Here is a 102,719-nt window from a genome sequence, read left to right as displayed (position 1 = left end):
TGACAGAAGCTTCTATCTCCTCTGATTTCCAAAGACTATAATTGTAGTATGAAATGGAGGAAGAATAGATGAGAAATAAAATGATTGTCGCAATGAGTTTAGTAGCAGCAGGAGTCATGACTTATCTCATGTTCTCAGGATTGGATGAAGATTTCTATCATTTTCCTTGGGAGCTATTTGCAGGATTTGGAATGATGTCCTGGCTTATCCGAGAAGGTTTGAAATTAGTCTCAGATGTGAAAAAGGAGTTTGAAAAATGAAAAAAGCGTTTCTCTATCTTTTTATTGGACTATCACTAGTGGTATGGTTGGTAGAAATGTTTACAGGTTGGTTTGATCAAGCCTTCCTTCACCAATTCATCCGTGGTGCTTTGGGGTTTGGATTTATGATTTTCGTCGTTTTCCTTATGAGAATGGAGTGGTTGAAAGGAGAGTCTCATGACTGTGATTAAAGTTGAGAAATTGAGTAAGAAAATAAAAGACAAGGAGATTTTGCGGAACATCTCCTTTGAAATCAACGATGGTGAATGTGTTGCCTTAATTGGTCCAAACGGAGCAGGAAAGACCACACTCTTGGACTGTCTGCTTGGAGATAAACTGGTCACAAGCGGTCAAGTATCCATCCAAGGCTTGTCAGTGACGAGTTCTCAGTTAGACTATATTAGAGGTTATCTGCCTCAAGAAAATGTCATCGTTCAGAAATTAAAGGTCAAAGAGTTGATTGCTTTCTTTCAAAGCACTTACCCAAATCCCTTGAGCAACCAGGAAATCGATCAACTATTGCAGTTTGACCAGCAACAGAAAGAGCAATTCGCAGAAAAATTGTCAGGCGGGCAAAAGCGTCTCTTCTCTTTTGTCTTGACCTTGATTGGGCGACCAAAGCTTGTCTTTTTAGATGAACCAACTGCTGCCATGGATACTTCAACCCGTCAACGCTTTTGGGAAATTGTTCAGGACCTAAAAGCTAAGGGAGTTACCATTCTCTATTCCTCCCATTATATCGAAGAGGTAGAGCATACAGCGGACCGGATTTTGGTTTTAAATAAGGGAGAGTTGATTCGTGATACGACGCCTCTAGCTATGCGTAGCGAGGAAATAGAAAAGTACTTCATTCTTCCTCTAGCATACAAGGAAGTCGTAGAGAAGTCAAATTTGGTTGAAAACTGGACCCTAAAGCAAGATTCTTTGCAAGTAGTCACTCGAGAAGCGGATGCTTTTTGGCAACTGTTAGTTCAAGCAGGATGTAGCATACAAGAAATCGAAGTTAATAACCGTAGTTTGCTAGATACAATCTTTGAAGAAACACAGAAGGGAGATGACTAAGATGAAACGATGGATCGCATTAAATAAAATAGAATTTCTATTGACCAAACGGCAACTAGTCTATTATTTATTATCAGTAGGGATGCCGACAGCCTTCTATTTATTCTTTTCAGGCATGTACCAGGAAACACCAGGTGGACCGGCTAATTTTATGCGCGACTACCTCATCTCCATGACAGCCTTTTCCATGATGTCAACAGCTATCTTTTCATTCCCAGTTGTTTTACATACCGACAAGATCAACAATTGGCAGAAAATAATACGTCATAGCCCTGTAAATATGGTAGAATATTATCTATCAAAGATAACAAGTATGATGGTTGATTATTTGGTCTCAATTCTGGTTGTTTTCTCAGTTGGGCATTTTGTAAGAGGTGTGGATATGTCTCTTGGAAACTGGATTGGGGCTGCGTTCTTGCTGATAGTAGGAAGTGTAGCTTTTGTAGCGCTTGGCTTGACCTTGACACTCTTGCCTTCTAGTCAGCTGATGTCTGTCGTGGGCAATCTTCTCTATCTAGGCTTGGCTGTTTTAGGTGGACTCTGGATGCCCATCTCTTTATTTCCAGACTGGATGCAAGCAATCGGGAAGCGCCTACCAACTTATCAGTTGATGGAGTTGCTCAAGACCTTCTTAAACGAGGGTAGCATCAATCTATCAGCCACAGTTTATCTACTTGTTTTTTCAGCAGTTTTGTTTGGTTTGACCATTTACCTTCAAGGTCATAAGGAGAATGCTTAATGCTTGAAAGACTGAAAAGCATACACTATATGTTTTGGGCCAGTTTAATTTTTATGCTTTTTCCCATCCTACCTGTAGTGATTGGGGAGCTTCCTGCTTGGCATTTATTGGTTGATATTCTATTTGTAGTGACGTATTTGGGTGTTTTAATAACTAAGAACCAGCGCATATCATGGCTTTTCTGGGGGATCATGCTGGTCTATGTAGCTGGGAATACCGCCTTTGTTGCTGTGAATTATATCTGGTTTTTCTTTTTTCTTTCCAATCTCTTAATTTATCATTTTGGCGTACGTAGTTTAAAGTCTTTACATGTATGGACATTTCTCCTTGCTCAAGTCCTTGTTGTGGGCCAACTGTTGATTTTTCAGAGAATCGAAGTTGAGTTTCTAGTCTATCTGATTGTAATTCTTACTTTTGTCGATTTGATGACTTTGGGCTCGGTTCGGATTCGAATTGTGGAGGATTTGAAAGAAGCACAGGCTAAGCAAAATGCCCAGATAAATCTATTGCTTGCTGAAAATGAACGCAGTCGTATCGGTCAAGATTTGCATGATAGTCTGGGACACACTTTTGCTATGCTGAGTGTCAAAACTGATCTAGCCTTGCAGTTATTTCAAATACAGGCTTATCCACAGGTGGAAAAGGAATTAAGAGAAATACAGCAAATTAGCAAAGAATCAATGCGTGAAGTGCGAACCATTGTGGAAAATCTTAAGTCTAGAACTTTGACATCTGAACTAGAGACTGTGAAAAAGATGTTAGAAATTGCTGGAATTGAGGTGGAAATAGCTAATCAACTAGATACAGCTAGCTTAACTCAGGAATTGGAGTCAACGGCTTCCATGATTTTGCTTGAATTAGTGACCAATATCATCAAACATGCTAAAGCGTCTAAAGTCTACTTGAAATTAGAACGGACAGAGAAGGAACTCATTCTAACAGTGAGAGATGATGGCTGTGGCTTTACTTCTATAAAGGGGGATGACCTCCATACAGTTCGAGATCGTGTTCTTCCATTTTCGGGAGAAGTAAGGGTAATTAGTCAGAAACAACCGACAGAAGTGCAAGTTCGACTACCTTATAAGGAGAGAAAGTAGATGAAAGTATTAGTCGCAGAAGATCAAAGTATGTTGCGAGATGCTATGTGCCAGTTGCTTGCCTTTCAAGCAGATGTAGAGTCTGTCTTACAAGCCAAGAATGGGCAAGAAGCAATCCAACTCTTAGAAAAAGAGTCCGTAGATATTGCCATTCTTGATGTAGAGATGCCTGTTAAGACTGGCCTCGAAGTCTTGGAATGGATTCGGGTAGAAAAGCTAGAAACAAAGGTGGTTGTAGTGACGACTTTCAAGCGCCCTGGTTACTTTGAACGTGCAGTCAAGGCTGGAGTAGATGCTTATGTATTAAAAGAAAGAAGCATTGCAGACCTCATGCAAACCTTGCATACTGTCCTCGAAGGAGGCAAGGAGTATTCGCCTGAATTGATGGAAGTGGTGATGACGCATCCCAATCCATTAACAGAACAAGAAATCGCAGTTTTAAAGGGAATTGCTCAGGGCTTCTCTAACCAAGAAATTGCAGACAAACTTTATCTATCCAACGGAACAGTCCGAAACTATGTCACCAATATTCTTTCCAAGCTAGATGCAGGTAATCGGACAGAGGCAGCTAATATCGCGAAAGAATCTGGTTGGTTGTGATACTATCATAACTCGAAAACCATTATGTGCTAAAATTGATGGGATTCAATGAAATAATTTGTAACTTGAGGAGGCTTAGTTTCCTCCTTTTTGTTTCGTCAAAGGTGGTAGCAAGGAGCTAAACCTAGGCTTTCCATGAAATTTTTTCAATCAATCTTCAAAAAACACTTGAAAGTGTTTACAATTAGTGATAGAATGGAATAAGTAGAAACATGAAAACGAAATTTTCACATCTTCACTTTTGTAAGTAGATATAGAGTTTCAATCGGTGCCTCTACTTGTAAAAGAATGTGTGGGATAGAAAGGGCAGGAAAAGGAATGAATGCAGATGATACAGTAACCATTTATGATGTCGCTCGTGAAGCAGGTGTTTCCATGGCGACGGTCAGCCGTGTGGTCAATGGCAATAAAAATGTAAAAGAGAATACCCGTAAAAAAGTGCTAGAGGTAATTGATCGTTTGGATTATCGTCCAAATGCAGTTGCGCGTGGTCTTGCAAGTAAAAAGACAACTACTGTCGGTGTCGTGATTCCAAATATTACCAATGGTTATTTTTCGAGTTTGGCTAAGGGGATTGATGATATTGCAGAAATGTACAAGTACAATATTGTCTTAGCTAATAGCGATGAAGATAACGAGAAAGAAGTTTCTGTTGTCAATACCCTCTTTTCAAAGCAGGTAGATGGCATTATCTTTATGGGTTATCACTTGACAGATAAAATTCGCTCAGAATTTTCGCGTTCACGTACTCCGATTGTTCTCGCAGGAACTGTCGATGTTGAGCACCAGTTGCCAAGTGTCAATATTGACTATAAGCAAGCAACGATTGATGCAGTGAGTTACCTTGCTAAAGAAAATGAGCGTATTGCTTTCGTTAGCGGTCCGCTAGTGGATGACATCAATGGTAAGGTTCGTTTAGTTGGCTACAAGGAAGCCTTGAAAAAAGCAGAAATCGCTTATAGTGAGGGTTTGGTATTTGAATCTAAGTATAGCTATGATGATGGTTACGCCTTGGCAGAGCGTTTGATTTCATCAAACGCAACTGCAGCAGTTGTGACAGGTGATGAGTTGGCAGCAGGAGTCTTGAACGGTTTGGCTGATAAGGGTGTGTCAGTACCAGAAGATTTTGAAATCATTACTAGTGATGATTCACAAATCTCACGCTTTACACGTCCAAACTTGACAACGATTGCCCAACCTCTTTATGACCTTGGTGCCATTAGTATGCGTATGTTGACCAAGATTATGCACAAGGAAGAGTTGGAAGAACGTGAAGTTCTCTTACCTCATGGTTTGACAGAACGTCGCTCAACACGAAAACGTAAATAGAAAAAATCAGGGAATCGAGAAGATTTCCTGATTTTGTGCTCTTAAACAAGAGATGTCGACTCAATGAATACCACAGAGCGGACTAGGCGGCTGGTTAAAGGCTGCGCAACATACTGTTTTGAGGTTGTAGATGAAACTGACGAAGTCAGCTCAAAGCACTGCTTTGAGGTTGCAGATGGAAGCTGACGAAGTCAGCTCAAGGCACTGCTTTGAGGTTGTAGATAGAACTGACGAAGTCAGCTCAAAACATGTTTTTGAGGTTGTAGATAAGACTGACGAAGTCAGTAACCATACATACGGCAAGGCGACGTTGACGTGGTTTGAAGAGATTTTCGAAGAGTATTAGCCTTCCATATAGTCTTTCAAAGCCTGTCCTGTTAGTCCGGCATTGAGGGCGATGAGGAGTTTCAAGCGGGCTTTTTGGGCGTTGAGTTCTTTAACAAAGAAAACGCCTGCTTTTTGCAACTGTACGCCCCCACCCTGGTAGGCATAAACAGGCTCGGCAATACCGTTAAAGCATCGTGATACCAGAGCGACTGGGATTCCTTTTTGCAGAAGGCTTTCTAATTTTTGAGCCGTTTCTTTGGGAATATTACCAGCTCCGAAGGCTTGGATAATCAAACCGTCCAATTGTTCCAAATCCAGCATATCAATCAGCTCATCTGTCATACCAGCATAAGCTGAGATGATAGGGACTAAGCCTTGTATGTGATTAAGGTCAAAGCGGACACGAGGTTCAGCTGTTTTAAAGTAGAGGATTTCGTGTTTCATGATCAGACCAAGTGGTCCGTGTGTTGGAGTCTGGAAGGTGCTGACGTTGGTTGTATGCGTTTTGGTAACATACTTGGCAGCGTGGATTTCATCGTTCATAACAACTAAAACTCCTTTGTCCGCAGCCTTGTCATCGCTAGCCACCCGCAAAGCACTCAGATAGTTATAAACACCATCACTACCGAGTTCATTGGAGCTACGCATGGCTCCTGTTAGAACGATGGGCATATGGGGGACTTCCATGGTATCAAGGAAATAGGCTGTTTCCTCTAAAGTATCGGTCCCGTGTGTGATTACCACTCCATCGTAGTAAGCAGCTTCCTCTTTAATTTTCTGGTAGAGAGCCAGCATATGCTTGGGTTTGATATGGGGACTTGGCAGGTTAAAAAAGTCCAAGGCGTGGACTTGGATTCCTTCAAGTGGGTTGGACACATGGTTCATGGGATTATCTGAACTTGTCACAACAGCGCCAGAAGCATCGGCCTGCATGGAAATAGTCCCACCCGTATGTAAAACAAGGATTTTCTTAGGCATGATTTACTCACTCTTTCTGAAATGTGGTATAATCATTGTATCACAAAAGGGGAGATTGGGATAGGATGGAAGTCAAAGCGGTTTTTTTTGATATCGACGGAACCTTGGTCAACGATCGCAAGAGTGTTTTGAAATCCACTAAGGACGCGATTAAGATTGTCAAAGAACAAGGGGTACTAGTTGGCGTAGCGACAGGGCGAGGACCTTTTTTTGTTAAGGAATTGATGGACGATTTGGATTTGGACTTTGCGGTAACCTATAATGGCCAGTATATCTTTAATAAAGAAAGAGTCTTGTTCACGAGCCCAATTTCCAAGTTACATTTGCGCCATCTTATTACGTATGCTAAAAAAGAGGGCAAGGAGATTGCCCTAGGGACCAAGGATGCCATGCTGGGTTCCAAAATCATGTCCTTTGGTCTGGGTTCTTTTTCCCAACGAATCAGTCGCTTCGTTCCCTCTGTTTTAACTCGGACAGTGAGTCAGTCTTTTAATCGCATGGTCAGCAAGGTGGTTCCCCAAAAGGAAGAAGACCTGCTTCACCTGATGAATCAGCCTATCTACCAAGTTTTGATGCTGATGACGCCAGAAGAATCTGAGAAGGCGGCAGCTGATTTTGAAGACTTGAAATTGACACGTAGCAATCCTTTTGCAGCGGATGTCATCAATCAGGGAAACTCTAAATTGGAAGGTATTCGTCGAGTCGGGAAAGAATATGGCTTTGACCTCAACCAAGTCATGGCCTTTGGTGACTCGGATAACGATCTTGAAATGCTGGCGGGTGTCGGTATGTCGGTCGCTATGGGAAATGGTAGTAGCAGTGTTAAGGAAGTTGCCAAGCACATCACCACTAGCAATCAGCAAGATGGGATCCACAAGGCCTTGGAACATTTTGGTGTTTTGTCTTCAGAAAAAGTCTTTGTCAGCCGTGACTATCATTTCAATAAGGTCAAGACCTTCCACCACATGATGGATGAACGGACCCAAGAAGAACCTCGAGCTTGGGATTTAGAGGGTGCAACCCATAGGGCTGGCTTTAAAATAGAAGAATTGGTGGAGTTTGTTCGAGCTGCAAGTCCTTCGGAAGAGGACTTTGGCCAAGCTCTATCGCAACTTCATCAAGCTCTTGATAAGGCGGCAGATAAGGTAGCTAAGAAGACGCCTGCTCAGCAAGATTTGATAGGGCAGGTGGATGCCTTGATTGACACGCTTTACTTCACCTACGGTAGTTTTGTCTTGATGGGGGTGGACCCAGAACGTATTTTTGATATTGTTCATCAGGCCAATATGGGGAAAATTTTTCCAGATGGCAAGGCTCATTTTGATCCAGTGACCCATAAAATCTTAAAACCAGATGATTGGGAAGAAAAATATGCTCCAGAACCTGCTATTAAAAAGGAACTACAGCGCCAGCTCAAGGCTTACGAACGCCATAAAGAGAGAAATAATACTCAATGAAAATCAAAGAGCAAACTAGGAAACTAGCCGCAGGCTGCTCAAAGCACTGCTTTGAGGTTGTGGATAGAACTGACGAAGTCAGCTCAAAACACTGTTTTGAGGTTGCAGATAGAACTGACGAAGTCAGCTCAAAGCACTGCTTTGAGGTTGTGGATAGAACTGACGAAGTCAGTAACATACCTACGGCAAGGCGACGTTGACGTGGTTTGAAGAGATTTTCGAAGAGTATAAATAGTAAACAAAAAGGAGCGCTGAGCTCCTTTTCTTTGTGATTATAAGGTTTTTTCTTGTTCTCTCACAACCAGCAAATCGACCTTAGCATGGCGGAGAATGTATTCAGATGAAGAGCCAACCAAGAGGCGTTCAAAGGCGTTGAGACCAGTTGCGCCAACGAGGATGAGATCCACTTCCTCAGTATCTGGAATAGTACGTGCTAGTAGGGTCTTTGGATTTCCCATTTCAATGACGATATGAACATCTGCCACACCAGCATCTTTAGCACGTTTTTCGTACTCTTTCATCAGACTTTCAGCGTCGACTTGGAGTTGTTCGTAAACTTCAGCATCAAAGGTGGATACGCTTTGAAGAGCGCGTGTGTCAATGACATGGGCGATGGTGAGTTTAGCGTCGTTTCGTAGAGCAGAATGAACTCCCTTGATAAAAGCCAAGTCCGCTTCCTTAGAACCATCGATTGCGACCATGATATTTTGGTAACGTTGTGCCATAATGAAACCTCCTGAAATTTTCTTACTATCATTGTAAACCTTTTCAATATAGAAGTAAAGCAAAAAAAGTATTTTTCAAAAGAATGTTAGCGCTTAAAATCTATATAAATATATGATAAAATAAAAGAAAGGATAGCAGGAAAGAAGTGAAGGGAGGGAGAATGATGAAAAACTCTTTTCAAACATCAAATTTCCTTTATTATGGAATTATCCTAGTTTCAGTCTTGGTAGAAGTGATCATGATCTGGCAATTAGAGAGTCTGGTACCGTTTCTTTATCCAGGTTTTATTGGATTTTTAGTCTTTCATGTACTCTACCATCTAATCTTATTCCTAGTTGCAAAACGAAGTGGGCGTTGGGGTTACTTGATGATATGGGGGCTCTTCCTCATGTTCAATCTTCTTTATGACTCCTTTTTAGGTTTGCTTTTTCTAGGTTTATCTTTTGGTATGTGATGTGACTTTCGCAAAATACCTGCTATCTCCCCTGTCTTGACCTCGCTTTTAGTGAGGTTTTTCTTCTATCCGCACCTAGTAACACATTTCAGTAAACTTGTCGCATTCTCTTTCTAGTGGTATAATGTTACTATCTCGATGAATTGAGGAAACAAGATGAAAGAATATAACAAGTCTAGTAAGTTAGAGCATGTTGCTTATGATATCCGTGGTCCTGTTTTGGAAGAAGCCATGCGGATGCGAGCAAACGGAGAAAAGATTTTACGTCTGAATACAGGAAATCCAGCAGAATTTGGTTTTACAGCGCCAGACGAAGTCATTCATGACTTGATTATGAATGCGCGTGATAGTGAAGGGTATTCTGACTCCAAAGGGATTTTCTCAGCCCGTAAGGCTATCATGCAGTATTGCCAATTGAAGAAATTCCCAAATGTAGATATTGATGATATTTACCTTGGAAATGGTGTCAGTGAGCTGATTGTCATGTCCATGCAGGGGCTTTTGGACAATGGAGATGAGGTCTTGGTGCCTATGCCAGACTATCCTCTCTGGACAGCGGCTGTCAGCCTAGCTGGGGGAAATGCCGTTCACTATATCTGTGATGAAGCTGCAGAATGGTACCCAGATATTGACGATATCAAGTCAAAAATCACTTCCAATACCAAGGCAATCGTCCTTATCAATCCAAACAACCCAACTGGAGCCCTTTATCCTAAGGAACTCTTGTTGGAGATTATTGAGATTGCCCGTCAAAACGATTTGATTATCTTTGCGGATGAAATTTACGACCGCATGGTAATGGATGGACATGTGCATACGCCTGTGGCGAGCTTGGCACCAGATGTCTTCTGTGTCAGCATGAATGGTCTGTCAAAATCTCACCGTATCGCTGGTTTCCGTGTGGGTTGGATGGTCTTGTCTGGTCCTAAGACTCATGTCAAGGGCTATATCGAAGGGCTCAATATGCTGTCCAATATGCGCCTTTGCTCTAACGTTTTGGCTCAGCAAGTCGTACAAACTTCCTTGGGTGGTCACCAGTCAGTCGATGAATTGCTCCTTCCTGGTGGACGAATTTACGAGCAAAGAAATTTCATTTATAATGCCATTCAAGAGATTCCAGGTCTCTCTGCCGTAAAACCAAAGTCTGGGCTCTATATCTTTCCTAAAATCGACCGCAATATGTACCGTATCGATGATGATGAGCAGTTTGTCCTTGATTTCTTGAAGCAGGAAAAGGTTCTCTTGGTTCATGGTCGAGGCTTTAACTGGAAGGAACCAGACCACTTCCGTATCGTTTATCTTCCTCGTGTCGATGAACTTGCCCAAATCCAAGAAAAAATGACTCGTTTCTTGAAACAGTATCGTAGATAGGGCTTACATTCGAAAAAGCAGTAAACATTTGCCTTGAGCTATTGACAAAAGTGAAAGAATCAGATAGAATAGTAAAGTATGTTTAGTAACTGATCACTTTATAGCCGGCTAAACGAATACAAAATCTATGAGGAGGTATTCATCGTGAAACGTACTTATCAACCAAGTAAACTTCGTCGTGCGCGCAAACACGGATTCCGTAACCGTATGTCAACTAAAAACGGTCGTCGCGTATTGGCAGCTCGTCGTCGTAAAGGACGCAAAGTTTTGGCTGCATAATCCAAACGAACCATAACAAAAATCAGTAGGAACTCGAGTCTACTGATTTTTATTTTTGTAAAAAAGTTCAAAAGACTTTATATTTTCCCTCAAATGGTGTATAATATTTCACATACTGTAAAAAATGGAGAATAATCATGAAGAAATCAAAAGTTATGCTGTTTGGAGCTATGGCTCTGACAGCAGGTCTAGCTCTAGCGGCATGTGGGTCTTCCCAATCAAGCAACGCTGAGAAAACCTACTCTTATGTATTTACTAGTAATCCTGATACCTTGGACTACATTACGTCAACGCGTGGCTCTACTTCAAGTATTACGACCAACTTGATTGATGGCTTGTTAGAAAATGATAAGTATGGTAATCTCATTCCATCTATGGCTGAGTCATGGACGGTGTCAAAAGATGGTTTGACCTACACTTATAAAATCCGTCAGGGGGCGAAATGGTACACTTCAGAGGGCGAAGAGTATGCGGATGTAACGGCTCATGACTTTGTGACAGGTCTCAAGTATGCAGCTGATAAAAAGGCTGAAAACTTGTACTTGGTCCAAGACTCTATCAAGGGCCTCGCAGACTACGTTGAGGGGGAAACATCTGACTTTGAGACTGTTGGAGTTAAGGCAGTGGATGACTATACTCTTCAATATACTTTGAATAAGCCGGAATCTTACTGGAATTCTAAGACTACTGGGGGCATTTTGAGTCCGGTAAATGAGGCTTTTTTGAAATCTAAAGGAGATGACTTTGGTAGTGTAACACCATCCAGTATCTTGTCAAATGGTCCTTACTTGTTTAAATCTTTCTCATCAAAATCTTTGATTGAATTTGATAAAAACCCTAATTATTGGGACAAGGATAATGTGAAAATTGAGAAAGTGAAGCTCTCTTTCTTTGACGGTTCTGACCAAGATAGTTTGGCGAGAGGATTTTTGGAAGGGAACTACTCGGACGGTCGTATCTTCCCGACAAGTTCAGTGTTTAATCAGTTGAAAAAAGGGAATGAGGACAAGATTACCTATACACCGCAAAACTCAGTTACTTTCTATTATCTTTTCAACGTGAATCGTCAAAGCTACAAGCAGACCATGAAACAGTCTGATAAGGAAAAGACAGATTCACTTGCAGCCATGCAAAATAAGGATTTCCGTCAGGCTGTCAACTTTGCCTTTGACCGTCATGCTTATGCAGCGCAGACAAATGGTGAAGATGGAGCAGACCGTATCTTGCGTAACACGCTTATCCCAAGTGACTTTGTCCAAATCGGTGGTAAAAACTTTGGAGATGTTGTCAATGAAAAGATTATTAACTATGGTACAGAGTGGTCGAATATCAATTTGAATGATGCGCAACCTGCCTTTTTGAATGCTGAAAAAGCCAAGGCAGCATTTGCTAAAGCTAAAGAAACCTTGCAAGCAGAAGGCGTGACCTTTCCAATTCATTTGGATATGCCAGTTGACCAGACGGCCAAGTTAGATGTGCAACAAGCAAGTTCCTTTAAGCAGACAGTGGAAGAAACCCTTGGGGCAGACAACGTTGTGATTGATGTGACTCAACTTTCTCCAGACGAGAAGGATCAAGCTACATTCTTTGCAGATACAGCTGAACAAAAGGACTATGACATTGATATTTCAGGTTGGAGCGGAGATTACTCAGATCCGAAAACTTATCTTGATCTCTTGGATCCAGAGTCAGGTTCTCAGCTTAACAATATTGGTTTGACTGCTGGAAAAGATAATGAAGTAAAAGAAAAAATTGGACTTTCTGCTTATAAGAAGTTACTAGATGAAGCAGATAGCGAAGTTGAAAATACTCAGGCTCGTTATGAAAAATTTGCTGAAGTACAAGCTTGGTTGACTGACAGCGCCCTCTTCCTACCAGTTCAAAGTGGTGGAGCCAACCCAATCTTCCGTAAGACTGTACCGTTTACAGGAGCTTTCTCTTTCGTTGGTCATAAGGGAGATGCTGATAACTACAAATATGTTGAACTGCAAAAAGAGCCGGTCACTGCGAAACAGTACCAGGAACTCTATGATAAATGGCTAAAAGAAAAAGCTGAGTCAAATAAAAAAGCTCAGGAAGATTTGGCTAGCCACATTCAATAATATTCCTAGTCATGCTTTTTAGTTAAGCCTAGTGACAGGATTCAGAAAAAGACCTTACCAGACGCTTTTGATTCTGGTAGGGTCTTTTCTTTATTTTTTGTTTCGTGATGAAGTAAGTGGAGGTGGATAGGGATTCAGATAGCTAGAATGACTTGTTTTATGTTTTTGAATGGGAATCGATTAAAATTTATAAATCTGTATAAGGAATTAGTGACAAAACGATAGCAAATAGGGTAAATTTCTATATATTTTAATTAAAGTAAAAATTAGGCTAAAAGTGGACGGGGGGGGGGATTTTATGCTATAATGTACGTATATTCTTATTGCCTAAAGTAGATATATTATAATAAAGTTGTATTATAGTGTATTGGCTTTTTGAATAAGAAGCAATAAAAATAAAAAATGGAGATCAAAGAATGAAGTATAAGAGAACGCAGAAACGCTCCAAGCAAATGTGGCAGCGTGTGGAAAAATTTTCGATTAGAAAGTTTAGCTTTGGAGCAGCGTCGTGTTTGATAGGGGCATCTTTAGTTGGGGCGGCTACGACCCCAGATGTCGTAGATGCGGCACTGGTGACATTTAGAGATCAACAGGGTGGAAATGTTACTACTTTGTACTCTAATAAAGGAGACACACCATTTTCTGCGCCAGATAGTTCAGTTCATGATAGAGTAAACGTAGATCAAGAAATAGATATAAAAGTTGATTGGTCAAAATATAGCAAAACAAATCCCTATGTAACTGTTACTTATAAATATAACGGTGGTTTCAATGGGACTCGAGTAGCGAAATATAGTGGTCGTCCAGATTTTTGGTTTACAACGCCAGTAGGGGTGACGGAACCTACGAAGATCATTTTGTATAATGGAAGCAATGAGACTGGTAGGGAAATGACGAGTTGGACAGGTGATAAACCTTGGGTCTCAGGATCTAACTCTGTAGGTTCACGTTATCAAAACAAGGATATGTCGGATAAGCTTGATGCTGGGAATCCAAAGAGTTCTAACCGTTACAACGATGCAACTGGTGAACGTGGTTGGACTTATCGTGGAGACCTTAATGGTATGTTTTGGTGGAGAGTTGGGGATTCTATAGATGGAAGTCCAAGTGCCCAAGGTATTTATGACTCTTTCAGAAATAATACGAGAAGTATGTATTCTGATTGGGAAAGAGCAGCTCACGAAAGCGTCACAGTTGAAGCGACATACAAAGTTATTGACCCAACTCTAAAAAATGGGAAATATACATTAGATTTTGGTGCGGGTGTTAAAGTTGGACGTGGATTATCATTTCTAAGTCATTTCAAGGTTTCTACAGTAGAGGTTCCACCACTTTACAAGGATAAGGAATTTTTTGAACCTAAGCTTCCAGATAGACTTGGTGTAGGAAATACTACGAGTTTAACACAAAAAGAAAAAGATAAATTAAAAGAGAAAATTTGGGAAGTGAACCAAGATAATACTAGTAGTTCTCTTCCAGAAGATCAAAATAAATTTGTAGATAATTTGAAGGATGGCAAAGAGGGTATCAAAATTGGAAATGATGGAACTGCAACAATTACATATAAAGATGATTCTACAGATGTAATTCCAGGAACTTCTCTTGTTTATGAAGATCCAAATGCTGCGGAGACTAAACCAGCAGAAAAGAGTGGCTATAGTTATCATAAGAACCCTTTACCAGTTGATAATTTTGACAAGATAGGGCAGTCAGAAGTAGAGAAAGGGATAGCAAGGTTTAAAGAAATAAATGATATAAAAACAGATGAACAGGGTGTCATTACGAGTGTTGGAGCTGGTGTTTCTTCAAACTTTATTGATAAGATTTTAAGTCCTTATTCTCGTCCAATTGGTGTATTTAAGGAAGATGAGTTACCTGAAACGAATTTTGTTCATCTTTCTATTCTTAATAAAGATAAGACTCCTACTAATATAGCTATTCCTAAAGAAGATTTATTCAAACAAAAGGCTGTGTTAAATGATACGGATATTACCTTGGCTGTAGAAAAAGGTAAAAAAGCCATTGAAGATTTAACTTATCTTTCTCCAAAAGAAAAAGAGTACTATAAAAATCAATTAACTGGAAAAACAGCTCAAGACGATATAAATAATGTTGTTAATGCTGCAATTGCTAAAAATTCAGAAAATGAAAAAGCGATTGAAGCTAAAAAACGTCAAGTAAAAGATAAAATTAACTCAGCTAAGTATTTAACAGAAGCTGAAAAAGAAGCGTTAAGAAAACAAGTAGACAATCAAGCTATTACAGATCCAGCAGATGGAGACGGAACTGGAAATAAAGCGGCTGATTATACAAAAGAATTACTTGATAAAATCGGTCAACAAGCAGATGCTAAAAACTTAGAAAATGCAAAAACATCTACAAAAGAAAAAATTGATCAAATTAAAGATTCTCTAAAAAATCCAACAGCTGATGAATACAAAACACAGATTGATGGAAAAACTACTGTAGCAGAGGTAGAGAAAGTTCTAAAAGAAGCTGAGACACAAAAATCTCAAAATGAAGCTCAAAAAGCTCAAGAAGAAGCGAATAAGTTAAAAGAAGAGTATAAACAGAAAATTGATCAAATTCCTGGATTGTCGGAAGAAGATAAAAGGAAGTATAAAGAAGATGTTGATGCTGCTGACTCAAAAGCTCAATTAGATAGAATTATAGAAGATGCTGAAATAAAAGGAATTCGAGACAAAGCAATAGCAACAATTGGAAACTTACTTCATTTAAATGAAGCTCAAAAAACGGAATTAACAGAGTTGTTAAAAGAAGCTGGAAATAAAGATGAAATTGATACTATTGTGACAAGAGCTCAAGAGTTAGATTCTAAGATGGATTCTCTACAACAATTAGTAGCAGAAGCTAAAAAAGTTAAGGAATCGGAAACATATAATACAGCAGCTCAAGATAAGAAAACCGCTTTTGATAAAGCGAAAGATGCAGCTTCAAAAGTAGCAGATAAAAATACAGCTGATCCAGAAAATGCAGCTGGTACATCAGAAGTAGCTACTTTAATTGACAATCTAGCAAAAGCAATTAAAGAATTAACAGGAAAAGAGGTTGCTGTACCTGTATCGAAAGATGCTTTAAAAGCAGAAATCGATTTGAACAAAGATGACGCTGTTAAAAAATCACCAGCTTATGCTAAAGAAACAGATGTCGCTAAGAAAAAAGCTTACGATGCCGCTTTAGAAAAAGCTCAAGAAGTGTATGATAAGCAAGATGCTACTCAACCAGAAGTGGATGATGCTCTTGATAAATTACAACAAGCACGGTTAGCTTTATCAGGTAAAGCAGAAGATTTTACATTAGGGGTGAAAAATGGAGCAGCGAAAATTTCTGTTGTACCTAAAGTAGGAGAAAACTTAACAGAACAAGCTGATAGAGATGCAGTAAAAGCGAAAGTAACAGCAAACGGTAAGGATTTAGATAATACTTACACTGTAGAATATGGGGAAATTGCAGAAAAAGGTGGCAAGACAGTTGTTCCAGTAACAGTAACTCATGATGGTATTACAAGAACAGTTGACGTACCAGTAGAAGGGAGCACTGCAGCGACAACAACACCAACCGCCGACACAGCGAAACTAAGTGAAACACCTGTCAAAGATTCGCAAGTAACAAAAGACGAAGATGTACAAAAAGTTAAAGACGCTGTCAAAGTACCAGCTGGCACACAAGTAACAGATAAGAAATTACTTGACGAAGGAAAAGTAGTAGAAGGTACAGACCAAAGTGCAAACGGTGGAGCAAATAACGCAGGCAAACCAGTAGTTAAAGTAGAGGTAACCTACGGAGACGGAAGCAAAGATGTAGTAGAAGTGCCAGTAGAAGGGAACACTGCAGCGACAACAACACCAACAGCAGACACAGCGAAACTAAGCGAAACACCTGTTAAAGATTCAAAAGTCACAAAAGTAGAAGATGAACAAGCAATCAAAGACGCTGTCAAAGTACCAGCTGGCACACAAGTAACAGATAAGAAATTACTTGACGAAGGAAAAGTAGTAGAAGGTACAGACCAAAGTGCAAACGGTGGAGCAAATAACGCAGGCAAACCAGTAGTTAAAGTAGAGGTAACCTACGGAGACGGAAGCAAAGATGTAGTAGAAGTGCCAGTAGAAGGGAACACTGCAGCGACAACAACACCAACAGCAGACACAGCGAAACTAAGCGAAACACCTGTTAAAGATTCAAAAGTCACAAAAGCAGAAGATGAACAAGCAATCAAAGACGCTGTCAAAGTACCAGCTGGCACACAAGTAACAGATAAAAAATTACTTGACGAAGGAAAAGTAGTAGAAGGTACAGACCAAAGTGCAAACGGTGGAGCAAATAACGCAGGCAAACCAGTAGTTAAAGTAGAGGTAACCTACGGAGACGGAAGCAAAGATGTAGTAGAAGTGCCAGTAGAAGGGAACACTGCAGCGACAACAACACCAACAGCAGACACAGCGAAACTAAGCGAAACACCTGTTAAAGATTCAAAAGTCACAAAAGCAGAAGATGAACAAGCAATCAAAGACGCTGTCAAAGTACCAGCTGGCACACAAGTAACAGATAAAAAATTACTTGACGAAGGAAAAGTAGTAGAAGGTACAGACCAAAGTGCAAACGGTGGAGCAAATAACGCAGGCAAACCAGTAGTTAAAGTAGAGGTAACCTACGGAGACGGAAGCAAAGATGTAGTAGAAGTGCCAGTAGAAGGGAACACTGCAGCGACAACAACACCAACAGCAGACACAGCGAAACTAAGCGAAACACCTGTTAAAGATTCAAAAGTCACAAAAGCAGAAGATGAACAAGCAATCAAAGACGCTGTCAAAGTACCAGCTGGCACACAAGTAACAGATAAAAAATTACTTGACGAAGGAAAAGTAGTAGAAGGTACAGACCAAAGTGCAAACGGTGGAGCAAATAACGCAGGCAAACCAGTAGTTAAAGTAGAGGTAACCTACGGAGACGGAAGCAAAGATGTAGTAGAAGTGCCAGTAGAAGGAACTGACGCTGCAAAAGCGACTCCAAAAGTGAAAGATGAAATCACAGCAGGAGAAGTACCAGTAAGTGTCGATCCGGCTACAGATAAAAAAGTAGCAGAAGCAGATAAAAAAGCAATTACAGACGCTGTAGTAGTACCAGAAGGACAACCACAACCAAAAGATAAACAAGTTAAAAATGACGGAGAAATTGTGGAAGGAACAGGAGCGAATACAGGTAAGAAAGTAGTTGTAGTAGAAGTTACATATCCAGATGGATCAAAAGATGAAATCGAAGTACCTGTAAGAAAAGCGACTGATACAGACAAAGCAAAAGCTGATCTAACAAAAGCTGCAGATGCTGAAAAAGCTGAAATCGATGAAGACAATGCATTATCTAAAAAAGAAAAAGAAGCATTGAAGAAACAAGTTGATGAACTGAAAGCAAAACACGAAGAAAACATCGACAATGCAACTTCACCAGAAGCTATAGCGTCAGCAACAGAAAAAGGTAGACAAGAAATTGCTGCTGTTCATACTCCACAAGATATTACAGAAACAGCTAAGAGAAAGTTAACTCCACCAAAAGAAAAGGTTAAAGTTACAGATGTCAATCATTTAACAGATGAAGAGAAAGAAGCTGTTAAAAAAGCGATTGTGGCGACTAACCCTCAACTAGAAGAATCTGAAGTCTATGTGAGTGATAAGGGAGATGTAGCTTCTCCTAAAGGTTACTTGGAAGCAGAAAAAGTTGTTGTTCAAGCATTAAACAAACCAGCGACACCAGTCGTAGTAGCTGATCCAAATCATTTAACAAATGATGAAAAGGAAAAAGTGAAAGAAGCTGTAGCCAACGCAAATCCTGGTCTAAACAAAGACGATATTACAGTCGATGACAAAGGTAATGTAACAACTAAGAATGGCGATAAATTACTTGCAAAAGATGTAGTAACTCCAGCCTTGAAGAAACCAACAACACCAGTTGTAGTTGGAAATCCTAATGCTTTAACAGATAAAGAAAAAGAAGACATTAAGGATGCTGTCGCAGCTGCAAATCCAGGCTTAAACAAAGGTGATGTTACAGTAAATCCTGATGGCAGTGTAACAACTCCAAAAGGAAATCTACCAAAAGAAGATGTTGTAACGACAGTTTTAAATAAACCAAATAAACTTGTTGAAGTAGAAAATCCAAATAGCTTAACAGTTAAAGAAAAAGAAGCCGTTAAGAAAGCTGTTGTAGAGGCAAATCCAGGTTTAACTGAAGATAAAGTCAAAGTTGACGATCAAGGAAATGTCACAACACCACAAGGTAACTTACCAGCAAAAGATGTTGTAACTTCTAGCTTGAAGAAACCAACAACACCAGTTGAAGTTGTTAATCCATCTAAACTGACAGACCCAGAAAAAGCTAAAGTTGTAGAAGAAATTATTAAAAATAACCCTGATTTAGCGGATAAAAAAGATAAAATTAACGTTGATGATCAAGGCAATGTTGAAACACCAAAAGGCAACTTACCAGCAGAAGATGTAGTGACACCAGCCTTGAAGAAACCGACAAAACTTGTCCCTGTTAAAGATGTCAATAACTTATCAGATGCAGAAAAAGACGCTGTTAAGGATGCTGTTGTAGCTGCAAATCCAGGCTTAAACAAGGACGATGTCAAGGTTGATGGTCAAGGCAATGTTGAAACGCCAAGAGGTAATTTACTAGCAGGAGAAGTTGTAACTCCAGCCTTGAAGAAACCTGTCACACCTGTAGAAGTTAAAGATCCTAAAAACTTAACAGAAGCAGAAAAAGACGCTGTTAAGGATGCTATCGTAGCTGCAAATCCAGGCTTAAACAAGGATGATGTTAAGGTTGATGGTCAAGGCAATGTTGAAACACCACAAGGTAATTTACCAGCAAAAGATGTAGTAACACCAGCTTTGAAGAAACCTGTCACACCTGTAGGAGTTAAAGATTCGAATAACTTAACAGACAAAGAAAAAGAAGATGTTAAGAAAGCTATTGTTGAAGCAAATCCAGGCTTAAACAAGGACGATGTCAAGGTTGATGATCAAGGAAATGTTGAGACTCCAAACGGAAATCTACCAAAAGAAGATGTAGTAGTACAAACTGCCAAAGGGCAATCTACAAGTATCTTCAAGCCAGAGTTAGACTTACAAACTGCTTTAGTATCCGGAAAAGCAACTGTTGAAAAAGGCAAAGACTTAACAGACGAAGAAATCCTAAAACAATTAGCACTAGCTGATGGACTAACAGCGAAAATCACTTCTAAACCAACTACAACAGAAACAGGAACTAAAGAAGCAGAAGTAGAAGTAACGCTAGCTGACGGAACTAAAGTAACTGTAAAAGTACCAGTAGAAGTAGTAGATTCATTAGACACGGCTGATAAAGACAACGATCTTGCTAAAGCAAAAGAAGACTCTAAAAAACAAGTAGAAGAAGCTGCTAAGAAAAAACTTGAAGAAATCAAGAACAATAAAGACTTAACAGAAGATCAAAAACAAAAAGCTGAAAAAGAAATCAATAAAGCCAAAGAAGATGCTAATAAAGCTATTGACGAAGCATCATCAGCAGGAACAGCTAAGCAAATTGCAGACCAAGCTAAAGAAAATATTGAAAAATATGATCCAAAAGCTGATGCAGAAGTTAAGAAACCAGATGTGACAAATCTTGATGAAGAAAAAGCGAAAGCAAAAGCTGAGATACTAGAAGAAGCTCAAAAACGCATTGACGAAATCAAGAACAATAAAGATTTATCAGACGAAGCGAAACAAAAAGCTATCGAAGAAATCAATAAGGCCAAAGATAAAGCGATTGAAGACATCAACAAAGGTCAATCTAAAGATGAAATCAATGCGGCGAAAGAAGCTGGTATTCATAAGATAAATGAAGTTCAACCAGAGGGCTCTATCGCATCTAAATTCGAACCGAAAGTTCCTGAAAACAAAGTGGAAGTGGAAAATCCAGCAAAACTTTCAGATGAAGAAAGAGAACAAGTTCGTCAAAACATCGAAGGGGCTAACACATTCCCAGATGGAACAACAGTAGAAGTTCAACCAGATGGAACAGCTCTTATCACATATAAAGATGGTTCAAGCGATACGATTTCTAAAGATAAATTAGTAGCGCCAGCTAACAAAGAGACAGGAACAATCGCGTCAAGAACCGAGCCAGTTATCCCAGGAAAAACACAAGTAGGAAATACTACGAAGTTAACACCAGAAGAACAGGCTGCGGTTAAAAAAGCGGTAGAAGATGCGAACAACTTCCCAGCAGGAACTACAGTAGAAGTAAGACCTGATGGAACAGTAGTCATCACCTATCCAGATAAATCTGTAGATACAATAACAGGGGATAAACTTGTTGAAAAAGGAAGTAAACAAGAAACTCCAAAAGTTCAGACAGATGCAGAGAAGAACCCAGCGCAAGTTCCAGGAAACTTTGTACCTGTTGAAAATACTCACAACTTGACACAGACGGAGCAAGATACTGTAGCAGCTAAGGTCAAAGAAGCAAATCCAGCGGCGACAGATGTTAAGGTATCTAAAGATGGAACAGCAACGCTAACATATGGAGATGGTTCAGTAAACACAATCCCAGGAACCAGTCTAGTAGTAGCCAAAGATACTGACAATGAAGCTTCAACACAAGCCGCGCAAAATCCAGCTGTGGTGCCAGCAACTACAGAAGTTGGAAATGCTCACAGCTTAACACCTGAGGAACAAGCTGCAGTAGCTACGAAAGTGAAACAAGCAAATCCGACTGCTACAGATGTTAAGGTATCTAAAGACGGAACAGCGACATTAACATATTCAGACGGTTCAGTAAACACAATCCCAGGAACCAGTCTAGTAGTTCAAAAAGAGGAAACTGCAACACAAGAGCAACCAACAATCGCAGAGAAGACAAAAGTAATCATCCCAGCTAACCCTACAAAAGTAGCAGAAGCTACAAGATTAACAGATGCAGAAAAAGAAGCTGTTAAAAAAGCTGTAGTAGATGCAAATGGATTCGGAAGCGATGTTAAAGTTGAAGTAGCTGGAGATGGCACAGCGACAATCGTCTTTAAAGATGGTTCAGCTATTACAATTCCAGGAAATCAATTGGTAGCACAAGATCCAAAAGCACAAGATAGCACTAAACCAACTGCTGAAAAATCAACTGTTAAAACGCCTGCTCAAAGAGTAGATGTAAAAGATATAACTCATTTAACAGATGAAGAAAAAGAAAAAGTTAAGATTGCTATTTTACAAGCAAATGGTTCAGCATTAGACGGAGCGACAATCACTGTAGCTGGAGATGGTACAGCAACAATCACATTCCCAGATGGTTCAGTAGTGACGATTCTAGGGAAAGATACAGTTCAACAATCTGCGAAAGGTGAATCTGTAACTCAAGAAGCTACACCAGAGTATAAGCCAGAAACTACACCAGGTGGAGATCATGGAGGCAATACTGGAAGCTCAGATGCTAATGCGAATGCAGGCGGTGGTAGCCAGGCAGGCGGACAAGCTCACACAGGTTCACAAAACTCAGCTCAATCACAAGCTTCTAAGCAATTGGCTACTGAAAAAGAATCAGCTAAAAATGCCATTGAGAAAGCTGCCAAGGACAAGCAGGATGAAATCAAAGGCGCACCGCTTTCTGATAAAGAAAAAGCAGAACTTTTAGCAAGAGTGGAAGCAGAAAAACAAGCAGCTCTCAAAGAGATTGAAAATGCGAAAACTGTGGAAGATGTGAAGGAAGCAGAAACGATTGGAGTGCAAGCCATTGCCATGGTTACAGTTCCTAAGAGACCAGTGGCTCCTAATGCTGCTCCTCAGGCAACTGCAGGAACAATGCAAGATGTTACCTACCAGTCACCTGCTGGCAAACAATTACCTAACACAGGTTCAGCATCAAGTGCAGCACTTGCTAGTCTTGGTCTAGTGGCGGCAACCAGTGGTTTTGCTTTGCTAGGAAGAAAGGCTAGACGTAGAAAATAGGACAGCTAGAAAATTCTATTCTCTACTTAAAGTGAGATTATAAGGGGGATTTTGAGAAGTCATCAATCTAGTGATGGGTGAGAGAAGAGAGAACCCAAGATAATCACATACTTTATACTCAATGAAAATCAAAGAGCAAACTAGGAAACTAGCCGTAGGCTGTACTTGAGTACGGCAAGGCGACGTTGACACGGTTTGAATTTGATTTTCGAAGAGTATTAGCTGAATAGGGATATTCTATCAATGTAACCAGTCTCTTCTGTCTCTAACTGTGGAATAGAAGATGGGCAATATCGGATAGAAAAGATAGCAGAATAGCTCTATTGAAGAGAGGAGGGGAAACCGAAAAATTGGGTGCCCCTCCTCTTTTTTGGTATAATAGTAGATAGAAAACGAGGTTAGAAGAGATGATTTTTGATACACATACACACTTGAATGTAGAAGAATTTGCAGGTCGTGAGGCAGAAGAAATTGCCTTGGCTGCTGAGATGGGTGTGACACAGATGAATATTGTTGGTTTTGATAAACCGACGATTGAGCGTGCTTTGGAGCTGGTAGATGAGTATGACCAGCTCTATGCGACTATCGGTTGGCATCCGACAGAAGCAGGGACTTACACAGAGGAGATTGAAACCTACTTGCTTGACAAGCTCAAGCATCCAAAGGTTGTGGCTTTAGGTGAAATTGGTTTGGACTACCATTGGATGACAGCGCCCAAAGAGGTGCAGGAGCAGGTTTTTCGCCGTCAGATTCAGTTATCTAAGGACTTGGATTTGCCTTTTGTTGTTCATACCCGTGATGCGCTGGAAGATACCTATGAGATTATCAAAAGTGAGGGCGTTGGCCCTCGAGGTGGGATCATGCATTCTTTCTCAGGAACTCTTGAATGGGCAGAGAAGTTTGTCGCGCTTGGCATGACTATTTCCTTCTCAGGAGTGGTGACTTTTAAGAAGGCAACCGATATCCAAGAAGCAGCTAAAAAGTTACCTGTGGACAAGATGTTGGTGGAGACGGATGCGCCTTACTTAGCTCCAGTTCCTAAACGGGGTCGCGAAAACAAAACAGCCTATACTCGCTATGTGGTGGACTTTATCGCTGACTTGCGTGGTATGACGACAGAAGAGCTAGCGGCAGCAACGACTGCAAATGCAGAACGAATTTTTGGATTGGACAGCAAGTAATGAAAGAAAAAATTTCTCAAGTCATCGTGGTTGAAGGTCGCGATGATACGGCCAATCTCAAACGTTACTTCGATGTAGAGACCTATGAGACACGAGGTTCTGCCATCAATGACCAGGATCTAGAGCGGATTCAGCGCCTGCACCAACGTCATGGAGTCATTGTCTTTACAGACCCAGATTTTAATGGGGAGCGGATTCGTCGCATGATTATGACGGCTATTCCAACAGTGCAGCATGCCTTCCTCAAACGAGATGAAGCTGTTCCCAAGTCCAAGACCAAGGGACGTTCTCTGGGAATCGAACATGCCAGCTATGAAGACCTGAAAATGGCTCTAGCTCAGGTGACAGAACAATTTGAACATGAGAGTCAGTTTGACATTAGTCGTAGCGACTTGATTCGCCTTGGTTTTCTAGCAGGGGCAGACAGCCGTAAGCGCAGAGAATATCTGGGAGAGGTTCTCCGAATCGGCTATTCTAACGGCAAGCAACTCCTCAAACGCTTAGAGTTGTTTGGGGTTACTTTGGCAGAAGTGGAAGAAGCTATGAAAAGTTATGAGAACAGCTAAACAGACCCCAAAATACAAGGGGAATGTGTTACAATAGTAGTAACAGATAATAGAAAAGAGAATAGATGAGAATTGCAGATTATAGCGTGACCAAGGCAGTGCTGGAGCGTCACGGTTTCACCTTTAAAAAGTCCTTTGGGCAAAATTTCTTGACCGATACCAATATCCTTCAAAAAATTGTGGATACGGCTGAAATTGATGACCAGGTTAATGTTATCGAAATTGGGCCAGGGATTGGTGCCTTGACGGAGTTTCTGGCTGAGCGTGCAGCAGAGGTCATGGCTTTTGAAATCGACCACCGTTTGGTACCGATTTTGGAAGATACCCTACGTGATTTTGACAATGTGACCGTAGTCAACGAGGACATTCTCAAGGTCAATTTGGCGCAGCATATCCAGAATTTTAAAAATCCTGACCTGCCAATCAAGGTAGTAGCCAACTTGCCTTATTACATCACGACACCTATTCTCATGCACTTGATCGAAAGTGGCATTCCTTTTAGTGAGTTTGTGGTTATGATGCAGAAAGAAGTGGCGGACCGCATTTCAGCCCAGCCGAATACCAAGGCTTATGGTAGCTTGTCTATCGCCGTGCAGTATTACATGACAGCCAAGGTTGCCTTTATCGTGCCTCGTACGGTATTTGTGCCAGCGCCAAATGTGGATTCGGCCATCTTGAAAATGGTGCGTCGTCCAGAACCAGCCGTAGCAGTGGAAGACGAGAACTTCTTCTTTAAGATTTCCAAGGCTAGTTTCACTCATCGCCGCAAGACCTTGTGGAATAACTTGACAGGTTACTTTGGCAAGACTGAAGAGGTCAAGGACAAGCTGACCAAGGCTTTGGACCAAGCAGGCTTGTCACCAAGTGTGCGTGGGGAAGCTCTCAGCTTGGAAGAGTTTGCCAGCCTAGCAGATGCGCTTAAAGGGCAAGGGCTCTAAGATGCAGGGACAAATCATTAAAGCCTTGGCTGGGTTCTATTATGTAGAGAGTGATGGCCAGGTCTATCAAACACGAGCGCGTGGAAATTTCCGTAAAAAAGGTCATACCCCTTACGTTGGGGATTTGGTCGACTTTTCTGCCGAGGAAAATTCAGAAGGCTATATCCTCAAGATTCATGAACGGAAAAACAGTCTGGTCCGTCCGCCTATTGTCAATATTGACCAAGCTGTGGTGATCATGTCTGTCAAGGAACCGGACTTCAACAGCAATTTACTGGATCGCTTCTTGGTTCTTTTGGAGCACAAGGGCATCCATCCCATCGTCTATATTTCCAAAATGGACCTACTGGAAGATAGAGGGGAACTGGATTTTTATAAACAGACTTATGGTGACATCGGCTATGATTTTGTGACCAGTAAAGAGGAACTCCTGCCTTTGTTAACAGGTAAGATTACAGTCTTTATGGGGCAGACAGGTGTTGGTAAGTCAACCCTTCTCAATAAAATCGCACCAGACCTCAATCTTGAAACAGGAGAGATCTCAGACAGTTTGGGTCGCGGTCGTCATACCACTCGAGCTGTTAGTTTTTACAACCTCAATGGGGGCAAAATCGCAGATACACCAGGATTTTCATCCTTGGACTACGAAGTATCAACGGCGGAAGACCTCAATCAGGCCTTTCCAGAGATTGCTACTGTCAGTCGAGACTGCAAATTCCGTACTTGTACCCATACCCATGAGCCGTCCTGTGCTGTCAAGCTAGCAGTTGAAGAAGGTGTTATTGCCAGCTTCCGTTTTGACAACTACCTGCAATTCCTCAGTGAGATTGAAAATCGCAGAGAAACCTACAAAAAAGTCAGCAAAAAAATTCCAAAATAAGGAGAAACCTATGTCTCAATACAAGATTGCTCCGTCAATTCTGGCAGCAGATTATGCCAACTTTGAACGTGAAATCAAACGTCTAGAAGCAACTGGTGCAGAATATGCCCATATCGATATCATGGATGGGCACTTTGTGCCACAAATCAGTTTTGGTGCAGGTGTGGTCGAAGCTCTTCGCCCTCATAGCAAGATGGTTTTCGATTGCCACTTGATGGTGTCCAATCCTGAGCATCATTTAGAGGATTTTGCGCGTGCAGGTGCGGATATCATCAGTATCCATGTGGAAGCAACGCCTCATATTCATGGTGCCCTCCAAAAGATTCGTTCACTCGGTGTCAAGCCTTCAGTCGTTATCAATCCTGGTACACCAGTTGAAGCGATTAAGCACGTGCTTCACCTAGTTGACCAAGTCTTAGTCATGACAGTTAACCCTGGCTTCGGTGGGCAAGCCTTTCTACCTGAAACCATGGATAAGGTTCGTGAGTTGGTTGCCCTTCGTGATGAAAAAGGCTTGAACTTTGAAATAGAAGTTGATGGCGGGATTGATGACCAAACTATTGCTCAAGCTAAAGAAGCTGGTGCGACTGTTTTTGTAGCAGGTTCCTATGTCTTTAAGGGAGATGTCAATGAGCGAGTACAAACTCTCAGAAAACAACTGGACTAGAGTTGCCGTTTTTGCAGGCGGAGACCGCGGTCATTATCGGACGGACTTTGATAGCTTTGTCGGTGTGGATCGAGGCTCGCTCTGGGTTTTGGAAGAAGCCTTGCCTCTTGCTCTAGCAGTTGGAGATTTTGATTCTGTCACTGCAGAAGAGCGACAGGTGATTCAAAAACATGCCCAGCATTTTGTCCAAGCGCGACCAGAAAAAGATGATACCGATTTGGAATTGGCTCTCTTAACCATCTTTGAGAAAAATCCTCAGGCTGAGGTCACTATTTTCGGTGCCTTGGGTGGACGTATTGATCATATGCTGGCCAATGTCTTTCTGCCTAGCAATCCTAAGTTGACACCCTATATGCGCCAGATAGCGATTGAAGATGGGCAAAACTTGATTGCCTATTGTCCAGAAGGGACCAGTCAGCTAGAACCCCGCTCGGACTATGACTATCTAGCCTTTATGCCGGTTCGGGATAGCCAGCTGACCATTCTTGGTGCCAAGTATGAGTTGACAGAGGAAAATTTTTTCTTTAAAAAAGTGTACGCTTCTAACGAATATATAGATAGGGAAGTGTCGGTGACTTGCCCAGATGGCTATGTGGTCGTGCTGCATAGTAAGGACAGGAGGTAGGATGGAAAGTTTACTTGTTCTATTATTGATTGCCAACCTAGCTGGACTCTTTCTGATTTGGCAAAGGCAGGATAAACAGGAAAAACATCTCAGCAAGAACTTGGAGGATCAGGCAGATCATTTGTCAGACCAGTTGGATTATCGCTTTGAACAAGCCAGACAAGCCAGCCAGTTAGATCAAAAAGACTTGGAAGTAGCTGTCAGTGACCGTTTGCAAGAAGTGAGAATCGAATTGCACCAAGGTCTAACGCAAGTCCGTCAAGAAATGACAGAGAATCTCCTCCAAACCAGAGACAAGACTGACCAACGTCTCCAAGCCTTGCAGGAATCAAATGAGCAACGTTTGGAACAAATGCGCCAAACAGTCGAGGAAAAACTAGAAAAGACCTTGCAGACGCGCTTGCAGGCTTCCTTTGAGACAGTTTCCAAACAACTGGAGTCGGTCAATCGTGGCCTTGGAGAAATGCAGACAGTTGCCCGCGATGTCGGAACCCTCAACAAGGTTCTCTCTGGAACCAAGACGCGAGGGATTCTTGGAGAATTGCAACTGGGGCAAATCATCGAAGACATCATGACACCTGCCCAGTACGAACGAGAATATGCAACGGTTGAAAACTCCAGTGAACGAGTGGAGTATGCCATCAAGCTGCCTGGACAGGGTGACCTGGAATATGTCTACTTACCGATTGACTCCAAGTTTCCACTGGCAGATTATTACCGCTTGGAAGAAGCCTATGAAGCTGGTGACAAGGACGAGATCGAACGCTGTCGTAAATCGCTTTTAGCAAGCGTCAAGCGCTTTGCCAAGGATATCAGGAACAAGTACATAGCACCACCTCGGACGACCAATTTTGGAGTCTTGTTTGTTCCAACAGAAGGTCTCTACTCAGAAATTGTCCGAAATCCGGTCTTCTTTGATGATTTGAGACGGGAGGAGCAGATTATTGTCGCAGGGCCAAGTACCCTGTCAGCTCTCCTCAATTCCCTATCAGTTGGATTCAAAACTCTCAATATCCAAAAGAGTGCCGACCATATCAGTAAGACTCTTGCCAGTGTCAAGACCGAGTTTGGCAAGTTTGGTGGTATTCTGGTCAAGGCACAAAAGCATCTCCAACATGCCTCTGGCAATATTGATGAATTATTAAACCGTCGTACCATAGCTATCGAGCGGACGCTCCGTCACATTGAGTTGTCAGAAGGTGAGCCTGCGCTTGATCTACTCCATTTCCAAGAAAATGAGGAAGAATATGAAGATTAGTCACATGAAAAAAGATGAGCTGTTTGAAGGTTTTTACTTAATCAAATCAGCTGACCTGAGGCAAACTCGAGCTGGGAAAAACTACCTAGCCTTTACCTTCCAAGATGATAGTGGCGAGATTGAGGGGAAGCTCTGGGATGCCCAACCTCATAACATTGAGGCCTTTACCGCAGGTAGGGTTGTCTACATGAAAGGGCGCCGAGAAGTTTATAACAACACTCCACAGGTCAATCAAATCACTCTCCGCCTGCCTCAAACTGGTGAACCCAATGACCCAGCTGATTTCAAGGTCAAGTCACCAGTTGATGTTAAGGAAATCCGAGAGTATATGATTCAGATGATTTTCAAAATAGAAAATCCTGTCTGGCAACGAATTGTCCGAAATCTATACACCAAGTATGATAAGGAATTCTATTCTTATCCAGCTGCCAAGACCAACCACCATGCCTTTGAAACGGGATTGGCCTATCATACGGCGACCATGGTGCGCTTGGCCGATGCCATTAGCGAGATCTATCCTCAGCTCAATAAGAGCCTGCTCTATGCGGGGATTATGCTGCACGACTTGGCTAAGGTCATCGAGTTGACGGGACCAGACCAGACAGAGTACACAGTGCGAGGTAATCTTCTTGGACATATCGCTCTGATTGATAGCGAAATTACCAAGACGGTTATGGAGCTAGGCATCGATGATACCAAGGAAGAAGTCGTTTTGCTTCGTCACGTCATCCTTAGTCACCACGGCTTACTTGAGTATGGAAGTCCAGTCCGTCCACGCATTATGGAAGCAGAGATTATCCATATGATTGACAATCTGGATGCCAGCATGATGATGATGTCAACAGCTCTGGCTTTGGTGGATAAAGGAGAGATGACCAATAAAATCTTCGCTATGGATAATCGTTCCTTCTATAAACCAGATTTAGATTAACAATTTAAGAAAAATGAGCATTTTTTAGGATAAGAATGTTCGTTTTTTATGTAAATATGGTATAATAAGTAAAAGACAAAAATGAATACTCTTCGAAAATCTCTTCAAACTAGGGTAGTATCGCCTTGTCGTATGTATATATGCAGGTATATTAAATGATTTGTCAATTCTATCGACAATCTCAAAACAGTGTTTTGAACCACCAGCGACCAGCTTTCTAGTTTGCTTTTTGATTTTTTGAATAAAAATGGAATAGGAAATAGAAATGAAATTAAGAAGAAGTGATCGGATGGTTGTCATTTCCAACTATTTGATTAATCATCCTTATAAACTAACTAGTCTCAATACTTTTGCTGAAAAGTATGAATCTGCTAAATCATCCATCTCAGAGGATATCGTGATTATCAAACGCGCCTTTGAGGAAATCGAAATTGGTCATATCCAGACAGTAACTGGTGCTGGTGGTGGTGTCATTTTCACACCATCAATCTCAAGTCATGATGCCAAGGAAATGGTCGAGGACTTGCGTGCCAAGTTGTCAGAAAGTGATCGTATCTTGCCAGGTGGCTATATCTACCTGTCTGATTTGCTCAGCACACCAGCTATCTTGAAAAATATTGGTCGCATTATTGCCAAGAGCTTTATGGATCAAAAAATTGACGCGGTTATGACAGTAGCGACTAAGGGTGTGCCGCTTGCAAATGCAGTTGCCAATGTCCTCAATGTTCCCTTTGTTATTGTGCGCCGTGACTTGAAAATTACCGAAGGTTCAACAGTCAGCGTCAACTATGTTTCAGGTTCAAGTGGTGACCGCATTGAGAAAATGTTCCTTTCAAAACGTAGTCTCAAGGCAGGCAGCCGTGTCTTGATTGTGGATGACTTCTTGAAAGGTGGCGGAACGGTCAACGGGATGATTAGTCTCTTGCGCGAGTTCGACTCAGAATTGGCAGGTGTAGCGGTTTTTGCGGATAATGCCCAAGAAGAACGTGAAAAGCAGTTTGATTACAAGTCACTCTTGAAGGTAACCAATATTGATGTTAAGAATCAAGCCATCGATGTTGAGGTTGGCAATATCTTTGACGAAGATAAATAAGAGATAGAACTAAAGGTTGGAACGATTGTCCCAGCCTTTCTTTGCAAATAGAATAGAAGGAAGCTTATGAAAACACCATTTATCAATAAAGAAGATTTAGAAAAGATTGTTGCCGAGTTCCCAACTCCCTTTCACTTATATGATGAGAAGGGGATTCGTGAGAAGGCAAGAGCCGTCAACCAAGCCTTTTCGTGGAACAAGGGCTTTAAGGAATATTTTGCAGTTAAGGCTACTCCAACCCCAGCTATCTTGAAAATTCTCCAAGAGGAAGGCTGTGGTGTGGACTGCTCTAGTTATGTAGAGCTTTTAATGAGCCATAAACTGGATTTCCCCGGTTCTGAGATTATGTTCTCTTCAAACAACACGCCAGACAAGGAATATGCCTATGCGCGTGAATTGGGTGCGACCATTAACTTGGATGCCTTTGAAGATATTGAACATCTGGAGCGTGCAGCAGGCATTCCAGAAATTATCTCTTGTCGTTACAATCCTGGAGGCGTTTTTGAACTGGGGACAGACATCATGGACAATCCTGGAGAAGCCAAGTTTGGCATGACCAAGGATCAGCTCTTTGAAGCTTTTGCCATCTTGAAGCAAAAAGGAGCCAAGACTTTTGGGATTCACTCCTTCCTAGCGTCCAATACCGTGATCCATCTCTATTATCCAGAGTTGGCTCGTCAACTTTTTGAATTGGCTGTTGAAATCAAGGAAAAGTTGGGCATTTCGCTAGACTTTATCAATCTTTCTGGCGGCATTGGTGTCAATTATCGTCCAGACCAGAAGCCGAATAATATCGTCTTGATTGGCGAGGGGGTTCGTAAGGTGTATGAAGAGGTTCTTACGCCAGCAGGTCTTGGTCAGGTTAAAATTTTTACTGAGTTGGGTCGTTTTATGCTAGCCCCTCACGGTGTTTTGGTTACAAGAGTGACTCATAAGAAGGAAACCTACCGTACCTATCTAGGTGTGGATGCATCAGCAGTCAATCTCATGCGTCCAGCTATGTACGGTGCCTACCACCATATTACTAACGTGACCCATCCAGATGGACCAGCTGAAGTGGTAGATGTGGTTGGTTCACTCTGTGAAAACAATGATAAATTTGCAGTCAATCGCGAACTGCCTCATACAGAAATCGGTGATTTGCTGGTCATTCATGATACAGGTGCTCACGGTTTTTCAATGGGTTACCAGTACAACGCCAAACTTCGTTCTGCGGAAATCCTCTATACCGAAGAAGGTAAAGCCCGTCAAATCCGCCGTGCAGAGCGCCCTGAGGACTACTTTGCAACCTTGTATGGTTTTGATTTTGAAGAATAATCTGAGAATAGATTGAAAATGAAATTGAAAAACAGCTTGCTTTCTAAAAAATAGGCAAAAACCTTGTTTTTCCTTCAAGTCGTGATATAATAAAACTATAAAACGTTTTCAAGGAAGGTAACGATATGTCTGAAGAAACAATTGATTATGGACAAGTGACAGGAATGGTGCATTCGACAGAAAGCTTTGGGTCAGTAGATGGGCCTGGTATTCGCTTTATTGTCTTTTTGCAGGGCTGTCACATGCGTTGCCAGTATTGCCACAACCCGGACACTTGGGCTATGGAGTCTAATAAGTCACGTGAACGGACGGTAGATGATGTCTTGACAGAAGCCTTGCGTTATCGCGGTTTCTGGGGAAATAAGGGTGGGATTACAGTCAGTGGAGGAGAAGCCCTCTTGCAGATTGATTTCCTGATTGCCCTTTTCACCAAGGCTAAGGAACAAGGAATCCACTGTACCTTGGATACCTGTGCTCTGCCTTTCCGTAATAAACCACGTTACCTTGAGAAGTTTGACAAACTCATGGCTGTCACTGACTTGGTTCTTTTGGATATCAAGGAAATCAACGAAGAACAGCACAAGATTGTTACTAGCCAAACCAATAAAAATATCTTGGCCTGTGCCCAGTATCTATCAGATATTGGAAAACCTGTCTGGATTCGCCACGTGCTAGTTCCGGGATTGACAGATAGAGATGATGACTTGATTGAACTTGGTAAGTTCGTCAAGACCCTCAAAAATGTTGATAAGTTTGAAATTCTACCTTATCATACCATGGGTGAGTTCAAATGGCGTGAATTGGGAATTCCTTATTCCCTCGAAGGAGTCAAACCACCAACAGCAGATCGCGTCAAGAACGCTAAAAAACTCATGGATACCGAAAGTTACCAAGACTATATGAAACGTGTGCATGGATAAAAAAGAAGCCTGATGGGAACATCGGGCTTTTGATACTCAATGAAAATCAAAGAGCAAACTAGGAAGCTAGCCGCAGGCTGTACTTGAGTACGGCAAGGCGAAGCTGACGTGGTTTGAAGAGATTTTCGAAGAGTATGACTTGCAAAAAGACTTAGCAAACCAGCTAAGCCTTTTTCTTCTTATCTCGAACGTTGTTTTCCAGCGTTGCGATTTTTGTGTTTTTTCTTGCTTGTGATAGCAGTTGGTTGTTCAGGAGTAACGTCTTTTCGTCCACTTGGTGTAGAGAAAGCACTTGCTTTTGGTGGGTTCTTGGCTAGTTCTTCACGGACTTTTTTGCGAAGTTTTGGCCGAACGATATAGTTGACGATAAACTGTTGGAGAATCATCATGAAACCACCGACAACCCAGTAAAGTGTGACACTAGCTGGTGAGAAGAGGGAGAAGACGACAATCATGAGTGGGCTCATGTAAATCATTTTCTTGATTTGTTCTCTTTGCATTTCATCTTCTACTCCGTGAAGTGAAAGGAGCGATTGAAGATAGTAAAGGACACCAGCGCAGGCAACCAAAATCATACTTGGAGAACCTAGAGGAATGCCTAGGTAGCTTGCTTGAGCAACCCCTTCAGTATGCTGGGCAGCAAAGTAGATAGCAGAGAAGAAAGGCATTTGAAGGAGGATAGGGAAACATCCTACACCACCAAACATGCTGATGCCGTGCTCTTTTTGAGCAGCAAAGAGAGCTTGTTGGGCTTCGAGTTTTTCTTCTTGAGTAGTCGCTTCTTTGAGACGCGTTTGGTGTGGCTCAAGGACGTGCTTGAGGGCGTTCATCTTTTCAGAGTGAAGTGTTGCCTTCCATGATTGGTAGATACCAAGTGGCAAGATAATCAAGCGTACGATAATGGTTACGATAATGATAGCGACACCGAAGCCTAGACCTTTATCAGTAGCGAAGTACTTGATGGCTTCAGCCATAGGCGCTCCGATCGTATTCCAAATAAATCCTGTTGGCTGACCTGTGGTTTTATCGACATTGACACAGCCAGTCAAGACAAGCAACATAGCCACTCCCATAGCCGAGAGTGCAAAACGTTTAATAGATTTCACTGTTTTTATTCCTTCTTTAAAAATTATACCTTTCTATTCTACTGTTTTTTTACAAAATATACAATAGTTCTAGAGACTTAATTTGCGATTTTAAAGTCAGGGTAAGGAGGAAAGTTGCTCAGTTTGACATCTAAGTAGCTTACTTTTGAAAAAGGTGTGGGTCCTTTGCGGATTTCTTGGATAAATTTTGCCATGATAGCAGATGAGTCTGCTTGGGCTAAGATTTCCACTGTGCCATCGTCGTTATTCCATACCCGACCTGTGATACCACCAATTTCAAGTGCCAAGCTGTAAACACCCCAACGAAAGCCGACTCCTTGTACCCTGCCTTGGGCAATCATTCTAACCTTTTGCATACCAAACCCCTTTGATTGTGTTATAATATTTCTATGACTATTATAACCTCAAAAGCCAATTCTGTGGTAAAAAATGCCAAGAAATTACACCAAAAAAAATACCGCAAGTCTTCCTATTTGATTGAAGGCTGGCACTTGTTTGAAGAAGCTGTTCAAGCTGGAGTGACGATTGAGAAAATCTTTGCCCTAGAAAATTACCGAGATCAGTTAGCTGCTTTTCCGCAAACTGTCTGGGTGTCAGAGGATATTTTGCTAGATTTAGCGGATTCTCAGACTCCACAGGGAATCGTTGCGGTGGTTCAAAAAGAAGAAGTAGGACAAGCTGACTTTAGTCAGGGCAAGTTCTTGTTTTTGGAAGATGTGCAAGATCCTGGTAATGTGGGAACTATCATTCGAACTGCGGATGCAGCAGGTTTTACTGGAGTGATTGTTTCAGAAAAGTCGGCAGATATCTACAGTCTTAAGACCTTACGTTCCATGCAAGGCAGTCATTTTCATCTGCCTATTTACCGGATGTCTAGTCAAAGTCTTCTTGAGGAAGCTAAAAAGGCTGGTATCCCAGTGCTAGCCACAACCCTATCTAAAGATTCTGTTGATTACAGAGAACTGCCTCCTATAGAAAATTTTGTACTAGTCATGGGAAATGAAGGTCAAGGAATTAGTCCCCTCATGGCTGAAAGTGTAGACCAGTTGGTTCACATTAGTATGAAGGGGCAGGCGGAGAGTTTGAATGTTGCCGTTGCGGCCGGTATTTTGATCTTCCATTTAAGCTAATTTTAACTTTTTTTGTTATAATCAAGGAAAGATGTTCATAGAAAAGGAGAAAAGGATGAATCACACTATTATTCATAACCGCGCAGGTCTCAATCAATTTTACGCTAAGGTTTATGCCTTTGTTGGTCTGGGGATTGGACTATCCGCTTTAGTATCAGGTCTTATGTTGACGGTCTTTCAATCTCAGTTAGTTTACTTTTTGATGCAGGGACGTCTCTGGTTGACCATTGCAACCTTTGCAGAGTTGGCCTTGGTTTTCGTTGCCAGCAGTATGGCTTCAAAGAATAGTCCAGCGGCTCTTCCAGTATTTTTACTTTACTCAGTATTAAACGGCTTTACCCTCAGTTTTGTGGTGGCCTTCTATACTCCGGGTACAGTTTTATCTGCCTTTGTATCGAGCGCCCTTCTCTTCTTTGTCATGGCGGCAGTTGGTATCTTCACCAAGAAAGACTTGAGTGGTCTTGGTCGGGCTATGATGGCAGCTCTCATCGGTTTGCTGATTGCTATGATAGTCAATATTTTCTTGGCTAGTGGTTTCTTTGATTATATGATTAGCGTAGCCATGGTTTTGGTTTTCTCAGGGTTGATTGCTTGGGATAACCAAAAGATTCGCCTTGCTTATGAACAATCACAAGGTCGTGTAGCGACAGGCTGGGTTGTGTCAATGGCTCTCAGTATCTATCTTGATTTTATCAATCTCTTCCTAAGTATTTTACGGATCTTCGGTCGCAATGACTAGAAGGTCTATGAAATCAGTGTTTTGAGTGACACTGATTTTTTTAAATTTTCTCTTTTCTTTTCTTGGAAATAGGTGTATAATGCTTTTAACTAATTTTTGAGGAGTAGTTTATGAAGAAAAGTTTTATCCATCAACAAGAAGAAATTTCTTTTGTCAAAAACACTTTTACCCAGTATTTGAAAGACAAGCTAGAAGTCGTCGAAGTTCAAGGTCCTATCTTGAGTAGGGTCGGTGACGGGATGCAGGACAACTTATCAGGTGTTGAGAATGCCGTATCGGTCAAGGTTCTCCAAATCCCTGACGCTACTTATGAAGTGGTGCACTCCCTTGCTAAATGGAAACGCCATACCTTGGCTCGTTTTGGTTTCGGTGAGGGTGAAGGTCTTTTCGTCCACATGAAGGCCCTTCGTCCAGACGAAGACTCGCTGGATGCGACTCACTCTGTTTATGTTGACCAGTGGGACTGGGAGAAGGTTATCCCAAATGGTAAGCGTAACATCGCTTATCTAAAAGAAACAGTTGAGAAGATTTACAAGGCTATTCGCCTGACAGAGCTAGCTGTTGAAGCTCGCTATGACATCGAATCTATCTTGCCAAAACAGATTACTTTCATCCACACAGAAGAGTTGGTAGAACGCTACCCAGACTTGACACCGAAAGAGCGTGAAAATGCTATCTGTAAAGAATTTGGTGCTGTTTTCTTGATTGGTATCGGTGGTGAATTACCAGACGGTAAACCGCACGATGGACGTGCACCAGACTACGATGACTGGACAAGCGAGTCTGAAAATGGCTACAAGGGTCTAAATGGCGATATTCTTGTTTGGAATGAGTCTTTAGGTGGAGCCTTTGAGTTGTCTTCTATGGGGATTCGTGTAGATGAAGAAACGCTTCGCCGTCAGGTTGCCATCACAGGTGATGAAGACCGCTTAGAATTGGAATGGCACAAGGCTTTGTTGAACGGCCTATTCCCATTGACAATCGGTGGGGGAATTGGACAATCTCGGATGGCTATGTTTCTACTTCGCAAGAAACACATCGGAGAAGTGCAAACAAGTGTTTGGCCTCAAGAAGTCCGCGATACTTACGAAAATATTTTGTAGATAAGGATTTTAAAAGTTTCAAAATGATAAAAACGCATAATATCAGTTCAGTAAAGGTTGATGTTATGCGTTTTATTATAGACAGATTTTCTGAATTTTATCCTCGAATTTAGTACTAGCCAGCCTCTTCTTTCTCTTTTTGTCTATAATTTGGTATAATAAACGGTATGAAAATCGTATCAGGAATCTATGGGGGACGTCCCCTCAAGACACTAGAAGGCAAGACGACAAGACCTACTTCAGATAAGGTTAGGGGAGCTATTTTTAACATGATTGGTCCCTACTTTGAAGGGGGACGAGTCTTGGACCTTTATGCAGGTAGTGGTGGTTTATCTATCGAGGCAGTATCGCGTGGCATGTCCAGCGCTGTTTTGGTGGAACGAGACCGTAAGGCTCAGGCTATCGTGGCTGAAAATATTCAGATGACCAAGGAAGTTGGAAAATTTCAACTCCTCAAGATGGATGCAGAAAGGGCATTGGAACAGGTATCTGGGGAATTCGATCTCATTTTCTTAGACCCTCCTTATGCCAAGGAACAAATCGTAGCAGATATTGAAAAAATGGCTGAGAGGGAGCTTTTTTCTGAAGATGTCATGGTCGTGTGTGAGACGGATAAAGCCGTTGAACTTCCAGAAGAAATTGCCTGCCTGGGCATCTGGAAGGAAAAAATTTATGGAATTAGTAAGGTGACAGTCTATGTCAGATAAGATTGGATTATTCACAGGCTCATTTGATCCGATGACAAATGGGCATCTGGATATAATTGAACGGGCGAGCAAACTTTTTGATAAGCTCTATGTCGGTATTTTTTTTAATCCCCACAAACAAGGGTTTCTCCCTATCGAAAAGCGTAAACGGGGACTAGAAACGGCTTTGAAACATTTGGAAAATGTTGCAGTTGTGTCTTCTCATGATGAATTGGTGGTTGATGTTGCGAAAAGACTGGGGGCTACTTGCCTAGTGAGAGGTTTGAGGAATGCGTCGGATTTGCAATATGAAGCCAGTTTTGATTACTACAACCATCAACTGTCTCCTGATATAGAGACTATTTATTTACATAGTCGACCTGAACATCTCTATATCAGTTCATCAGGCGTTAGAGAGCTTTTGAAATTTGGTCAGGATATTGCCTGCTATGTTCCTGAGAGTATTTTGGAGGAAATAAGAAATGAAAAAAAAGATTAGATGGCCCTTATATGTCATTGCGGCCTTGATTGTGACCTTCTTGGCATTTGTAGTGCCTTTGCCCTACTATATAGAGGTTCCAGGTGGTTCGGAAGATATTCGCCAAGTCCTTAAAGTAAATGACACAGAAGATCAGGCGGCTGGTGCCTATCAATTCGTTACGGTTGGTGTCCAGCATGCCACTTTAGCCCATATGGTTTATGCTTGGTTGACGCCTTTTACAGATATTCGTAGTGCCCGGGAGACCACAGGTGGAACTTCCGATGTTGAATTTATGCGGATCAATCAATTCTACATGCAAACATCGCAAAATATGGCCAAGTATCAAGGTCTAAAAACAGCTGGTAAGGATATCGAACTCAAGTATTTTGGGGTTTATGTCTTGAATGTGACGGATAATTCAACCTTTAAAGGGATTCTCAATATCTCTGATACGGTCACAGCAGTCAATGATCAGACCTTTGATAGTTCCAAAGACTTGATTGATTACGTTAGTTCTCAAAAATTAGGGGACTCCGTCAAGGTGACCTATGAAGAGGATGGGCAAACCAAGTCTGCAGAAGGAAAGATTATCAGCTTGGAAAATGGAAAAAATGGGATTGGAATCGGCTTGATTGATCGTACAGAGGTAATCAGCAATGTCCCAATTAGCTTTTCAACAGCTGGTATTGGCGGCCCAAGTGCTGGTCTCATGTTTAGTCTAGCTATCTATACTCAAATAGCTCACCCAGGTCTTCGTAATGGTCGTATTGTTGCCGGTACAGGTACCATTGACCGTGATGGCAATGTGGGAGATATTGGTGGTATTGACAAGAAGGTTGTAGCTTCGGCTAGAGCAGGTGCCGCTATTTTCTTTGCCCCTGATAATCCTGTTAGCGAAGAAGAACAAAAAGCACACCCGGATGCAAAAAACAACTACCAAACAGCCCTAGAAGCAGCCAAAACAATCAAGACAGATATGAAAATCGTGCCTGTTAAAACCCTACAAGATGCAATTGATTACTTGAAAAACAATCCCTAGTTTTTAAGTGAAGTTTCCAAACTAGCGCACAAACAGAGAAGATGGTATAATAGTCAAATGGTTCAATTATTATTCACTCTAAGCAGTCACATGCTCTTTATTTATGTGAGTTTTTACCTTTTAAAGAATCTTGTTAGATGGGAAAAGGTTTTAAAAGTGACAACTGAGAATACAGGAAAAGTTCGTTTACTAGTAGCCTTTTTCAGCATTGTCATGGGCTATATCATGAGTTCTTTCTTTATCGGCCTATATCAGTTGTGGCAAGAAGCGCTTAGAGGATTATTATAAAATCAAATGTAAAGGAAACGAGTATGGACAAAATTGTGGTTCAAGGTGGCGATAATCGTCTGGTAGGAAGTGTAACCATCGAAGGAGCAAAGAATGCAGTCTTGCCCTTGTTGGCAGCGACTATTCTAGCAAGTGAAGGAAAGACAGTCTTACAGAATGTACCGATCTTGTCGGATGTCTTTATTATGAATCAGGTGGTTGGTGGTTTGAATGCCAAGGTTGACTTTGATGAGGAGGCCCATCTTGTTGAGGTGGATGCTACTGGCGACATCACTGAGGAAGCCCCTTACAAGTATGTCAGCAAGATGCGCGCCTCCATCGTTGTATTAGGGCCAATCCTTGCCCGTGTGGGTCATGCCAAGGTATCCATGCCAGGTGGTTGTACGATTGGTAGTCGCCCTATCGATCTTCATTTGAAAGGTCTGGAAGCTATGGGGGCAAAGATTAGCCAGACTGCTGGTTATATCGAAGCCAAGGCTGATCGCTTACATGGTGCCCATATCTATATGGACTTTCCAAGTGTTGGTGCTACGCAGAACTTGATGATGGCAGCGACTCTGGCTGATGGGATCACAGTGATTGAAAATGCTGCGCGTGAGCCTGAGATTGTTGACCTAGCCATTCTCCTTAATGAAATGGGAGCCAAAGTCAAAGGTGCTGGTACAGAGACCATTACCATTACTGGTGTTGAGAAACTTTATGGTACGACTCACAATGTAGTCCAAGACCGTATCGAAGCAGGAACCTTTATGGTAGCTGCTGCCATGACTGGTGGTGATGTCTTGATTCGAGACGCTGTTTGGGAGCACAACCGTCCCTTGATTGCCAAGTTGCTTGAAATGGGAGTGGAAGTGACAGAGGAGACTGAGGGAATTCGAGTTCGCTCTCAACTAGAAAATCTAAAAGCTGTCCATGTGAAAACCTTGCCCCACCCAGGATTTCCAACAGATATGCAGGCTCAATTTACAGCCTTGATGACAGTCGCAAAAGGAGAATCAACCATGGTGGAGACAGTTTTCGAAAATCGTTTCCAACACCTAGAAGAAATGCGCCGCATGGGCTTGCATTCTGAGATTATCCGTGATACAGCTCGTATTGTTGGTGGTCAACCTTTGCAGGGGGCAGAAGTTCTTTCTACTGACCTTCGTGCCAGTGCAGCCTTGATTTTGACAGGTTTGGTAGCGCAAGGAGAAACTGTGGTTGGTAAATTAGTCCACTTGGATAGAGGTTACTACCGTTTCCATGAGAAGTTGGCGCAGCTAGGTGCTAAGATTCAGCGGATTGAGGCAAGTGATGAAGATGAATAAGAAATCAAGCTACGTAATCAAGCGTTTACTTTTAGTCATCATAGTACTGATTTTAGGTGTTTTAGCCCTAGGAATCGGTTTAATGGTCGGTTATGGAATCTTGGGCAAGGGTCAAGATCCGTGGGCTATCCTGTCTCCAGCAAAATGGCAGGAATTGATTCATAAATTTACAGGAAATTAGGCTGGGAGACCAGTCTTTTTCCAAAGATAAGGAGAAATATGAACAAAAAAACAAGACAGACACTGATTGGCTTGCTAGTGTTATTGATCTTATCTGCGGGGAGCTATTATATTAAGCAGAATGAACTAGGCAATCAGGCTGCTAAGACAAAAATAAGTCAGAAAAGTCAATCACCAGACGCGCCTAGTCAAGAATTGGCGGAAAGTGTCTTAACAGATGTAGTCAAAAGCCAAATAAAAGGGAGTCTGGAGTGGAACGGATCGGGTGCTTTTATCGTCAATGGTAATAAAACAAACCTAAATGCCAAGGTTTCAAGTAAGCCCTACGCTGATAATAAAACAAAGACAGTGGGCAAGGAAACCGTTCCAACCGTAGCTAATGCCCTCTTGTCTAAGGCCACTCGTCAGTACAAGAATCGTGAAGAAACTGGGAATGGTTCAACTTCTTGGATTCCTCCAGGTTGGCATCAGGTTAAGAATCTAAAGGGTACTTATACCCATGCGGTCGATAGAGGTCATTTGTTAGGCTATGCCTTAATCGGTGGCTTGGATGGTTTTGATGCCTCGACAAGCAATCCTAAAAACATTGCTGTTCAGACAGCCTGGGCAAATCAGGCACAAGCCGAGGATTCGACTGGTCAAAACTACTATGAAAGCAAGGTGCGTAAAGCCTTGGATCAAAACAAGCGTGTCCGTTACCGTGTAACCCTTTACTACGCTTCAAACGAAGATTTAGTTCCCTCAGCTTCACAGATTGAAGCCAAGTCTTCAGATGGAGAATTGGAATTCAATGTTCTAGTTCCCAATGTTCAAAAAGGGCTTCAACTGGATTACCGAACTGGAGAAGTCACTGTTACTCAGTAAAATACAAAATAAACTCCTATGTCACTTATGGATATAGGAGTTCTTTTTTGGACAATTTAAGTAGAACTAGAATAGACACTGAGAAAAAATAATATGTACTGAGCTAATTTTTGTGATATAATAAGTGACAAGATACTATTTTAGGAGAAGAACTATGGAAGACCCAAGTAGTCAGAATTTGTTGCTACAATTTGTTTTATTGTTTATCTTGACGGTATTAAATGCCTTTTTCTCAGCCACAGAAATGGCCATGGTTTCTCTTAATCGTGCGCGGGTTGAACAAAAGGCGGAAGAAGGAGACAGACGCTACATCCGCCTGCTGAAGGTACTAGAAAATTCTAACCACTTTTTATCAACCATTCAGGTAGGAATCACCCTGATTACAATCTTATCAGGGGCGAGTTTAGCTGATACTCTAGGACGTGTGATTGCCTCTTGGCTTGGGAATGGCGAAACAGCACAAGCCGTGGCAACTTTTCTATCCTTGGCATTTTTGACCTATATTTCCATCGTTTTTGGGGAATTATATCCTAAGAGAATCGCTCTTAATCTAAAGGATGCCTTGGCAATTCGTACAGCGCCGGTTATCATTGGGATCGGAAAACTAGTCAGTCCTTTTGTTTGGCTTTTAGCTGCTTCGACCAATTTCTTGAGCCATTTGACTCCTATGTCATTCGATGATGCGGATGAAAAAATGACCCGTGATGAAATTGCCTATATGCTGACAAATAGTGAAGAAACATTGGATGCTGATGAGATTGAGATGCTACAAGGTGTCTTTTCGCTCGATGAACTGATGGCGCGAGAGGTTATGGTTCCTCGAACGGATGCCTTTATGGTGGATATTCAGGATGATAGTCAAGCCATTATCCAAAGTATTTTAAAACAAAATTATTCTCGTATCCCGGTTTATGATGGGGATAAGGATAACGTGATTGGCATCATTCACACCAAGAGTCTCCTTAAGGCTGGTTTTGTGGACGGTTTTGATAATATTGTTTGGAAGAAAATCTTACAAGATCCACTTTTTGTACCTGAAACTATTTTTGTGGATGACTTGCTAAAAGAATTGCGCAATACCCAAAGACAAATGGCAATCTTGCTGGATGAATACGGTGGTATGGCTGGTTTGGTGACTTTGGAAGACCTCTTAGAGGAAATTGTTGGTGAAATTGATGATGAAACGGACAAAGCAGCAATAGATGTTCATCAGATTGGCGAGGATACCTACATTGTTCAAGGAACTATGACCCTCAATGATTTCAATAATTACTTTGATGTCGAACTGGCAAGTGATGACGTTGATACCATCGCTGGTTATTATTTGACAGGAGTTGGGACCATTCCAACGACTGAGAAACTCAGCTATGAATTAGTTAGTCAAAACAAACAGCTTATTTTAACCAATGATAAAGTGAAAAATGGACGTGTTACCAAGGTAAAAGTCCAAATTACCGAAGTCGAAATAGAAGAAGAAACAGAGTAAACTAGAGGCTTTTGTCACCAGGCGTGACGAAGCTTTTTTCAGTTGATTTCATGAGGGAATTATGTCATGGGAAGAACTTTGCCCCAAAAGTTTTTTAAAATTATCCGTATTTATCAGAAGAAAAATAAAAAAGCCCTTCAAATTGGGCTTTCTGTTCATTTGAAACCTGATAAATCAAGTTATAGAAGGCGGTAGACGGATTTGAACCGACGATCAAGCTTTTGCAGAGCCGTGCCTTACCACTTGGCTATACCGCCTTAACGTTTCTTATTATACCTTGAAAATGATTTTCAGTCAATAGCTTTTTCAGTTTTTTGTACCATAGTGTGATTCGAATGTGATGCCAAGTTTTCTATGGAAAAAAATTACCAAAAACCTACTGAATCCCCTTGAAAAATCTAGCTAATTAGGGTACAATATAAATAATCATTTGTCGTAGGTTTTGTCTGAAATATTGTCCAGACAAGGCTCACAGCAGTTAAATCTTCTGAAAAAGTCAGATTTAGCTGCTCTTTTTGTGCTTTTTTTCAGGATTTTGAGCACTTGTAACACAGACTTAAAGATTCTGAAAATTCGTCAAGGGGACACGGTGATAAGGGTTTTACAACCATATGACGATTAGAAAGCCTGATTGACAAGGCTTGGAACTTATTTACAAAGGAGAATCATCTTGGCAGGACATGACGTTCAATACGGGAAACATCGTACCCGTCGTAGTTTTTCAAGAATCAAAGAAGTTCTTGACTTACCAAATTTGATTGAAATTCAAACTGACTCATTCAAAGATTTCCTAGACCATGGTCTGAAGGAAGTGTTTGAAGATGTATTGCCAATTTCAAACTTCACAGATACGATGGAGTTGGAATTTGTTGGATATGAAATCAAGGAACCAAAATACACGCTAGAAGAAGCTCGTATCCACGATGCTAGCTACTCAGCACCAATTTTTGTAACCTTCCGCTTGATCAATAAAGAAACAGGCGAAATCAAAACTCAAGAAGTTTTCTTTGGTGATTTCCCAATCATGACAGAAATGGGTACTTTCATTATCAATGGTGGTGAACGTATCATCGTTTCGCAGTTGGTTCGCTCACCAGGTGTTTACTTTAACGATAAAGTTGATAAAAATGGTAAAGTGGGCTACGGTTCAACTGTTATCCCTAACCGTGGAGCTTGGTTGGAACTTGAAAGCGACTCAAAAGACATCGCTTATACTCGTATCGACCGTACTCGTAAGATTCCATTTACAACCTTGGTTCGTGCGCTTGGTTTCTCAGGTGATGATGAAATCTTTGATATTTTTGGTGATAGCGAATTGGTTCGCAACACTGTTGAAAAAGATATCCACAAGAACCCAATGGATTCTCGTACAGACGAAGCTTTGAAAGAAATCTACGAACGCCTTCGTCCAGGTGAGCCTAAGACAGCTGAAAGCTCACGTAGCTTGCTTGTGGCTCGTTTCTTTGACCCACGTCGCTATGACTTGGCAGCTGTTGGTCGTTACAAAATCAATAAAAAACTCAATGTTAAAACACGTTTGCTTAACCAAACTATTGCTGAGCCATTGGTAGATCCTGAAACTGGAGAAATCTTGGTAGAAGCTGGCACAATCATGACTCGTAGCGTGATTGAAAGTATTGAAAGCCATTTGGATGGAGACTTGAACAAGATTGTCTACATTCCAAATGATGCAGCGGTTGTGACTGAGCCAGTTGTTCTTCAAAAATTCAAGGTTGTTGCACCAACTGATCCAGACCGTGTCGTAACGATTATTGGTAATGCTAACCCAGATGACAAGGTTCGTACGGTGACTCCTGCAGATATCCTTGCTGAGATGAGCTACTTCCTCAACTTGGCTGAAGGACTTGGCCGTGTAGATGATATCGACCACCTTGGGAACCGTCGTATCCGTGCAGTTGGTGAATTGCTTGCCAACCAAGTACGCCTTGGACTTTCTCGTATGGAACGTAATGTCCGTGAACGTATGTCTGTTCAGGACAACGAAGTCTTGACACCACAACAAATCATCAATATCCGTCCTGTAACAGCTGCGGTTAAAGAATTCTTTGGTTCATCACAGTTGTCACAGTTCATGGACCAACACAATCCGCTTTCTGAGTTGTCTCACAAACGCCGTTTGTCAGCCTTGGGACCTGGTGGTTTGACACGTGACCGTGCTGGATATGAAGTACGTGACGTGCACTACACTCACTACGGTCGTATGTGTCCAATCGAGACACCTGAAGGACCTAACATTGGTTTGATCAATAACTTGTCATCATACGGACACTTGAACAAATATGGTTTTGTTCAAACACCATACCGTAAAGTTGACCGTGAAACAGGTATTGTCACGAACGAAATCGTTTGGTTGACAGCCGATGAAGAAGATGAATTTACTGTAGCACAGGCTAACTCTCGTCTGAATGAAGATGGAACCTTTGCTGAGAAGATTGTCATGGGACGTCACCAAGGGGTCAACCAAGAGTATCCAGCGAATATTGTTGACTACATGGACGTTTCACCAAAACAGGTAGTTGCCGTTGCGACAGCATGTATTCCTTTCTTGGAAAACGATGACTCCAACCGTGCCCTCATGGGAGCCAACATGCAACGTCAGGCTGTGCCATTGATCAATCCTCAGGCACCTTATGTTGGTACTGGTATGGAATACCAAGCAGCCCACGATTCAGGAGCTGCTGTGATTGCTCAGTATGACGGTAAAGTTACCTATGCAGATGCTGACAAGGTAGAAGTTCGTCGTGAAGATGGTTCATTGGACGTTTACCACATCCAAAAATTCCGTCGCTCAAACTCAGGTACTGCCTACAACCAACGCACTCTCGTAAAAGTTGGCGATGTCGTTGAAAAAGGCAATTTCATCGCTGACGGACCTTCTATGGAAAATGGAGAAATGGCGCTTGGACAAAACCCAATCGTTGCCTACATGACTTGGGAAGGTTACAACTTTGAGGATGCTGTTATCATGAGTGAACGCTTGGTCAAAGACGATGTCTATACGTCTGTCCACCTTGAAGAATACGAATCAGAAACACGCGATACAAAGCTTGGGCCTGAAGAAATCACTCGCGAAATTCCAAATGTTGGGGAAGACGCCCTTAAAGACCTTGACGAAATGGGGATTATCCGTATCGGTGCTGAAGTTAAAGAAGGCGATATCCTTGTAGGTAAAGTAACACCTAAGGGTGAGAAAGATCTTTCAGCTGAAGAACGTCTCTTGCACGCTATCTTCGGAGATAAATCTCGTGAAGTGCGTGATACTTCTCTTCGTGTACCACACGGTGCCGATGGTGTCGTTCGTGATGTTAAGATCTTTACACGTGCAAATGGAGATGAATTGCAATCAGGTGTTAACATGTTGGTTCGCGTCTACATCGCTCAAAAACGTAAGATTAAGGTCGGAGATAAGATGGCCGGACGTCACGGAAACAAAGGGGTTGTCTCTCGTATCGTTCCTGTAGAAGACATGCCTTACCTTCCAGACGGAACTCCAGTCGACATCATGTTGAACCCACTTGGGGTGCCATCACGTATGAATATCGGTCAGGTTATGGAGCTCCACCTTGGTATGGCAGCTCGTACTCTTGGTATTCACATCGCAACACCGGTCTTTGACGGAGCAAGTTCTGAAGACCTTTGGTCAACTGTTAAAGAAGCTGGTATGGATAGCGATGCCAAAACAATCCTTTACGATGGACGTACAGGTGAACCATTTGATAACCGTGTTTCTGTCGGAGTCATGTACATGATCAAACTCCACCACATGGTTGATGATAAATTGCACGCGCGTTCAGTCGGACCTTACTCAACTGTTACCCAACAACCACTCGGAGGTAAAGCTCAGTTTGGTGGACAACGTTTCGGTGAGATGGAGGTTTGGGCTCTTGAAGCCTACGGTGCGTCAAATGTCCTACAAGAAATCTTGACTTACAAGTCTGACGATATCAACGGACGTTTGAAAGCTTATGAAGCTATTACAAAAGGAAAACCAATTCCAAAACCAGGTGTTCCAGAATCCTTCCGAGTTCTTGTCAAAGAATTGCAATCTCTTGGTCTTGACATGCGTGTCCTAGACGAAGATGACCAAGAAGTGGAACTTCGCGACTTGGATGAAGGAATGGACGAAGATGTCATCCACGTAGATGACCTTGAAAAAGCCCGCGAAAAAGCAGCACAAGAGGCTAAAGCAGCCTTTGAAGCTGAAGAAGCTGAAAAAGCAACAAAAGCGGAAGCAACAGAAGAAGCTGCTGAACAAGAATAAGTAGCTCACTTAGAATAGAAAGGGAAGAAATAGTGGTTGATGTAAATCGTTTTAAAAGTATGCAAATCACCCTAGCTTCTCCAAGTAAAGTCCGTTCGTGGTCTTATGGAGAAGTCAAAAAACCTGAAACAATCAATTACCGTACCTTGAAACCAGAACGTGAAGGTCTCTTTGATGAAGTGATTTTTGGACCTACAAAAGACTGGGAATGTGCTTGTGGTAAGTACAAACGCATTCGTTATAGAGGGATTGTTTGTGACCGTTGTGGGGTTGAAGTAACGCGTACAAAAGTTCGTCGTGAGCGTATGGGACATATTGAGTTGAAAGCTCCTGTATCTCACATCTGGTACTTCAAGGGAATTCCAAGCCGTATGGGCTTGACCCTTGATATGAGCCCTCGTGCTCTCGAGGAAGTTATCTACTTTGCGGCTTATGTGGTGATTGATCCCAAGGATACACCACTTGAGCACAAGTCTATCATGACAGAGCGCGAATACCGTGAGCGCTTGCGTGAATATGGTTATGGATCATTCGTTGCCAAGATGGGTGCCGAAGCTATCCAAGACCTTTTGAAACAAGTAGATCTTGAAAAAGAAATTGCTGAACTCAAAGAAGAGTTGAAAACAGCTACTGGACAAAAACGTGTCAAAGCCATCCGTCGTTTGGATGTTTTGGATGCCTTTTACAAGTCTGGAAACAAACCTGAATGGATGATTCTCAACATCCTTCCGGTTATTCCACCAGATCTTCGTCCAATGTTGCAGTTAGATGGTGGCCGTTTTGCCTCATCTGACTTGAACGACCTTTACCGCCGTGTTATCAACCGTAACAACCGTTTGGCTCGTTTGCTTGAGTTGAATGCACCAGGTATCATCGTTCAAAATGAGAAGCGTATGCTTCAAGAAGCGGTTGACGCTTTGATTGACAATGGTCGTCGTGGTCGTCCAATCACAGGACCAGGTAGCCGTCCACTGAAATCATTGAGCCACATGCTTAAAGGGAAACAAGGACGCTTCCGTCAAAACTTGCTCGGTAAACGTGTTGACTTCTCAGGACGTTCCGTTATCGCTGTTGGTCCAACTCTTAAAATGTACCAATGTGGTGTGCCACGTGAAATGGCGATCGAGCTCTTTAAACCATTTGTCATGCGTGAAATCGTTGCCCGTGATATCGTGCAAAACGTTAAAGCAGCTAAACGCTTGGTGGAACGCGGAGATGAGCGTATCTGGGATATCCTTGAAGAAGTAATCAAAGAACACCCAGTACTTTTGAACCGCGCACCGACCCTTCACCGTTTGGGGATCCAAGCCTTTGAGCCAGTCTTGATTGATGGTAAGGCCCTTCGCTTGCACCCGCTTGTCTGTGAAGCCTACAATGCCGACTTTGACGGGGACCAAATGGCCATCCACGTACCGCTTTCAGAAGAAGCTCAAGCAGAAGCTCGTATCTTGATGCTCGCTGCTGAGCACATCTTGAACCCGAAAGATGGTAAACCAGTTGTTACACCATCTCAGGACATGGTTTTGGGTAACTACTACTTGACCATGGAAGAAGCTGGTCGTGAAGGTGAAGGAATGGTCTTCAAAGACCGTGACGAAGCGGTTATGGCTTACCGTAATGGTTATGTTCACCTCCACTCACGTGTTGGTATTGCAACTGACAGCCTCAACAAGCCTTGGACAGAAGAGCAAAAACACAAGGTCTTGCTTACAACAGTTGGTAAAATCCTCTTCAACGACATCATGCCAGAGGGTCTACCATACTTGCAAGAACCAAACAATGCCAACTTGACAGAAGGCGTTCCAGCTAAATACTTCTTGCCACTTGGTGGAGATATCAAGGAAGCTATCAGCAATCTTGAACTTAACCCTCCATTCAAGAAGAAAAACCTTGGAAATATCATCGCTGAAATCTTCAAACGTTTCCGTACGACAGAAACTTCTGCCCTACTTGACCGCATGAAGAACCTCGGTTACCACCATTCAACTCTTGCAGGATTGACAGTGGGTATTGCCGATATCCCAGTCGTTGATGACAAGGCTGAAATCATTGAAGAATCACACAAACGTGTAGAACAAATCACAAAACAATTCCGTCGTGGTATGATCACAGACGACGAGCGTTACAATGCCGTTACAGCTGAATGGCGTGCTGCCCGTGAAAAACTAGAGAAACGTTTGATTGCCAACCAAGATCCTAAGAACCCAATCGTTATGATGATGGACTCTGGAGCCCGTGGTAACATCTCAAACTTCTCACAGCTTGCCGGGATGCGTGGTCTGATGGCTGCTCCGAACGGACGTATCATGGAATTGCCAATCCTTTCAAACTTCCGGGAAGGTTTGTCAGTACTCGAAATGTTCTTCTCAACTCACGGTGCGCGTAAAGGTATGACCGATACGGCCCTTAAGACAGCCGACTCAGGTTACTTGACTCGTCGTTTGGTTGACGTTGCCCAAGACGTTATCATCCGTGAGGACGACTGTGGAACTGACCGTGGTCTCTTGATCCGTTCTATCGCAGAAGGAAAAGAGATGATCGAGTCTCTAGAAGAACGTCTCAATGGTCGTTACACTAAGAAAACTGTTAAACATCCAGAAACTGGTGCAGTTATTATCGGTCCAAATGAGTTGATTACAGAAGACAAGGCGCGTGAAATTGTCAACGCTGGTGTGGAAGAAGTAACTATCCGCTCTGTATTTACATGTAACACTCGTCATGGTGTCTGCCGTCACTGTTATGGTATCAACTTGGCGACTGGTGATGCGGTTGAAGTTGGTGAAGCAGTAGGTACAATCGCTGCCCAATCTATCGGGGAACCTGGTACACAGCTTACAATGCGTACCTTCCACACGGGTGGGGTTGCCTCAAATACCGATATCACTCAGGGTCTTCCTCGTGTCCAAGAAATCTTTGAAGCTCGCAATCCTAAAGGGGAAGCGGTTATCACAGAGGTTAAAGGACAAGTTACAGCTATCGAAGAAGATGCATCAACTCGTACCAAGAAAGTCTTTGTTAAGGGTGAAACTGGCGAAGGTGAATATGTCGTTCCATTTACAGCTCGTATGCGTGTAGAAGTTGGAGACCAAGTAGCGCGTGGTGCTGCTCTGACAGAAGGTTCTATCCAACCAAAACGTCTCCTTGCAGTTCGCGATGTCTTGTCAGTTGAAACTTACCTTCTCGGTGAAGTACAAAAAGTTTACCGTAGCCAAGGGGTAGAAATCGGTGACAAACACATCGAGGTAATGGTTCGTCAAATGATCCGTAAAGTCCGTGTCATGGATCCAGGAGATACAGACCTTCTCATGGGTACCCTTATGGATATCAATGACTTTACAGATGCCAACAAAGATGTCCTTATCGCAGGTGGAGTTCCAGCGACAGGTCGCCCAGTTCTTATGGGAATTACCAAAGCCTCGCTTGAAACCAACAGTTTCTTGTCAGCGGCTTCCTTCCAGGAAACAACTCGTGTCCTTACAGATGCAGCTATCCGTGGTAAGAAAGACCATCTCCTTGGACTTAAAGAAAATGTTATCATCGGTAAGATCATCCCAGCAGGTACTGGTATGGCCCGTTACCGTAACCTTGAACCACATGCTATCAACGAAGAAGAATACCTTAATCCTCCAGTAGAGGAAGAAGGAAATGAAGAAACAACAGAAGTAGTTGTGGATACTGCCGTTGAAACTGTGGAAGAAACAGTAGAATAAGAGAGAATGAGAGAGCCTTCGGGTTCTCTTTCTCTTTTCTGAAAACTTTCTCCATTTTTCCATGAAATGTGGTAAAATAATACTCAATGAAAATCAAAGAGCAAACTAGGAAACTAGCCGCAGGTCGCTCAAAGCACTGCTTTGAGGTTGTAGATAGAACTGACGAAGTCAGCTCAAAACACTGTTTTGAGGTTGTGGATAGAACTGACGAAGTCAGCTCAAAGCACTGCTTTGAGGTTGTAGATAAGACTGACGAAGTCAGTAACATATACCTACGGCAAGGCGACGTTGACGTGGTTTGAAGAGATTTTCGAAGAGTATAAAAGAAAGAAGCTGATAAAGGAGACAGGTATGGAACAAACATTTTTTATCATTAAACCAGATGGTGTAAAAAGAGGACTAGTGGGTGAAGTGTTGAAACGCATCGAACAACGTGGATTGACAATCGAAAAATTGGAGTTGCGTTCACAGGTTTCAGAAGAGTTGATTGATCAGCACTATCATAACTTGGTTGGTCAAAGTTTTTACCCACCGATTCGTGAATTTATGACTTCAGGCCCAGTCCTTGTGGGTGTCATTTCAGGTCCCAAAGTAATCGAAACTTGGCGGACCATGATGGGGGCAACTCGTCCAGAAGAAGCTTTACCAGGAACGATTCGAGGTGATTTTGCAAAAGCTGCTGGAGAAAATGAGGTTATCCAAAATGTTGTACATGGTTCAGATTCAGAAGAGTCAGCTAAGCGAGAAATTGCTCTTTGGTTTTAAGAGTGGATTGGCTCAATCAATTGGTTAAAAGCTCATTTGAATAGAAAGTATAGTCACATAAAAAAGAAAGGACTAACTTCGTCCTTTCTCATTCTTAGCTTTTCTTCAATCTACTACAGTAGATAAACATACTGAATAGCTACTGTCTTGACTCATTTAATTCTTAAAAATTGATAGAGTTGACAAATGGTAGAAAAAAGCCCTTTTTACTAAGTTAAGTATCAACTACAGTTACGATTAGCATTCGTTACTTAACCCACTCACCATTATAGTTTACGTAGTAACCATCTACTGTGGTATTAACAGCTAGAGCACCTGAACCATACGCATAGTACCATTTACCATTGACTTGGAACCAGCCTGTTTTCATATCTCCATTACTTGCATTTAGATAGTACCAAGTTGAGCCTTCCTGATACCAGCCAGTTGCCATTGCTCCTGATGAACGGAGGTAGTACCACTTGTTACCAAGGTTTTGCCAACCTGTTTTCATATCGCCATTTGGCTGGTCTAAATAATACCAAGTGGTACCTTCCTGATACCAGCCAGTTGCCATTGCTCCTGATGAACGGAGGTAGTACCACTTATTGCCAATTTGCTTCCAACCAGTTTGCATGATACCAGTTTCTGAATCTAGATAGTACCAAGCTGAACCATCATTTATCCAACCTACACGTCTTTCACCACCAAGATTCTTATTCCCAGAATTTCCTGTTTTTGCTAGGTAATACCAGTTAGATTGATCATAAAGCCAACCTGTCTTTAAATAATGATCTTGATCAAAGTAGTAGTATGCTAATTTAAGAACTTCGGGACCTTCCCAGCCTTCACCATGTTTTTTCCCAACGGTTAAGGAATATTTTAGCTCTAATTCTTGCCAACCAACAAACTCTTGTAGCACTCCATTTTCGTCAAAGTAGTACCATTCTGGCATTGGGGAACCTTCTAATCTGATACCATTAGGGTAAGGACCAATTGTATATCCTTTAACTGGCATTGGAATGTACTGCCAACCAACAACCATTTCGCCATTATAATCAAAATAATAGGTCTTCCCATCAATCACTCGCCAGTCCGTTTCTTTGAGGTCCCCCTTTTTGTAATAGGTTCTACCGTTTTCTTGGACAAACTGCCATCCTTCAGAGTTATCTGCAAATACTGTATTCGTAGCTAGCAAACCAAAGAAAATTACTGTTAGTCCAGCTTGCATAGTTTTTTTCAAAAGTTTCATTTATGTATACCTCCAATATTTTTAATTCCACGATTTCTCCTCATCTTATATTATGAACCTCCTTTCTTTCTGCTTAATTCTAACACACATATGAAAATCAGTCAAGTATTTATGTCTATTTTGACTTTTTTTCCAGTTTATTACCATAAGGAATTATTTATTTCTTTAACTTGCTATTTTGAACTAAAAATTTTATAATGAAATTAAGCAAATAGGAAGGTTTATTATCTTTAATGAATACACTCGCAGAGAAATTCAGATTGAAAAGAAAAGAGTTGAGACTCTCCCAACAAACTCTTGCAGAAGGAATTTGTGAACAAAGCCAGATTAGTAAAATTGAGAGAGGGCATTTCATTCCCTCCGCAGACCTTTTGTTCAAACTCTCACAACGACTCGAAGTGCCATTAGATTATTTTTTTAATGAACAAATTGAAATTAAATCTAACCTCTCTAATTTCAAGCAATTATCTGCTCGACTATTAGATGACAGAAATTATGACAATTTGGAATATATTTATAGAATAGAGATTGAACGAAGTACTTTTCTAACACTAGAAGACCGAACTTACCTTGAATGGATTAAAGCTATTATTGACTTCTATCAATATGACAGTAAGTGTGAGGCTATTTCTTCATTGGAAAATATATTATTAAAAGTCTCCTCAAATACTCTGATTTATTTAAAGGCATTGAATACTCTATCTAATTTCTATTCCTTAGTGGGTCGTGAACAAGAATATGAGGCAAACTACTCTCATTTGATGGAGTTATATCAGACAAAAAATTTTGAGCATCAAGAGTTTTTATTTGGCTACATCAGAGTTCGTTACAACTACGCTCACTATCTAGTGTCAAAGGAAAAATATAACGAAGCCATCCAAGAAGCTCTTGAGACGATTGAACTCTGTAAACAAAAACAGACAAGCTACCAACTGGCTCCTCTACTTATTCTTGTAGGAAATGCTGGGGCCAAATTTCTAGACAAAGAACAAGTCAAAAATTATTATATAGAAGCAAGAGAGCTATGCAAGATTTATAACAATCCTTTAATGTTGATGAAGATAGAAAATTATTTGAAGGAATTAGATACTGTTTAGTTAATCTTGACATTATAGTTTTTCTGAAACGTTAAATAACCTGTAAGGCTGATAGTGAAATGAATACTATCAGCCTTATAATTATGTGACTATTAGTCCGTCTCGCTCCGCTAGGTGCGAGACAAAAAAACCACCTGCTATGCGGGTGGTCATGATTTACGAGTAAATTCAAGTTCGATCTGATAAAAACAACTAAATTACTCTACAGATTTCAGGGCTTCAAGCATATCAACCTTTCTCAGATGATGATTGACAAAGAAACCAAGCAAGGTCAAAATGATGCTTACTGCTGCCACCGGAATTACATAGACTTCCCAGCCTACCTGTGGATAAAAGAGAATGGTCGCAGGCGAAATCATTTGAATCAAAAATTGGTGTAAATAGAAACCAGCTACCAGACCAAGTACGATTCCCACAAGGGACAGCACAATCGTCTCACGGTAAATGTAGAGAGTGACTTCATTATTATGAAAACCGAGAACCTTGATAGTGGAGAGTTCACGGATTCTCTCAGCTACGTTGATATTGGTCAGATTGTAGAGGATAACAATAGCCAACAGAACCGATACGATGACCAAGATGGTCATGGTCTGATTGAGTGAACTTGCGACCGAGTCAAAGAGTCGAATGGCTGAAGCATTTTGGACAACGCTGGACACCGCAGATTGATTCATAAGCAAACCTGCCTGCCTTTCGATACTAGTTGCACTGGTATCCCTTAGCGAAACCAGATAAGTGTTGGCTTGGGGTAGCTGGCCGTAAATTTGCTCATAGCTAGCCTGACTCATATAAATAAAGTGACCAACGTAGTTCTCAGCAATGGCAGCGACCGTTAGCTCCCTCCCTTCAATTTCTAAAGTCTGTCCAACCTTAACACCTGCCAGCTGGGCGAGTTTAGCTGTAATAACGACGCCATCTTTTAATGTCAGCTCTTGCTGATGATGTTGCAGATGAATAAAGGGAGTCAAATCTTCCTTCTCTGTCATCATAAGGGTAATGGTTTGAAGACCAGCCTTACCTTTGAAATCCTTGTCTAGCGTTTTAGAATAGATTTTCTGGTAGTCTTGGATATCCTGCCCTTTCAACACTTCTTCTAGATTTGCCTTGTCCTGATTGGTCGCACTAGGATTTTCAGAAACAATCATCTGATACTGTTGGATTTGTTGAAACTGTCTAGACGGAACTCCTGCTACAGAGGATTGGATTCCCAAACCTGCAAAGAGCAGAGCTACAGAACCTGCCACACCAAAGATCGTCATCAACATCCGCTGCTTATAACGGAAGATATTACGAGCTGTTACCTTATGAGTAAAACTGAGACGACGCCAAATAAAACGGATGCGCTCCAGTAAGATTTTAGCTCCTTTGACAGGAGGTTTAGGCAGTAAAAGCTGGGCTGCTTCATCATGAAGTTCCCTACGAGCTACCAAGTAGGCTGGTAGAACACTAGCCAACCAACTCAAGACAAGAGCCAGTAAGCTATAGGTCCAATAGAACTGAATCTGGGTTTCTCCCACCACCATGTCTTTTGTAATAACACTTGAAATTACACTAGCTAGTAAATAATGGCCAAGTATGCTACCTAGAGCTGTTCCGACAGTCCCAGCTACTAGACCATAAAGGAGAAACTTGGCGATAATATCCTTGCTACGATAGCCCAAGGCCTTAAAAATCCCTGCATGAGTTCGCTCTTCATCCACAAAACGAGTCATAGTTGTGAAGGTCACCATGGCTGCTACGGCATAAAGCACTACAGGAAAGATATTGCCCACTGCCCGAATACTGGCTGAAGCATTACTGTACATGAGGTAGCCTTGACCGCCAGGCATGGTCTGACGATTATATACTTGATACCTTGGCTCCGCCAAATCATCCAAAACTTGCTGATGTTTTTCTAATTTTTCCTTTTCTTGGGCTAGATTTTGTTCAGCCTGCTTTAGTTTATCTTCTTCCTTGCTCAATTCCTGCTTGGCTTGGGTAAGTTGCGCACTGGCCTGCTCTCTCTGGGCTTGAGGAAGCAAGGCTAGTTGGCTTTCCTGAGCCTGTAAACGAGCTTGAGCAGCTGCTAAACGACGCTTGCCTTCCTGCAAATTAGTCTCAGCCTTGTCAAGGGTCTCTTGACCTTTGTCTAGAGACTCTTGTCCTTCTTTTCTCAAGAGTTGCAGACGTGCCTTGCCATTATCTGACAAAGCTTGTTCAAGGTCTTCCTGATGTTGCTTGGATTTTTCTTCATAAGCTGCTGAGAAAGCATTTAAACCTGCTAAATCTTGATATTTTAAGCGTGCTATATTGTAGACTTTCTGATCAAACTGACTAGGTAAAATCACCCCATAGGCTGTCAGAGTCCCGCTTCCACTTGCTGCGTAGCCCATATCTCGCTGGGAGAGGATTTCAGCCGAATCCACAAAACCAGTAATGGTATAAGTATGGTCTTTTAAAGAGGAATGACCCTCTTCTTTTTCTTTAAAACTAATCTCTTGTCCCACGCTGAATTGGCCTTGCAAATGAGTGGCCAAGGCGATTTCCTTGTCTGACTGAGGAAGTCGTCCCTCTCTTAGCTGAAAGGTTGAAATTCGCTCTGGTTTGGAGTACAGTCGAATGGCATCCTGCCCATTATCCATAGTCACATCTGTCAAATAGCCAAACTCAACCTCTGCGCCCTGAGTCTGTTCTAGTTCTTTTTGATCTGCTTGATCCAAACCATAATTAGACATAACTGCCAAATCCAAGGTTTGAGCAGTTGTTAAATAAGCATTAGCTGTCGCCTCCATGTTGGGGCTAGTCACTTTGAGGCCTACTAGGGCTAGAGACCCTAACATCATCAAGGTTAAGATGGATAAAAAACGCCCTTTGGAGCCTGTGAAGGACTGAATTAAGTCCTTCCAATAGGTTTTTCGCTTGATCATGCTAGTACTCCAAACTGTCGATATCCTGAGGATGCTGGTTGATCACCACATCCTTGACACTGGCATCGTGCATATGAATCACGCGATCAGCAATGGGCGCCAAAGCTCCATTGTGAGTCACGATGATCACCGTCGCTCCCTTTTGACGAGACATATCTTGGAGAATTTTCAAAACCTGCTTGCCTGTCTGATAATCCAAGGCTCCAGTCGGTTCATCACAAAGGAGAATTTTAGGATTTTTGGCTACCGCGCGTGCAATGGAGACTCGCTGTTGCTCCCCTCCAGAAAGCTGGGCTGGAAAATTATTGAGACGATGAGCCAGACCTACATCTGTCAAGACCTGTTCAGGATTCAAGGCATCTGTCACGATTTCTGAAGCCAACTCCACATTTTCCTTAGCGGTTAGATTGGAAACTAGATTATAAAACTGAAAAACAAAACCGACATCATTTCTACGGTAATTGGTTCTCTGGTGGGAACTATAGTCTGCAATATTAACACTATCAATCCAGATTTCCCCCTCGTCATTAGTATCCATTCCCCCAAGAAGGTTAAGAACCGTTGACTTGCCTGCACCAGATGCACCAAGGATAATCACTAGCTCCCCTTTTTCAATTTCAAAATTCACATCACGATTGGCCACAATCTCCGTGTCCCCAACCTGATAACGCTTGTAACAGTGTTTCATCTCAATATAAGCCATCAGACCCACCCTCTCTCAAACAAATTACTTCCTACTACCATTATAACGCTTTTTCAACTAGTTGGAAACTGCTTACATTCTCAAATCCTTATTAAAAGGCAGTTTCAAATTACTGCCTTCTAACATCTTCTTAAAAATAAAATTGAACCAGATCGCCTTCTGCTGTCGCTACTGAAATACAATCTTTCTCTATGCATTTCGCTTTTATTTTTTCTTGATTCACTTCAATCACACTCTTCTCAATATCTGGATAAGAAACTCGCAAATCTCCTCCACTCCTTGATAAAATGGTCAACTGTAAAAGTTTTTTATCCTCCCACCTCATGCTCACTTCAAAATGTCCACGTGCCACTAAGCCTGAAACATAACCTGTTGACCATGCATCGGGAAGGGCAGCTAGAGGTACCAGATAAGCTGCATGAGACTGGAGTAACATTTCTGCCATGCCACTAGTAGCACCAAAATTACCATCTATCTGAAAAGGAGGGTGACTACACCAAAGATTTAGCAAGGTGGATGTCTTTAACTGCTCTGCTAATAATTTATGGGCTCGATTGCCATCTCCTAGACGCGCCCAAAGATTGATCTTATTGGCCTTGGACCAGCCTGTGCCGCCATCTCCACGATCATTGAGGCTAGCACGCGCCGCTTCAAGATAGTCTTGTCCCTTATGACTAAAGAGATTTCCAGGATAGAGTCCCACCAGATGGGAAGCGTGCCGATGCTGGGCCTCCACTTTCTCATTTTGAAAATACTGCTCTTCCTCCTCATACCACTCCCTGATTCGACCAGATTGAGTGATTTGAAGAGGATTAAGCAAGTCAAACTTCTCCTTGATCTCAGTCAACAAAGCCTCATTCAGTCCCAATTCCTGAGCAGCCTGAATAAAATCATGAAATAACTGCCAAATCAGAGATTGGTCATAGGTATTGCCAATCGAAATCGGCCCATGTTCTGGAGAATAAGACGGAGAAGACACCCAACGCTGCGCCTGCTGATCCTTATGTAAAAAGGCATTCCAAAAACGCACCGTTTCCCTCAACATGGGATAAATTTTCTCCCTGAGATAGTCTTGGTCCCTGTAAAATGAATAGGCCTCATAAACAGTTTGCATCATCCACGCATTGGCAGCTGGTGACCAACCCCAATAGTAATCCCAACCAGGTGCTGTCCAACCAAAGGGAGTCGCTTGAGTATGGACCAACCAACCATTCTCCTCCCCTTCCTGAGAGACGATTCCTGCATACCTTGCAGCCGCTAGGCGACCATAGAGACGCAAATCATCTATATAGTTGATGACCGGAAAGGTCGTTTCTAAGAGGTTAGTCACATAGGCTGGCCAATAATTCATCTGCAGATTGATATTTAAGTGATAGTCCGAATTCCACGGAGGATTATCGACTGCATTCCAGACCCCTTGTAGGTTAGCTGGTAGCGCATCTGGGCAGTCTCTGGACGAACTAATCAATAAATACCGTCCATACTGGAAGAACAACTCCTCCAAAGCCTGCCCCGCTTGTGGCTTATAATTTTTTAACAAATCATCTGCAGTGGATGTGTCTACATCAGCTCCCAAATCCAATTGAACACGCTGGAATAATGCTTGGTAGTCCTCAATATGCCTTGATTTCAATTGGGCATAGCCCTTTTCTTTAGCTGTGTCCACCAAGTCCTTTACTTGCTGCTCTAAATCTAGTTTATTGCGATAATTACTAGCAGGATTTTGGGCAAAATCTGTCTTAGCCGCCAAGAAGAGATTGGCATAACTGGCTCCTGATATCTGAACCTTATCTGACCTGACTATAATGTCTCCATCCGTTTCCCAAGCTAGATAACTAGCAAACCGCAGATCATTATCCTTAACCCGTCCCTTCATCAAGATATAAGAATCAGTAATATCCAGCTGGCACTCCTTGTAATCAGATTTTTCCTGCTCATACTTTCCATCAGAAGCCAAATCACGACTTAGCGACAGTTCTATAGTAAAATCTAGAGTTTCCGCCCCTTCCTTAGTAAAACTCTGAACCAAGAGATCATCTGGAAAACTCGCAAAAGCTTCACGTTCAAATTTCGTTCCCTTATAGACATAAGAAGTGGTCGCAAGTGCCTTACTAATATTCAGCTGTCTCTGGTAATCCGTCACCTGAGACAAAGTCTTGCCTTGCTGGCTGAACTCAATAAAAATATCTCCAAAGGACAGATAGGTCCCATATTGACTCGTTTGGGGCCCGACCAGGTGCTCTTCAGCCAGTTCCTTAGCCCGATTGTAATCTCTCTTCTCCAAAGCCTGGCGAATCTCAGCTAAAAAACCATACTGATCCTGAAGATTTCCACCTTGATAATCTGAACTATCAGGAAGTGGACCTCCAGACCAGAGACTTTTTTCATTGAATTGAATCCGCTCAGCTCCTATAAGGCCAAATACTTTTGCCCCTAAAGAACCATTGCCTATTGGTAAGGCCTCTTCTTCCCAGCCCTTGTAAGTTGTTGACGCTGGTTGCTTGTAGGCCAATACATAATCTTGTTTTTTATTCCTCATCATACTACCATACTAACATAAAAAGCCTAGAAATCAATTCTAGACTTACAATTTTTTATTTTCCAAGGTAGTATTCAGAAACTACGTTCAATTTTTCGTCAAATTCGAATACCAATGGTGGGAAGTTAGGGATTTCCACGTCCATGATTTCGTCATCTGACAAACCTTTGATGTGTTTTACAAGAGCACGGATTGAGTTACCGTGAGCTCCTACGAATACGTTTTTACCATCTTTAAGAGCTGGAGCAATTTTATCTTCCCAGAATGGAAGGGCACGTTCCAAAGTCACTTTCAAGTTTTCAGCATCTGGGATTACTGAGTCGTCAAGTGAAGCATAACGACGGTCTGTGTGAGCTGAGTGCTCATCATCACGGTCCATGTTTGGAGGCAATACATCGTATGAACGACGCCAGATGTGAACTTGCTCATCACCAAATTGTTCAGCAGCTTCAGCTTTGTTTTTACCAGTCAAACCACCGTAGTGACGTTCGTTCAAGCGCCATGATTTTTCAACTGGAACCCACAATTGGTCAGAAGCTTCAAGAGCCAAGTTAGTTGTTTTAATCGCACGTTTCAATACTGAAGTGTAAGCTTGGTCAAATTCGATACCAGCTTCTTTGATCAATTTACCAGCGTCAATCGCTTGTTGTGTACCTTTTTCAGACAAATCAACATCAGCCCAACCAGTGAAAAGGTTAGCTTTGTTCCATTCAGACTCACCGTGGCGAGCAAAAACCAATTTTACCATTAGATGGATTCTCCTTTAAATTTTCCGAGGTTTCCCCTCGTTTATCTATTCTATTTTACACAATTTTTCACAAAAAAGCTAGTCAAAACCAAAAAGGAAAGGACTGTTTGACAATCCTTTTCCTTGTTCACATTATAAAATAACCTTATTTCTCTTCAAATCCTTCTGCGACTGCGTCTGCAAAGTTTTCTTCTACGATACTTGCACAGTGGTCACAGATGACTGCCTGGTAGCTACGTTCTGCTGTTGTTGGGTCGATACGACGGCAACGGTCACATACTTGGCCTGCAGCGCGTTCTACTGTGAAGGCTACATCTTCGAAGCTAACAGCAGTTTCTGGAGCTGGTCCCTCTGCGATAGTCAAGTCTGACACGATCAAAAGTTGAGCCACATTGCTGTTCACTGCTTCGAGTAGAGTTTTCACAACTTCGTTTGGATAAACTGTCAAGTGTGCTTCAAGCGATTTACCGATAACTTTGGCATTACGCGCTTCTTCCAAGGCTTTTTGAGCTTGTCCACGGAAGTCCATGAAGGAAGCCCATGTATCCAAGATTTCTTCTTGATTAGCAAAAGTTTGAGCCTCTGGTAATTCTGACAATTGAACGAAGTCTTCAGCTTCAAACTCAAGATATGACCAGATTTCTTCCGCAGTGTGAGGAAGGATTGGTGTCAAGAGTTTGGTGATTTTGACAAGAATGTCATAGAAAACAGTTTGCATTTGACGGCGTTCCAATGATTTAGCACCTTCGATGTAAACAACATCTTTGGCAAAATCAAGGTAGAAGGCTGACAAGTCAACGTTGATAAAGTTCACCAATGCCTTATAGATTGTCAAGAATTCAAAGTTTGCATAAGCATCACGAATGGTCTTGACAAGCTGGTTAAAGCGAATCGTCATATACTTATCAACTGAACGAAGCTCATCGTAAGCTACTGCATCCTCAGCTGGGTTAAAGTCAGATGTATTAGCAATCAAGAAACGAAGAGTGTTACGGATTTTACGGTAAGATTCCGATACTTGGCTAAGGATATCCATTGAGATACGAACGTCATTGCTAGTATCTACACTTGTTACCCAAAGACGAAGAATTTCAGCGCCAAATTGTTTCTCAACATCGCTAGGCAAAATAGTATTTCCAAGAGATTTGGACATCTTTTCATCCTTACCATCAAGCGTAAAACCTTGAGACAAGATTTGTTTGTAAGGTGCTACGCCATGGTTGGCAACAGATGTAATGAGTGATGAGTTGAACCAACCACGGTATTGGTCAGAACCTTCAAGGTAAAGGTCAGCTGGATAAGTCAGATTTGGACGATTTACCAAAACACCATTCCATGATGAACCTGAGTCAAACCATACATCCATAATATCTGTTTCTTTCTTGAACTCCCCATTTGGAGAACCTGGATGTGTAAATCCTTCTGGCAAGAGGTCTTTGGCATCACGTTCCCACCAAATGCTTGAACCATGTACTTCAAAGAGTTGAGCCACATGTTCAATAGTCTCAGCTGTCATGATAGCTGTACCGTCTTCTGCATAGAAGATTGGAAGTGGAACACCCCAAGCACGTTGACGAGAGATAACCCAGTCACCACGGTCACGAATCATATTATATAGACGTACTTTACCCCATTCTGTATGGAATTTAACTTTATCAATAGCATCCAAGATTTCTTGGCGGAATTTTGAAACAGAGGCAAACCATTGTGGTACTGCACGCCAGATGATTGGTTTCTTAGTACGCCAGTCAAATGGGTATGAGTGAGAGATTTCTTCTTGAGCAAGAAGGAGGTTACCAAGTTTTTCAATAACAGTTGGAACTACCTTTTCATAGAATCGACCTTCAAACTCAGGACCAGCATTCTTCATCATGATACCACGTTCGTCAACAGTCACTGCGACTTCAAGACCATTAGCAATACCAACATTGTAGTCGTCCTCACCAAAACCAGGGGCTGTATGGACAATACCAGTACCAGAGTCAGTTGTAACGTGGTCACCAAGAATAACCAACTCATCTACAGCTGTATCCCATGGGTGTTCTGTTACGATGTGGTTGAGTTCTTGACCACGGTAAGTTGCCAACACTTGAACATCAACCCAGCCAAATTTCTCAGACAAGCTAGTCAATAATTCTGCAGCAACTACAAACTTGCGATCTTCACCAGCAGGTTGAACCAAAACGTAATCAATATCTGCACCAACAGTCAAACCACGAGAAGCTGTGATGGTAAATGGAGTTGTTGTCCAGACTACGATATAAGTATCTGTATCTAGAACACCTTTGCCATCTTTTACCTTGTTGGCATAGTAAAGGGAAGTCGAAACCAAATCATGGTATTCAATTTCTGCTTCGGCAAGGGCTGACTCAGATGACCATGACCAGTAAACTGGTTTTGCACCACGGTAGATATAGCCTTTATTAGCCATCTCACCAAAGACACGGATTTGGGCTGCTTCATAGTCTGGAGTTAAAGTCACATATAAATTTTCCCAGTCACCTGACATCCCCAAGCGCTTGAAATCATCACGTTGTTTATAAACTTGAGAAAGAGCATATTCACGGCAAAGTTTCAAGTACTCAACCAAGTCCATTTCTTTACGTTTGACACCTTGTTTTGCCAAAACTTGCTCGATTGGCAGACCATGAGTATCCCAACCCGGGATATAAGGTGCGTTAAAACCTGACATTGATTTTGAACGAACAATGATATCTTTTGAGATATGATTCATGGCATGTCCAACGTGGATATTTCCGTTCGCGTATGGAGGGCCATCATGCAAGGTGAAATGAGGTTTTCCTTGGTTCAATTCTTGACGACGTTGGTAAAGTTTTGCATCTTCCCATTCCTTTTGCCAAACTGGCTCTTTGGTAGGAAGGCCTGCACGCATTGGGAAAGCTGTTTTCCCAAGATTAAGGGTATCTTTGAGTTTCATGGTATCTCCTTTATAAATAATAACAAATTAAAAACCACGACTTCCAAAAAGGACGAAAATCGTGGTACCACCTTTATTCGGAAAAAGATCTGGTCTTTCTCCCTCTTATCCCGTAACGTGGGGAACGTCAAATCTTACTCCATTCAGACTTGATTGTTTGAGAGGATAATCTTATCGTTAGGGAATGCAGGACTCACACCATCTCCTGCTCGCTGGAAATATAAGGATAAGATATTGTTCTCAGAATATTTCTTATAAAATTGTAACGGATTCTTGCGGTGCTTCAAATCCTGGTGCTGAATCAAACGTTTCTGTAGCTGGTGTTGGAGCCGAAGGATGTACTGGAGCTACTTCTGGTTCTTCGTACATTGGACCAACTGGATGAGCAGGCTCTTCTTCCATTTGAGGACTCACTACAGGAGTTGGATTTTCCACTTCCTGTTTAGCCTGAGCTTCAAATTCAGCCAATTCTTTATTGGCTGCCTCAATACGAGCTTGTAACTCTGCCATTTCTGCTTGAGAGAACTGACGTGTCATATCAATTGGTTCTTCCTCAATTGAAGCTGGAATCGGTTCTCCAAGTACTTCGCTAACCACTTCTTTAAAGGCTTCATCACTGGTTTGAAGATAAGTAGCTGTTGGACGGAGAATATCTTCCCAATCTGAAGATTCAACAATAGCTAACTGGCTCTCAATTGTAGATTTGAGACGTTGGTGGAAGACACGGCTCTTGTTCTTCAATTCTTCGGTTTCAACAGCAACTTTCTTAGCATTGTCTGTTGCTTGACGAAGAATCTCGTTTGCCTTATATTTAGCTTCTTCCAACAAGCGTTGCGCATCCTGCTCTGCTTGGTGAATAATATTGTTTGAACGTTCATGCGCCGCCTGTTTCACTCGCTCAGCTGTATCTTGGGCAATCAATACAGACTGGCTCAATGAATCTTTCATTTCGTCAAAGTAAGACAAACGCTCTTCTAAACTCTTAATACGCAAATCTTTATCATGATTCGCACGCACAAGATCTTCGTAATCACGAACCACAATATCTAAAAATTCATCGACTTCTTCTGGATCAAAACCTCTGAATCGAGTTCCAAAGGTCTTGTCCTTTATTTCTAATGATGTAATTGGCATTCTATTCCTCACTTACTTAATAATAACTGGACGGTTATTTTTTTCTTCTCTTTTTTTGTTTGTCCCTTATCTTGAAGCAATCTCAAGCGCCCAAATTTTCTCACACTAATCAAGTCTCCAACTTGAACAATATAATCTGATTTGTCTACCACATGATAATTTACTTGGACAAGTTTCTTTTCAATCAACTGGTTTGCTTGATTCCTAGATAGTTTTAAAACATTTGATAAAAGAACATCTAATCGAAAACTAGACACAGATAAATCCAGCTCTCGGTACTGCTCTAGCTTATCTATTTTCTCGGTGAAAGGACGTTCCTCCAGCGAAACGGGTATACGGCCAATTTTCTTTAATCCATCTTGAAAGAGAAGAAGAAATTGCTGATTGACCATAATCTGCGCCCGTTCTTCATCTACTAGGATATCTCCAAAAAGTTTCCGTTCAATCCCTAATTGATTGATGACTGTCCCTAAAATCTTAGCATGCGTTAAGTGTTCAAATTTATTGGAATACACAATTTCTTGGAGAGATATTTCAAAATCTGAAAACTCTGGCTGGAAATAATCTGGGTATAATAAAACTCGAACATACTCACTCGAGACGAATTCCCCACTACTGCTACAAGCAAGACCATAAGTTTTGGCCAAAATCTTTAATAGCTTCTCCTGATGAGGATTGATAAAAGGAGTTAAAAAAGGAGCATAGCTATCTTCTACCTTCTTTATCCATTCCATTCCCTTGTCAAGAAATGGACGATCTTCTATGGAGAAATGCTGATAAATCCCTTTATTCATCCTATCATCGCCAGAAAACGCACTAGGTTTTCTCCTAAAAATCGAACCAAAACAATCGCGACCCAAACAGATAAATCAAGACCCGCTATCTGTAAAGGCAGACGTTGCAAGGGAGCAAGCACTGGTTTTACCAATGCTACAATCCAACGACCTAAACTTGATTCGTAGGCACCTGGAAACCAAGACATGACAGCGAAGGCTACCAAAATCAGGGAGTAAATATCCACTGCATTATAAATCATACGAATTAAAAAAATCATTATCGTAGTCTATTTCGCTTCATATCAAAGCCAAACTCACCATTTTGTTCTTCATCTGGTAAACGAATATCTTCTACATTCACAATGACATTCACTGGTGTTAACAAATACATGGTAGATGCTACCTTTTTCAGATTACCAGCTAAAACATGACAAGCTCCATCCAAATAGTCCAAACAACGACGGGCCTGCACTTCTGTCATATATTGAAAATCAATCAAAATACTTTCGTTTCCTGTCAATAAATCAACAATTTCTGTTGCATCTTCATATTTTCTAGGATAACGAACATCTATAATTACCTTCTCCGTTGCACGCTGGCTCTGGTTTGCCAATTCCTGTTGTCGTGCATGCAGTCTGGTGATATTGCTATCTTTTGCACCAGCAGACTGTGAAGGTTGATTCATTGGGAGAGCCGTTTCCTGTGAAGAATTTACTGGAGTAAACACAGGTTCATTTCCTTTTTCATAAGGAATCGTTGAATCCTCATCCTCCGTAAAATAATCTATAAATCTATCGAATCTATCTTTTAAAGACATGGTCCTCTCCTACTTAAAAAATGCTGTACCTATACGAACAAAGGTGGAACCGAATTGAATCGCTTCTTTATAATCACGACTCATTCCCATACTTAACTCAGTCATAGGCATATTTGGAATTTGTTTTTCTTGGATTTCTCTTTGCAAATCTTGGGTAGCCTTGAAAATTTCTTTCAACTGCTCACTGCTAGCCTCAAAGGGTGCCATCGTCATCAAACCAACATATTCAATCTTATCTAATTTGGCTAACTCTGGTAAGACTTCCAATAATTCTTCTCGCGAAAAGCCGTGTTTACTTTCTTCTTTAGAAATATTTACTTGAAGGAAACACTTGATGACTCGGTCACTTCTTTTTTGAATTTCCTCTGCCAGCTTTACTGAATCCAAGGCATGGAAATAATCGACAAATTGTATGACATCTTTCACCTTACGTCTTTGCAAGGTACCAATCAAATGCCAAGTCACATCTCGATCTTTTAAAGCTTCATATTTTTCCAGAAACTTATCTACACGATTTTCACCGATATGATGAACACCTAGCGGAAGCAAGGCTTCCGCTGTCGGTACATCTACATACTTGGTAACTGCAATGACAGAGACTGAACCACTCTCTCGATGAGCATTCAGACTAGCCTCTGCAACTTCTCGAAAAACAAGTTCTGTATTTTCTTTTACATTCATTTACTTAACGATTTTTGAAAAATGGAGGTGTATCCAATTCATCTTCATCTTGTGATGTTGGGGCTTCAAAGCGTTCGACTGGAGAAACAACTGAATCTGTTGTACGAACAATCGATTCACGGCGAAGATCCCAATCACCAAAAGCAGATGCTTGAGTTGGTTCCAAACGACGTGGATTTTGTTTTGGCAATTCAGCTGTTTCTGCCATATCAAAATGACGATCAAAGCCATGTGAATGAGCTGGTTTCACTGTCTCACGGTAGTTAGTAGTAGGTCTAGCTTGTGGAGCAACAACCTTCTCTACGCGGTCTTGACGAACACCCGTTGCAACAACTGTTACACGAATTTCATCACGCATACTTTCATCAATTGAAGTACCGAGCCAGATGTTCACTCCTTGACCTGCCGCCTGGTTCACAATTTGTGAAGCCTCTTCTGCTTCAATCAAGGTTAAGTCAAGACCACCAGTTACGTTGACAATCACATCTTCTGCTCCATCAATTGTTGTTTCAAGAAGTGGAGAGTAAATTGCCTTACGTGCTGCTTCAACAACACGTTCTTCTCCACTACCGATACCAATACCCATAAGAGCATTCCCTTTATTTGCCATAACTGTTTTCACATCGGCAAAGTCAAGGTTAATCAATCCTGGATTGGTAATCAAATCAGTAATCCCTTGAACACCTTGACGAAGTACGTTATCCGCTTCGCTAAGAGCCTCCAAGAGCGGTGTTTTCTTATCAACAATTTCAAGCAAGTTGTTGTTTGAAATAATCAATAGAGTATCTACATGCTCACGAAGTTGGTTGATTCCTTCAACAGCAAATTGTCCACGCTTGCTTCCTTCAAAACCAAAGGGACGTGTTACAACACCAACTGTAAGAGCACCTAAATCTTTGGCGATACGAGCAATAACAGGAGCAGCTCCAGTTCCAGATCCTCCTCCCATACCAGCAGTGATGAAGACCATATCTGCGCCACTGATAGCTTCCGTCAGTGTTTCTTCGCTTTCTTCAGCAGCTTTACGACCAACCTCAGGTTGACCTCCTGCACCCAAACCACGAGTCAATTTAGGTCCCAACTGAATAACAGTCTCAGCTTTTGTACTACTCAATGCTTGTACATCTGTGTTTGCTGCGATAAATTCTACGCCTGTAACACCTTCGTCGACCATACGGTTGATGGCATTGCCACCACCTCCACCGACACCAATTACCTTAATCACTGCACCTTGAGCAGCAGCTGTATCAAATGAAAATGTCATAATTTATTTTTCCTCTTTATTCGTCAAACATGCTTCCGATCAAGCCACGGAAACGATCTGCTAATTTCAGTTTATTTTGTGAAGCTTGTTGGAAATCCGCCATTGGTTCTGTAGGAGCCACCGGCTCTACTTCTGGAGCAGGAGCTGGTTGAACAGGCGTTGATTGTACAAACTGAGCTGTTTTCTGAATCATTCCCCCAAAACTAATTGGTTGATGAGTCAGAGCAACTTCACCCTTGACTGCTCTTTGAGCCAAAAGATTGACTTCTGTCAATTGTCCAGCAAATTCCGATAAACTAATCACATGCGCAAAGGCTGGATTACGGATACCAACTTGATTTGGAACATAAAGCTTGACACGGACGCCAAATACTTCCTGAGCAAGTTCAACCATACCTGGTAAAATGGCATTCCCACCGATTAAGACAATGCCACCAGGGAGGTCCAATAGACGTCTTCTATCTAATTCTTGCTTAATTTGTTCAAGGATGTGCTTGATTCGTGCAGAAATAATTTCTGATAAGTAGGCTTCTGTCACTTCGACTGCTTCTACTTCTCCAATAACTTCTACTTGGAAGGTTTCTTTACTTGCAAGAGGAGGGTAAGCCTCTCCATAGTTTAATTTCAAACCTTCAGCCAACTTCTGAGAAGTTTTCAAGACTTTAGAGATATCCTTAGTTACATAATCTCCACCTTCTTGGAGAATATTGGTGAACTGAAGTTCTTGGTTACGGATTGTAGCGACAGTCGTTTGACCTGCCCCCATATCAATCACTGTAGCACCAAATTCACGTTCACCTTCGTTCAAAACTGATTGAACCATTGCTAGTGGTGAAATGATAATATTTTCAACCTGAACACCTGCACGCTCAACCGTCTTACGCAAATTGTGCAAGATAGTACGAGGACCTGTATAAAGCAAGCCACGCATTTCAAGGCGAACCCCCATCATGCCACGTGGGTCACGAATCCCTTGGAAACCATCCACAATAAATTCTTCAGGAATAAAGGTAATGACTTCACGGTCAGGTGTCATACTTTTTGTCAAAGCTGATTTGACAACATTTTCAACATCTTGATCCGTAATTTCCTTGGTATCAGATGTTACTGGAATCATCCCTTGAGTTGGTTCGACCTGCAAAAGATTACCAGGCAAGCCGACATTCACTGATTTAATAGAAATGCCTGCCTTTTCTTCCGCTTGGGAAATGGCTGACTTGATAGCAGTTGCTGCTGCATCAATATCAACAATAATTCCATCCTTTACACCTTTACTTTTGGCATTACTCACGCCAATTACATTTAATTCACCATTTCTCTTCTCGGCCACAAGCACCTTGACAGAGCTTGTTCCAATATCTAGACCTGTAAAAAAGCCTTCTCTAGCCATTACATCGCATCCTCTCTATCTTCCAAGTTTCGCACTTCGTATTATTCCATAGCTAAACCTAGGCATAGCTATTCACAGAATATTATAACACAAAAAATTTAATCGTGCTTGCTTTTTTCCTAAATTTCCCAGCCATTTTTTGAATTTGTCTATTCAGAAATTCTTATTTTATAAGCTGCTTGTAAAAACTCTCTAAGACAAAAAAAGAAAGCTCTGTGTTAAGCTTTCTTTGCAATCATTTTTTCTGCTTCTTGTTCTAAAAATAGTTCCAAGATTTTCTTTGTCAACGTAATGGCTGCCGACAAGGCCAGAGAAACGATTAAATAATTAGCTACTAAGCCATGGTCTCCAACCAATGGTGGTTTTGTCAGGAATCCGTAATCTCCACCTGTTACTAAATTGACCACAAAAATCAAGGCATTTAGTCCAAAGGTCATGAGAAAAATCCCCTTCACATCCAGCAATCGCGCGTTATACTGTCTCAAGAGATAAACCAATGAGTTCCCCAAGAGTGCTAAGTGGCCAAAGATAAAGGACAAAATCGCAATATGTGGGAAAGGATAGGCATCTGGCACTGGATAAACAAAGGCAGCTAATGTCCCAAATGTTCCTAGTAATGCAAAATACTGCCTATATTTAGACTGACCAGGAAGCAAGAGCACCACAAACATAGCCATACGGCAATGGTAAAAGGGTAAACTTTCTGACAGTGGCATATGATTGACCCCATACCAACCATAAAGAAGGATTAACTGAACGGCCTGCAAGATTTGGAAAAATCGTTGGTAGGCCTTCTTCTCACGATAACGATAGGCTGTATAAAAGGTCAAGGCCAAGAGTGTAAATATACTGACATACCAAAAAAGGTCAAATTTGGGTGGCTCTGTTGCTTGGGTCGTAAAGAAAATATCCCATAAATTCATCTAGTCTTCCTCATGATTCAAAATTTTCCTGCATTTTATTATACCATGCAATGTAAGAAAAATGGATTTAGAAATACGTAAATGTTTGACAAAATTACTTGCCTTCATTTTCTAAACATTCTACCAACTTGGCTAGATTCATAGAATTGGAGCCTTTGAGCAGGATTTGGTCATGCACTCCTAGGCTTTCCTTAACCTGCTTGACTAGGTTTTCAAATTGGTCTTGGTCTTCTGTTTTCTTGAAGTAGTAAACGTGGCCGATTGGGAACATTTGACTGGCAAGTTGGGCCAATTCAGCAATATCTTCTCCATAGAAAATCACGGTATCCAGCACATCTGGCGAAAGGCTCAAAATCATCTGGTTATGGAGTTGAATAGACTGATCACCAAGCTCCTTCATATCCGCCAAAACAGCGATTTTTTTGCCACCTTCGTTGGCTGGAATGGCAGAGAAAGTCTCTAAAATCAGCTTCATAGCAGTTGGATTGGCATTGTAAACATCTGATAGGATATCTGCTCCATTGGTTGCTTTCTTCCACTCGGTACGGTTACGCGTCAATTCAAGATCTTGGAAGGCCTGACGAATCTGCTCCTCTGAAACTCCTTCTTGTAGGGCAATATAGGACGCAATCATAGCATTAGTGGCATTGTACTTACCAGTCACTGGCAAATCGAGGGCTTGTTCCAAGAAATTAGTCTTAAAGGTCAGACTATCCTTGCGCTCAACCAAGTCTGTGATTTCCAACTCTGCTCCTTGCCCAAAACGGACCACCTTTTTATCAGCTGGCAAGTAGGCCTCTACAATCGGGTCAGCTGGTGCCAAAAGCAAAGAACCTTCAGCCATGCCATCTGCAATTTGCATTTTCCCTTTAGCGATTTCCGAACGATCTTTGAAAAAGGCCAAATGGGCTTCTCCAACCAAGGTCACGATGGCTGTTTTTGGACGAGCCAATTCTGACAAGAGATGAATATCTCCCAAGTGATCCTGCCCCATCTCCAAGACCAACTTTTCTGTTCCTTCAGGCATATGGAGAACTGTGTAGGGAAGTCCAATTTCGTTATTGTAGTTTCCTTGTGTTTTGTAGGTCTTGTAGGTCGTTGACAGTAAATGCGCTAACATATCCTTGGTCGTTGTCTTGCCATTTGAACCCGTAACTGCAAAGACATCAACAGCCGTTTTTTCAAGATAATAGGCAGCTAGTTGTTGAAAGGCAGTCAAAACATCGTCTACTAAAATATAAGGATGATTTGCGACCTCTTTCTCAGACAAGGTTACTGCTGCACCATTTTCAAAGGCTCTTTCGATAAAGTCATGGCCATCACGCGCACCTTTAAGTGGCACAAATAAATCTCTAGTCCCAATCAAACGACTATCAAACTCAGCCTTTTCTAACTGGATGTCCTCAAAGATGCTGACATCATTTTTGGCTCCTACAACTTGGGCCACTTCATGAATTGTTAATTTCATTTCTACTCCTTTAAAAAGGGTTGAAGTCCCAGAACTCTAATCACCTGGCAGTGATAGTTCTGGCTTCTACCCTCTCTTTCATTTTTATAGCAAATGCGCTTCGCGCTTGTCAAAACTTTCCTTGGCAAGGTCAACCAATCGCTCGATTAGGTCTGGGTAGCTGATTCCCATATTGTCCCAAAGTAGTGGGTACATAGACCACTGGGTGAAACCTGGCATGGTATTAAGCTCGTTTAGGAATATCTCTCCCTTATCTGTATAGAAGAAATCGCAACGAGATAGACCGAGCCCACCAATGGCACGGAAGGCTGTTTCTGCATTCTGACGCATGACAGCTACCACATCATCACCGATTTTGGCTGGAATATCCATGGTAATCTTGTTATCAATATACTTGGCATCGTAGTCATAAAAGGCAACATCCTTGACTACTTCTCCTGGAAGGGTGCTTTTGACATCGTAGTTGCCCAGTAGACCAACCTCGATTTCACGGGCATTTACCCCTTGCTCTACCAAGACACGGCTGTCATATTGGAAGGCAAGTTCCAAAGCCTGACGAAGTTCTTCTTGATTTTCAGACTTAGAAATACCGACACTAGAACCCATGTTTGACGGCTTAGTGAAGACTGGATAAGTCAATTTTTCTTCCACTTCAGCGATTTTAGCAGTCACATCATCACCTTCAACGATGGCCACATAAGGAACTTGGGCAATACCAGAAGATTCTAACACACGCTTGGTCGTGATTTTATCCATGGCAAGGCTAGATGACAAAATGTTGCAACCAACGTAAGGCATTTTCAAAACTTCAAGGAATCCTTGGACAGAGCCATCTTCTCCCATCGGACCATGAAGAACTGGGAAGACTACTGCACCGTCTTCGTAGATAGCACTTGGTGCAACTTTCTTATCCCAATCAATGGTTTCATTGGTCATGAGACGGTCCTCTTGACCTGGAGTCTGACTAAATTCCTGCGTTTTGATAAAATCACCTGACTGACTGATAAAGAAAGTCTTAACTGTGAAACGGTCGTAATTGACCGCACGCATGACACTTTCCGCTGAAAGGACAGAGACTTCGCGTTCCGCACTCCGTCCACCATATAAAAGAATAATCGTTTGTTTCATATTACTTGTCCTAATTCTACTAGAATACTCGCTCTTTAGTATATCATATTTGCTTGTTTTTTTAAAACTTGAACCTAATCCTACTCATCACACTACACAAAAAGAGGCCGATATGAACAATTTTCAGCCTCCTTGATTTTTTATAAATGAATGGGTTCGTAAATTTGTCTACACTTACAACTCTGTCCGATTTTCAATAGCCCGTAAGAGGGTTACTTCGTCCGCATACTCGATATCTGCTCCCACAGCAAGGCCTCGTGCCAGGCGCGTAACCTTGATCCCAGCTGGCTTGAGCAAACGTGAAAGATACATCGAAGTCGCTTCCCCATCTGCTGTGGCATTGGTTGCTACGATTACTTCTGAAACCTCACTATCCATCAGACGAGTCATGAGACTCTTGAGATTGATATCATCTGGACTAATGCCATTCATAGGGGAAATGAGTCCATGCAAGACATGATAGAGTCCGTGGTATTCTTGGATATTTTCCATGGCTGCCACATCACGACTATCCTCTAGCACCAAAATCGTTGTCTGGTCACGAGTCGGATCGGTACAGATAGAACAAGGATCGTCGTCTGTCAAACGTCCACAAATAGAACAGTAGGTCAATTCTCTCTTAGCAGAAAGGAGGTTTTTTGCAAATTCATTGACGTCGTCATCCGGCATTCCAATAGTATAAAAGGCCAGTCGAGTTGCTGTCTTAATCCCAATACCAGGAAGTTTGGAATAACTGTCAATCAACTTAGCAATAGGTGTTGGATAAAGCATGGCTTCCTTTCTAATTCATTGGATGGTGTTGGTTATATAAATTGATAATGTCGCGAGCAATTGCTGGCCCAACATTTTTGGTTAAATTGGTATTATGAGGAAAGACTACTGCAACTGCAATTTGAGGATTTTCTGTTGGAGCATAGGCCACGGCATTGGTATTATTAGCTTCTTGACCACCAGCTACATAGCTTTCACCTGTACCGGTCTTACCACTGATAGAAACAGTGGCGCCATCTGAAAACGCCCGTCCTGTCGTAAGGGGACTAGTTCCATGCGATACTTGGTAAAATCCTTGGTGCAAGATACTCATATCGGAGTCGGATATATTGACCTTATTCATCTCTGTCGGTTGCAGTTGCTGAATCAAGTCACCCAGTCCTCCCTTATCATTATTACCATAAATGCCTTCAACAATACGAGGAGCCACACGAACACCATCATTTGCAATAGTTGCTACATACTGAGCCAACTGCATGGGCGTATAGTTATCAAACTGCCCAAAGGAATTGGTGATGTAATTAGCAAAGCTATACTCTTTGGGAACAAATCCAGTAGATTCATCTGGTAGGTCAATTCCGGTCGCAGCCCCCAAGCCATATTCGCCAAAGGTCGCACGAAGTTTTCCCATAGCTGTTTCCAAATTGCTGGTTCCAACAAACATATTTGGTTGATAGGTCTGGCCCATGATTCCAAGAGCGGTTTGAACCATGTAAGCATTGGATGAATACTCCAAGGCTTCCACAGCTGTAATAGGAAAAGATCCATATGCCAATTTATACCAAGAATAAATTGGAGCTGAACCTTGGAAAACAATAGGCTGATCTGTTAAGGTTTGGTTTCCTGATAAAACACCATTTTCCCAACCTGAGCTGATGGTAGCGGCCTTAACAACCGAACCTGGGACAAAGACATTGGTTACCGTTCCCAAGGAATCAGGAGTCAACTCTCCCGTTTTCAGGTCATGTTTGAGTCCTGACATAGACAAAACAGCACCTGTTTTGGGGTTAAGGGCGACTGCATACACACCCTCAGAATACTTGGCTCCACCATTTCCTAGCTCGGAATTGAAATAACTTTTCAGCAAAGCATCCACGCTATCTTGGAAGGCCAAATCAATGGTCAGTTTGATATTGTTTCCCTTACTACCTTCCTCAATTGTGTCCACGCTTTCCATATTGCCATATTTATCCAGATGGATTTCTTTTACCGAGCGTTTCCCTTGTAAGGTCTCTTCATATTGCTTTTCCAAATAGGAGGTTCCAACCCGATCATTTAGAGAATAGCCTTTTTTAAGATAGGCTTCTGCTTCTTCCGCTGGGAGACCGGCTTTTTCACTGGATACACTCCCTACTATAGAAGAAAGGGAAGTTTCCAAAATCTTTCGATCCCAAGAAGTAGAAATACTAATGCCAGGCATCTCCTTTGAAATAGAGGCAATAACAGCCACCTGAGAATCATTTAGAGGATCTGTCGCAATGGTTCCTGTCGCAAAGTTTCCAACGGCATTTAACTGACTAAAAAGATAGATTTCTTTCTTTTCATCCTCTGTATAGTTTAGTTGACTTGTTTGGACACTATCGACCGCATTGTTATACAGTTCTGATTCGGATAGACGATTGCCATCTGAATCCAAGCGTTTCTCACTTGGGAGAGCTTCCACTGTTTTTTTATAGATTTCAGGATCAGCCAAATAGTAATCAGCCAGCTGGCGTTCTGTCAAATTTGGCGAACTGATGCTCACATAAGTCAGTAACTTTTTAGCTATTTCTTTTAAGTCTGTAGCCGTCATTTTATTGCTACGCGTAAAGGAAACAACCTGTTTTAACGTATTTTCTACCAAAGGTTTTCCACTAGCATCATAGATTTCCCCACGGGCAGAACTGCTTGTGACCTTGGTCTGACTAGCTGAGGCTAGCTTTTTTTCGTAAAAATCCTTGTTCAAAACCTGCATATACAACAAACGACCAATAATGGTCATAAAGAGCAAAATGACAATTGAAAACAATAAATTAAGCCGAATCGGAATCGAATGGCTGTTAAATTTTCTCATACAAATCAGTCTCATTTCTAACTTAAAATCTTACTCTTAATTGTACCACAATTTGAGTAGAAAATTATGGAAAAGTAAGAAGCTTTTTTCGTTTTTACGGCAAGATACGTTTTTATTTATCCATCCCTATATTATATGTTATAATTAGGTATGACTATTCCCTAATCTAGTCTTCCAGTATGACTCATGTAAAGGAGCCTCCCTATGGACAAACCAGATATTACCAGTCTTATCGACCTCCATTTTGAAGAAATGACAGACCTTGAGCAAGAAATCGCTCATTATTTTTTACAAACGGAAACGATTGCAGATGATTTATCTTCTCAACAGGTCACTCAAAAATTACATATCTCTCAGGCTGCACTAACTCGCTTTGCTAAAAAGTGTGGCTTTACTGGCTACCGAGAATTTATTTTCCAATACCAACATGAGGCAGAAAATCAAGCCAACCAAGTCTCCAAGCACAGTCCACTGACCAAACGAGTCCTCAGAAGTTATAGCAATATGAGGGAACAAACACAAAACTTGATTGACGAAGTCCAACTAGAACGAATTGCCCAGCTAATCGAAGATGCTGAGCGTATCTACTTCTTCGGAACAGGGAGTTCTGGCCTCGTCGCCCGTGAAATGAAATTGCGGTTCATGCGTCTGGGTGTGGTCTGCGAAGCTTTGACAGACCAAGACGGCTTTGCCTGGACAACCAGCATCATGGATGAAAATTGTCTCGTACTTGGTTTCTCACTTTCTGGCACAACTCCCTCTATTTTAGATAGTCTATTAGATGCCAAGGAGATGGGCGCAAAGACTGTACTCTTTTCAAGTGTTCCCAGTAAAGATAGCCAGACCTACACAGAGACTGTTCTTGTAGCCACCCACAGCCAACCTTCCTACATCCAACGAATATCCGCTCAACTTCCTATGCTCTTCTTTATCGATTTGATTTATGCCTACTTTTTGGAAATCAATCGCGAAAGCAAGGAAAAAATCTTTAATAGCTACTGGGAAAATAAAAAACTCAACGGCTATCGTAGACAAAAACGTGTCAGAAAAGAGTCTGGGACAAAAGTCTAACCTTAAATATAAAAAGCGAACAAAACGAGTTATCTGACACTCAGAATTCTGTCTTGTTCGCTTTTTTGTCTAATCTATCGGTTTTTAAGATTTATAATAAAGAATTCCTAAAATCAAAATCTTTTTGTCCCAGACTCTTGTTTTGTTTTGAAATGATAATAGGCTCATAGGTGGTCTTCCAATCTTTCTCCTTGCGCTAATGCCTTCTTTATCTGTGTTTTCAGTCCTTCCATAAATTCCCCTTTCCGTTTTTGAATTTTTGACAATAAAAAGGAAGTATCGGCTATTTGCTTTTACTTCCTCTCTCTAATTTTATTTAATTGTTTTACTTCGACAAACTGGCATTTTTTAAATATCTTTACCTGATTTCAGTTCACCATTTTTCAAAAATGGACTAATCAGTTCCATCCACTCTAAAGGTAAATAAGTTGATAAATATCCATGATTGTAACCTTTAGATTCATAAAGAGTACAATCTGGATGCATTTTTTGAAACAATTTTGCTGATTGCTTGACACAGTCCATTTCTTTTTCACCGTAAATATATAAAACCTGTGCTTTGCTCTTTGCAATAGAATCTTTCAATCTATATTTCGCCATATATGTTCTATACATTGTCACTAGTGTCTTCATTGGAAGTCTTGGCATATCTTCCATATAATAGTTTTCTATTTCTTTTGGATATGCCATTTTAGGGTATATTTTTTTCATTAGATTAAGTTGCATTTTACTTACCGATTTGCTAAACATAAGTTTTCCAAAGAGTTTTACAATTATTATGCAAATTTTTGCCAATCTAGGCTGAGGTATACAAATACTGCCATCTATTATTGCTTTCTGAGCTATATTATCATCTAATGATAATAACTCCATCGCAATTTGTCCTCCTAGAGAAACACCACCTAATGCAAACAACTTCCCACCACAATTATCTTTTATATAATCCATTATTATCTGTGCTGAATATTCAGTTGAGATATAATCTCTTTGGTATTCTTCTCCATGTCCATCAAGAGTTGGTAAAATCACATGGTACTCGTCTGATAGCATACAAGCTTGCCTAAGATAATTCCACCAAGAATTACCCCCACCATGTATCAATAATATATGCGGAAAATTTTTATCTCCAAACTCATGAAATTTCATAACTAATACCCCGATAAATTCTAATTTGTCAATTTCTCATACATTTCATTATATCACTTTTCTTCTTGGTTTAGGTTTTAGTATTTAGAAACAAAGTGGAGAGCATGCACCGTCTCACCGTCTTCTAAGGCTATCTTAAAGGGAATCTCCTCTCATATATTTTTCGATGGTAGGAAATCTGCTCCTATCGTACTTTTTTGTAATTCATCTTTGTCTTTCTACCACTTTTCATATACTGGACAGTTTTTCCATCATCAAAAAAAGAATTAAGCAAAACAGTTTTCACTCAAGTAGTGATTAAGTGTTTTGCTTAATTCTATAGTTCCAAACTAGGATTGTTTTGTCTTGAAATGATAATAAGCTCCCAACATCCCTGCTGTATTTTGATGATGGGCAAATTCTAATCGTGTTTTTTCTGCTAAACTTGGTACCAAAGCATCTTTCAAAGCTTTTCGAATTTTAGGCTTGAGAATAGCTTCTTGCCCCATGATACCGCCACCGAGAATGACCACTTCTGGATTGGCAACGTAGCAAATATTTGCCAGACCTTTTCCTAGATAGTCTACCATACGGTCAATACCAGCCATGCAGATTTTGTTTCCTTCAGTGGCTTCCTTAAAGATGCGTCGACCATTCCACTGGTCAACTTCTTCTCCATGTGCTTCAGCTACATATTTCACTAAAGCTGTTGTAGAAGCCAAGTCTTGGAAAGCCCCATCCTGCATATGCATATACCCGACTTCGCAGGCCGAATTGCTAAATCCATGGAAAACCTTCCCATCCATAATCAAGCAACCACCGATACCTGTTCCAATAGTTAAGCAAAGGGTGACACTCGCTCCCTTGCCTGAACCAGATACTGCCTCAGCCAGACCTGCACAGTTAACATCATTTTCAATCTCACAAGGAATAGCAAAGCTAGTCTCGATTTCCTTTTTGAACTGGGTGCCTGCGTAGTTAGGGATTTGAGGCCCAGCATAGAAAATCTCACCCTTGTCAGGATCCACCATCCCAGCAGAAGAAATGGCAACACCTGCTACTGGGCCTTTTTCTAAATAGCTGGCTACGATACCTTTGGTCTTTTGTAAGATATGAGGTCCACCCTTATGCGCCTCTGTTGGCATTTCATGCGATTCAACAAGTTGGCCTTCTTGGTCAATCAAACCATATTTGATATTTGTTCCACCAATATCAATTGCAACGTAGTGTGTCATAAATACCTCCTTATGGATTAGAGGAAGCGCTCCTTGGTTTCACGAATCAAGGCTGCAGCTGCTTCTACAACTGGACGATCTTCTTCCGTTACTGGCGTCAATGGTGAACGTACAGAACCAATATTCAAGCCTTCATTGATCTTCAAAACTTCTTTGATGACACCGTACATATTTCCATGTGCAGCAGTCAATTTGCCAATGATTTCATTGATAGCGTATTGCAATTCACGCGCTGTTTCCAAGTCTTTATCCGCAATCAATTGGTTGAGTTTCAAGAAGAGTTCTGGCATCGCACCATAAGTACCACCGATACCAGCCTTAGCACCCATGAGACGGCCACCTAGGAACTGTTCATCTGGACCGTTAAAGACGATATGGTCTTCCCCACCAAGGCTCACAAAGGTTTGGATATCTTGAACTGGCATTGAAGAATTTTTAACACCGATAACACGTGGATTTTTCAACATTTCAGTGTAAAGGCTTGGAGTCAAAGCAACACCTGCCAATTGAGGAATGTTGTAGATAACATAGTCTGTGTTTGGAGCCGCAGAACTGATATCGTTCCAATATTTAGCAACTGAGTATTCTGGTAAGCGGAAATAAATCGGCGGAATTGTTGCAATGGCATCTACACCCAAGCTTTCTGCGTGGCGAGCCAGTTCCATACTGTCTTTGGTATTGTTGCAAGCAACGTGAGCAATAATAGTTAATTTACCTTTAGCAACTGCCATGACTTCTTCCAAAATCAACTTGCGATCTTCAACGCTTTGGTAGATACATTCACCAGAAGAACCATTGACATAAAGACCTTGAACACCTTTATCAATGAAGTATTGAACCAAGGCACGTGTACGCTCTGGACTTACTTCTCCTTGATCATCATAACATGCGTAGAAGGCTGGAATGACACCTTCATATTTTTTCAAATCTGACATAGATTTTCTCCTATTATTTTTATTTTCTGCTAAAGCAGATTCTTTCTTTACTCCTTTAGTATACACTTTACCAAAAAGGCTTTCAATATCTTATAGACACTTAGATTTTAGTTTCTCGCTTATAGAATAGCGTTTGGAGCGTTTGAAAGTAGTTTCAGAAATAATTGCACCCCTTACTCATACTTAGCAAATAGCTTTTCCATCACTCCCACTTGTAAAAAAGCAAGAAGTCCAAAACCAAAGAGAATAAAAGCTGATCCTCCCAATAGAAGGGTAAAGGCTGATAGATATAGAATCATCAAAATCAAAAAGATAATTGCAATCATCAAGATAAACCAAGGAGCATTAAAACTAGCCAACATCAATCCTTTTTGAAGAATTTCTTTCCAAGATAGGTCATAACGTGCCGCGATAGGATAGCTAGCCAACATCACAATAGTGAGGAAGATAAGAATGCCTAGACAAATAGCTTTCACCAATTGGAAGGGCAGAGCTGTTTGACCCCAGAAAAGATAGAGATCTGAAAGTGTAAGAAACACAATTCCTAATTCTAACATTCCCAACTGAAAACCTAGTTTCAGATTTTGCCTGAAAACTCTTAGATACGTTCTAAAAACTGGAACACGTCTGCTCTTCTTAACTTCGAACATGGTCTCGTAGAGGCTGATTTTAGCCACTCCAATCGTTACGATTGGCAAACAAGTTACTACAAAGAGAAGATTGACTGTTACAATATCTAAAACCTTCTCACTAATTCGCATGAGAAAATTATCTGTATCAAATGCAGCCTTGATGAGACTTCTTCCTTTTTGTGACATCTTTGCTCCCCCTATCATTTCATTTCTATCACTATCTAAATCATTCCGATTTATCAATTGATAAGATTCAACTCTTAAACTCAATTTTCAAAAGTGTTCAATAATACTCAATGAAAATCAAAGAGCAAACTAGGAAGCTAGCCGCAGGCTGTACTTAAGTACGGCAAGGCGAAGCTGACGCGGTTTGAATTTGATTTTCGAAGAGTATAAGATAGTCATCAGCTATCTCGATCTATCATTCTAATCAATTAAAATTTTAAACAAATACTTGCGAACTTGATCTTCCATACCTGCATAACCATTTGGTTGATGTGGCTCTCCTGGGAAGAAAATCGCAAAATTGTGATAACCCAACAAGAGTGGGTAGTGTTCATGACAATGAACAAAGCCAATATCACTTGCTTCGTCAAATACTACTGCCTCGTCTTTGATACGTGAACCGTAGCTCGAATATTCATGCCCTTCTACCAACAAATGCAAGTCTGCATAGTTCTTGTGATGTTCAAACTGATCATTTTCAGCTTTATTTAGGACATTTTCTTGAACAACTAGAAAGACCTTGTCACCATCAATATCATATTTTCCTAACTCGAATGAATCTTTACGATGTTCATAAAGATAATCAATTGCCTTGTCAAGATTGGGATGAATCCCTTTATAGAAGCTAATATTTTTCAAATCGTCAAAAATCATTATTTTCTCCTTTAAAAATCGTCATTAAGCGATTAAAACTAACACCTCCAACAGTGTCATTTACTGTCGGAGGCTTTTAGATAGTGCTAGCAATAGCAAATTGATACTGTAAAAGAAATCGTTTCTTATCCTTTGACCGCTCCCATAGTAATCCCCTGTGTGAAGGATTTTTGGAAGACTAGGAAGACTGTTACGATTGGAACAGCAGCAAGAGCAGCACCTGCCATGATCAAACCATAGTTGGTTGCCATTTCAGCCTGCATGGTCGCAACCCCAAGTGAGATGGTCAAATTTTGACGTGAAGTCAACATAACCAATTGCATGAAGTAGTCATTCCAAGTATTGATGAAGGTAAAGATTGCAAGAGCCGCAAACCCTGGTTTTACAATTGGGAAGGCTACGCTCCAGAAGGTACGAATCTCACCACAACCGTCGATTTTAGCTGATTCAAGCAACTCTGTTGGAATATTTTCACTAAATTGTTTCATAAGGAAAACCCCAAATGGCCATCCAATCAAAGGCAAGATAACTGCCCAAAGAGTGTCATGAATTCCCATGAAGTTGACGATACGTACCAATGGTACAAGGACAACTTGTTTTGGAAGCGCCATGGCAGCGATAAAGATGGCAAATAGGATACGTTGACCATAGAAACGTTTTTTAGCCAATACATAACCTGCTAGAGATGAAGTTGCACAGACTAAGAACATGGTTACCAATGAGATAAATACTGAGTTCCACATCCATTGTAAGGCAGGGTTCTGCACCATGAGTTGTTGGAAGTTTTCCATGGTTGGCATTTTAGGGAACCACTGAGGAGGAATAACGATTGTATCAGGTTGTGATTTGAATGCCCCTGTCAAAATCCAGTAGAATGGAAAGATGAACAGCACAGTCAACAAGAGCAAAATGATTGTTGAAATAACAGTAAAGGCTGTTAATGGTTTTTTTTCTGTAGATTGCATAGCTGTCTCCTTTCTTTAGTATTCTACGTCGTTTCCAAGTACTTTAAATTGAACAAAGCTTACGATCGCAATCATGACTGCCAAGAAGACACCAATTGTGTTTGCATAGCCGTATTCTGTCAATTGGAAGGCTTTTTCGTAAAGGTAGTACATAAGTGTACTTGTTGAGTAGTTTGGACCACCAGATGTCAAAAGCTGAATCAAAGCGAAACACTGGAATGAGTTAATTGTTGTGATGATTGCAATATAAAGAGTTGTTGGAAGAAGGCTTGGCCATTTAATCTTCCAGAAAACTTGAAACTCAGTTGCACCATCAACACGCGCCGCTTCAACCAGTGAATTGTCAATATTCCCCATGGCAGCGATGTAGAGGATAATCGGTTGACCAACTGAAGTTGTCAAGAGGATAATCATAATCGCCATCAATGCCCAGTGCTTATCACCAAGCCATGAAATGTTTTGAGTAATGATATGACTTGATTTAAGCACAAAGTTCAAGATACCTGATAGTGGATCATAGATCCATTTCCATACAACCGTTACGGCAACACTACCTGTTACAACTGGAAGGAAGAATACGAAACGATAGAATGATCTAGCGATAGCATTTTGATGGTAGGTCTGTGACGCTACAAAGAGCGAGAAGAGAACAACTACAGGAACTGATCCAATAACCAAAATAACTGTGTTAATCAGAGATTTTGTAAAGACAGGATCTTTAAACATACGGATATAGTTATCTAAGCCCACAAATTCAAAACTAGTCATAGAGTAGTTAAAGAAACTTGTAATGAATCCCATAATCATAGGAGCCAATACAAAGATGACAAAGAAGAATAATACTGGTGCTAGGAAAGCATAGGAAATCACTGTTTCCCGCATACGAATTTTATTGACTTTCACAGTCGGCACCTCTCTTTCAAATAGAATAATTTTTTGACTTTCTTGAACTGTTTTAAAATCAAAATGAAATTTTTTATGATTCGCTTATGTAAGAACTTCATTTTAATTTCGTGACAGTTCCTTACATTTCAAATAAAAGCCCCCCTTTTCTTACACTATCTGTGTAGAGGGAAAAGGGGGTATACACTCTTAGGTTCTTTAAAAAACTACTTTTTATAGAATAACTAAGGACTATTGTTTCATAGCTTTTTTGATTGTTTCGTTCGCTTTTTCAGTGAAGGCTTTCAAAGCGTCCGCTGGTTTTTCGTCACCATTTGATACAGATTGCAACATTGGGAACCAAAGTGTTCTCATTTCAGCAAATCCATCAATAGTGTTGTAGTATGGTGAGTAGTATTGAGTCCAGCTGCTGATTGTTTCCATACGTTTGTCATCATAAAGTTTGCCAAATGAAGTACGGACTGGGAAGGCACCTGTACGAACAACGTCTTTTGGACCCCACTCTTTGTCATCTGCGATAAATTGGATGAATTTCTTAGATGCAGCGACTTTCTTGTCGTCTTTATTGTTGAATACTGCAAATCCGTTTACAAGGTATTCAAGAGCTGGCTTACCTTCGTCTGATGGGAATGGTACTTCTACCACTTCTACCTTACTTGCTTCTAAAAGTTTAGCTTGGATACCATTTTGAGCTGGTGCCCAAAGGATTGTGTAAGATGTTTGACCGTTGGCAAAGTTTTGGATATCTGCTCCACCGTCAAATTGTGAACCATTATTGAGCAAATTGTCTTTAATCCAGCCAGTTGCTTTTTCAAGACCTTTGACGAATTTAGGATCATCAGTTGTATATTTGCTAACTTTTTCATCTGTTACAGAACCGCTATAAAGGTTAGAGATAAAGGCACGTGTTCCTTGGTCTCCCCCTTGACCAGAACTGAACAATGAACCTGGTGTGTAACCCTTGTCTTTGAGTGCTTTCAATACTTTTTCAAAATCATCAGTTGTCCAACCTTCTTTTACGAGGTTTGCTACTCCAGCATCTTCTAGCATTTTCTTGTTCATTGCCATGTAGAATGGGGCAGAACTAATTGGATACATGTAAGCCTTGTCTCCAGCTTTACTTGCTTGTACGATGTTTTCGTTGTTGACATCTTTAACAAATTCATCTGTGAAGAGGTCGTTCAACTCAGCCAATTTACCGTTTTTACCGTATTGGATGATACGTCCTGGTGCATCAAAGAGTACGTCTGGAGCTGTTCCTGCTTCGATGGCTGTTGTGATTTTTTCAGGACCTGACTTGAAGTCGATGGTTTCCAATTTCACTTTTACATCTGGATTGGCTTTTTCAAACGCTTCGATGATTGATTTTTCATAAGTTCCAACACCGTCACCAGTTTTTTCTTGAGTAAATACTGGGAATGCCCACCAAGTGATTTCTGTTTTGGCACCGTCACCACCTGATTTGCCAGCATCTTTACTTCCGCCAGAATTGCCACAAGCAGCAAGACCAAGAATCGCAGCACTCGCAAGTACTGTACAAGCTAATTTTCTAAATTTCATCTGTATTCTCCTATGTAATAAGCGTATCCAACTTGGATAATGAGTTCTTTATTTCTTGTATGCGATTTCATTTCATCCTACTCATCCACCACTCTCCTCTTTTTTCAGATTGTGTTATTTGAGACCAGCAACAAAGCGTTCTGTAATCTCTTTTGGTCTAGTAATAGCGCCACCAACAACGATGCCTCGCACTCCATATTCAAGGATTTGTTTGGCTTGTTCTGGTGTATGAATTTTTCCTTCTGCAATGACATCTACACCGGCATCGCAGAGTTTTTTGATGAGTTCAAAATCTGGACCGTCTACTTTTGGACTGTAAGATGTGTAGCCTGACAAGGTTGTTCCGACAAAGTCAATTCCTGCTTCAACCGCTGCCAATCCTTCTTCAAAAGTACTGGTGTCCGCCATCAAGAGCTGATTAGGATATTTCTCCTTGACCTGACGAATGAACTCTTGAATTTCCAAACCATCGTAGCGTTCACGCTTGGTACAATCCAGAGCAATCACTTCAATGTCCAGTTCTGCCAATTCATCAACTTCTTTCATGGTAGCCGTGATGAAGGGTTCTTGTGGCGGATAATCTCGTTTGATTATCCCAATAATCGGAAGTTTGGTGACTTCCTTGATTTCCTTGATATCGCGAACACTATTGGCTCGGATACCGACTGCTCCACCTTGCTCAGCCGCTTTGACCAGCAAGGGAATCACCCCTCCCGCTTCTGTATAAAGCGGTTCATGAGGAAGAGCCTGACAAGAAACGATGATTCCATCTTTGATTTGCTCAATCAAGGCTTCTTTGCTAATCTGTGGCATCCTCTTTCCTCCTTTTCCTTTTTCTTTGTTTCTATGAGATTATTATACCTTAAAAATAAAACGCTTTCAAGAGTTTGTAGTATAATAGATTTCAGTTTCAAAAACTAGCCAAGTCAAACAGCTCCTCTAAAAGTACTTTCAGAGGAGCAAGTCGACCTATAATAGGAGAATACCAAAATTTAGTTTACAATTTCTGACAATTTTACTTTGCGATCTTCAAACATAGACTGGGTACAAGCATCTGCAGTAGCAATTGCTTCGAGAGCAGCTTCTCCTGTCAAAAGTTTTGCAAATTCTTCTGATACTGGAGCTCCTTGCATAATCTCATGCAGATAGCGCATCTCTTTATCAATGACAGATGATAGCCATAATGGAGTACGTTTACCTGGTTTACCATAAGCAATTGCTCCATCCATTTCTGTACTATGATAGATACGAGTCCGATCATCATCTTCTTCTTGCGATTCATGAATCAAGAAATAACTTTCTTGTCCATCTAGCTTAAGAGTTCCTTTACAGTTGAATAAGTCTAAGCGGATAGCACCTTTGGTTCCTTGGATTAAAACATAATGTTCGCCCCAACGATAAGCTGAACCCCATTCTAACAAGGCAAAACGCTTATTAGAAAATTCCATATTGACAAAAATCATATCATCTTCATCACCGAAATGTTCACCTTCATGGGCTACATTTCCACCTGTCATGGTTACAGTTTCAGGCATGCCACCCATAAGGAATTGAACACAATCCAACTCATGGATGTGGTGATACAAGTGACCACCTGATTTTTCACGAATTTTTTTCCATGATACGGACGGTTGTTGTTCTTCCCAACCATTACGAGCTGTGTGACAATATAGAACGTCTCCGATGACTCCTTGATTTATGAGTTCTTTTGCATGATGGACACCATTAAAGAAATTCATAATATGTCCTGCCATAAAGGTTACATTGTTTTCTTTACATGCATCTACCATCTCGCGACAATCTTGATAAGAAAGCGCAATTGGTTTTTCACAGAAAACATTTTTACCATGTTGTGCAGCCTTAATAACCGGTTCCTTATGAAGATTATTTGGAGTTGCGACAATAACACAATCTACTTCATCGCTAGAAACCAACTCATCTAGGGAACTTGCTACTTTTGCTCCTAATTCTTCTGCAATTGCCTCTGCATTATCTGGATCATAGAGAAGAGTAATCTCTGCTCCATCATTCTTTTGCATATAGCGAGCCAATTCAGCTCCAAAATACCCTGTTCCAACAACACCGTATTTAACCATGTTTTTTCTCCTTTATTATTGAATAAACTTTCTAATTTTAACTTATACTCTTCGAAAATCTCTTCAAACCGCGTCAACGTCGCCTTACTGTGCGTATGGTTACTGACTTCATCAGCTTCATCTACAGCCTCAAAAACATGTTTTGAGCTGACTTCGTCAGTTTCATCTACAACCTCAAAGCTGTACTTTGAGCAGCCTGCGGCTAGTTTCCTAGTTTGCTCTTTGATTTTCATTGAGTATTACTTCACAGATCCTTCTGACAATCCACTTGCAATTTTATTTTGGATGATAGAGAAGAAAATGATTGATGGAAGAACTACAATAACAGATGCTGCCATCATATCTCCCCAGTCTAAGATTTCTGAACCATTAAGCGAACGAAGGGCTACTGCTACTGTCATCTTTCCTGTATTGTTAATCAAAATCAAGGCATACAAGAATTCATTCCAAGCATTGATAAATGTATAAATAGCTGTTGCTACAATACCTGGTGCTACAATCGGTAGTACAACTTTATAAAACGTCACAAATTTATTTGCACCATCAATTCGAGCTGCTTCTTCAATTCCAATTGGAACTGTTTGGAAAAATCCAACTAAGAGCCAAACTGCATATGGAACACTAAAAGATAGATAAACCATCATCAAGCCAAATAAACTATTTGTTAAGCCAACTTTAGCAATGGCAATTGAATAGGGAATTGCTAACAAAATTGGTGGGAAAATGTAGGTAATGACGAGTAGTCTCGACATGATTGCTCCCAATTTAGGGAAGAATCGAACAATACCATAGGCTGCCATAGCAGAAATAATAATCGCAATAACAGTTGTAGCTAAGGCAATGATTAAACTGTTTCGAATATTATCAATAAAGTGCAAATCATTGATAACATGAGTGAAATAATCTAATGTAAATTGTTCAGGCCAAAATCGTGTTGGATACTGAGTTAATTCCCCTTTACCCTTGACAGAAGATATGATAATCCATACCAATGGGAAAATTGCAACGATAGTCGCACCTATCAAGAGTACATGTGAGAGAATATCTAAATAAATACTGGATTTCTTCTTCATTATTTTCTACCCTCCTTTTCCCACTTACTGATGATAGCAAAGTAGATAAAGCAAATCGCCACCAAGAAGATAAAGAGCAATACCGTAACCGCTGAAGCACGACCCAACAATTTAGTTCCCCAACCCAGGTTGTAAGCAAAAATTGGAAGCGTCGTTGTAGCATTGGCTGGTCCACCACCAGTAATGAGGTAGATAATGTCAAAGTTATTAAAGATCCATACAGTTCTCAAAACAACTAAAAGTCCTACAACCACTTTAATATGTGGAAAGACGATAAACTTGAACACCTGCCAACTTGAAGCACCATCTATCTTAGCAGCCTCAAATTGTTCTTCGGGTACTGTTTGCAAAGCTGAAAGTACATTAACCATAATCATCGGCGCTCCAAACCAAATGTTGATAAACACCAAACATAGGAATGCCCATGTACTATCTGTCAAAAATGCAGGTGTATGTTCCATTAAACCTAATTTTACGATTAGATTCGGTAAATAGCCATAAACCCCGTTTAGAATCCATTGCCAAGAGAAGGCAATAACGATTGTAGGAAATGCCCAAGGAACAATCAATAAGGTCCTATATAATTTCTTGAAGTGGCGTACTCTGTGAAGAGCTAAAGCCAATACAAACCCTACTAAAACTTGACCAACTAATGAGAAAACGGTCCACTTAATTGAATTAAAGAACGCATTAAAGAAGTTGGGATCTGATAGCACAGCTTTATAGTTAGCTAAACCAACAAATTTGTAATTGGGCATAATCAAATGCTTATTGGTAAAGCTATAAAAAATACTCGAGAAAAACGGATAAACAAAGAGTAATCCTACGATAATCATAGCTGGCAAAACAAATATCCAGCGAGTTAAATTACGTTCTTTAACCATTCTCCTTCTCCCTTCTTTTACAAGATTGGGCTAGGGCTTTTCAGCTCACTAGCCCACCTATTTTCTAGTCTTTTACATCTACTGAACAGCCTCAAATAAATCGTTTAATTGTTTTTCTGCTTCTTTTGCTGCTTTCATAGGATCTGTTCCATTTGTAATGATATCTTGGAACATTTGTTCAATAATGTGTTGGTTAGTCAACATACCAGCTTGTACACTTGGTCCATTTTCATAACCAATAGCAGTACCTTTTTTAACAGCTTCAGTAATTACTTCTTCAGCATGTTTAAATTTCTTACGAGTTTCATTTTCTTTATAGGCTGCAGAATCGCTAATCCCCTTAATAGTTGGCAACATACCTACTGGAGTTGAATCAAGGAATTTAACGTAGTCTTCTTCATTATAAAGTGATTCTAAGAATGCTTTAGCAACTTCTGGGTGTTTTGAATTTTTCCAAACAACCATTGGAATGTTTGAGGTTTCAATTCCTTGGTCCTTATCAGATTCTTTGATTTTTGGAATAGGATAAGCATCAATCGAATCAATCAATTGAGGACTGTTGGCATTGATTCCTCCAATATGGAAGCCAGAGTTAAAGTCAAATGCTGTTTTTCCTTGATAGAACAAGGTAGCTTGTTGAAGGACATTAAAGTTCAAAGAATCTTGAGGTGAGATTTCTTTATACATTTTAACCCAGTATTTAATACCATCTTGAGCAAGTTGACTTGTCAAATCCGCTTTAAGATCTTTTGTCAAGAGACTTCCACCACCACTACGTACGTAGAAGTTCAAGAAACGTGTTGCCATTAAGTCATTTGTTCCAAACGGAACAGACAAGCCATAAACTCCAGCTTCTTTCAATTTTTTAGAAGCTTCATAGAGTTGATCCCAAGTTTTAGGAACCTCAATATTATGTTCTTTTAACAAATCAGTTCTAACCCACATAACTTGTGCATGTGAATAAAGAGGAACAGAATAGTAATCATCTCCGATTTTTGCCTCATTTAAGGCAGTTTCGTTAAATTTATCCTGTCCAATACGCTTGATAGAATCATTTAGCGGAACTAAAGCATCTGAGTTGACCATTTCCATTACTTGGTTAGGAAGAGCTGTACTAATATCTGGCACATTTCCATTTGCTAAACCTGTAGTCCATTTAGTATAGAAGTCATTCCAAGAAAATGTTTCAATCTTGATTTTCGTTTTTGGATGCTTTTGCATGAAAGCATCTGCTGATTTTTGAATACTTTCCAAACGTGGTCCTTGAGTAAAGGAGTGCCACATTGTAATCTCACCAGATAATTCTGTCGGTGGTTCAGTACTAGTTGTAGCTTCTTTTTTTCCTGAACAAGCTACCAAGGCAACGGCTGCTAGCGCAACTCCAGCTAGACATAAAAACTTTCTCATTTTTTTCATCGTTCTTCCCTTTCTACATTAAGAAATCGCAACTTTAAAGACAACTTTTTTCACAGGTTCATCATTTATACGAACCTTGGGTTGATGTAAATCTTCTGGAAAAGTGATGAGACATTCGCCAGCTCTCAAATGAACCAACTGTTCCACTTTCCCTGTGTATAATTCAATATCCTTCTCTTCATCATACTCTTGGGTAACGCTTACATTTTCCGGCGACGTAACAGCCATGGCTTCTTCGTTTTCCAAAACTAAATGAATATCCAAATATTTTTGGTGAGTTTCAAAGAAAGCCCCTGCTTGACCGTCTGCTAGATAAGTAAAGCAATTTCCAAACAATCGCTCTCCATCGATAGCAATCGGACCTTCTGTTAAATTTTCTAGTCCTGTTTTTTCTAGAAAATCTATCAATGTTGCAAAATGTGGATTTACTCCCACATAAGTTCCTAAACGGCTAATTTTTGTAATAATCATCTCTTCTAACCTCCTTTCTCAATCTATTTTTCCTATCCAAGTTCCCCATTCTTCTGTCTAGCATTTTCTCATAAAAACACTACTCTCTAGCCTATACTCTTTGAAAATCTCTTCAAACCACAGTCGCTTCACCTTGGATTATATAGGTCAGTCTTATCTACAACCTCAAAGCGGTGTTTTGGGCAATCTGCTACTAGCTTGCTAGTTTCTTCTTTGATTTTCATTAAGTATCTCCTCAATCTTCACAAGGAGGTCTGATTTTTCTAGCGACAAACAGAATAAATAAGTTAGTTCAATTAGCTACCTTCCTTATAGATGAAATTGATATTCATGAAGGAAGTCGCCCTTTATTTTTTGCAAAAGATACTAGTATGAATCTATTTGGGGAATTGAATTTATAAGCTGCTCACTTCGTTTTTCTAAAATAATTCTAATCTATTATTCTAGCACTAATAGACTCTTTGGATAAATCTCCTTTCTAAATATCGTTTCACCAAGAACTTTTTAAGAGAGAAATACTCTAAATTAGTTTTGTTACCGTTTTCAATTAGAGTATACTTTTTTTTTTTAGCATTTCAAGTCTTTTTCTAATTTGGAATTTAGTTTCAAATCTTTTTAACTATATCAACTACATTAAAAGTACTTTCAAAAATAAGTAGGTTTCTTGCAAGACTTGTTTCGAGTGAACAAGATAAGAAACAGAAAAAAGAAGAAAGTGGAAAAAAACTCAATTTTAGGAGAAAATGAAGTAAATATAGCAGATTGAAATAAGATGAGAATAAATCGATTAGGAAAGTCAAATCAAATTTATAACAAGGATTTAGAAGCTGCGGTATACTATTCTGTTTTCAATCAACTATAGTGTACTAATGTAGATTCAATGCACTATAAAACGCATAGTATCAAGTCTTTTTAATTACTTGATACTATGCGTGTTTGTAATTTTTAAGATTTTGTGCCTAGAGTCGACTCCTTATTTTAGATATTTGAAAGAAATCTCACTCCCACAGAGCCAGTTGTAGACTTGGTCATTGACAAATACATTCATGGCTTCGTGAGCATACTCGGGCATGATGCGATAGGCCTTATCGCAGGTCAGACGATTATAAATCGCAAACTGGGTAATAGGATAGCAAACATCGTCATCAAAGCCCGTAATCATCTTAACCTCACCCTTGATACGATGGGCAAGATTTTTCACATCGATATAGGCAAGGGTCGCCATGATTTCCTCCTCAGTTTCATGAAAAGGATCGTGGAACTTGAAATAACGGAAAAGTTCGTCGTAAGCCTCGCTGGTATTGCCAATCTCAAGCACTCGTCTAAAGTCTGACAAGAAGGGATAGATGGCAACTGTTTTCTGAATTCGAGGATTGAGCGCCGCCGCAACCAAGGCTAGAGCCCCTCCTTGCGAGGCACCATAGCTGGAAAGTCGCTTCTCATCCACCTGAGGCAGACTAGCAATAATTTCAACCAACTGGTAAATATCCAGATAGACATCCTTATAAAAGAGGTGCTCCCGACCTTCCACAGCACCACGGATGATATGTCCCTTAACGGTATTTCCAAGAGGAGAACGCAAGCCGTCTTGCGAGTAACCTGACTGGCCCCGCACATCCATGGAGACAACACCGTAACCAGCCACGGTAAAGGCCAGCATGTCGGCCCAGTCCCAACCACGTCCCATATAACCATGGAAATGGAAGATTAACGGAACCTTCTCCTCACTTTTTGGAAGAACGACGCGTGCATAGACCTTGCCTTCCTTGCTTCCTTCAAAGGTTAGCTCATAGCACTTGACTTGAGGAATGTGGAAATTTCTTTCCTCCAAGTGGTAGGCTGGAAGCGTGGAAACTTTTTTCACTTCCTCATCCCAGAAAGCATCAAAGTCTTCTGGAACCTCGTCCCTGCCTTTATAAGTCTTAATTTCTTCTAACAAAGATGGATTTTTCATAGCATGCTCCTTTTATTTTGTAATCGCTACCACAACTGTAGCATATCTATGTAATCAATGCAAGAAAGAAGGGTAAATAGAAAGTGAATTTAGCTTTTCTTCCTTCAAGCCTATTGACTGAAAGTAGTTTTAGAAACGAAAAAAGAGCATTTCGCTCTCTCTTCTGTTTATACTAGTTTTTTGCTTCCTTCTTTTGGAAAGTGGTTTGGTAATTTACTTTAATCGTTACTGTCATGTGAGAGTCCTCGTTTCTTTTTGATGACTCTAGTATAAGGGGCAAACCTGAAAGCTAGCTTAAGTTTTCCTTAGAGAAAGCTTAATCTAGGTGTTCTTTTTTCTCTAAATGAAGGGCAATCATGCGCCATTCCGGATCCTCTTGCCAACCTTCTATCGAACTAATATAGCTAGCCACTTTTCTGGCTTCTTCTAAAATCGGAAAATCTTCGATAATATCAGCTACTTGGAATTCTGGAAGTCCTGACTGTCTGGTTCCAAAAATCTCACCCGAACCACGCATTTTCAAATCTTCCTCCGCAAGGACAAATCCATTGGTGGTTTCTGTCATGATGCGCATGCGATCTTTCCCAGAATCAGTCTTAGGATTGGCAACGAGAACAGCGTAGGACTGCTTGTCCCCCCGACCGACACGACCTCTAAGCTGGTGAAGCTGGCTGAGACCGAAACGATCAGCATCCATGATAATCATGACAGTCGCATTTGGAACGTTGACCCCAACCTCAATAACCGTTGTCGAAACCAGAATATCTGTTTTTCTCTCTTTGAACTCCTGCATAATCTGGTCTTTTTCGTCACTCTTCATCTTACCATGTAGAAGGGCCACCTCTGCCTTACCAGCAAAATGAGCCGTCAGCTCTTCTGATAAGGCAATGGCATTTTTCAAATCCAAAGCTTCTGACTCTTCAATCAAGGGAGAGATGACATAGGCTTGAGAGCCTTTTTGGATTTCCCCCTCTAACCAAGTCAAAACCTGAGGTAGTTGCTCATGCTTGATCCAGCGCGTCACAATAGGCTTCCGCCCTGCTGGCATCTGGTCGATAATGGAAACATCCATATCACCAAAGGCTGTGATAGCCAGCGTTCGAGGAATGGGAGTCGCCGTCATCATGAGGACATCTGGGTTGTCGCCTTTTTCTCTCAGAACACGCCTTTGCCCCACACCAAAACGGTGCTGCTCATCTATAATGATCAAGCCAAGACGAGCATAATCTACTCCATCCTGAATCAGAGCGTGGGTTCCGATAATCAAATCAGCCTCACCCTTGGCAATGGTCTCCAAGACTTCTCTCTTTTCTGCAGCTTTCAAGGAACCTGTCAAGAGAGCCAGTTTCAAATTAGGAAAAAGGTTCTGTAAACTCTCAAAGTGTTGCTCTGCGAGGATTTCTGTTGGTACCATGAGGGCTGATTGGTAGTCAGCCGTCACTGCCGCAAACATAGCCAAGCCAGCGACTACCGTTTTTCCGCTCCCCACATCTCCTTGTAGGAGACGATTCATGTGGTGGTCGGACTTCATATCGGTTAAAATTTCCAGCAAACTTTTTTCTTGAGCTGGGGTCAGGGCAAAAGGTAGATTTTCTTTAACTGCTGTCACCTTTTCCTGAGACCAATTCAGAACCAGACCGCTTCCTTGAACTCTATTTTCAGACTTGAGCGTCTGCAATTGCATTTGGAAATAAAAGAGTTCCTCAAACTTGATACGGCGAAGAGCCTGCTTGTATTCTGCCAAATCCTTAGGAAAATGCATAGCTCGGACTGCCTGACAACGGGACATGAGTTTGTATTTGTCCAGCAAGGACTGGGGCAGATTTTCCTCAATCAAGAGGTCCAGTCCCTGATCAAAGGCTGTCTTAATGACCTTTACCAGACTGGCTTGACTGATTCCCTGAACCAGACGATAGACAGGCTGGAGGTCATCTTCCACCTGAGCTAGGACCTTCATTCCAGTCAGACTAGCCTTGGCGCGGTCCCATTTTCCAAAGACAGCAAGGGTTGCTCCCAACTCTATCTTATCTGCTAGATAAGGCTGGTTAAAGAAATTCACCGCAAAAACAACTTCTCCCTGCTTAAGACTAAAGCGTAGGCGATTGCGCTTGAAACCATAATACTGGACACTAGCAGGAGTCACTACCTGACCAGAAAGAACCGCCTTCTCACCGTCTTCTAGTTCCAATACTTGCTTGGTCTTGAAATCTTCATAACGGAAAGGAAAGTAGAGCAAGAGGTCTTGCAAATTTTCAATTCCTAGTTTAGCGTATTTTTCTGCTGACTTTGGTCCCACACCAGGCAAGACATGCAAGGGTTGATGTAGATTCATGCTCCACTCCTTTCTTTTCTAATAATATTCTCTCGGAATGCGGTCGCTGAGAAGACAAACCACCTCATAGTTAATAGTGCCGCGGTAGGTCGCTACCTGAGTTGCAGTGATTTCCTTGCCTCCGTTAGAACCAATTAAGGTTACTTTTGTTCCTAGCGGATAAAGCTTAGGCAAGCGAATGGTGATTTGATCCATAGAAACCCGCCCAACGATTGGGCAAGCTTGGCCATCTACCAAGACAGAGAAATCCTGCATGTCTCGTGTCCATCCATCCGCATAGCCAATTGGTACCGTCGCGATGACTTGCTCACTATCCGCTTGATATGTCGCTCCGTAGCCCATGCAAGCTCCAGCTGGAACTGTCTTGACATGAACCAGAGCAGATTCCAAGGTCAAGGCTGGTTTCAAGTCATAGGGTAAGTTCAAAACCTCTCCGCTAGGATTGAGACCATACATAGCGTCTCCCATACGAACCGCATTGAAAATAGTCTCTGCATGCCAAATAGTTGTTGCAGAATTGCTGGCATGGATCAGCTCTGGGACTTCCTTCATACTAGCTAAAATAGTTTTAAACCGTTCTAACTGGACATTAAAGTAGGCATCTGATTCCTCGTCTGCAGTAGCAAAGTGGGTAAAGATTCCTTCAACACGAGCACCGTGTTGTTGGAGTAAGTCTTGAGCCTGCTCAGCCTCACTAGCCTCTCGAAAACCAATCCGTCCCATTCCTGAGTCAATCTTGAGGTGAACTGTCAAACCTGATAGGTCTGCTTCCCTATCTAAGAGTGCTTGAATCCACTCCAGTCCAGCCACAGTCAAGGTGATATCGTATTCTTTAGCTAGAGCAACAGCTTCTAGCTCAGAAACTCCTAAAATGAGGATTCGCTTGCTGAGTCCAGCTTGTCTAAGTTCAATGGCTTCATCGATATTGGAAACGCAAAAGCCATCAACTTCATCCTGAATCGCCGTCGCAACAGCAACAGCCCCATGCCCATAGGCATTAGCCTTGACCACAGCCCACTTGAGCGTTCCTTCAGGAATATGAGCCCCCATTTGCTGAATATTGTGTCGAATAGCTCCCAGATGAATCAGAGCCTTGGTTGGTCTATGCGGACTAGCTTTCATGATTTTCCTCCAAAATGACACTGGCTGTCACAAACTGATCGGTGTGGCTGATAGACAGCCAAATCTTTCCTGAAAACGGTGACTGACTAAAATAAGGCGCCCCGCGTTCATTGTTCAAGACTTCCAAATCCTGAAAACCGAGCTTTCCAATACCAGTTCCCATGGCCTTGGAAAAAGCCTCCTTAGCCGACCAGCGACCAGCCAAATATTCAATCTGCCTGCGCCCTTTAAGACTGTTAAACCGTTCCATTTCCTTAGCGGTCAGCACGCGCTTAGCAAATCCTTCATGTCGTGTAACTGCGCTTTCTATCGAAGCCAATTCTTCGATGTCAATTCCGTGTCCAACTATCATTCTCATCAAAAGGAGTTGAGATTCCCCAACTCCATCCTTTTCACTTATTTTGTCAAGGTAGCATAAATTTCTTCTACCAAGGCCTCTGTATTTTCCCAACCTAGGCAAGGATCGGTAATAGAGCAACCAAAGACCTCTGGTTGGTTTTGACGACCATCTGCTAGGTAAGATTCAATCATAAAGCCTCGAACCGTCTTTTTAATCTTCTCATTCCAATCACGATTCTGCAAGGTCTGGCGAACAATTCGAATCTGCTCCATATATTGCTTGCCTGAGTTATCATGGTTGGTGTCGATGAGGATAAAAGGATTTTCAAGTCCCATTGTCTCATAGCGTTCAATGGCTTGGAGTAGGTTTTCATAGTAGTAATTCGGCATATAATTGCCATACTCGTTAACTGCTCCACGGAGGATGACATGGGCCAAAGGATTACCTGAAGTCTCAACTTCCTGCCCATGATAAAGGAAGGTTTGCTTGTTTTGAGCAGCATAGATGGCGTTAAACATAACACCCAAATTTCCTGAGGTTGGATTTTTCATCCCTACTGGTGCATCAATCCCAGAAGCCACAAAGCGGTGCTCTTGGTCTTCCACAGAACGAGCTCCAACGGCATGGTAGCTGACCAAGTCATCCACCAAGATCAGATTTGACGGATAAAGCATCTCATCTGCCGTTGTCAAACCAGTCTCTGTAATCACGCGGTAGTGCAACTGGCGCACAGCCTGCAAGCCGTTAATCAGGCTTGGAGCCTTAGAAGTATCTGGCTGGTGAACCAACCCTTTATAGCCGTCTCCATTGGTACGAGGCTTAGCAGTATACACGCGCATGACCATGAAAATCTTATCCGCTACCTTCTTTTGCAAGGCGGATAAACGGTGAGCATATTCCAAGACAGCCTCTTCATTATCAGAAGAGCATGGACCAATCACCAAAAGGATACGATCATCTTCTCCTGAAATAATGTCTGCCAATTCCCTGTCACGGCTTTCCTTGAGTCTCAAGGCTTCCGCAGACAATTGGGTTTCAGCCTTGATGACTTCCATATCGATTTCTTGACCTTTTTCACTAAATGCCATCTTATTCTCCTAACGTTTTGTAAATTTCTCTGACAAGAGCTTCTGTGTTATCCCAACCCAGGCAAGGGTCTGTGATAGACTTACCAAATACTTCTGGCTCATTTTGTCGACCATCTTCCAGATAAGACTCAATCATAAAACCACGAACGAACTGCTTGATTTTTTCATTCCAAGCACGGTTAATCAAGGTCTGGCGGACAATTCGGATTTGTTCCATATACTGCTTGCCAGAATTGTCATGATTGGTATCAATGATGATAAAAGGATTTTCCAAGCCCATTTTCTCATACTGGGCAATGGTGTCAATTAAATTGTCATAATAGTAGTTGGGAATATTTTTTCCATATTCATTAAGAGCACCACGAAGAATGGCGTGCGAAAGCGGGTTCCCAGTTGTTTCCACTTCTTTTCCTAGGAAAAGGAAGCTTTGTTTGTTTTGAGCAGCATAAATCCCATTAAACATAACATTGAGATTTCCAGAGGTTGGATTTTTAAAACCAGTAGAAAATCCTGCCCCACTGGCCACAAAGCGGTGTTGCTGATCTTCAACCGAACGGGCACCAACTGCCATGTAAGAAATCAAATCATCCACAAGAGGAAGATTTTCAGGATAAAGCATTTCATCAGCTGTTGTCATACCTGTTTCTGTGATAACACGATAGTGAAGATGGCGAACAGCTTTGATTCCGTTGATAAGACTAGGCGCTTCTGTCGCGTTAGGCTGGTGAATCAAGCCCTTGTAACCATCTCCGTTGGTACGAGGTTTGGCAGTGTAAACACGCATAACCATAAAGATACGGTCTGCTACTTCTTCTTGTAGGACTGCCAAACGCTTAGCGTATTCAAGGACAGCTTCTTCATTGTCAGATGAGCATGGTCCGATTACCAAGAGAATTCGCTGGTCTTCTCCACGTATAATGGCTTCTAGTTCTTGATCACGCTGTGATTTTCTCTCCAAAGCCCGACCTTCTAATTTTGATAAGGCACGAACTTCTTCAATATTGATTTTAGGACTTTTTGCTGTAAATACCATAACTCATCTCCTTATAAAGCAAACGGATACCAAGTAAAAATTTACTTTTCACAAGGTATCCGCCTCTAAACTATCTCATTTTATTGTCTTTTACCGTGACAGTTTTTAAACTTCTTACCAGAACCACATGGGCAAAGTTCATTGCGTCCAATCTGGCTCAAATCCAAATCTTCTGGCATACTTGCTTGGTGGGCAGCAATATTACGAGTCGCTGTTGTACTGATATGGCGTTCTGCCTGTGGTCTTTCTTGTTCATGAATTTGTGCTTTCATCATCAAGCGTGTCACATCAAACTCAATCGAACCAATCATGTCATTAAACATACGGAAACCTTCTGCCTGATACTCAACAACAGGATTGTTCTGAGCATAGCCACGAAGTCCAACCGCATTACGCAATTGATCGAGGGCATCGATATGATCTGTCCACTTGTTATCTACCACTCGTAGAATCAAGACTTTTTGGAATTCTTTAACTGCTTCTTCATCGCGTAGTTTTGAAACCTGACTATCGTAAACTTGCAAGGCACGTTGGAAAAGCTCTTCCTTAATAGCCTTATCAGACAAGCCTGACAAGTCTTCCATCGTAATAGAATCTTCTGGAAGCAAGTTGTACTTAGCAAAGTTCAAAATTGCCTCTAGTTTTTCATCTTGTTTGGCACGCGCATGACCATCAACGACACGACCAATCGTGCGTTTAATCATAGACTGAATTTCAGGTGCCAAGTCACGGTCTGCAGTGATGACATCGTAACGTTGAGCATAGATAATCTCACGTTGTTCACGCATGACATCATCGTATTGAAGGACTTGTTTACGAGTATCGTAGTTATTTCCTTCGACACGTTTCTGAGCTGCTTCAACCTGACGCGTCAACATACGAGACTCAATGGCCTCTTCAGACATGTTGAGACGTTCAAAGATTCCTTTCAAGCGTTCAGAACCAAAACGTTTCATCAAGTCATCTTCAAGAGAGAGGTAGAATTGTGACTCACCTGGGTCTCCTTGACGACCTGAACGTCCACGAAGCTGGTTATCGATACGACGGCTTTCATGACGCTCAGTACCAATTACACAAAGTCCACCCAATTCGCGAACTCCTTCACCAAGCTTGATGTCGGTACCACGACCAGCCATGTTGGTTGCGATAGTAACAGCACCACGTTGACCAGCATTCATGATGATTTGAGCTTCTTTATAGTGGTTTTTAGCATTCAAGACTTCGTGAGGAACGCCAGCTGCGACCAATTTCTTAGAAATGTAGTCACTTGTTTCAACCGCTACTGTACCAACCAAGACAGGTTGACCTTTTTGGTAACGAGCCTTAACGTCTTCGACAACCGCCTTAAACTTAGCTTCAATACTTGCATAAAGAAGGTCTGAGTGGTCAATACGTTGAACAGGGCGGTTTGTTGGGATTGGAATCACACGAATGTTGTAGATTTCACGGAATTCTTCTTCCTCAGTCTTACCTGTACCCGTCATACCAGACAATTTCTTGTACATACGGAAAAGGTTTTGGTAAGTGATAGAGGCAGATGTCTTAGTTTCATCCTGGATTGGCACACCTTCTTTGGCTTCAATAGCTTGGTGCAAGCCATCAGAATAACGACGACCTTCCATGGTACGACCTGTAAATTGGTCGACAATCAAAATTTCTTGCTCTTCGCTCACCACATAGTCAATATCGAGAAGCATGATGTAGTTAGCACGAAGGGCGTTATCGATAAAGTGAGTCAGAGCTACGTTTTCGATATCATAGAGGTTTTCAAGCTTGAAGTAGCTTTCAGCCTTATCAATCCCTGAATCAGACAAACCAATAGTTTTAGACTGCACATCGATGATGTAGTCGTCTTTGTCCAACGATTTTACATAGTGGTCTGCCATATGGTAGAGCTGACTGGTTTCAACTGCATTAGCACCTGATACGATCAAAGGTGTACGGGCCTCGTCAATCAAGATAGAGTCAACCTCATCGACCAAGGCATAGTTAAGCGGACGTTGTACCATGTTTTCAGCACGAACCACCATGTTATCACGAAGGTAGTCAAATCCGATTTCTGAGTTGGTTGAGTAGGTAATGTCACACTCATAGGCTTCTTTTTTCTCCATTGGAGATTTGGCAGCCAAGTTAATCCCTACTGACAAACCAAGCCATGAGTACAATTCACCCATCTCAGTCGCATCACGTTCTGACAAGTACTCATTGACCGTAACTACGTGAACCCCTTTACCTGAAAGGGCATTGAGGTATACCGGCATAGTCGCAGTCAAGGTTTTCCCTTCCCCTGTACGCATCTCTGGCACGTCACCATGGTGAAGAACGATCCCCCCCATAACCTGAACCTTATATGGGAAGAGACCTAGGACACGTTTGGCACCTTCACGGACAACCGCAAATGCTTCATAAAGTAATGAATCCAGTGATTCTCCATTTTGATAACGTTCTTTAAATTCAACTGTTTTTGCTTTTAGTTGGTCATCAGTCAAAGCAGCCATTTGGTCTTCGTATTTGAAAACCTTATCAGCCATCTTTTCCAGACGACGGATTTCTCCTTTATCATTTTCGATAATTGTTTTTAAAATATTAGCCATGTTTTTCCTTACTTTAAATTCCGAATATTTTAGAATGTTCTTTTAATTTTAGCACAATTACTGATTATTTTCAAGGAAGAATCCCCATTTTGAAAAGGAAAAAGAGGCTAGTTTCCAAGCTAACCTCTCTGACTTTTATGA

87 protein-coding genes, 1 tRNA gene and 2 pseudogenes are annotated in these 102,719 nt (G+C 41.4%); 45 read left to right on the top strand and 45 right to left on the bottom strand.

The features are described from left to right. Positions 1-68: 68 nt before the first annotated feature. The 9 genes from HWX15_RS06945 (at position 69) to HWX15_RS06910 (ending at position 5,433) form a co-directional block, all read left to right on the top strand. Positions 69-260 carry a hypothetical protein gene (locus HWX15_RS06945; protein WP_175880655.1) on the top strand — a complete coding sequence of 64 codons (192 nt, stop codon included), beginning with the start codon at positions 69-71 and terminating at the stop codon, positions 258-260. After that, entirely contained in the window at positions 257-451 is a 195-nt protein-coding gene (locus HWX15_RS06940; RefSeq protein ID WP_173212254.1) for a hypothetical protein, read from the top strand. Before HWX15_RS06945 ends, HWX15_RS06940 begins: the two co-directional genes overlap by 4 nt. Next, on the top strand, positions 438-1,322 hold the full coding sequence (locus HWX15_RS06935; protein WP_175880654.1) for an ABC transporter ATP-binding protein: 885 nt from the start codon (positions 438-440) through the stop codon (positions 1,320-1,322). The genes HWX15_RS06940 and HWX15_RS06935 overlap by 14 nt, the downstream gene beginning before the upstream one ends. Before the next feature lies 1 nt (position 1,323). Then, a complete protein-coding gene (locus HWX15_RS06930) occupies positions 1,324-2,061 on the top strand; it encodes an ABC transporter permease (RefSeq protein WP_175880653.1) in 738 nt (245 codons plus the stop codon). Further along, on the top strand, positions 2,061-3,158 hold the full coding sequence (locus tag HWX15_RS06925) for a sensor histidine kinase (protein WP_175880652.1): 1,098 nt from the start codon (positions 2,061-2,063) through the stop codon (positions 3,156-3,158). Before HWX15_RS06930 ends, HWX15_RS06925 begins: the two co-directional genes overlap by 1 nt. Continuing rightward, positions 3,159-3,758: a response regulator transcription factor gene (locus tag HWX15_RS06920; RefSeq protein WP_175880651.1), complete on the top strand. Its 600-nt coding sequence runs from the start codon at positions 3,159-3,161 to the stop codon at positions 3,756-3,758. Between the two features lie 318 nt (positions 3,759-4,076). Continuing rightward, the gene (gene ccpA / locus HWX15_RS06915) at positions 4,077-5,087 is read left to right on the top strand and encodes a catabolite control protein A (RefSeq protein ID WP_175880650.1); all 1,011 of its coding nucleotides are present in this window, start codon (positions 4,077-4,079) and stop codon (positions 5,085-5,087) included. 63 nt (positions 5,088-5,150) lie between these two features. Continuing rightward, positions 5,151-5,273, top strand: a complete 123-nt coding sequence (locus HWX15_RS10185) for a hypothetical protein (protein WP_303048053.1) — start codon at positions 5,151-5,153, stop codon at positions 5,271-5,273. Further along, the gene (locus tag HWX15_RS06910) at positions 5,263-5,433 is read left to right on the top strand and encodes a hypothetical protein (protein ID WP_175880649.1); all 171 of its coding nucleotides are present in this window, start codon (positions 5,263-5,265) and stop codon (positions 5,431-5,433) included. Before HWX15_RS10185 ends, HWX15_RS06910 begins: the two co-directional genes overlap by 11 nt. On the opposite strand, the gene HWX15_RS06905 is transcribed toward HWX15_RS06910, so the two are convergent. Beyond that, positions 5,430-6,392 carry an asparaginase gene (locus tag HWX15_RS06905; RefSeq protein ID WP_175880648.1) on the bottom strand — a complete coding sequence of 321 codons (963 nt, stop codon included), beginning with the start codon at positions 6,390-6,392 and terminating at the stop codon, positions 5,430-5,432. The two genes, HWX15_RS06910 and HWX15_RS06905, sit on opposite strands and share 4 nt — an antisense overlap. A 65-nt stretch (positions 6,393-6,457) precedes the next feature. On the opposite strand from HWX15_RS06905, the gene HWX15_RS06900 reads away from it, so the two are divergent. Beyond that, a complete protein-coding gene (locus HWX15_RS06900) occupies positions 6,458-7,849 on the top strand; it encodes a Cof-type HAD-IIB family hydrolase (protein WP_175880647.1) in 1,392 nt (463 codons plus the stop codon). Then, entirely contained in the window at positions 7,846-8,049 is a 204-nt protein-coding gene (locus HWX15_RS09980) for a hypothetical protein (RefSeq protein ID WP_254867354.1), read from the top strand. Before HWX15_RS06900 ends, HWX15_RS09980 begins: the two co-directional genes overlap by 4 nt. A gap of 72 nt (positions 8,050-8,121) precedes the next feature. Here the strand turns inward: HWX15_RS09980 and HWX15_RS06890 are convergent, their stop codons facing one another. Further along, positions 8,122-8,574 (bottom strand): universal stress protein, encoded by a 453-nt coding sequence (locus HWX15_RS06890; RefSeq protein ID WP_000079145.1) that lies wholly within the window; start codon positions 8,572-8,574, stop codon positions 8,122-8,124. 161 nt (positions 8,575-8,735) lie between these two features. Between HWX15_RS06890 and HWX15_RS06885 the strand changes: the two genes are divergently transcribed. The 17 genes and pseudogenes from HWX15_RS06885 (at position 8,736) to pflA (ending at position 33,137) form a co-directional block, all read left to right on the top strand. Continuing rightward, entirely contained in the window at positions 8,736-9,029 is a 294-nt protein-coding gene (locus HWX15_RS06885) for a hypothetical protein (protein WP_175880646.1), read from the top strand. Between the two features lie 156 nt (positions 9,030-9,185). Continuing rightward, the gene (locus HWX15_RS06880) at positions 9,186-10,400 is read left to right on the top strand and encodes a pyridoxal phosphate-dependent aminotransferase (RefSeq protein WP_175880645.1); all 1,215 of its coding nucleotides are present in this window, start codon (positions 9,186-9,188) and stop codon (positions 10,398-10,400) included. Positions 10,401-10,544: 144 nt separating this feature from the next. Beyond that, positions 10,545-10,679: a 50S ribosomal protein L34 gene (gene rpmH / locus HWX15_RS06875; protein WP_000831905.1), complete on the top strand. Its 135-nt coding sequence runs from the start codon at positions 10,545-10,547 to the stop codon at positions 10,677-10,679. Between the two features lie 137 nt (positions 10,680-10,816). Further along, positions 10,817-12,781, top strand: coding sequence for a peptide ABC transporter substrate-binding protein (locus HWX15_RS06870; RefSeq protein ID WP_175880644.1), 1,965 nt, complete (start codon positions 10,817-10,819; stop codon positions 12,779-12,781). A gap of 416 nt (positions 12,782-13,197) precedes the next feature. Next, positions 13,198-16,062 (top strand): annotated as a pseudogene (locus HWX15_RS10320) (MiiA motif-containing surface protein); the annotation flags it as partial. A 1,488-nt stretch (positions 16,063-17,550) separates the two neighbouring features. Then, positions 17,551-22,761, top strand: a pseudogene (locus tag HWX15_RS10315) (cell wall surface anchor protein); the annotation flags it as partial. 407 nt (positions 22,762-23,168) lie between these two features. Next, positions 23,169-23,942 carry a TatD family hydrolase gene (locus tag HWX15_RS06860; RefSeq protein WP_175880642.1) on the top strand — a complete coding sequence of 258 codons (774 nt, stop codon included), beginning with the start codon at positions 23,169-23,171 and terminating at the stop codon, positions 23,940-23,942. Beyond that, on the top strand, positions 23,942-24,508 hold the full coding sequence (rnmV, locus tag HWX15_RS06855; protein ID WP_175880641.1) for a ribonuclease M5: 567 nt from the start codon (positions 23,942-23,944) through the stop codon (positions 24,506-24,508). Before HWX15_RS06860 ends, rnmV begins: the two co-directional genes overlap by 1 nt. Positions 24,509-24,573: 65 nt before the next feature. Further along, positions 24,574-25,446, top strand: a complete 873-nt coding sequence (rsmA, locus tag HWX15_RS06850) for a 16S rRNA (adenine(1518)-N(6)/adenine(1519)-N(6))-dimethyltransferase RsmA (protein WP_175880640.1) — start codon at positions 24,574-24,576, stop codon at positions 25,444-25,446. A gap of 1 nt (position 25,447) precedes the next feature. Continuing rightward, positions 25,448-26,326, top strand: coding sequence for a ribosome small subunit-dependent GTPase A (gene rsgA, locus HWX15_RS06845; RefSeq protein ID WP_175880639.1), 879 nt, complete (start codon positions 25,448-25,450; stop codon positions 26,324-26,326). Positions 26,327-26,336: 10 nt separating this feature from the next. Next, positions 26,337-26,993, top strand: coding sequence for a ribulose-phosphate 3-epimerase (rpe, locus tag HWX15_RS06840; protein ID WP_115904638.1), 657 nt, complete (start codon positions 26,337-26,339; stop codon positions 26,991-26,993). Continuing rightward, on the top strand, positions 26,956-27,618 hold the full coding sequence (locus HWX15_RS06835) for a thiamine diphosphokinase (protein ID WP_175880638.1): 663 nt from the start codon (positions 26,956-26,958) through the stop codon (positions 27,616-27,618). The genes rpe and HWX15_RS06835 overlap by 38 nt, the downstream gene beginning before the upstream one ends. 1 nt (position 27,619) lies before the next feature. Then, positions 27,620-28,876 (top strand): DNA recombination protein RmuC, encoded by a 1,257-nt coding sequence (locus HWX15_RS06830; protein WP_175880637.1) that lies wholly within the window; start codon positions 27,620-27,622, stop codon positions 28,874-28,876. Continuing rightward, positions 28,866-29,807, top strand: a complete 942-nt coding sequence (locus HWX15_RS06825) for a 3'-5' exoribonuclease YhaM family protein (protein WP_175880636.1) — start codon at positions 28,866-28,868, stop codon at positions 29,805-29,807. The genes HWX15_RS06830 and HWX15_RS06825 overlap by 11 nt, the downstream gene beginning before the upstream one ends. A 265-nt stretch (positions 29,808-30,072) precedes the next feature. Then, a complete protein-coding gene (gene purR, locus HWX15_RS06820; protein ID WP_001825276.1) occupies positions 30,073-30,900 on the top strand; it encodes a pur operon repressor in 828 nt (275 codons plus the stop codon). A 66-nt stretch (positions 30,901-30,966) separates the two neighbouring features. After that, on the top strand, positions 30,967-32,217 hold the full coding sequence (locus HWX15_RS06815) for a diaminopimelate decarboxylase (protein ID WP_175880635.1): 1,251 nt from the start codon (positions 30,967-30,969) through the stop codon (positions 32,215-32,217). 125 nt (positions 32,218-32,342) lie between these two features. Then, positions 32,343-33,137 carry a pyruvate formate-lyase-activating protein gene (gene pflA, locus HWX15_RS06810; RefSeq protein ID WP_001288288.1) on the top strand — a complete coding sequence of 265 codons (795 nt, stop codon included), beginning with the start codon at positions 32,343-32,345 and terminating at the stop codon, positions 33,135-33,137. 179 nt (positions 33,138-33,316) lie between these two features. On the opposite strand, the gene yidC is transcribed toward pflA, so the two are convergent. Next, on the bottom strand, positions 33,317-34,243 hold the full coding sequence (gene yidC / locus HWX15_RS06805; protein WP_000835956.1) for a membrane protein insertase YidC: 927 nt from the start codon (positions 34,241-34,243) through the stop codon (positions 33,317-33,319). Between the two features lie 77 nt (positions 34,244-34,320). After that, complete coding sequence (locus HWX15_RS06800) at positions 34,321-34,599, bottom strand: acylphosphatase (RefSeq protein WP_001174612.1); 279 nt, start codon at positions 34,597-34,599, stop codon at positions 34,321-34,323. A 33-nt stretch (positions 34,600-34,632) separates the two neighbouring features. Between HWX15_RS06800 and HWX15_RS06795 the strand changes: the two genes are divergently transcribed. From HWX15_RS06795 to HWX15_RS06745, 11 genes are all read left to right on the top strand, one after another. Next, entirely contained in the window at positions 34,633-35,373 is a 741-nt protein-coding gene (locus tag HWX15_RS06795) for a TrmH family RNA methyltransferase (protein WP_175880634.1), read from the top strand. Between the two features lie 55 nt (positions 35,374-35,428). Then, positions 35,429-36,112: a Bax inhibitor-1/YccA family protein gene (locus HWX15_RS06790; RefSeq protein WP_175880633.1), complete on the top strand. Its 684-nt coding sequence runs from the start codon at positions 35,429-35,431 to the stop codon at positions 36,110-36,112. A gap of 110 nt (positions 36,113-36,222) precedes the next feature. Further along, the gene (gene asnA, locus HWX15_RS06785; RefSeq protein ID WP_000748003.1) at positions 36,223-37,215 is read left to right on the top strand and encodes an aspartate--ammonia ligase; all 993 of its coding nucleotides are present in this window, start codon (positions 36,223-36,225) and stop codon (positions 37,213-37,215) included. A gap of 167 nt (positions 37,216-37,382) precedes the next feature. Further along, positions 37,383-37,922: a 16S rRNA (guanine(966)-N(2))-methyltransferase RsmD gene (rsmD, locus tag HWX15_RS06780; RefSeq protein WP_000706954.1), complete on the top strand. Its 540-nt coding sequence runs from the start codon at positions 37,383-37,385 to the stop codon at positions 37,920-37,922. Then, on the top strand, positions 37,912-38,400 hold the full coding sequence (coaD, locus tag HWX15_RS06775; RefSeq protein ID WP_175880632.1) for a pantetheine-phosphate adenylyltransferase: 489 nt from the start codon (positions 37,912-37,914) through the stop codon (positions 38,398-38,400). Before rsmD ends, coaD begins: the two co-directional genes overlap by 11 nt. Beyond that, positions 38,384-39,421 (top strand): SepM family pheromone-processing serine protease, encoded by a 1,038-nt coding sequence (locus HWX15_RS06770; RefSeq protein WP_175880631.1) that lies wholly within the window; start codon positions 38,384-38,386, stop codon positions 39,419-39,421. Before coaD ends, HWX15_RS06770 begins: the two co-directional genes overlap by 17 nt. 57 nt (positions 39,422-39,478) lie before the next feature. Then, positions 39,479-39,709, top strand: coding sequence for a DUF1146 family protein (locus tag HWX15_RS06765; protein ID WP_078156193.1), 231 nt, complete (start codon positions 39,479-39,481; stop codon positions 39,707-39,709). Between the two features lie 23 nt (positions 39,710-39,732). After that, on the top strand, positions 39,733-41,016 hold the full coding sequence (murA, locus tag HWX15_RS06760; protein WP_175880630.1) for a UDP-N-acetylglucosamine 1-carboxyvinyltransferase: 1,284 nt from the start codon (positions 39,733-39,735) through the stop codon (positions 41,014-41,016). Continuing rightward, the gene (locus HWX15_RS06755) at positions 41,009-41,197 is read left to right on the top strand and encodes a DNA-directed RNA polymerase subunit beta (RefSeq protein WP_050234055.1); all 189 of its coding nucleotides are present in this window, start codon (positions 41,009-41,011) and stop codon (positions 41,195-41,197) included. Before murA ends, HWX15_RS06755 begins: the two co-directional genes overlap by 8 nt. Positions 41,198-41,235: 38 nt before the next feature. Continuing rightward, positions 41,236-42,060, top strand: a complete 825-nt coding sequence (locus HWX15_RS06750; protein ID WP_175880629.1) for a DNA/RNA non-specific endonuclease — start codon at positions 41,236-41,238, stop codon at positions 42,058-42,060. Between the two features lie 154 nt (positions 42,061-42,214). Beyond that, positions 42,215-43,546 (top strand): hemolysin family protein, encoded by a 1,332-nt coding sequence (locus HWX15_RS06745; RefSeq protein WP_175880628.1) that lies wholly within the window; start codon positions 42,215-42,217, stop codon positions 43,544-43,546. 186 nt (positions 43,547-43,732) lie between these two features. Here the strand turns inward: HWX15_RS06745 and HWX15_RS06740 are convergent. Beyond that, positions 43,733-43,803, bottom strand: a tRNA-Cys gene (locus HWX15_RS06740). Between the two features lie 413 nt (positions 43,804-44,216). Here HWX15_RS06740 and rpoB point away from each other — a divergent pair. The 4 genes from rpoB (at position 44,217) to ndk (ending at position 52,303) form a co-directional block, all read left to right on the top strand. Further along, positions 44,217-47,828 (top strand): DNA-directed RNA polymerase subunit beta, encoded by a 3,612-nt coding sequence (gene rpoB, locus HWX15_RS06735; RefSeq protein ID WP_175880627.1) that lies wholly within the window; start codon positions 44,217-44,219, stop codon positions 47,826-47,828. Between the two features lie 32 nt (positions 47,829-47,860). Beyond that, on the top strand, positions 47,861-51,538 hold the full coding sequence (rpoC, locus tag HWX15_RS06730; RefSeq protein ID WP_000228746.1) for a DNA-directed RNA polymerase subunit beta': 3,678 nt from the start codon (positions 47,861-47,863) through the stop codon (positions 51,536-51,538). Positions 51,539-51,624: 86 nt separating this feature from the next. Next, on the top strand, positions 51,625-51,840 hold the full coding sequence (locus HWX15_RS09970; RefSeq protein ID WP_254867353.1) for a hypothetical protein: 216 nt from the start codon (positions 51,625-51,627) through the stop codon (positions 51,838-51,840). A 49-nt stretch (positions 51,841-51,889) separates the two neighbouring features. Then, positions 51,890-52,303 (top strand): nucleoside-diphosphate kinase, encoded by a 414-nt coding sequence (gene ndk / locus HWX15_RS06720; protein WP_050074513.1) that lies wholly within the window; start codon positions 51,890-51,892, stop codon positions 52,301-52,303. Positions 52,304-52,550: 247 nt separating this feature from the next. On the opposite strand, the gene cbpJ is transcribed toward ndk, so the two are convergent. After that, positions 52,551-53,534: a choline-binding protein CbpJ gene (gene cbpJ / locus HWX15_RS06715; protein WP_175880626.1), complete on the bottom strand. Its 984-nt coding sequence runs from the start codon at positions 53,532-53,534 to the stop codon at positions 52,551-52,553. Positions 53,535-53,767: 233 nt separating this feature from the next. On the opposite strand from cbpJ, the gene HWX15_RS06710 reads away from it, so the two are divergent. Next, positions 53,768-54,631: a helix-turn-helix domain-containing protein gene (locus HWX15_RS06710; protein ID WP_175880625.1), complete on the top strand. Its 864-nt coding sequence runs from the start codon at positions 53,768-53,770 to the stop codon at positions 54,629-54,631. Between the two features lie 197 nt (positions 54,632-54,828). Here the strand turns inward: HWX15_RS06710 and HWX15_RS06705 are convergent, their stop codons facing one another. The 17 genes from HWX15_RS06705 to pbp2b form a co-directional block, all read right to left on the bottom strand. Next, a complete protein-coding gene (locus tag HWX15_RS06705; RefSeq protein ID WP_175880624.1) occupies positions 54,829-57,537 on the bottom strand; it encodes an FtsX-like permease family protein in 2,709 nt (902 codons plus the stop codon). Position 57,538: 1 nt separating this feature from the next. After that, positions 57,539-58,240, bottom strand: coding sequence for an ABC transporter ATP-binding protein (locus tag HWX15_RS06700; RefSeq protein ID WP_101785849.1), 702 nt, complete (start codon positions 58,238-58,240; stop codon positions 57,539-57,541). Between the two features lie 130 nt (positions 58,241-58,370). Then, positions 58,371-60,782: a glycoside hydrolase family 95 protein gene (locus HWX15_RS06695; RefSeq protein WP_175880623.1), complete on the bottom strand. Its 2,412-nt coding sequence runs from the start codon at positions 60,780-60,782 to the stop codon at positions 58,371-58,373. Between the two features lie 52 nt (positions 60,783-60,834). After that, positions 60,835-61,527, bottom strand: a complete 693-nt coding sequence (locus HWX15_RS06690) for a phosphoglycerate mutase (RefSeq protein ID WP_000240129.1) — start codon at positions 61,525-61,527, stop codon at positions 60,835-60,837. Between the two features lie 145 nt (positions 61,528-61,672). Then, positions 61,673-64,465 (bottom strand): isoleucine--tRNA ligase, encoded by a 2,793-nt coding sequence (gene ileS, locus HWX15_RS06685; protein ID WP_175880622.1) that lies wholly within the window; start codon positions 64,463-64,465, stop codon positions 61,673-61,675. 252 nt (positions 64,466-64,717) lie between these two features. After that, positions 64,718-65,599: a DivIVA domain-containing protein gene (locus HWX15_RS06680; protein ID WP_367948263.1), complete on the bottom strand. Its 882-nt coding sequence runs from the start codon at positions 65,597-65,599 to the stop codon at positions 64,718-64,720. An 8-nt stretch (positions 65,600-65,607) separates the two neighbouring features. Next, positions 65,608-66,393 carry a YlmH family RNA-binding protein gene (locus HWX15_RS06675; RefSeq protein ID WP_050207847.1) on the bottom strand — a complete coding sequence of 262 codons (786 nt, stop codon included), beginning with the start codon at positions 66,391-66,393 and terminating at the stop codon, positions 65,608-65,610. After that, the gene (locus HWX15_RS06670; protein ID WP_000576513.1) at positions 66,390-66,653 is read right to left on the bottom strand and encodes a YggT family protein; all 264 of its coding nucleotides are present in this window, start codon (positions 66,651-66,653) and stop codon (positions 66,390-66,392) included. Before HWX15_RS06670 ends, HWX15_RS06675 begins: the two co-directional genes overlap by 4 nt. After that, entirely contained in the window at positions 66,653-67,192 is a 540-nt protein-coding gene (locus HWX15_RS06665; protein ID WP_175880621.1) for a cell division protein SepF, read from the bottom strand. The genes HWX15_RS06670 and HWX15_RS06665 overlap by 1 nt, the downstream gene beginning before the upstream one ends. A gap of 9 nt (positions 67,193-67,201) precedes the next feature. Next, complete coding sequence (locus tag HWX15_RS06660; RefSeq protein WP_054385287.1) at positions 67,202-67,873, bottom strand: YggS family pyridoxal phosphate-dependent enzyme; 672 nt, start codon at positions 67,871-67,873, stop codon at positions 67,202-67,204. A gap of 4 nt (positions 67,874-67,877) precedes the next feature. After that, positions 67,878-69,137 carry a cell division protein FtsZ gene (ftsZ, locus tag HWX15_RS06655; RefSeq protein ID WP_000144272.1) on the bottom strand — a complete coding sequence of 420 codons (1,260 nt, stop codon included), beginning with the start codon at positions 69,135-69,137 and terminating at the stop codon, positions 67,878-67,880. 16 nt (positions 69,138-69,153) lie between these two features. Then, complete coding sequence (gene ftsA, locus HWX15_RS06650; RefSeq protein ID WP_175880620.1) at positions 69,154-70,527, bottom strand: cell division protein FtsA; 1,374 nt, start codon at positions 70,525-70,527, stop codon at positions 69,154-69,156. A 218-nt stretch (positions 70,528-70,745) separates the two neighbouring features. Then, entirely contained in the window at positions 70,746-71,450 is a 705-nt protein-coding gene (locus HWX15_RS06645) for a YwaF family protein (protein WP_175880619.1), read from the bottom strand. A gap of 94 nt (positions 71,451-71,544) precedes the next feature. After that, entirely contained in the window at positions 71,545-72,918 is a 1,374-nt protein-coding gene (locus HWX15_RS06640) for a UDP-N-acetylmuramoyl-tripeptide--D-alanyl-D-alanine ligase (RefSeq protein ID WP_175880618.1), read from the bottom strand. A gap of 84 nt (positions 72,919-73,002) precedes the next feature. Beyond that, a complete protein-coding gene (locus HWX15_RS06635; RefSeq protein WP_175880617.1) occupies positions 73,003-74,046 on the bottom strand; it encodes a D-alanine--D-alanine ligase in 1,044 nt (347 codons plus the stop codon). Positions 74,047-74,220: 174 nt separating this feature from the next. Continuing rightward, complete coding sequence (recR, locus tag HWX15_RS06630) at positions 74,221-74,817, bottom strand: recombination mediator RecR (protein ID WP_125409633.1); 597 nt, start codon at positions 74,815-74,817, stop codon at positions 74,221-74,223. 10 nt (positions 74,818-74,827) lie between these two features. Further along, complete coding sequence (pbp2b, locus tag HWX15_RS06625) at positions 74,828-76,885, bottom strand: penicillin-binding protein 2B (RefSeq protein WP_175880616.1); 2,058 nt, start codon at positions 76,883-76,885, stop codon at positions 74,828-74,830. Between the two features lie 189 nt (positions 76,886-77,074). On the opposite strand from pbp2b, the gene HWX15_RS06620 reads away from it, so the two are divergent. After that, entirely contained in the window at positions 77,075-77,941 is an 867-nt protein-coding gene (locus HWX15_RS06620; RefSeq protein ID WP_175880615.1) for a MurR/RpiR family transcriptional regulator, read from the top strand. Between the two features lie 348 nt (positions 77,942-78,289). Here HWX15_RS06620 and HWX15_RS06615 read toward each other — a convergent pair whose 3' ends face one another. From HWX15_RS06615 to secA, 22 genes are all read right to left on the bottom strand, one after another. After that, positions 78,290-79,087 carry an alpha/beta fold hydrolase gene (locus tag HWX15_RS06615; protein WP_175880614.1) on the bottom strand — a complete coding sequence of 266 codons (798 nt, stop codon included), beginning with the start codon at positions 79,085-79,087 and terminating at the stop codon, positions 78,290-78,292. A gap of 329 nt (positions 79,088-79,416) precedes the next feature. Continuing rightward, the gene (locus HWX15_RS06610) at positions 79,417-80,301 is read right to left on the bottom strand and encodes an ROK family protein (RefSeq protein ID WP_175880613.1); all 885 of its coding nucleotides are present in this window, start codon (positions 80,299-80,301) and stop codon (positions 79,417-79,419) included. A gap of 17 nt (positions 80,302-80,318) precedes the next feature. Next, entirely contained in the window at positions 80,319-81,236 is a 918-nt protein-coding gene (locus HWX15_RS06605) for a dihydrodipicolinate synthase family protein (RefSeq protein WP_175880612.1), read from the bottom strand. Between the two features lie 173 nt (positions 81,237-81,409). Then, on the bottom strand, positions 81,410-82,054 hold the full coding sequence (locus HWX15_RS06600; protein ID WP_173228769.1) for a YesL family protein: 645 nt from the start codon (positions 82,052-82,054) through the stop codon (positions 81,410-81,412). A gap of 240 nt (positions 82,055-82,294) precedes the next feature. Further along, on the bottom strand, positions 82,295-82,747 hold the full coding sequence (locus HWX15_RS06595) for a NanQ anomerase/TabA/YiaL family protein (protein WP_175880611.1): 453 nt from the start codon (positions 82,745-82,747) through the stop codon (positions 82,295-82,297). Between the two features lie 125 nt (positions 82,748-82,872). Further along, positions 82,873-83,712 carry a carbohydrate ABC transporter permease gene (locus tag HWX15_RS06590; protein ID WP_001192008.1) on the bottom strand — a complete coding sequence of 280 codons (840 nt, stop codon included), beginning with the start codon at positions 83,710-83,712 and terminating at the stop codon, positions 82,873-82,875. A 15-nt stretch (positions 83,713-83,727) separates the two neighbouring features. Continuing rightward, positions 83,728-84,594, bottom strand: a complete 867-nt coding sequence (locus tag HWX15_RS06585) for a carbohydrate ABC transporter permease (RefSeq protein WP_161800615.1) — start codon at positions 84,592-84,594, stop codon at positions 83,728-83,730. Between the two features lie 252 nt (positions 84,595-84,846). After that, on the bottom strand, positions 84,847-86,175 hold the full coding sequence (locus tag HWX15_RS06580) for an ABC transporter substrate-binding protein (RefSeq protein WP_175880610.1): 1,329 nt from the start codon (positions 86,173-86,175) through the stop codon (positions 84,847-84,849). A 114-nt stretch (positions 86,176-86,289) separates the two neighbouring features. Further along, the gene (locus HWX15_RS06575; RefSeq protein ID WP_001135655.1) at positions 86,290-86,988 is read right to left on the bottom strand and encodes an N-acetylmannosamine-6-phosphate 2-epimerase; all 699 of its coding nucleotides are present in this window, start codon (positions 86,986-86,988) and stop codon (positions 86,290-86,292) included. Positions 86,989-87,167: 179 nt separating this feature from the next. After that, a complete protein-coding gene (locus HWX15_RS06570) occupies positions 87,168-88,214 on the bottom strand; it encodes a Gfo/Idh/MocA family protein (RefSeq protein WP_254867362.1) in 1,047 nt (348 codons plus the stop codon). Then, on the bottom strand, positions 88,139-88,504 hold the full coding sequence (locus HWX15_RS09965) for a hypothetical protein (RefSeq protein ID WP_254867352.1): 366 nt from the start codon (positions 88,502-88,504) through the stop codon (positions 88,139-88,141). The genes HWX15_RS06570 and HWX15_RS09965 overlap by 76 nt, the downstream gene beginning before the upstream one ends. 6 nt (positions 88,505-88,510) lie before the next feature. After that, entirely contained in the window at positions 88,511-89,344 is an 834-nt protein-coding gene (locus HWX15_RS06560) for a carbohydrate ABC transporter permease (RefSeq protein ID WP_000730468.1), read from the bottom strand. Then, positions 89,344-90,228, bottom strand: coding sequence for a carbohydrate ABC transporter permease (locus HWX15_RS06555; protein WP_000237988.1), 885 nt, complete (start codon positions 90,226-90,228; stop codon positions 89,344-89,346). Before HWX15_RS06555 ends, HWX15_RS06560 begins: the two co-directional genes overlap by 1 nt. Positions 90,229-90,306: 78 nt before the next feature. Then, the gene (locus tag HWX15_RS06550) at positions 90,307-91,644 is read right to left on the bottom strand and encodes an ABC transporter substrate-binding protein (RefSeq protein ID WP_000738775.1); all 1,338 of its coding nucleotides are present in this window, start codon (positions 91,642-91,644) and stop codon (positions 90,307-90,309) included. Between the two features lie 18 nt (positions 91,645-91,662). Next, complete coding sequence (locus HWX15_RS06545) at positions 91,663-92,115, bottom strand: YhcH/YjgK/YiaL family protein (protein ID WP_175880609.1); 453 nt, start codon at positions 92,113-92,115, stop codon at positions 91,663-91,665. A 973-nt stretch (positions 92,116-93,088) separates the two neighbouring features. After that, on the bottom strand, positions 93,089-94,069 hold the full coding sequence (locus HWX15_RS06540; protein WP_175880608.1) for an acetylxylan esterase: 981 nt from the start codon (positions 94,067-94,069) through the stop codon (positions 93,089-93,091). Between the two features lie 316 nt (positions 94,070-94,385). Beyond that, positions 94,386-96,401 (bottom strand): ATP-dependent DNA helicase RecG, encoded by a 2,016-nt coding sequence (gene recG, locus HWX15_RS06535; protein ID WP_175880607.1) that lies wholly within the window; start codon positions 96,399-96,401, stop codon positions 94,386-94,388. An 18-nt stretch (positions 96,402-96,419) separates the two neighbouring features. Further along, complete coding sequence (gene alr / locus HWX15_RS06530; protein WP_175880606.1) at positions 96,420-97,523, bottom strand: alanine racemase; 1,104 nt, start codon at positions 97,521-97,523, stop codon at positions 96,420-96,422. Next, entirely contained in the window at positions 97,513-97,875 is a 363-nt protein-coding gene (gene acpS, locus HWX15_RS06525; RefSeq protein WP_033681488.1) for a holo-ACP synthase, read from the bottom strand. Before acpS ends, alr begins: the two co-directional genes overlap by 11 nt. A gap of 44 nt (positions 97,876-97,919) precedes the next feature. Further along, on the bottom strand, positions 97,920-98,951 hold the full coding sequence (locus tag HWX15_RS06520; RefSeq protein WP_175880605.1) for a 3-deoxy-7-phosphoheptulonate synthase: 1,032 nt from the start codon (positions 98,949-98,951) through the stop codon (positions 97,920-97,922). Position 98,952: 1 nt separating this feature from the next. After that, entirely contained in the window at positions 98,953-99,984 is a 1,032-nt protein-coding gene (locus HWX15_RS06515; protein ID WP_057487144.1) for a 3-deoxy-7-phosphoheptulonate synthase, read from the bottom strand. Between the two features lie 80 nt (positions 99,985-100,064). Further along, positions 100,065-102,578, bottom strand: coding sequence for a preprotein translocase subunit SecA (secA, locus tag HWX15_RS06510; protein ID WP_175880604.1), 2,514 nt, complete (start codon positions 102,576-102,578; stop codon positions 100,065-100,067). Positions 102,579-102,719 lie beyond the last annotated feature (141 nt).

It is taken from the genome of Streptococcus thalassemiae (assembly GCF_903645285.1).
GTDB classification, from domain to species: domain Bacteria; phylum Bacillota; class Bacilli; order Lactobacillales; family Streptococcaceae; genus Streptococcus; species Streptococcus thalassemiae.
This window is presented reverse-complemented; position numbering and strand designations above follow the sequence as displayed.

Bases quoted from the DNA above. Each gene is read 5' to 3' on its own strand.
- HWX15_RS06945 (WP_175880655.1), top strand. From the start codon at position 69: ATGAGAAATAAAATGATTGTCGCAATGAGTTTAGTAGCAGCAGGAGTC.
- HWX15_RS06940 (WP_173212254.1), top strand. From the start codon at position 257: ATGAAAAAAGCGTTTCTCTATCTTTTTATTGGACTATCACTAGTGGTA.
- HWX15_RS06935 (WP_175880654.1), top strand. From the start codon at position 438: ATGACTGTGATTAAAGTTGAGAAATTGAGTAAGAAAATAAAAGACAAG.
- HWX15_RS06930 (WP_175880653.1), top strand. From the start codon at position 1,324: ATGAAACGATGGATCGCATTAAATAAAATAGAATTTCTATTGACCAAA.
- HWX15_RS06925 (WP_175880652.1), top strand. From the start codon at position 2,061: ATGCTTGAAAGACTGAAAAGCATACACTATATGTTTTGGGCCAGTTTA.
- HWX15_RS06920 (WP_175880651.1), top strand. From the start codon at position 3,159: ATGAAAGTATTAGTCGCAGAAGATCAAAGTATGTTGCGAGATGCTATG.
- ccpA (WP_175880650.1), top strand. From the start codon at position 4,077: ATGAATGCAGATGATACAGTAACCATTTATGATGTCGCTCGTGAAGCA.
- HWX15_RS10185 (WP_303048053.1), top strand. From the start codon at position 5,151: ATGAATACCACAGAGCGGACTAGGCGGCTGGTTAAAGGCTGCGCAACA.
- HWX15_RS06910 (WP_175880649.1), top strand. From the start codon at position 5,263: ATGGAAGCTGACGAAGTCAGCTCAAGGCACTGCTTTGAGGTTGTAGAT.
- HWX15_RS06905 (WP_175880648.1), bottom strand. From the start codon at position 6,392: ATGCCTAAGAAAATCCTTGTTTTACATACGGGTGGGACTATTTCCATG.
- HWX15_RS06900 (WP_175880647.1), top strand. From the start codon at position 6,458: ATGGAAGTCAAAGCGGTTTTTTTTGATATCGACGGAACCTTGGTCAAC.
- HWX15_RS09980 (WP_254867354.1), top strand. From the start codon at position 7,846: ATGAAAATCAAAGAGCAAACTAGGAAACTAGCCGCAGGCTGCTCAAAG.
- HWX15_RS06890 (WP_000079145.1), bottom strand. From the start codon at position 8,574: ATGGCACAACGTTACCAAAATATCATGGTCGCAATCGATGGTTCTAAG.
- HWX15_RS06885 (WP_175880646.1), top strand. From the start codon at position 8,736: ATGATGAAAAACTCTTTTCAAACATCAAATTTCCTTTATTATGGAATT.
- HWX15_RS06880 (WP_175880645.1), top strand. From the start codon at position 9,186: ATGAAAGAATATAACAAGTCTAGTAAGTTAGAGCATGTTGCTTATGAT.
- HWX15_RS06870 (WP_175880644.1), top strand. From the start codon at position 10,817: ATGAAGAAATCAAAAGTTATGCTGTTTGGAGCTATGGCTCTGACAGCA.
- HWX15_RS06860 (WP_175880642.1), top strand. From the start codon at position 23,169: ATGATTTTTGATACACATACACACTTGAATGTAGAAGAATTTGCAGGT.
- rnmV (WP_175880641.1), top strand. From the start codon at position 23,942: ATGAAAGAAAAAATTTCTCAAGTCATCGTGGTTGAAGGTCGCGATGAT.
- rsmA (WP_175880640.1), top strand. From the start codon at position 24,574: ATGAGAATTGCAGATTATAGCGTGACCAAGGCAGTGCTGGAGCGTCAC.
- rsgA (WP_175880639.1), top strand. From the start codon at position 25,448: ATGCAGGGACAAATCATTAAAGCCTTGGCTGGGTTCTATTATGTAGAG.
- rpe (WP_115904638.1), top strand. From the start codon at position 26,337: ATGTCTCAATACAAGATTGCTCCGTCAATTCTGGCAGCAGATTATGCC.
- HWX15_RS06835 (WP_175880638.1), top strand. From the start codon at position 26,956: ATGAGCGAGTACAAACTCTCAGAAAACAACTGGACTAGAGTTGCCGTT.
- HWX15_RS06830 (WP_175880637.1), top strand. From the start codon at position 27,620: ATGGAAAGTTTACTTGTTCTATTATTGATTGCCAACCTAGCTGGACTC.
- HWX15_RS06825 (WP_175880636.1), top strand. From the start codon at position 28,866: ATGAAGATTAGTCACATGAAAAAAGATGAGCTGTTTGAAGGTTTTTAC.
- purR (WP_001825276.1), top strand. From the start codon at position 30,073: ATGAAATTAAGAAGAAGTGATCGGATGGTTGTCATTTCCAACTATTTG.
- HWX15_RS06815 (WP_175880635.1), top strand. From the start codon at position 30,967: ATGAAAACACCATTTATCAATAAAGAAGATTTAGAAAAGATTGTTGCC.
- pflA (WP_001288288.1), top strand. From the start codon at position 32,343: ATGTCTGAAGAAACAATTGATTATGGACAAGTGACAGGAATGGTGCAT.
- HWX15_RS06800 (WP_001174612.1), bottom strand. From the start codon at position 34,599: ATGCAAAAGGTTAGAATGATTGCCCAAGGCAGGGTACAAGGAGTCGGC.
- HWX15_RS06795 (WP_175880634.1), top strand. From the start codon at position 34,633: ATGACTATTATAACCTCAAAAGCCAATTCTGTGGTAAAAAATGCCAAG.
- HWX15_RS06790 (WP_175880633.1), top strand. From the start codon at position 35,429: ATGAATCACACTATTATTCATAACCGCGCAGGTCTCAATCAATTTTAC.
- asnA (WP_000748003.1), top strand. From the start codon at position 36,223: ATGAAGAAAAGTTTTATCCATCAACAAGAAGAAATTTCTTTTGTCAAA.
- rsmD (WP_000706954.1), top strand. From the start codon at position 37,383: ATGAAAATCGTATCAGGAATCTATGGGGGACGTCCCCTCAAGACACTA.
- coaD (WP_175880632.1), top strand. From the start codon at position 37,912: ATGTCAGATAAGATTGGATTATTCACAGGCTCATTTGATCCGATGACA.
- HWX15_RS06770 (WP_175880631.1), top strand. From the start codon at position 38,384: ATGAAAAAAAAGATTAGATGGCCCTTATATGTCATTGCGGCCTTGATT.
- HWX15_RS06765 (WP_078156193.1), top strand. From the start codon at position 39,479: ATGGTTCAATTATTATTCACTCTAAGCAGTCACATGCTCTTTATTTAT.
- murA (WP_175880630.1), top strand. From the start codon at position 39,733: ATGGACAAAATTGTGGTTCAAGGTGGCGATAATCGTCTGGTAGGAAGT.
- HWX15_RS06755 (WP_050234055.1), top strand. From the start codon at position 41,009: ATGAATAAGAAATCAAGCTACGTAATCAAGCGTTTACTTTTAGTCATC.
- HWX15_RS06750 (WP_175880629.1), top strand. From the start codon at position 41,236: ATGAACAAAAAAACAAGACAGACACTGATTGGCTTGCTAGTGTTATTG.
- HWX15_RS06745 (WP_175880628.1), top strand. From the start codon at position 42,215: ATGGAAGACCCAAGTAGTCAGAATTTGTTGCTACAATTTGTTTTATTG.
- HWX15_RS09970 (WP_254867353.1), top strand. From the start codon at position 51,625: ATGAAAATCAAAGAGCAAACTAGGAAACTAGCCGCAGGTCGCTCAAAG.
- ndk (WP_050074513.1), top strand. From the start codon at position 51,890: ATGGAACAAACATTTTTTATCATTAAACCAGATGGTGTAAAAAGAGGA.
- cbpJ (WP_175880626.1), bottom strand. From the start codon at position 53,534: ATGAAACTTTTGAAAAAAACTATGCAAGCTGGACTAACAGTAATTTTC.
- HWX15_RS06710 (WP_175880625.1), top strand. From the start codon at position 53,768: ATGAATACACTCGCAGAGAAATTCAGATTGAAAAGAAAAGAGTTGAGA.
- HWX15_RS06705 (WP_175880624.1), bottom strand. From the start codon at position 57,537: ATGATCAAGCGAAAAACCTATTGGAAGGACTTAATTCAGTCCTTCACA.
- HWX15_RS06700 (WP_101785849.1), bottom strand. From the start codon at position 58,240: ATGGCTTATATTGAGATGAAACACTGTTACAAGCGTTATCAGGTTGGG.
- HWX15_RS06695 (WP_175880623.1), bottom strand. From the start codon at position 60,782: ATGATGAGGAATAAAAAACAAGATTATGTATTGGCCTACAAGCAACCA.
- HWX15_RS06690 (WP_000240129.1), bottom strand. From the start codon at position 61,527: ATGGTAAAATTGGTTTTTGCTCGCCACGGTGAGTCTGAATGGAACAAA.
- ileS (WP_175880622.1), bottom strand. From the start codon at position 64,465: ATGAAACTCAAAGATACCCTTAATCTTGGGAAAACAGCTTTCCCAATG.
- HWX15_RS06680 (WP_367948263.1), bottom strand. From the start codon at position 65,599: ATGCCAATTACATCATTAGAAATAAAGGACAAGACCTTTGGAACTCGA.
- HWX15_RS06675 (WP_050207847.1), bottom strand. From the start codon at position 66,393: ATGAATAAAGGGATTTATCAGCATTTCTCCATAGAAGATCGTCCATTT.
- HWX15_RS06670 (WP_000576513.1), bottom strand. From the start codon at position 66,653: ATGATTTTTTTAATTCGTATGATTTATAATGCAGTGGATATTTACTCC.
- HWX15_RS06665 (WP_175880621.1), bottom strand. From the start codon at position 67,192: ATGTCTTTAAAAGATAGATTCGATAGATTTATAGATTATTTTACGGAG.
- HWX15_RS06660 (WP_054385287.1), bottom strand. From the start codon at position 67,873: ATGAATGTAAAAGAAAATACAGAACTTGTTTTTCGAGAAGTTGCAGAG.
- ftsZ (WP_000144272.1), bottom strand. From the start codon at position 69,137: ATGACATTTTCATTTGATACAGCTGCTGCTCAAGGTGCAGTGATTAAG.
- ftsA (WP_175880620.1), bottom strand. From the start codon at position 70,527: ATGGCTAGAGAAGGCTTTTTTACAGGTCTAGATATTGGAACAAGCTCT.
- HWX15_RS06645 (WP_175880619.1), bottom strand. From the start codon at position 71,450: ATGAATTTATGGGATATTTTCTTTACGACCCAAGCAACAGAGCCACCC.
- HWX15_RS06640 (WP_175880618.1), bottom strand. From the start codon at position 72,918: ATGAAATTAACAATTCATGAAGTGGCCCAAGTTGTAGGAGCCAAAAAT.
- HWX15_RS06635 (WP_175880617.1), bottom strand. From the start codon at position 74,046: ATGAAACAAACGATTATTCTTTTATATGGTGGACGGAGTGCGGAACGC.
- recR (WP_125409633.1), bottom strand. From the start codon at position 74,817: ATGCTTTATCCAACACCTATTGCTAAGTTGATTGACAGTTATTCCAAA.
- pbp2b (WP_175880616.1), bottom strand. From the start codon at position 76,885: ATGAGACTGATTTGTATGAGAAAATTTAACAGCCATTCGATTCCGATT.
- HWX15_RS06620 (WP_175880615.1), top strand. From the start codon at position 77,075: ATGGACAAACCAGATATTACCAGTCTTATCGACCTCCATTTTGAAGAA.
- HWX15_RS06615 (WP_175880614.1), bottom strand. From the start codon at position 79,087: ATGAAATTTCATGAGTTTGGAGATAAAAATTTTCCGCATATATTATTG.
- HWX15_RS06610 (WP_175880613.1), bottom strand. From the start codon at position 80,301: ATGACACACTACGTTGCAATTGATATTGGTGGAACAAATATCAAATAT.
- HWX15_RS06605 (WP_175880612.1), bottom strand. From the start codon at position 81,236: ATGTCAGATTTGAAAAAATATGAAGGTGTCATTCCAGCCTTCTACGCA.
- HWX15_RS06600 (WP_173228769.1), bottom strand. From the start codon at position 82,054: ATGTCACAAAAAGGAAGAAGTCTCATCAAGGCTGCATTTGATACAGAT.
- HWX15_RS06595 (WP_175880611.1), bottom strand. From the start codon at position 82,747: ATGATTTTTGACGATTTGAAAAATATTAGCTTCTATAAAGGGATTCAT.
- HWX15_RS06590 (WP_001192008.1), bottom strand. From the start codon at position 83,712: ATGCAATCTACAGAAAAAAAACCATTAACAGCCTTTACTGTTATTTCA.
- HWX15_RS06585 (WP_161800615.1), bottom strand. From the start codon at position 84,594: ATGCGGGAAACAGTGATTTCCTATGCTTTCCTAGCACCAGTATTATTC.
- HWX15_RS06580 (WP_175880610.1), bottom strand. From the start codon at position 86,175: ATGAAATTTAGAAAATTAGCTTGTACAGTACTTGCGAGTGCTGCGATT.
- HWX15_RS06575 (WP_001135655.1), bottom strand. From the start codon at position 86,988: ATGCCACAGATTAGCAAAGAAGCCTTGATTGAGCAAATCAAAGATGGA.
- HWX15_RS06570 (WP_254867362.1), bottom strand. From the start codon at position 88,214: ATGCAAAAGAATGATGGAGCAGAGATTACTCTTCTCTATGATCCAGAT.
- HWX15_RS09965 (WP_254867352.1), bottom strand. From the start codon at position 88,504: ATGAAAATCAAAGAGCAAACTAGGAAACTAGCCGCAGGCTGCTCAAAG.
- HWX15_RS06560 (WP_000730468.1), bottom strand. From the start codon at position 89,344: ATGAAGAAGAAATCCAGTATTTATTTAGATATTCTCTCACATGTACTC.
- HWX15_RS06555 (WP_000237988.1), bottom strand. From the start codon at position 90,228: ATGGTTAAAGAACGTAATTTAACTCGCTGGATATTTGTTTTGCCAGCT.
- HWX15_RS06550 (WP_000738775.1), bottom strand. From the start codon at position 91,644: ATGAAAAAAATGAGAAAGTTTTTATGTCTAGCTGGAGTTGCGCTAGCA.
- HWX15_RS06545 (WP_175880609.1), bottom strand. From the start codon at position 92,115: ATGATTATTACAAAAATTAGCCGTTTAGGAACTTATGTGGGAGTAAAT.
- HWX15_RS06540 (WP_175880608.1), bottom strand. From the start codon at position 94,069: ATGAAAAATCCATCTTTGTTAGAAGAAATTAAGACTTATAAAGGCAGG.
- recG (WP_175880607.1), bottom strand. From the start codon at position 96,401: ATGAATCTACATCAACCCTTGCATGTCTTGCCTGGTGTGGGACCAAAG.
- alr (WP_175880606.1), bottom strand. From the start codon at position 97,523: ATGAAAGCTAGTCCGCATAGACCAACCAAGGCTCTGATTCATCTGGGA.
- acpS (WP_033681488.1), bottom strand. From the start codon at position 97,875: ATGATAGTTGGACACGGAATTGACATCGAAGAATTGGCTTCGATAGAA.
- HWX15_RS06520 (WP_175880605.1), bottom strand. From the start codon at position 98,951: ATGGCATTTAGTGAAAAAGGTCAAGAAATCGATATGGAAGTCATCAAG.
- HWX15_RS06515 (WP_057487144.1), bottom strand. From the start codon at position 99,984: ATGGTATTTACAGCAAAAAGTCCTAAAATCAATATTGAAGAAGTTCGT.
- secA (WP_175880604.1), bottom strand. From the start codon at position 102,578: ATGGCTAATATTTTAAAAACAATTATCGAAAATGATAAAGGAGAAATC.